This is a genomic window from Klebsiella sp. G-Nf4 (assembly GCF_002810615.1).
GTDB lineage: Bacteria > Pseudomonadota > Gammaproteobacteria > Enterobacterales > Enterobacteriaceae > Klebsiella > Klebsiella variicola.
Window position 1 is genome coordinate 226,414 of the sequence record NZ_PION01000001.1, and the last position, 111,074, is coordinate 337,487.

Annotated in this window: 119 protein-coding genes and 3 tRNA genes (2 of these 122 only partly in view); 49 read left to right on the forward strand and 73 right to left on the reverse strand. The window is 57.7% G+C overall.

The window, feature by feature from the left end:
* Positions 1-925, reverse strand: partial view of an alpha/beta hydrolase gene (locus CWM57_RS01120; RefSeq protein WP_407028634.1) — the 5' portion only. It extends 107 nt beyond the left edge of the window; 925 of the gene's 1,032 nt are visible here — the first part of the coding sequence; its start codon is at positions 923-925; the stop codon falls past the left edge of the window.
* 272 nt (positions 926-1,197) lie between these two features.
* Here CWM57_RS01120 and CWM57_RS01125 point away from each other — a divergent pair, with 272 nt between their 5' ends.
* Positions 1,198-2,124, forward strand: coding sequence for a LysR family transcriptional regulator (locus tag CWM57_RS01125; protein ID WP_100630602.1), 927 nt, complete (start codon positions 1,198-1,200; stop codon positions 2,122-2,124).
* Between the two features lie 245 nt (positions 2,125-2,369).
* Here the strand turns inward: CWM57_RS01125 and CWM57_RS01130 are convergent, their stop codons facing one another.
* The 12 genes from CWM57_RS01130 to CWM57_RS01185 all read right to left on the reverse strand — a co-directional run bounded on the left by CWM57_RS01130 (position 2,370) and on the right by CWM57_RS01185 (position 14,098).
* Positions 2,370-2,858 (reverse strand): DinB family protein, encoded by a 489-nt coding sequence (locus CWM57_RS01130; RefSeq protein ID WP_040152537.1) that lies wholly within the window; start codon positions 2,856-2,858, stop codon positions 2,370-2,372.
* 117 nt (positions 2,859-2,975) lie between these two features.
* A complete protein-coding gene (locus tag CWM57_RS01135) occupies positions 2,976-3,479 on the reverse strand; it encodes an anti-virulence regulator CigR family protein (protein ID WP_100630601.1) in 504 nt (167 codons plus the stop codon).
* Positions 3,480-3,856: 377 nt separating this feature from the next.
* On the reverse strand, positions 3,857-4,828 hold the full coding sequence (locus tag CWM57_RS01140; protein ID WP_100630600.1) for an ABC transporter ATP-binding protein: 972 nt from the start codon (positions 4,826-4,828) through the stop codon (positions 3,857-3,859).
* Positions 4,825-5,805 carry an ABC transporter ATP-binding protein gene (locus tag CWM57_RS01145; protein ID WP_100630599.1) on the reverse strand — a complete coding sequence of 327 codons (981 nt, stop codon included), beginning with the start codon at positions 5,803-5,805 and terminating at the stop codon, positions 4,825-4,827. Before CWM57_RS01145 ends, CWM57_RS01140 begins: the two co-directional genes overlap by 4 nt.
* Positions 5,802-6,752, reverse strand: a complete 951-nt coding sequence (opp4C, locus tag CWM57_RS01150; RefSeq protein ID WP_100630598.1) for an oligopeptide ABC transporter permease — start codon at positions 6,750-6,752, stop codon at positions 5,802-5,804. Before opp4C ends, CWM57_RS01145 begins: the two co-directional genes overlap by 4 nt.
* Positions 6,749-7,708, reverse strand: coding sequence for an ABC transporter permease (locus CWM57_RS01155; RefSeq protein ID WP_008804589.1), 960 nt, complete (start codon positions 7,706-7,708; stop codon positions 6,749-6,751). Before CWM57_RS01155 ends, opp4C begins: the two co-directional genes overlap by 4 nt.
* 44 nt (positions 7,709-7,752) lie before the next feature.
* Positions 7,753-9,456 (reverse strand): ABC transporter substrate-binding protein, encoded by a 1,704-nt coding sequence (locus CWM57_RS01160; protein ID WP_100630597.1) that lies wholly within the window; start codon positions 9,454-9,456, stop codon positions 7,753-7,755.
* Positions 9,457-9,604: 148 nt separating this feature from the next.
* Positions 9,605-10,648 (reverse strand): methionine ABC transporter ATP-binding protein, encoded by a 1,044-nt coding sequence (locus CWM57_RS01165; RefSeq protein WP_032733145.1) that lies wholly within the window; start codon positions 10,646-10,648, stop codon positions 9,605-9,607.
* Between the two features lie 52 nt (positions 10,649-10,700).
* Positions 10,701-11,477, reverse strand: a complete 777-nt coding sequence (locus CWM57_RS01170; protein WP_074385651.1) for a MetQ/NlpA family ABC transporter substrate-binding protein — start codon at positions 11,475-11,477, stop codon at positions 10,701-10,703.
* 31 nt (positions 11,478-11,508) lie between these two features.
* The gene (locus CWM57_RS01175) at positions 11,509-12,183 is read right to left on the reverse strand and encodes a methionine ABC transporter permease (RefSeq protein ID WP_008804593.1); all 675 of its coding nucleotides are present in this window, start codon (positions 12,181-12,183) and stop codon (positions 11,509-11,511) included.
* A gap of 1 nt (position 12,184) precedes the next feature.
* Positions 12,185-13,411, reverse strand: coding sequence for an SfnB family sulfur acquisition oxidoreductase (locus CWM57_RS01180; RefSeq protein WP_100630596.1), 1,227 nt, complete (start codon positions 13,409-13,411; stop codon positions 12,185-12,187).
* A 303-nt stretch (positions 13,412-13,714) separates the two neighbouring features.
* Positions 13,715-14,098, reverse strand: coding sequence for a VOC family protein (locus CWM57_RS01185; protein WP_074385652.1), 384 nt, complete (start codon positions 14,096-14,098; stop codon positions 13,715-13,717).
* Between the two features lie 90 nt (positions 14,099-14,188).
* Here CWM57_RS01185 and CWM57_RS01190 point away from each other — a divergent pair, with 90 nt between their 5' ends.
* On the forward strand, positions 14,189-14,959 hold the full coding sequence (locus tag CWM57_RS01190; RefSeq protein ID WP_100630595.1) for a DeoR/GlpR family DNA-binding transcription regulator: 771 nt from the start codon (positions 14,189-14,191) through the stop codon (positions 14,957-14,959).
* Positions 14,960-14,963: 4 nt separating this feature from the next.
* On the opposite strand, the gene CWM57_RS01195 is transcribed toward CWM57_RS01190, so the two are convergent.
* Positions 14,964-15,593 (reverse strand): LysE family translocator, encoded by a 630-nt coding sequence (locus CWM57_RS01195; RefSeq protein ID WP_008804598.1) that lies wholly within the window; start codon positions 15,591-15,593, stop codon positions 14,964-14,966.
* A gap of 249 nt (positions 15,594-15,842) precedes the next feature.
* On the opposite strand from CWM57_RS01195, the gene CWM57_RS01200 reads away from it, so the two are divergent.
* Positions 15,843-16,478: a carbonic anhydrase gene (locus CWM57_RS01200; protein ID WP_008804599.1), complete on the forward strand. Its 636-nt coding sequence runs from the start codon at positions 15,843-15,845 to the stop codon at positions 16,476-16,478.
* 36 nt (positions 16,479-16,514) lie between these two features.
* Here CWM57_RS01200 and CWM57_RS01205 read toward each other — a convergent pair whose 3' ends face one another.
* The 4 genes from CWM57_RS01205 to CWM57_RS01220 all read right to left on the reverse strand — a co-directional run bounded on the left by CWM57_RS01205 (position 16,515) and on the right by CWM57_RS01220 (position 19,174).
* Positions 16,515-17,531, reverse strand: coding sequence for a zinc-dependent alcohol dehydrogenase family protein (locus tag CWM57_RS01205; protein WP_206052719.1), 1,017 nt, complete (start codon positions 17,529-17,531; stop codon positions 16,515-16,517).
* A gap of 152 nt (positions 17,532-17,683) precedes the next feature.
* Positions 17,684-17,893: a YdgH/BhsA/McbA-like domain containing protein gene (locus CWM57_RS01210; protein ID WP_004202908.1), complete on the reverse strand. Its 210-nt coding sequence runs from the start codon at positions 17,891-17,893 to the stop codon at positions 17,684-17,686.
* Between the two features lie 84 nt (positions 17,894-17,977).
* Complete coding sequence (locus CWM57_RS01215; protein ID WP_100630594.1) at positions 17,978-18,694, reverse strand: hypothetical protein; 717 nt, start codon at positions 18,692-18,694, stop codon at positions 17,978-17,980.
* Between the two features lie 45 nt (positions 18,695-18,739).
* Positions 18,740-19,174, reverse strand: a complete 435-nt coding sequence (locus tag CWM57_RS01220; RefSeq protein WP_074385653.1) for a winged helix-turn-helix domain-containing protein — start codon at positions 19,172-19,174, stop codon at positions 18,740-18,742.
* A 401-nt stretch (positions 19,175-19,575) separates the two neighbouring features.
* Here CWM57_RS01220 and CWM57_RS27325 point away from each other — a divergent pair, with 401 nt between their 5' ends.
* Positions 19,576-19,725, forward strand: coding sequence for a hypothetical protein (locus CWM57_RS27325; RefSeq protein WP_165454478.1), 150 nt, complete (start codon positions 19,576-19,578; stop codon positions 19,723-19,725).
* A 71-nt stretch (positions 19,726-19,796) separates the two neighbouring features.
* Here CWM57_RS27325 and CWM57_RS01225 read toward each other — a convergent pair whose 3' ends face one another.
* Both CWM57_RS01225 and CWM57_RS01230 read right to left on the reverse strand, forming a co-directional pair.
* Positions 19,797-20,633, reverse strand: coding sequence for an MBL fold metallo-hydrolase (locus CWM57_RS01225; RefSeq protein WP_100675488.1), 837 nt, complete (start codon positions 20,631-20,633; stop codon positions 19,797-19,799).
* A 7-nt stretch (positions 20,634-20,640) separates the two neighbouring features.
* The gene (locus tag CWM57_RS01230; protein ID WP_100675489.1) at positions 20,641-21,156 is read right to left on the reverse strand and encodes a DUF4286 family protein; all 516 of its coding nucleotides are present in this window, start codon (positions 21,154-21,156) and stop codon (positions 20,641-20,643) included.
* Positions 21,157-21,312: 156 nt separating this feature from the next.
* On the opposite strand from CWM57_RS01230, the gene CWM57_RS01235 reads away from it, so the two are divergent.
* The gene (locus tag CWM57_RS01235) at positions 21,313-22,197 is read left to right on the forward strand and encodes a LysR substrate-binding domain-containing protein (protein WP_100675490.1); all 885 of its coding nucleotides are present in this window, start codon (positions 21,313-21,315) and stop codon (positions 22,195-22,197) included.
* Here CWM57_RS01235 and CWM57_RS01240 read toward each other — a convergent pair.
* Positions 22,194-23,120 carry an AraC family transcriptional regulator gene (locus CWM57_RS01240; RefSeq protein ID WP_100675491.1) on the reverse strand — a complete coding sequence of 309 codons (927 nt, stop codon included), beginning with the start codon at positions 23,118-23,120 and terminating at the stop codon, positions 22,194-22,196. The genes CWM57_RS01235 and CWM57_RS01240 overlap by 4 nt on opposite strands.
* Positions 23,121-23,218: 98 nt before the next feature.
* Between CWM57_RS01240 and CWM57_RS01245 the strand changes: the two genes are divergently transcribed.
* Both CWM57_RS01245 and CWM57_RS28090 read left to right on the forward strand, forming a co-directional pair.
* The gene (locus CWM57_RS01245; protein ID WP_100675492.1) at positions 23,219-23,971 is read left to right on the forward strand and encodes an SDR family oxidoreductase; all 753 of its coding nucleotides are present in this window, start codon (positions 23,219-23,221) and stop codon (positions 23,969-23,971) included.
* Positions 23,972-24,131: 160 nt separating this feature from the next.
* Positions 24,132-24,620 (forward strand): hypothetical protein, encoded by a 489-nt coding sequence (locus CWM57_RS28090; RefSeq protein ID WP_227520632.1) that lies wholly within the window; start codon positions 24,132-24,134, stop codon positions 24,618-24,620.
* Positions 24,621-25,284: 664 nt separating this feature from the next.
* Here the strand turns inward: CWM57_RS28090 and CWM57_RS01255 are convergent.
* The 3 genes from CWM57_RS01255 to CWM57_RS01265 form a co-directional block, all read right to left on the reverse strand.
* Positions 25,285-25,361: transfer RNA gene (locus CWM57_RS01255), tRNA-Val, on the reverse strand.
* A gap of 4 nt (positions 25,362-25,365) precedes the next feature.
* A tRNA-Val gene (locus CWM57_RS01260) sits at positions 25,366-25,442 on the reverse strand.
* 4 nt (positions 25,443-25,446) lie between these two features.
* Positions 25,447-25,523: transfer RNA gene (locus CWM57_RS01265), tRNA-Val, on the reverse strand.
* Positions 25,524-25,777: 254 nt separating this feature from the next.
* On the opposite strand from CWM57_RS01265, the gene CWM57_RS01270 reads away from it, so the two are divergent.
* Positions 25,778-26,356, forward strand: a complete 579-nt coding sequence (locus CWM57_RS01270; protein WP_074385659.1) for a TIGR00730 family Rossman fold protein — start codon at positions 25,778-25,780, stop codon at positions 26,354-26,356.
* A gap of 140 nt (positions 26,357-26,496) precedes the next feature.
* Here the strand turns inward: CWM57_RS01270 and asr are convergent, their stop codons facing one another.
* Both asr and mdtK read right to left on the reverse strand, forming a co-directional pair.
* Entirely contained in the window at positions 26,497-26,961 is a 465-nt protein-coding gene (asr, locus tag CWM57_RS01275) for an acid resistance repetitive basic protein Asr (protein ID WP_077268383.1), read from the reverse strand.
* Between the two features lie 177 nt (positions 26,962-27,138).
* The gene (gene mdtK / locus CWM57_RS01280) at positions 27,139-28,512 is read right to left on the reverse strand and encodes an MdtK family multidrug efflux MATE transporter (protein WP_100630588.1); all 1,374 of its coding nucleotides are present in this window, start codon (positions 28,510-28,512) and stop codon (positions 27,139-27,141) included.
* 229 nt (positions 28,513-28,741) lie between these two features.
* Here mdtK and CWM57_RS01285 point away from each other — a divergent pair, with 229 nt between their 5' ends.
* On the forward strand, positions 28,742-29,377 hold the full coding sequence (locus tag CWM57_RS01285; protein ID WP_008804615.1) for a riboflavin synthase: 636 nt from the start codon (positions 28,742-28,744) through the stop codon (positions 29,375-29,377).
* A 35-nt stretch (positions 29,378-29,412) separates the two neighbouring features.
* On the opposite strand, the gene cfa is transcribed toward CWM57_RS01285, so the two are convergent.
* Both cfa and punC read right to left on the reverse strand, forming a co-directional pair.
* Entirely contained in the window at positions 29,413-30,561 is a 1,149-nt protein-coding gene (cfa, locus tag CWM57_RS01290) for a cyclopropane fatty acyl phospholipid synthase (RefSeq protein WP_074385662.1), read from the reverse strand.
* A 293-nt stretch (positions 30,562-30,854) separates the two neighbouring features.
* On the reverse strand, positions 30,855-32,036 hold the full coding sequence (punC, locus tag CWM57_RS01295; RefSeq protein ID WP_061154368.1) for a purine nucleoside transporter PunC: 1,182 nt from the start codon (positions 32,034-32,036) through the stop codon (positions 30,855-30,857).
* Positions 32,037-32,148: 112 nt separating this feature from the next.
* Here punC and punR point away from each other — a divergent pair, with 112 nt between their 5' ends.
* Positions 32,149-33,060, forward strand: a complete 912-nt coding sequence (gene punR / locus CWM57_RS01300; RefSeq protein ID WP_074385663.1) for a DNA-binding transcriptional activator PunR — start codon at positions 32,149-32,151, stop codon at positions 33,058-33,060.
* Between the two features lie 18 nt (positions 33,061-33,078).
* Here the strand turns inward: punR and purR are convergent, their stop codons facing one another.
* Positions 33,079-34,104, reverse strand: coding sequence for an HTH-type transcriptional repressor PurR (gene purR, locus CWM57_RS01305; RefSeq protein ID WP_061154370.1), 1,026 nt, complete (start codon positions 34,102-34,104; stop codon positions 33,079-33,081).
* Between the two features lie 292 nt (positions 34,105-34,396).
* On the opposite strand from purR, the gene CWM57_RS01310 reads away from it, so the two are divergent.
* Positions 34,397-34,489: a YnhF family membrane protein gene (locus tag CWM57_RS01310; protein ID WP_197667062.1), complete on the forward strand. Its 93-nt coding sequence runs from the start codon at positions 34,397-34,399 to the stop codon at positions 34,487-34,489.
* Between the two features lie 167 nt (positions 34,490-34,656).
* The gene (locus CWM57_RS01315; protein ID WP_074385664.1) at positions 34,657-35,823 is read left to right on the forward strand and encodes an MFS transporter; all 1,167 of its coding nucleotides are present in this window, start codon (positions 34,657-34,659) and stop codon (positions 35,821-35,823) included.
* A gap of 61 nt (positions 35,824-35,884) precedes the next feature.
* On the opposite strand, the gene sodB is transcribed toward CWM57_RS01315, so the two are convergent.
* Positions 35,885-36,466: a superoxide dismutase [Fe] gene (sodB, locus tag CWM57_RS01320; RefSeq protein ID WP_002907771.1), complete on the reverse strand. Its 582-nt coding sequence runs from the start codon at positions 36,464-36,466 to the stop codon at positions 35,885-35,887.
* A 484-nt stretch (positions 36,467-36,950) separates the two neighbouring features.
* Between sodB and CWM57_RS01325 the strand changes: the two genes are divergently transcribed.
* The gene (locus CWM57_RS01325; protein ID WP_061154372.1) at positions 36,951-37,436 is read left to right on the forward strand and encodes a helix-turn-helix domain-containing protein; all 486 of its coding nucleotides are present in this window, start codon (positions 36,951-36,953) and stop codon (positions 37,434-37,436) included.
* On the opposite strand, the gene CWM57_RS01330 is transcribed toward CWM57_RS01325, so the two are convergent.
* Entirely contained in the window at positions 37,391-38,263 is an 873-nt protein-coding gene (locus CWM57_RS01330; RefSeq protein WP_012968037.1) for a C40 family peptidase, read from the reverse strand. The genes CWM57_RS01325 and CWM57_RS01330 overlap by 46 nt on opposite strands.
* Before the next feature lie 340 nt (positions 38,264-38,603).
* On the opposite strand from CWM57_RS01330, the gene CWM57_RS01335 reads away from it, so the two are divergent.
* Positions 38,604-38,951 (forward strand): Grx4 family monothiol glutaredoxin, encoded by a 348-nt coding sequence (locus CWM57_RS01335; RefSeq protein WP_061154373.1) that lies wholly within the window; start codon positions 38,604-38,606, stop codon positions 38,949-38,951.
* Positions 38,952-38,999: 48 nt separating this feature from the next.
* Here CWM57_RS01335 and rnt read toward each other — a convergent pair whose 3' ends face one another.
* From rnt to CWM57_RS01355, 4 genes are all read right to left on the reverse strand, one after another.
* On the reverse strand, positions 39,000-39,647 hold the full coding sequence (rnt, locus tag CWM57_RS01340) for a ribonuclease T (RefSeq protein ID WP_008804623.1): 648 nt from the start codon (positions 39,645-39,647) through the stop codon (positions 39,000-39,002).
* A gap of 137 nt (positions 39,648-39,784) precedes the next feature.
* On the reverse strand, positions 39,785-40,192 hold the full coding sequence (gene gloA / locus CWM57_RS01345) for a lactoylglutathione lyase (RefSeq protein ID WP_002907764.1): 408 nt from the start codon (positions 40,190-40,192) through the stop codon (positions 39,785-39,787).
* A 78-nt stretch (positions 40,193-40,270) separates the two neighbouring features.
* Positions 40,271-41,368 carry an alkene reductase gene (locus CWM57_RS01350; RefSeq protein WP_061154374.1) on the reverse strand — a complete coding sequence of 366 codons (1,098 nt, stop codon included), beginning with the start codon at positions 41,366-41,368 and terminating at the stop codon, positions 40,271-40,273.
* Positions 41,369-41,421: 53 nt separating this feature from the next.
* On the reverse strand, positions 41,422-42,021 hold the full coding sequence (locus CWM57_RS01355; protein ID WP_008804625.1) for a TetR/AcrR family transcriptional regulator: 600 nt from the start codon (positions 42,019-42,021) through the stop codon (positions 41,422-41,424).
* A 139-nt stretch (positions 42,022-42,160) separates the two neighbouring features.
* Between CWM57_RS01355 and CWM57_RS01360 the strand changes: the two genes are divergently transcribed.
* From CWM57_RS01360 to sodC, 3 genes are all read left to right on the forward strand, one after another.
* Positions 42,161-42,403 (forward strand): DUF1289 domain-containing protein, encoded by a 243-nt coding sequence (locus CWM57_RS01360; protein WP_162677415.1) that lies wholly within the window; start codon positions 42,161-42,163, stop codon positions 42,401-42,403.
* Positions 42,404-42,451: 48 nt separating this feature from the next.
* Complete coding sequence (locus CWM57_RS01365; RefSeq protein ID WP_061154376.1) at positions 42,452-43,348, forward strand: aldo/keto reductase; 897 nt, start codon at positions 42,452-42,454, stop codon at positions 43,346-43,348.
* A 69-nt stretch (positions 43,349-43,417) separates the two neighbouring features.
* Positions 43,418-43,939: a superoxide dismutase [Cu-Zn] SodC gene (sodC, locus tag CWM57_RS01370; protein ID WP_061154377.1), complete on the forward strand. Its 522-nt coding sequence runs from the start codon at positions 43,418-43,420 to the stop codon at positions 43,937-43,939.
* Here sodC and CWM57_RS01375 read toward each other — a convergent pair.
* The 3 genes from CWM57_RS01375 to CWM57_RS01385 are packed head-to-tail and all read right to left on the reverse strand — an operon-like array spanning position 43,932 to position 47,099.
* Positions 43,932-45,956 (reverse strand): FUSC family protein, encoded by a 2,025-nt coding sequence (locus CWM57_RS01375; RefSeq protein ID WP_100675494.1) that lies wholly within the window; start codon positions 45,954-45,956, stop codon positions 43,932-43,934. The two genes, sodC and CWM57_RS01375, sit on opposite strands and share 8 nt — an antisense overlap.
* Positions 45,956-46,852, reverse strand: a complete 897-nt coding sequence (locus tag CWM57_RS01380; protein ID WP_061154379.1) for an HlyD family secretion protein — start codon at positions 46,850-46,852, stop codon at positions 45,956-45,958. Before CWM57_RS01380 ends, CWM57_RS01375 begins: the two co-directional genes overlap by 1 nt.
* Positions 46,853-46,862: 10 nt before the next feature.
* A complete protein-coding gene (locus CWM57_RS01385) occupies positions 46,863-47,099 on the reverse strand; it encodes a DUF1656 domain-containing protein (protein WP_004143834.1) in 237 nt (78 codons plus the stop codon).
* Between the two features lie 172 nt (positions 47,100-47,271).
* Between CWM57_RS01385 and slyA the strand changes: the two genes are divergently transcribed.
* Positions 47,272-47,712, forward strand: coding sequence for a transcriptional regulator SlyA (slyA, locus tag CWM57_RS01390; RefSeq protein ID WP_008804631.1), 441 nt, complete (start codon positions 47,272-47,274; stop codon positions 47,710-47,712).
* A gap of 36 nt (positions 47,713-47,748) precedes the next feature.
* Here the strand turns inward: slyA and CWM57_RS01395 are convergent, their stop codons facing one another.
* Positions 47,749-49,110, reverse strand: a complete 1,362-nt coding sequence (locus CWM57_RS01395) for a GGDEF domain-containing protein (RefSeq protein WP_100675495.1) — start codon at positions 49,108-49,110, stop codon at positions 47,749-47,751.
* A 218-nt stretch (positions 49,111-49,328) separates the two neighbouring features.
* Entirely contained in the window at positions 49,329-49,796 is a 468-nt protein-coding gene (gene slyB, locus CWM57_RS01400) for an outer membrane lipoprotein SlyB (RefSeq protein WP_008804633.1), read from the reverse strand.
* 268 nt (positions 49,797-50,064) lie between these two features.
* Between slyB and anmK the strand changes: the two genes are divergently transcribed.
* From anmK to pdxY, 5 genes are all read left to right on the forward strand, one after another.
* The gene (gene anmK / locus CWM57_RS01405; RefSeq protein WP_061154381.1) at positions 50,065-51,189 is read left to right on the forward strand and encodes an anhydro-N-acetylmuramic acid kinase; all 1,125 of its coding nucleotides are present in this window, start codon (positions 50,065-50,067) and stop codon (positions 51,187-51,189) included.
* A gap of 92 nt (positions 51,190-51,281) precedes the next feature.
* Positions 51,282-51,605, forward strand: coding sequence for a C-type lysozyme inhibitor (gene mliC, locus CWM57_RS01410; protein ID WP_061154382.1), 324 nt, complete (start codon positions 51,282-51,284; stop codon positions 51,603-51,605).
* 57 nt (positions 51,606-51,662) lie between these two features.
* A complete protein-coding gene (gene pdxH / locus CWM57_RS01415) occupies positions 51,663-52,319 on the forward strand; it encodes a pyridoxamine 5'-phosphate oxidase (RefSeq protein WP_032731006.1) in 657 nt (218 codons plus the stop codon).
* Between the two features lie 124 nt (positions 52,320-52,443).
* Positions 52,444-53,718 (forward strand): tyrosine--tRNA ligase, encoded by a 1,275-nt coding sequence (gene tyrS / locus CWM57_RS01420; RefSeq protein WP_012968045.1) that lies wholly within the window; start codon positions 52,444-52,446, stop codon positions 53,716-53,718.
* A gap of 60 nt (positions 53,719-53,778) precedes the next feature.
* A complete protein-coding gene (gene pdxY, locus CWM57_RS01425) occupies positions 53,779-54,639 on the forward strand; it encodes a pyridoxal kinase PdxY (protein WP_074385669.1) in 861 nt (286 codons plus the stop codon).
* 42 nt (positions 54,640-54,681) lie between these two features.
* Here the strand turns inward: pdxY and gstA are convergent, their stop codons facing one another.
* The 13 genes from gstA to blr all read right to left on the reverse strand — a co-directional run bounded on the left by gstA (position 54,682) and on the right by blr (position 66,490).
* The gene (gstA, locus tag CWM57_RS01430; protein ID WP_074385670.1) at positions 54,682-55,287 is read right to left on the reverse strand and encodes a glutathione transferase GstA; all 606 of its coding nucleotides are present in this window, start codon (positions 55,285-55,287) and stop codon (positions 54,682-54,684) included.
* Positions 55,288-55,397: 110 nt separating this feature from the next.
* A complete protein-coding gene (gene dtpA, locus CWM57_RS01435; RefSeq protein WP_061154385.1) occupies positions 55,398-56,903 on the reverse strand; it encodes a dipeptide/tripeptide permease DtpA in 1,506 nt (501 codons plus the stop codon).
* 601 nt (positions 56,904-57,504) lie between these two features.
* Positions 57,505-58,140: an endonuclease III gene (gene nth / locus CWM57_RS01440; protein ID WP_008804641.1), complete on the reverse strand. Its 636-nt coding sequence runs from the start codon at positions 58,138-58,140 to the stop codon at positions 57,505-57,507.
* A gap of 1 nt (position 58,141) precedes the next feature.
* On the reverse strand, positions 58,142-58,840 hold the full coding sequence (locus tag CWM57_RS01445) for an electron transport complex subunit E (protein ID WP_008804642.1): 699 nt from the start codon (positions 58,838-58,840) through the stop codon (positions 58,142-58,144).
* Between the two features lie 2 nt (positions 58,841-58,842).
* Positions 58,843-59,463 carry an electron transport complex subunit RsxG gene (gene rsxG / locus CWM57_RS01450; RefSeq protein WP_032691405.1) on the reverse strand — a complete coding sequence of 207 codons (621 nt, stop codon included), beginning with the start codon at positions 59,461-59,463 and terminating at the stop codon, positions 58,843-58,845.
* Between the two features lie 10 nt (positions 59,464-59,473).
* Entirely contained in the window at positions 59,474-60,526 is a 1,053-nt protein-coding gene (rsxD, locus tag CWM57_RS01455) for an electron transport complex subunit RsxD (RefSeq protein WP_061154386.1), read from the reverse strand.
* A complete protein-coding gene (rsxC, locus tag CWM57_RS01460) occupies positions 60,527-62,686 on the reverse strand; it encodes an electron transport complex subunit RsxC (RefSeq protein ID WP_100675496.1) in 2,160 nt (719 codons plus the stop codon). It abuts the gene before it with no gap.
* Positions 62,679-63,257, reverse strand: coding sequence for an electron transport complex subunit RsxB (rsxB, locus tag CWM57_RS01465; RefSeq protein ID WP_074385673.1), 579 nt, complete (start codon positions 63,255-63,257; stop codon positions 62,679-62,681). The genes rsxC and rsxB overlap by 8 nt, the downstream gene beginning before the upstream one ends.
* Positions 63,257-63,838: an electron transport complex subunit RsxA gene (rsxA, locus tag CWM57_RS01470; RefSeq protein WP_002907658.1), complete on the reverse strand. Its 582-nt coding sequence runs from the start codon at positions 63,836-63,838 to the stop codon at positions 63,257-63,259. Before rsxA ends, rsxB begins: the two co-directional genes overlap by 1 nt.
* A 78-nt stretch (positions 63,839-63,916) precedes the next feature.
* The gene (locus CWM57_RS01475; protein WP_074385674.1) at positions 63,917-64,357 is read right to left on the reverse strand and encodes a DUF2569 domain-containing protein; all 441 of its coding nucleotides are present in this window, start codon (positions 64,355-64,357) and stop codon (positions 63,917-63,919) included.
* A gap of 75 nt (positions 64,358-64,432) precedes the next feature.
* Positions 64,433-64,648 (reverse strand): transcription modulator YdgT, encoded by a 216-nt coding sequence (gene ydgT / locus CWM57_RS01480; protein ID WP_004202843.1) that lies wholly within the window; start codon positions 64,646-64,648, stop codon positions 64,433-64,435.
* 218 nt (positions 64,649-64,866) lie between these two features.
* Positions 64,867-66,237: a GH1 family beta-glucosidase gene (locus CWM57_RS01485; protein ID WP_100675497.1), complete on the reverse strand. Its 1,371-nt coding sequence runs from the start codon at positions 66,235-66,237 to the stop codon at positions 64,867-64,869.
* Positions 66,238-66,352: 115 nt separating this feature from the next.
* Entirely contained in the window at positions 66,353-66,490 is a 138-nt protein-coding gene (gene blr / locus CWM57_RS01490; RefSeq protein WP_061154391.1) for a division septum protein Blr, read from the reverse strand.
* A 190-nt stretch (positions 66,491-66,680) separates the two neighbouring features.
* On the opposite strand from blr, the gene CWM57_RS01495 reads away from it, so the two are divergent.
* Positions 66,681-67,721: an oxidoreductase gene (locus CWM57_RS01495; protein WP_074385676.1), complete on the forward strand. Its 1,041-nt coding sequence runs from the start codon at positions 66,681-66,683 to the stop codon at positions 67,719-67,721.
* Positions 67,722-67,756: 35 nt separating this feature from the next.
* Here CWM57_RS01495 and add read toward each other — a convergent pair whose 3' ends face one another.
* Positions 67,757-68,758: an adenosine deaminase gene (add, locus tag CWM57_RS01500; RefSeq protein ID WP_100675498.1), complete on the reverse strand. Its 1,002-nt coding sequence runs from the start codon at positions 68,756-68,758 to the stop codon at positions 67,757-67,759.
* Between the two features lie 156 nt (positions 68,759-68,914).
* Positions 68,915-70,063: an MFS transporter gene (locus CWM57_RS01505; RefSeq protein WP_100630743.1), complete on the reverse strand. Its 1,149-nt coding sequence runs from the start codon at positions 70,061-70,063 to the stop codon at positions 68,915-68,917.
* Between the two features lie 194 nt (positions 70,064-70,257).
* Between CWM57_RS01505 and CWM57_RS01510 the strand changes: the two genes are divergently transcribed.
* The gene (locus tag CWM57_RS01510) at positions 70,258-70,722 is read left to right on the forward strand and encodes a winged helix-turn-helix transcriptional regulator (protein WP_074386180.1); all 465 of its coding nucleotides are present in this window, start codon (positions 70,258-70,260) and stop codon (positions 70,720-70,722) included.
* A gap of 79 nt (positions 70,723-70,801) precedes the next feature.
* Here the strand turns inward: CWM57_RS01510 and CWM57_RS01515 are convergent, their stop codons facing one another.
* The gene (locus CWM57_RS01515; protein WP_061154396.1) at positions 70,802-71,122 is read right to left on the reverse strand and encodes a cupin domain-containing protein; all 321 of its coding nucleotides are present in this window, start codon (positions 71,120-71,122) and stop codon (positions 70,802-70,804) included.
* A gap of 298 nt (positions 71,123-71,420) precedes the next feature.
* Between CWM57_RS01515 and CWM57_RS01520 the strand changes: the two genes are divergently transcribed.
* Positions 71,421-71,606 (forward strand): hypothetical protein, encoded by a 186-nt coding sequence (locus CWM57_RS01520; protein ID WP_061154397.1) that lies wholly within the window; start codon positions 71,421-71,423, stop codon positions 71,604-71,606.
* Between the two features lie 9 nt (positions 71,607-71,615).
* Here CWM57_RS01520 and CWM57_RS01525 read toward each other — a convergent pair whose 3' ends face one another.
* On the reverse strand, positions 71,616-71,984 hold the full coding sequence (locus tag CWM57_RS01525; RefSeq protein WP_100675499.1) for an RND transporter: 369 nt from the start codon (positions 71,982-71,984) through the stop codon (positions 71,616-71,618).
* A 262-nt stretch (positions 71,985-72,246) separates the two neighbouring features.
* Between CWM57_RS01525 and cybB the strand changes: the two genes are divergently transcribed.
* From cybB to CWM57_RS01540, 3 genes are all read left to right on the forward strand, one after another.
* Positions 72,247-72,774 carry a cytochrome b561 gene (cybB, locus tag CWM57_RS01530; protein WP_008804655.1) on the forward strand — a complete coding sequence of 176 codons (528 nt, stop codon included), beginning with the start codon at positions 72,247-72,249 and terminating at the stop codon, positions 72,772-72,774.
* A gap of 105 nt (positions 72,775-72,879) precedes the next feature.
* Positions 72,880-73,155 (forward strand): metal/formaldehyde-sensitive transcriptional repressor, encoded by a 276-nt coding sequence (locus tag CWM57_RS01535; protein ID WP_004101746.1) that lies wholly within the window; start codon positions 72,880-72,882, stop codon positions 73,153-73,155.
* Between the two features lie 24 nt (positions 73,156-73,179).
* Complete coding sequence (locus CWM57_RS01540) at positions 73,180-74,298, forward strand: S-(hydroxymethyl)glutathione dehydrogenase/class III alcohol dehydrogenase (RefSeq protein WP_012968056.1); 1,119 nt, start codon at positions 73,180-73,182, stop codon at positions 74,296-74,298.
* Positions 74,299-74,367: 69 nt separating this feature from the next.
* Here the strand turns inward: CWM57_RS01540 and CWM57_RS01545 are convergent, their stop codons facing one another.
* The 4 genes from CWM57_RS01545 to pcaH form a co-directional block, all read right to left on the reverse strand.
* Positions 74,368-76,740 (reverse strand): membrane-bound PQQ-dependent dehydrogenase, glucose/quinate/shikimate family, encoded by a 2,373-nt coding sequence (locus tag CWM57_RS01545; RefSeq protein ID WP_100675500.1) that lies wholly within the window; start codon positions 76,738-76,740, stop codon positions 74,368-74,370.
* 297 nt (positions 76,741-77,037) lie between these two features.
* A complete protein-coding gene (locus tag CWM57_RS01550; RefSeq protein ID WP_012541541.1) occupies positions 77,038-77,961 on the reverse strand; it encodes a LysR substrate-binding domain-containing protein in 924 nt (307 codons plus the stop codon).
* 175 nt (positions 77,962-78,136) lie between these two features.
* A complete protein-coding gene (pcaG, locus tag CWM57_RS01555; protein WP_100675501.1) occupies positions 78,137-78,757 on the reverse strand; it encodes a protocatechuate 3,4-dioxygenase subunit alpha in 621 nt (206 codons plus the stop codon).
* Positions 78,754-79,494 (reverse strand): protocatechuate 3,4-dioxygenase subunit beta, encoded by a 741-nt coding sequence (pcaH, locus tag CWM57_RS01560; protein WP_004202816.1) that lies wholly within the window; start codon positions 79,492-79,494, stop codon positions 78,754-78,756. The genes pcaG and pcaH overlap by 4 nt, the downstream gene beginning before the upstream one ends.
* 239 nt (positions 79,495-79,733) lie before the next feature.
* Here pcaH and CWM57_RS01565 point away from each other — a divergent pair, with 239 nt between their 5' ends.
* From CWM57_RS01565 to rimL, 4 genes are all read left to right on the forward strand, one after another.
* Positions 79,734-81,077: a VOC family protein gene (locus CWM57_RS01565; protein WP_100675502.1), complete on the forward strand. Its 1,344-nt coding sequence runs from the start codon at positions 79,734-79,736 to the stop codon at positions 81,075-81,077.
* 41 nt (positions 81,078-81,118) lie between these two features.
* Positions 81,119-82,624, forward strand: a complete 1,506-nt coding sequence (locus CWM57_RS01570) for a carboxylesterase/lipase family protein (RefSeq protein WP_100630575.1) — start codon at positions 81,119-81,121, stop codon at positions 82,622-82,624.
* A 319-nt stretch (positions 82,625-82,943) separates the two neighbouring features.
* Positions 82,944-84,599 carry a glucan biosynthesis protein D gene (locus tag CWM57_RS01575; RefSeq protein ID WP_074385682.1) on the forward strand — a complete coding sequence of 552 codons (1,656 nt, stop codon included), beginning with the start codon at positions 82,944-82,946 and terminating at the stop codon, positions 84,597-84,599.
* Positions 84,600-84,652: 53 nt separating this feature from the next.
* Positions 84,653-85,231, forward strand: coding sequence for a 50S ribosomal protein L7/L12-serine acetyltransferase (gene rimL, locus CWM57_RS01580; RefSeq protein ID WP_060875735.1), 579 nt, complete (start codon positions 84,653-84,655; stop codon positions 85,229-85,231).
* Here the strand turns inward: rimL and ydcK are convergent.
* Complete coding sequence (gene ydcK, locus CWM57_RS01585) at positions 85,217-86,197, reverse strand: YdcK family protein (RefSeq protein ID WP_100675503.1); 981 nt, start codon at positions 86,195-86,197, stop codon at positions 85,217-85,219. The genes rimL and ydcK overlap by 15 nt on opposite strands.
* 111 nt (positions 86,198-86,308) lie before the next feature.
* Here ydcK and tehA point away from each other — a divergent pair, with 111 nt between their 5' ends.
* The 3 genes from tehA (at position 86,309) to CWM57_RS01600 (ending at position 88,838) form a co-directional block, all read left to right on the forward strand.
* Complete coding sequence (gene tehA, locus CWM57_RS01590; RefSeq protein WP_100675504.1) at positions 86,309-87,313, forward strand: dicarboxylate transporter/tellurite-resistance protein TehA; 1,005 nt, start codon at positions 86,309-86,311, stop codon at positions 87,311-87,313.
* The gene (tehB, locus tag CWM57_RS01595; protein ID WP_100630572.1) at positions 87,310-87,906 is read left to right on the forward strand and encodes a tellurite resistance methyltransferase TehB; all 597 of its coding nucleotides are present in this window, start codon (positions 87,310-87,312) and stop codon (positions 87,904-87,906) included. The genes tehA and tehB overlap by 4 nt, the downstream gene beginning before the upstream one ends.
* A gap of 263 nt (positions 87,907-88,169) precedes the next feature.
* A complete protein-coding gene (locus tag CWM57_RS01600) occupies positions 88,170-88,838 on the forward strand; it encodes a DUF3313 domain-containing protein (protein ID WP_061154410.1) in 669 nt (222 codons plus the stop codon).
* Positions 88,839-88,889: 51 nt separating this feature from the next.
* On the opposite strand, the gene CWM57_RS01605 is transcribed toward CWM57_RS01600, so the two are convergent.
* Entirely contained in the window at positions 88,890-89,786 is an 897-nt protein-coding gene (locus CWM57_RS01605) for a DMT family transporter (RefSeq protein ID WP_074385686.1), read from the reverse strand.
* 181 nt (positions 89,787-89,967) lie between these two features.
* Here CWM57_RS01605 and CWM57_RS01610 point away from each other — a divergent pair, with 181 nt between their 5' ends.
* Entirely contained in the window at positions 89,968-90,837 is an 870-nt protein-coding gene (locus CWM57_RS01610) for an AraC family transcriptional regulator (protein WP_100675505.1), read from the forward strand.
* Here the strand turns inward: CWM57_RS01610 and CWM57_RS01615 are convergent.
* On the reverse strand, positions 90,814-91,980 hold the full coding sequence (locus tag CWM57_RS01615; protein ID WP_100675506.1) for a benzoate/H(+) symporter BenE family transporter: 1,167 nt from the start codon (positions 91,978-91,980) through the stop codon (positions 90,814-90,816). The genes CWM57_RS01610 and CWM57_RS01615 overlap by 24 nt on opposite strands.
* A 174-nt stretch (positions 91,981-92,154) precedes the next feature.
* Here CWM57_RS01615 and CWM57_RS01620 point away from each other — a divergent pair, with 174 nt between their 5' ends.
* A complete protein-coding gene (locus CWM57_RS01620; RefSeq protein WP_008804673.1) occupies positions 92,155-92,724 on the forward strand; it encodes a helix-turn-helix domain-containing protein in 570 nt (189 codons plus the stop codon).
* A 10-nt stretch (positions 92,725-92,734) separates the two neighbouring features.
* Here CWM57_RS01620 and CWM57_RS01625 read toward each other — a convergent pair whose 3' ends face one another.
* A complete protein-coding gene (locus CWM57_RS01625; RefSeq protein ID WP_165784116.1) occupies positions 92,735-92,902 on the reverse strand; it encodes a hypothetical protein in 168 nt (55 codons plus the stop codon).
* A 33-nt stretch (positions 92,903-92,935) separates the two neighbouring features.
* Between CWM57_RS01625 and CWM57_RS01630 the strand changes: the two genes are divergently transcribed.
* Positions 92,936-94,897 carry a peptidase U32 family protein gene (locus CWM57_RS01630; RefSeq protein WP_074385689.1) on the forward strand — a complete coding sequence of 654 codons (1,962 nt, stop codon included), beginning with the start codon at positions 92,936-92,938 and terminating at the stop codon, positions 94,895-94,897.
* Between the two features lie 12 nt (positions 94,898-94,909).
* Here CWM57_RS01630 and CWM57_RS01635 read toward each other — a convergent pair whose 3' ends face one another.
* The 5 genes from CWM57_RS01635 to CWM57_RS01655 form a co-directional block, all read right to left on the reverse strand.
* Positions 94,910-95,143, reverse strand: coding sequence for a DUF2554 family protein (locus CWM57_RS01635; RefSeq protein WP_061154416.1), 234 nt, complete (start codon positions 95,141-95,143; stop codon positions 94,910-94,912).
* Positions 95,144-95,294: 151 nt separating this feature from the next.
* On the reverse strand, positions 95,295-95,576 hold the full coding sequence (locus CWM57_RS01640; RefSeq protein WP_100675507.1) for a hypothetical protein: 282 nt from the start codon (positions 95,574-95,576) through the stop codon (positions 95,295-95,297).
* A gap of 95 nt (positions 95,577-95,671) precedes the next feature.
* On the reverse strand, positions 95,672-95,797 hold the full coding sequence (locus CWM57_RS01645; RefSeq protein WP_048271748.1) for a DUF2474 domain-containing protein: 126 nt from the start codon (positions 95,795-95,797) through the stop codon (positions 95,672-95,674).
* Positions 95,797-96,807: a cytochrome d ubiquinol oxidase subunit II gene (cydB, locus tag CWM57_RS01650; protein WP_074385691.1), complete on the reverse strand. Its 1,011-nt coding sequence runs from the start codon at positions 96,805-96,807 to the stop codon at positions 95,797-95,799. Before cydB ends, CWM57_RS01645 begins: the two co-directional genes overlap by 1 nt.
* Positions 96,807-98,204 (reverse strand): cytochrome ubiquinol oxidase subunit I, encoded by a 1,398-nt coding sequence (locus CWM57_RS01655; protein ID WP_074385692.1) that lies wholly within the window; start codon positions 98,202-98,204, stop codon positions 96,807-96,809. Before CWM57_RS01655 ends, cydB begins: the two co-directional genes overlap by 1 nt.
* 546 nt (positions 98,205-98,750) lie before the next feature.
* On the opposite strand from CWM57_RS01655, the gene CWM57_RS01660 reads away from it, so the two are divergent.
* The 6 genes from CWM57_RS01660 to patD all read left to right on the forward strand — a co-directional run bounded on the left by CWM57_RS01660 (position 98,751) and on the right by patD (position 105,821).
* Positions 98,751-100,163, forward strand: a complete 1,413-nt coding sequence (locus CWM57_RS01660) for a PLP-dependent aminotransferase family protein (RefSeq protein WP_100675508.1) — start codon at positions 98,751-98,753, stop codon at positions 100,161-100,163.
* A 305-nt stretch (positions 100,164-100,468) separates the two neighbouring features.
* The gene (gene ydcS, locus CWM57_RS01665; protein ID WP_100675509.1) at positions 100,469-101,614 is read left to right on the forward strand and encodes a putative ABC transporter substrate-binding protein YdcS; all 1,146 of its coding nucleotides are present in this window, start codon (positions 100,469-100,471) and stop codon (positions 101,612-101,614) included.
* 16 nt (positions 101,615-101,630) lie between these two features.
* Positions 101,631-102,644 carry an ABC transporter ATP-binding protein gene (locus CWM57_RS01670; protein ID WP_074385695.1) on the forward strand — a complete coding sequence of 338 codons (1,014 nt, stop codon included), beginning with the start codon at positions 101,631-101,633 and terminating at the stop codon, positions 102,642-102,644.
* Position 102,645: 1 nt separating this feature from the next.
* Positions 102,646-103,575, forward strand: a complete 930-nt coding sequence (locus CWM57_RS01675; protein ID WP_061154422.1) for an ABC transporter permease — start codon at positions 102,646-102,648, stop codon at positions 103,573-103,575.
* Complete coding sequence (locus CWM57_RS01680) at positions 103,565-104,371, forward strand: ABC transporter permease (RefSeq protein ID WP_008804683.1); 807 nt, start codon at positions 103,565-103,567, stop codon at positions 104,369-104,371. Before CWM57_RS01675 ends, CWM57_RS01680 begins: the two co-directional genes overlap by 11 nt.
* A gap of 22 nt (positions 104,372-104,393) precedes the next feature.
* Positions 104,394-105,821: an aminobutyraldehyde dehydrogenase gene (gene patD, locus CWM57_RS01685; protein WP_074385696.1), complete on the forward strand. Its 1,428-nt coding sequence runs from the start codon at positions 104,394-104,396 to the stop codon at positions 105,819-105,821.
* 332 nt (positions 105,822-106,153) lie between these two features.
* Here patD and CWM57_RS27335 read toward each other — a convergent pair whose 3' ends face one another.
* On the reverse strand, positions 106,154-106,276 hold the full coding sequence (locus CWM57_RS27335) for a small membrane protein (protein WP_004175940.1): 123 nt from the start codon (positions 106,274-106,276) through the stop codon (positions 106,154-106,156).
* Between the two features lie 489 nt (positions 106,277-106,765).
* On the opposite strand from CWM57_RS27335, the gene CWM57_RS01690 reads away from it, so the two are divergent.
* Complete coding sequence (locus tag CWM57_RS01690) at positions 106,766-107,017, forward strand: hypothetical protein (RefSeq protein WP_074385697.1); 252 nt, start codon at positions 106,766-106,768, stop codon at positions 107,015-107,017.
* A 65-nt stretch (positions 107,018-107,082) separates the two neighbouring features.
* Here CWM57_RS01690 and yncL read toward each other — a convergent pair whose 3' ends face one another.
* A complete protein-coding gene (gene yncL, locus CWM57_RS01695) occupies positions 107,083-107,175 on the reverse strand; it encodes a stress response membrane protein YncL (protein WP_012968073.1) in 93 nt (30 codons plus the stop codon).
* Positions 107,176-107,370: 195 nt separating this feature from the next.
* Here yncL and CWM57_RS01700 point away from each other — a divergent pair, with 195 nt between their 5' ends.
* Positions 107,371-107,544 (forward strand): GhoT/OrtT family toxin, encoded by a 174-nt coding sequence (locus CWM57_RS01700; protein WP_008804686.1) that lies wholly within the window; start codon positions 107,371-107,373, stop codon positions 107,542-107,544.
* Between the two features lie 88 nt (positions 107,545-107,632).
* Positions 107,633-108,382 carry an alpha/beta fold hydrolase gene (locus tag CWM57_RS01705; RefSeq protein WP_074385698.1) on the forward strand — a complete coding sequence of 250 codons (750 nt, stop codon included), beginning with the start codon at positions 107,633-107,635 and terminating at the stop codon, positions 108,380-108,382.
* A gap of 12 nt (positions 108,383-108,394) precedes the next feature.
* Here the strand turns inward: CWM57_RS01705 and CWM57_RS01710 are convergent, their stop codons facing one another.
* Positions 108,395-109,828, reverse strand: a complete 1,434-nt coding sequence (locus CWM57_RS01710) for an aldehyde dehydrogenase (RefSeq protein ID WP_074385699.1) — start codon at positions 109,826-109,828, stop codon at positions 108,395-108,397.
* Between the two features lie 269 nt (positions 109,829-110,097).
* On the opposite strand from CWM57_RS01710, the gene CWM57_RS01715 reads away from it, so the two are divergent.
* Positions 110,098-111,074 carry the 5' portion of an ABC transporter substrate-binding protein gene (locus CWM57_RS01715; protein WP_100675510.1) on the forward strand. The gene runs 622 nt beyond the window's last position, so the window shows 977 of its 1,599 coding nt (coding positions 1-977); the start codon lies at positions 110,098-110,100; the stop codon falls past the right edge of the window.

Genomic DNA, 111,074 nt, shown 5'->3' on the forward strand with positions numbered 1-111,074 from the left:
CTTTGGGTTGAGCCGCTTCCTGGTAGGCGGTTTCCGCAAAGTAACGCGAATGCGCTTTCTCACCGGTAATAATCAGCACTGGCCGTGGCGAGATTTCCTTAATATGATCCAGCTGCGCGAAATTCATAAACGGCATCGGGGTTGTCACTGACCATGCTCCGGCGGAGTTAACCGACCGCGGGTTATACCCACGCTGGGTGCGATAATAATCGAAGAACTCACGAGTAATGGGATCGGCATCTGCTTTCAGCGTTGCTGGCAGGATAGTTTTATCCCGGACTACGTTACCCGCTTTATCAAAGCTGACATTGTGGCTCTCATAAGCAGGCACGCCATTCTCGGCGTCTTTCCAGCGCTGCAGGCTCATGTTTTCCAGTACTTTGCTACGCTGTTCCGGGGTATAGCTATCCTGGAAGCCTTTACCCCACAGGCGCGACATATCATACATCACCGAGGTGGCGACGGCCTTGATACGTTTATCCATGGCTGCCGCGCTGAGGTTCAGCCCGCCGTAGCCGCAGACGCCCAGCAGGCCAATGCGATGCCGATCAACGATATCCAGCAGACCCAGATAGTCGACGGCTGCCATGATATCTTCCGTGTTGATATCGGGAGAGGCGATATTACGCGGCTCGCCGCTGCTCTCGCCGGTATAGGAAGGGTCAAAAGCCAGGGTGACAAAACCACGCTGGGCCATTTCCTGAGCATAGAGACCGGATGACTGCTCCTTAACGGCACCGAATGCCCCACTGACCGCCAGGGCAGGAAGCTTACCGGCCGGGCGCTTTTTCGGCACATAGACGTCGGCGACAAGGGTAATGCCGTAGCGGTTTTTAAACGTGACTTTTTGATGGTCGACGGCGCGGCTCAGCGGGAAGGTTTTATCCCAGGTCTGAATGAGCTTAACATCTGCGTCGCCTTTCATGGGCAGCGTCAGGTCTGCAAAGGCGGCATTTGAGCCAAACAGCATCGCCATCCCAAGGATCAATCCCGTATGTCGCGTTCGATGAGAAAAAGCAGCCATAAATACTCCTGAAGGGTGTGAAGTGCAGACCAGGATGTCCCGCTCTGTGTGAGTGTTGAAGGCGCTTATAGTAGAGAACTAAAGCTGTTCTGATTAGCGGGTAAAACCGCACTTCATTAATGCATCCATGTTATAAATAAAACCATTGAGACCGACCAGACACAGGAGCCAGGGTGGATATTTTTCGTCGTGAGGATCTACACCATCTCTATCTTTTTTATCATGTGGCGAAAGAGGGGGGATTTACCCGCGCCGCGGCCAGACTGGGCCTCGCCCAGTCGAGCATCAGCCGCAGCATTACCATGCTGGAGAAAAGTATTAATCTGCAGTTACTGGTAAGAAGTACCCGCAAGGTCGCGCTCACCCCGGCCGGGGAAAAACTGTTGCGTTCGCTCGATCAGGGTTTCGGTCAGCTGGAGAATGGCTGGATACTACTGAATCAGCTCAGGGAGAAACCTGCCGGAACCGTGCGCATTAACGGTAGCAGGCAGGCTATCGAACAACTGTTGCTACCGCGATTGCAGTCGTTACGCGATGCTTACCCGGATATTGCACTGGAACTCATTGAAAATAATACCTTTGTGGACATTGTGAAGGAGCGATACGATGCCGGGGTCCGCTATGGCAGTATGGTCAACGAGGATATGGTCTCCGTGCGTATTGGCGCCGATGTGCCGATGCGGGTTGTCGGTAGCCCCGATTTCCTCCGCCAGCATGGGACCCCCACGCATCCCCGCGAACTCGAAAAGTATCCCTGCATTGGCTATCGCATGTCGGATGGTTCACCGTGGGGATGGGAGCTGCATGATGGCGATCGGTTGTACCGACATAATCCCGCCGGAGGGTGGGTATTCAGCGATGCCGGCACCGTCATTAAAGCCGCGACGCTGGGCGTGGGGCTGGCCTATGAAGCGGCGGATCTGATGCAGGACGAACTGGCAAGCGGTCGGCTGATACCGGTTCTGGAGAATTACAGTCATACCTTCCCGGGGTTTCATATCTATTATCCGCACCGCAATGTGTCCAGTGCGCTGCGAGTGATTATCGACATCCTGAGGGACTATCCCGGGGCGGACAGCCGCGCTAACGGACCCGGCTGATCCCTCGCTGGCCATTTTCTATCAGGCTCATGGTTACGTTGACGGGCTCATTCCTCTGGGGAGACTGGACGAGCCTGACGCATTACCTCTGCAGCCTTTATCATACCCGGCACGATTCGAATTAGCCGCGGAAGCATCCTCCGGGAGTGATTAGCAAGACGTCATGGCGACGGGCAGGACTGCGTCATTCGCCATGAAGCCGTTCCCCTGCGCCACTTGCGCAGAGGGACATCACATGACGAGACTCAGGAATGATGGTCGCGTAGGAAAACCGTCAGCACCTCTTTCGGCGGCACGCCGCCGCATTCGCCAATCATCCAGCCCACCGCCCCGCGGTGATAGGCGCCGTGAAAGAGCATGTGGTTCAGCATCTCCATCGCGGTCATATTGCCGTCACCGCCGTCGACAAATTTGAAGGCGATACGTTCGTGGAAATCAGCGGGGGTCATGGCGCTGACATACTGAATGTATTCGTCCGTACAGGCGGTCATGGCCGTTTCCAGCTCATCAACGGTTGGCGTCTCGGGGGTATTCAGCGCGGTGTAACCGTGCGGCCTGCCGCGCAGGTTCGCCCGGAAAATCATGTCAACGACATGGATATGGTTCATCAGCCTGATGGTCAGGTGACGTTTCTCGCCATATACCGTACCGTCAATCGCGCGGATCGCCTGTAAGGTGGCAAGGTCAATCCAGCGCTTATATTTCAACAGCGTCACTACTGTGTCTTTGTCCATAGTCTGTCCCGGGTTGGTTGAACCGTTATCATACTGGTTATGCCGGTGAGTCGTCACGCTCCAGCGCCAGGCACAAAAAAGCCTCGCCGGGGCGAGGCTTTTCAATAAGCAGGTGATTTAGTCAAACACACCGTTAATCACGGCGGTGACGATGGCGGTGCTCAGGGCGACCAGCACCAGGTCATCGCCGACCGCGCGCCATTCATAGCCAGGATAATAGGGCAGGTCGTTAATCATGGAAGCCGGCAGGGTCTTTTTCGCGATCCCCGGAGGCAGCGGTTTGCCGCGGGCGACGTTTTTGGCGATACCCGGCGGCAGTGCCTGATAGCCGACCAGACCGTAGTTCACGGCAAGGGAGCGCGCTCGTGAAAAGCTGATATCGCTGTCGACATGGTCGGGTTTACCGTAGTTTTTACGGTTGCCATGATCGTCAGTGGACTGACCTTTATTCTGGCCTTTATTACCATGGTCGCCATTATTGCCGTCATTGCCATGGTTACCACTATTCCCGTGATTACCACCGCCGTTGCCGTTACCCGGGTTGGCATAGACTGGCGCGGCCAGCACGGCAAGAGAGATAACCGCCGCCAGTGCTGTTTTGAGAGTGCGACGCTTAAGCATGATGCTGTTTCCTGAATGGGGAGTACACGCTTAAAAAATAAGAGAAAGCTATGCCCCTGGCAATCTCATCATTTCTTATTTTTTGCCGGTTTTTAATCACCGGCGGGAAAGATAAAGGGAAAGGGATAGCGGGACGCGGACAAGCAATTCCATTGCTGCGTTTTGACAGACGGGCGACCGCGCCCCGCTAAATGTGTTGCCGACAGGATCGCTCCCGGGCGTAGAGAAAAAAATGCCCGAAGCCATCGGGCAAAAATGAACAAAAATATTACGCTTCATTCATAACGCGTCTCACAAGACGGGGCGGATAGTAAATCCTGGCGCTGCCGCGCACAATCGGACGGTTGTTTAGAAATAAATAACCCCATCGACTGTGCTCAGGACGCGACCCAATGGCAGGCGACCCGATGACCCGGGGCCACCTCGCGCAGCGCCGGAGCCTCTCTCCGGCAATGTTCGCTGACCTGCGGGCAGCGGGATGAAAAGCGGCAGCCGGCGGGCGGATTGGCCGGATCCGGGATCTCGCCTTGCACCAGCGCCTGCGGTTCGCTGTGCGGATCGAGGGTTGGCACCGCGGCCAGCAGGGCACGGGTATAGGGGTGGAGGGGGCGGCTGAACAGCGCATCGCGGCTGGCGCTTTCCACCAGCTGTCCCAGATACATTACCGCCACATCGTCACATAAATGCTCCACCACCCCGAGGTCGTGGGAGATAAACAAGAACGTGACACCGCGGTCGTCGCGCAGGTCGGAAAACAAATTGATGATCTGCGCCTGAATCGACACATCAAGGGCCGAGATGGGCTCATCGGCGACGATAAAATCCGGGTTGAGGATCAGCGCCCGGGCAATACCGATCCGCTGTCGCTGGCCGCCGGAGAACTGATGCGGAAAGCGGGCATAGTGCTCCGGCGCCAGGCCGCAGATCTTCATCACGGCTATCACCCGGTCATACAGCTCATCGCGGGTGCACAGCTTGTGCTGCAGCATGGCTTCGCCAATCGCGTCGCCAATACGCAACCGCGGGTTCAGCGAGCTGTAGGGGTCCTGAAACACCAGCTGCATTCTGGGCCGGATGGCGCGCAGGGCAGGCGCGGTCAGGTCGGCCAGCTCCTGACCGTGAAATTTTACGCTGCCGGCACTCTTCTCATACAGGCCAAGCAGCGTCCGGCCGACGGTGGTTTTACCACTGCCGGACTCGCCCACCAGGCCAAAAATGGTGCCCGGACGGATGTTAAAGCTGACGCCGTCCACCGCGCGAAGCTCGCCGGTCTGCTGGCCAAACAGGCCGTCGCGCAGCGGAAAATATTTTTTCAATCCATCCACTTCAATAACATAGCGTTCGCTCATGCTGTCGCCTCCGCAAACTCGCTGTAAAAGCAGGCGGCCCGCTGGCGCTCACCGAGCAGCGGCGGAATCGCCTCCCGGCAGCGCGCCGTCGCCCGCTCGCAGCGCCCGGCAAAGGCGCAACCCGCCGGCAGAGCGGCCAGATCCGGCACCTGGCCGGGAATAGAGTACAGCCGCCGACGCCGCTCACCCGGCACCGGGCGGGAGGCGATCAGCCCACGCGTGTAAGGATGTTGCGGATGCCGTAGCACCTCTGCGGTGGCACCTTGTTCCACGATCCGTCCGGCATACATCACCACTACCTGCTCGGCCATCTGCGCGATCACTCCCAGATCGTGGGTAATCAGCATCATCGCCATCTGGCTGGCCCGCGCCCGGTCACGCAGCAGGCGCAGGATTTGCGCCTGCACGGTGACGTCCAGCGCGGTGGTCGGTTCGTCGGCAATCAGCAGTTTGGGCTGACAGCTCAGCGCCATGGCGATCATCACCCGCTGCAGCATGCCGCCGGAAAGCTGGTGAGGATAGCGGGTCATCAGGCTGTCGCCGCGCGCCAGGCCGACCTCGCTTAACAGCTGGATGGCCTGCTGCCAGGCGGCTTTCGGCGTGGCGCCGAGGTGGCGGATCAGCGGTTCGCACAGCTGTTCACCGATGGTCAACACCGGGTTCAGGGCCGACATCGGTTCCTGAAAGATCATGGCCAGCTGGTGGCCGCGCAGGTCGGCCATCTGTCTGGCTTTCAGCCGCAGCAGATCGCGGTCCGCGAAGCGGATCTCGCCGCCATCGATGCGCGCCGCCTGCAGTGGCAGGAGACCCATCAGCGCCATGGCGGTGACGCTTTTGCCGCAGCCGGATTCGCCCACCACGCCAACGGTTTGCCCGGCCTGAATGGTGAAAGAGACCTCCTGCACCGCGCGCACGCGAGTGCGTTCGCCGGCGAAAGAGACGGAGAGATGATGAAAGGCGACTAACGGCGTGGTCATTTCAGCCTCGGTTTCATATTGGGATCCATGGCATCGCGCAGGCCATCGCCCAGCACGTTGATGGCGATCACGGTGATAAAGATGGCGATGCCCGGCGGCATCCATAGCCAGGGGCGGCGCTGGAAATCGATCAGGCTATTGGCAGCATCCATCATATTGCCCCACGACGGCGTCGGCGGTACCACGCCGAGGCCGAGATAGCTCAGCGCGGATTCACTGAGAATGGCGTTGGCGACGGCCATGGTCGCCATCACCACCAGAATCGGAATGGTATTCGGCAGCAGGTGGCCAAACAGCCGGCGACGCGCCGACAGGCCCAGCACCTGGGTGGCCAGCATAAAATCGCGTTCGCGCAGGGAGAGACATTGTCCGCGCACCAGCCGCGCCAGTCGGGGCCACTCCAGCAGGCTGAGCATCACCACCACCATATAAATGCGCGAGTCCGGCGAAAAATCGAGCTCAGAAAGCATCGCCCCGGCGACGATCAACAGCGGTAACCCGGGGATAGTCATCACCAGGTCGGCCACCCGCATGATCAGTTTGTCGGTTAACCCGCCGACATAACCCGAGAGGGCGCCGAGCAGGTAGCCGAGGCACACCGACATCACCATGGTCAGCAGGCCGATAATCAGCGAGATGCGCCCGGCCAGCAGCAGGCGGGTGTAGACATCGCGACCGAGGAAATCGGTCCCCAGCCAGTGTTCCGCCCCGGGCGGTTGGTTGATGCTCAGGGCGTCGGTGGCATCATCTCTCCATGGCGACCAGACGGGCCCCAGCACGCACCACACCGCCATTACCGCCAGCAGGATCAGGCAGAACATGGCCAGCCGGTTACGGCGCAGCTGTCGCCACCCCTGTCGCCAGGGAGAGGGGGTCATGTGCGCCAGCGCCGGGATAGCCGCCTGCCGTTGGCGGCGACGGGAAGCAAAGTAAGACAGGATCATCATGACCTCACCCGAATACGCGGATCGGCCCAGGCGTACAGCACGTCGGCGAGCAAATTACCAACGATCGTCAGCACCGCCAGAAACAGGGTAAATCCCATCAGCACCGGATAGTCGCGGGCGGCCAGCGAGTCGATATGGATGTGGCCTGCCCCCGGCCAGTTGAACACCTTCTCGGTAATGATCGCCCCGGAGAACAACCCCGGCAGCTCGAAGCCCAGCAGGGTGATAATCGGCAGCAGGGCGTTGCGCAGGGCATGTTTGAGGATCACCGTGCGCTCCTGCAATCCCTTGGCGCGGGCGGTACGGATAAAATCCATTTTCACCACGTCGAGCATACTGGCGCGCACATAGCGCGTCAGGCTGCCCGCCTGCAGCATCACCAGCGCCAGCACTGGCAGCGCCAGGTGGGCGGCCACTTGCAGCACATACTGCCAGCCGCTCTCGTCGCTGCCGGTATTGGTCATCCCGCCTACCGGTAGCCAGTGGAGATCGACGGCAAACCATTTAATCAGCAGCAGGCAGAGGAAAAAGGTGGGGAACGACATGGCGGCAAACACCGCGACGCTCACCAGATGATCAAACCAGGAGCCGGGTCGCAGGGCAGAAACCACGCCGACCGCCAGGCCAATGCCCCAGTAAAAGACCAGCGCGACGCTGGCCAGCAGAAAAGAGTTCCAGATGTACTGGTTGAGCAACTGGCTGACCGGGATCTGATACTGCAGTGAAAAGCCTAAATCACCGCGCAGCAGCTGTCCCAGCCAGTGGAGGTAGCGGGTGAACAGCGGCTGGTCGAGGCCGTAGATCGCCTTCAGCTCCGCGGCGCGGGCGGCGGTCAGGGTGATATTGCCATCGATAAAGTCGCCGGGGGTTTTGGCAAACAGCATAAAAATAATGAAGGAGGCCAGCAGCAGCATCGGCAGCGTTTGCAGCAAGCGCCTCAGGATGAAATTTTTCATGACGGTCTCACATCAGCCGCCGGTTAACCCGGCGGCCAGGGGATTTACTTGACGATTTTTACATCCGGCAGGCTGCCGGTCAGGCCGTTGTAGATATCCGGCTTAAAGCCGCTGACGCGGGCGCTGCTGGCGGAAAGGATGTCGCGATAGCCGAGCAGGATCACCGGCGGATCGTCGGCCAGCACTTTATACAGCTGGTGGTAGATCGGCTTGCGTTGTTCAATGTCGAGCACCGCGTTGCCGGCGTTAATCAGCTTATCGACTTCCGCGTTATGGTAGCCGGACTCTTTAGCTTCGCTGCTGTAGAAATCCCATACCCCGTCGTGCGGGTCGTTGAGGGTGCTGGTGCTAAAGGAGGCCAGATCGTAATTTCCGGCTTTGCGCTGCGCCATCAGGGCGTTGAAATCCACCACCTGCGGCTTCAGCAGCACGCCAATCTGCCGCCAGTTCTCCTTGGCGATGGGGATCAAAGCGTCGTTGATCACCTTCTTGCTCACCAGCAGGGTCAGCTCCAGGCGCTCGCCGTCTTTGGCGCGGATACCGTCGGCGCCAGGTTTCCAGCCGGCCTCATCCAGCAGCTTTTTGGCCTGTGCCGGATCGTAAGGGTAAGGGTTGACGCCTTCAGCGTTAAAGGCCCAGGAGATCGGGGCGATCGGCTCGATGGCGACTTTGCCGTACCCCTGATAGACCACGTCGATCAGCTTCTGCCGATCCAGGCCGTAAATCAGCGCCTGGCGCACGCGCTTATCCTGGAGCGCCGGGCGATGCACGTTGAACTCCACCTGGCTGTAGTCGCTGGAGCCGTAAAGATTAATGTTGGCGAAGCCGAGCATTTTCAGCTGCTCAATATCGTCGGGGCGTGAGGTAAAGGCGTCATAGTCGGTCTCTCCGGTCTGGAACAGCTGGAAGTTGGTCGACGGATTGGTCACGCGGTAGATAAAGCGCGGTGTTGGCGGCGTTCCGCGGTAAAAATGGCTATTGGCATGGAAGCGTATTTCCTGACCGGGAATGTATTTGTCGTACACGTAAGGGCCGTTGCCCAGCGGCTTGCCGTGCAGTGAACGCAGATAGTCGAGATTTCCCCGCTGATATCCTTTGCCGTACCAGGCTTTCGACAGCACCGGCCCGCCAATTTTGGCCAGCGTGGTGGCGCCTGGCTGGGTGGTGGTCACCTGCAGGGTGAGTGGGTCGATGACTTTCAGGCCGCTGACGCTGTCAGCTTTGCCGGCTTTGTAGTCCGCGCCGCCGGCGATATTGGCCAGGGTGATGTCGGTATCGCCATCATATTTGGGGTCGAGCAGGACCTTCAGGGTAAAGGCGACATCTTCCGCCGTCAGCGGTGAACCGTCGCTGAAGGTCAGGCCAGGGCGCAATTTGATGGTGTAGACTTTGTTATCCGGGCTGACCGTCCAGCTCTCCGCCAGTCCCGGGACCAGCTTACCCTGACTGTCCCAGTCGATCAGGCGTGAAAAAATCACGTTAGTCACGTTCTCATCCCAGCCGTTGACGAAAAAGTAGGGGTTAAAGATCCCCTGCGGCTCGGAGATCCCGGCCACCACCGTGTCTTTCCGCAGTTTGGCGCTGGCCGGGATCTGGCTGGCGTCGGTGGCCGGGGTGATACCTTCTTTCAGGATCCCTTCCGCATGGGCAACAGAAGAAAATGCTACCACGCCGCCGAGCAGGGCCACTTTTAGCGCCAGGGCGAAGCGGGTTTTTCGGGTTTTTAATCCTTGTTGTAATCTGGACAAAAGTGCTACCTCATCAAATAATTGCGTGGTTATTTACAATTCATGACGAAAGATAAGAGGCGCACTTCGCCCTGTCTAACACTGAAACGCTATGATTTATAACTAATTATCCTTAGCAAAGGATCGGGAATATAATCCCATTCGATGGCTAAGAAGCAGTGGTTTCCGCTGTCTGATGATGGTGGGTCAGAATGCTGTCTGCGACCCAGCCATCCTGCGCCAACGCGCTGGCGGCCAGCGGCCCGCTCAGCCGGACCTGCAGCTGGCCGATCACCCGGCCCTGAATGCGCTCGCAGTTGCTGTACAGCAGTCGGGCGTCGCCTCCCAGCAGGCTGGCGATATGCTGCAGATTGGGTTCACGACCGCTGCTGCCGTCAAAACGTAAGGTCACGATCTGCTCGCCGTCGCGCAGCGCTGGCCCGGCCTCCGGGCGATCGGGGTGCTGCAGGCCGAGCATGGCGCGCGTCACCGGGTGCTGCGGGTTGCCAAACACGCGCCAGACATCGCCCTGTTCGACAATGCGCCCGCCCTCGAGCACGCTGACCCGATCGCAGAGGGTGCGAATGACCTCCATTTCGTGGGTGATCAGCACGATAGTCAGGCCCAGGCGCTGGTTAATCTCCTTGAGCAGGGTTAGCACCGACAGGGTGTTTTCCGGATCCAGCGCCGAGGTTGCCTCATCGCACAGCAGAATTTCCGGCTGAGTGACCAGCGCCCGGGCGATGCCGGTCCGTTGTTTCTGGCCGCCGGAGAGGCGGGCCGGGTAGCTGTCGCGCAGCGCGCTGAGGCCCACCAGCTCAAGCATCTCGCTGACCCGACGCTGGCGTTCGCCGGCCGGGACGCCAGCCATCTTCAGCGGCAAGGCGATGTTCTGCGCCACGGTTTTGGTGGCCATCAGGTTAAAGTGCTGAAAAATCATCGCCACCCGTCGACGCAGGTCGCGCAGCTGGCGCGTGGAGTAGCGCACGGTTGACTCGCCGTGGATGAACATCTCGCCGCTGTCGGCATTTTCCAGGCGATTAAACAGGCGCAGCAGGGTGGATTTTCCGGCTCCGCTGCGGCCGATGATGCCGAAAATTTCGCCCTGACGGATGGTCAGGTCAATGTCCTGTAGCGCCTGCACGCCGTTAGGATAGGCTTTGCTGATACCAGCAAACTCAATATGGGTCGGTGGGGCAGGGATATGCGTCACGATGATGCGCTCCGTTAGCCCGGGCAGCGGCTGACGCCGCTGCCCGCGGTGATTAGAATCCAGGTAAAATTTTGCCCTGATAACGCGTCAGAATGAACTGACGAACCGCGTCCGAATGCAGCGCTTGCGCCAGCTTCTGAATGCCCGGGTCCTGAATGTTGTCCGGGCGCGCCACCAGATATTCGACGTACAGATCGCTGCCTTTTTCCACCAGCAACGCTTTATCGGTGTCGATACCAGCCTCCAGCGCATAGTTGGCAAAGATAAAGGCCAGGTCGACCTGCTTCACCGCGCGCGCCAGCATGGCGCCCTCCAGTTCGCGGATCTTAAAGTGATGCGGGTTGCTGGTAATGTCCTTCGTTGCCGATTGCGGATTGTGCGGATCCTTGAGGGTAATCAGCCCGGCGTTGCTTAACATCACCAGCGCGCGGCCGGTGTTCACCGGATCGTTAGGGATGGCGATCGTGGCGCCGTCAGGCACCGCGGCGAGGGTCTTGTATTTGCTGGAGTAGGCGCCGAAGGGCTCGATATGCACTCCCACCACCGGTACAAGGTTGGTGTGGCGGGTCTGGTTGTAGTTATCGAGGAACGGCCGGTACTGGTAGTAGTTGGCGTCGAGGTGTTTCTCCGCCAGCTGCTGGTTAGGCTGAATAAAATCGTTAAACACTTTGACCTGTAAATCGACGCCCTCCTTCGCCAGCACCGGCTTCACAAATTCAAGGATTTCCGCATGCGGCACCGGCGTGGCGCCGACGATCAGCGTCTCGTTAGCCAGCGCTGCGGTGGAGAAGAGGGCCAGCAGTCCGGCGGCAATAATGGATTTTTTCATGATAAGGGTTTCCTGAGCAGAGAAGGGTAAGTTATTTGCGGCTGACGTAGCGCACCAGGCGGTCGCCGCTCATTTGCAGAAGCTGTACCAGCGCGATCAGCATCAGGACGGTGACCACCATCACATCAGTCTGAAAGCGCTGATAACCAAAACGAATGGCCAGATCGCCCAGCCCGCCGCCGCCGATCACCCCTGCCATCGAGGTGTAGTCGACCAGCAAAATGGCCGTCACGGTCACGGCGGCGATCAGCCCGGCCCGCGACTCCGGCAGCAGCGTGTGCCAGATAAGCTGCCAGGTGCTGCCGCCCATCGACCAGCTGGCCTCCACCAGGCCGTGCTCCACTTCGCGCAGGGCGGTTTCCACCAGCCGGGCGAAGAACGGGGCGCAGCCGGCGACCAGTGGCGGAATGGTTCCTTCCACCCCCAGCGAGGTGCCGGTCAGCAACGTGGTCACCGGGATCATCACGATGAGTAAAATGATGAACGGCAGGGATCGCAGCACGTTGACGCACAATGACAGCAGGCGGTAAAGGCGCGGGGCGTACAGCAAACGCGGCTCGCCGGTGAGATAGAGCACGATCCCCAGCGGAAGCCCCAGCAGTACTGTCCATCCCAGCGACCAGGCCAGCATGGTAAGGGTATCGAGGGCGGCCTGGGCCACATCGTTCCAGTCGATTTCCGCGAAAAACGCCAGCAGACTCGTCATATCAGTTCCAGTCATGTCGTTGCGGGCGAATGCCGTTCAGCACCCAGTTGCCAAGCAGCTGATACTTCCAGCGAACCGGGTCGTGCAGGGTGTGCACCCGGGCATTGCGCCAGTGGCGGTCGAGGTTGAGCGACTCACCGGTGGCGCGAGTCCCCCCCAGCTCGAACAGGCGGCTGGCGGCCTCCAGCGCCACTTCGGTGGTCCAGATTTTGGCGCGGGCGACAGCCAGCGACGCCTCGGCGACATGCTCTTCGCTGAGGTCATTTTTATAGCGGTCGAGCACCCGTCCCGCCCGCTCCAGCAGCGCGTCGGCTGCGGCAAGGCGGCTGTCCAGTTGACCGATATGGTAGATAGTCAGCGGATCGTCGCTCGCCCGCGCCACACCGGCGTCGATCCACGGCCGGGCGCTGTGGCGCACGAACGCCACGGTATCGTCCAGCGCCGCACGGGCGATACCGGCGTCTATCGCCGCGGTGGTCAGCTGGGCGAAGGGGCCGGCGAGGGTCGGGCTGGCGTAAGACTTCCAGGTTGGAAAAAGGTGGAAAGGATTAACCGGCAGATTGTCGGCCAGCACGGTACCGCTGGCGGTGGTGCGCTGACCGAGGCACGCCCAGTCATTGACCACCGTCAGTCCCGGGCTGTCGTGCGGCACGAAAGCGAGCTGGGCGCGTTCGTCGGCGTCCAGCGCCAGAATGCCAATCCAGTGGGCGTACAGCGAGCCGGTGCAGTAGCCTTTACGGCCATTGATCCGCAGGTCCCCGGCGCCTTCCTCGATACGGGTACGAATATCGAGCACCGTTTTCCCTCCGGTTTCCGACAGGGCATTGGCGAAGCGATAGCCCTGCAATACCTGGGCGAAAAAAAACGCCTGCTGCTCGTCGCTGCCCTGCAGACGAATGTCCTCCAGCAGGCAGTAGTGATTCTGGGGGATCTGGCCTAACGACGGATCGGCCGCGGAGAGAATGGCGATAACCTGCGCCAGAGTCGCGGCCGAAACCTCGGCGCCGCCAAAGCGGCGTGGCACCGTGATGCCCCACAGTCCGCTGTTGGAATAGGTGTTGACGATCTCCGCCGGAACGATACCCGTGCGGTCGCGCTCGGCGGCGCCGGGTTTAAGCACGGCGGCGATCTCATGGGCGATGGCAAGGGCTTCCGCATCGCTGGCAATAATATGCGCCTGCGGCGTGGACTGGGTGTAAGGCAGAGCGGGTGAACTGGCTGACATCATCTTCTCTCTTATTCAGTAGATAGCTTATGCATAAATTAGATAAATAAATAATTCATAATGCCTGGGGGTTATATGCATGAATAAGCAAAACCTGTGCCAGCGAGAGAGGAAGGCGCGATGGCGGTATTTAGCGGGTTGCAGAGGTCTGCTGGTGGTGCGGACTGCTGCAAATGCAGCGTACTTTTGCGCCGGCTGTTGCAAAGGCAACAGGAGGGGGAACGACCGCCGGGCGTGAAGGAAGGAACAAGGCGGTCAGTTCAGAGCGGACGTCAGCGGTGCGTCGTCGCAAGGGCGGTCTGCCGATCAGGCGACGATTTCAATCAGGTTGCCATCGGGATCGGCGATCACTGCCTCATAATAGCCGTCGCCGGTGGTGCGCGGCGGCGAAACCAGTATCCCCGCAGCCTCGGCGCGTTGGGCGAGGGCATCGACCTGTTCCGCCCCGCCCACCGAGAGGGCCAGATGTACCCAGCCGGTATGGTTGTTATCCGCGCTGGCCGGCTGCAGGCCAGGCTTGGTCATCAGCTCGATCACTACCTCATCGTCAATGGTGACAAAATAGGAGGCAAAGCCGGGGTTGGTCTGGCTTAGGTATTTTTCATTGATGCTGGCGGCAAAGAACTCCACCCAGAAGCGGGCCTGGACGTCGAGCTGTTGGGTCCACAGGGCGAAATGGGCAATTTTCATGGTAAACCTCCGGGCAGGAACATTGACAATCAAAGCAGCGCAGACGATCATGCTTGCTGTTGCTCGTTTTTGATAATTTAAGGAGTTATCGTGCTCGATTATGCTGCTTTTCCCCAACAGCGACAAGCGTTGATTTGCCAGATCCTGCAGGAAAACGGCAGAGTGGTGTGCGCGGAGCTGGCGGCGCGGCTTCAGGTGTCGGAGCACACCATCCGCCGCGATCTGCATGAGCTCAGTCGTGAGGGGTTCTGTAAAAAGGTGTATGGCGGGGCGGTGCTGAGCCTGCCGGAGGCCGGGGACTACAGTGAACGGAAAGATAAAAATCGAGCAATAAAGCTCAGGATCGCGCAACAGTGTGCCAGGCTGGTGAAGCCCGGCGGTACCCTTTTCATTGATACCGGGACCACCAATCTGGCGATGGCCGAGGCGCTACCCGCCGAGCTGGCGCTGACGGTGGTAACGAACTCACCGGAGATCGCCGCGGTACTGGTGAAAAAACCGTTGTATGACGTGGTGATCCTCGGGGGGCAGGTGCAGCGGGCGAGCGGCGGCTGCGTCGGCGCCGCGGCGGTGGCTCAGGTGCAGGGCATGTTATTCGACCAGGGGTTTATCGGCGGCTGCGCGATGGCGCCAGAGTCGGGCCTGACCGGTTTTGACTATGCCGACTGCGAGTTCAAGAAAGCGGTGATTAAGCAGTGCAGCGAAATAATCATCGGCCTGACCTCGGATAAAATTCCGGCGGTGGCGCGGTTTGTGGTCGCCGCGAGCAGCGATATCGATGTGCTGGTGGTAGAAGAGAATATCAGTCGCGAATATCGCGTTGCCTTTCAGCAGCACGATATTCGCATCCATACCGTGTAGCCCGTTAGCGGGTGAGGGAGGTGGCGATAAGCCGCAGGCCCAGCGCCCCCAGCACCGTCGCGGTGGCGATGTCGATCCGCCGCTTCAGCCGCAGGTAGACGCGCCGCGGGCGATCGGCAGATAGCACCAGCGCCACCAGCGAATACCAGCTGACGTCAATCAGAAAGCTCATCAGCGGCACGATGTAGTAAAAGGCGGTGGGGATCTGCGCTGGCAGCAGGGCGGTAAAAATTGAGGCGAACACCAGCGCGGTTTTGGGATTGCTCAGCTGGGTATACAGCCCATCGCGGAAGGTCTTCAGCAGCGAATGGTTGCCAGCCATGCCGCTGGCGGAAAAGTCCATCGGCTGCGCCGACCCGCGGAAAATCTTATAGCCCAGCCATAACAGGTAGAGCCCGCCCGCTACTTTCAAGCCAATAAACAGCTCCGGCACCGCGGTGAGCACCTTCTGCAGGCCCAGCATTGCCATAATGGAAAAAATGGCGGCGCCGGCGCCGGTACCGAGGGCGGTCACCAGACCGTGCACGCGCGAGCGAGCGACGGCATTGCGCGCAACAAAGATAAAGCTTGGACCGGGACTGATCACGCCCATGATCAGCACCGCGGCAATGGCCATCAGGCTGGATAAGAACATAGCGACTCCTGTGATGTCCGCCGCCGGCAGGCGGTCGGTACCGTGTGGACGGTTGAGCTAAACAGAGTAGCAAACTGGTTCAGGAAAGCACGTCAAAAAGGTGTGGACAAGGCAGGGCGGAGCGGGCGTTGGCGGCGCGCGTTTTCTGCGCAACTGTTTGAATAACGATTCCCATTCTTGTCATCAATGGTAAACTGAATAACTGTGATCTTTGTCATACCGTAATAACTACAGAGAAGAGACACTGCTATGCAACATATCATTGAGGGCTTCCTCAACTTCCAGAAAGAGATCTTCCCCCAGCGTAAAGAGCTCTTCCGTAGCCTGGCCTCCAGCCAGAATCCCAAAGCGCTTTTCATCTCCTGTTCAGACAGCCGTCTGGTGCCTGAACTGGTAACCCAGCAGGAGCCGGGACAGCTCTTTGTCATTCGTAACGCCGGGAATATCGTGCCGTCTTTCGGGCCGGAGCCAGGTGGCGTTTCTGCTACCATCGAATATGCCGTCGTTGCGCTGGGCGTGACGGATATCGTGATCTGCGGCCACTCCAACTGCGGCGCGATGAAAGCGATCGCCACCTGCCAGTGCCTTGAGCCGATGCCGGCGGTGTCCCACTGGCTGCGCTATGCTGATGCCGCGAAAGCGGTGGTGGAAAAGAAAACCTGGGCCAGCGAAACCGATAAGGTCAACGGCATGGTGCAGGAAAACGTCATCGCTCAGTTGAACAACATCAAAACCCATCCGTCGGTGGCGGTCGGTCTGCGCGACCATACCCTGCGCCTGCACGGCTGGTTCTACGACATTGAAAGCGGCGACATTCAGGCGCTGGATAAAAACACGAAATCCTTTGTTTCCCTGTCGGAAAATCCGGACGTCTTTTTCGAATAAAGCCGTTCCCAGGGCACGGAGGCCCTGTTCATCTCCTCACCACTCCACGCAAATTTTGCCGAAATGGGCGCCGCTTTGCAGATAGCGGAAGGCATCCGGTAAGGCTGTAAAATCAAACACTTTATCGATAACCGGCCGCGACGCCTGCAGGTTCAGGGCGTTGACGTAGTCCTGTTGTTGCCGTCTATTACCTACCACCAGCCCCTGCAGTCGGGCCTGTTTACTCATCAGCAGATGGGTGGGGACATGCCCCTCGAAGCCGGTCAGGACGCCGATCAGGGCGATGTGTCCGCCAACACTGACCGCCTCGAACGACTGCCCCAGGGTGCCCGGCCCCCCCAGCTCCAGAATGAGATCGGCCCCGCGATGGCCGGTGATATCCTGCACCGCGGCGCCCCATTCCGGGGTGGTTCGGTAATTGATGAGATGATCGGCCCCCAGCGTGCGAGCACGAGCGAGCTTTTCATTTGACGACGAGGTGACGATCACCTGCGCGCCCATACTTTTCGCCAGCTGCAGGGCGGTTATCGACACGCCGCCGGTGCCGAGCGTCAGTACCGTATCGCCTGCTTTTAACCGTCCTTCGACAACCAGCGCGCGCCAGGCGGTAAGACCGGAAGTGGTTATGGTTGCCGCTTCCCTGAAACTCCACCCCTCAGGTGCATGGGTAAAATGGCTGGCCGGCCTGACGACATACTGGCAGGCGAACCCCTCCGCGCCATCGCCCGGGGTCTGACTGAAGTCGCTCACCTGTGGACCGGGGCGGCCATCCAGCCACTGCGGGAAAAAGCCCGCGACCACCCGGTCACCCGGCTGAAATTCGTTCACCCCGGCGCCAACCGCTTCCACCACGCCGGCGCCATCCGCCATCAGGATCCGCCGATCGGCGGTGGGAATAACGCCCGTTGCGACCAGCAAATCATGGTAGTTCAGCGAGGTGGCGTGCAGCGCCACCCGGATCTCGCCTGCGGCGGGCGCGCCGGGGTCAGCAAGATCGACAAGCTGCAGGTTCTCAAGCGAACCGGGTTTTTTGACTGTCCAGGCTTTCATCATCAGGCTCTCTTTTCTGGAGGATACAGTCAGTATTGGTCGGGAACGGGGAGAGCGCCACAGCCTGTCTGTCGGGACATCACTGAAAGGGAAAAGGGGAAAAAATAAAGCGCCGTTAAAAACGGCGCTTTATTTATTGCTAACGGCTAAAAGGATTATTTGCTCAGCTCAGCCGTCATATGGACACGATTGTTAAACTGGGCGCTGGTGATTTTATAGGATGCACCCTGTTCCGCGGCCTGGGCGGCGATTTTTGCTTCAGCACGGTCCAGTGTGGAAGCGGTAGCGCTGACGCTCTGGGCGAAGCTGACAGAAGAGAACAGAGACAGTGCAGCAACAGCAACGAAAGTTTTGATGGATTTCATGGTCGTATTCCTTAATCTGGTGTCTGATAAAGGGCTTGTTGCCCTGATGTGATAAAGAATACGCTTGACTCCTGCAGGTTAAAATCAAAACAATTTGCGAATCTTGTTCAAATAATATGAATGATTTTCCGCTGCGTGCAACGCGGCCTGTTGCTGCCGGGCAAGTCTTGCCCCTGGCGTATAACTGGCAAGGTCGGATGAGAGCGGGTTAAACGTTGGCCCGGTGGTCATAAAATGGTGAAAATGGGTATGGCTGACCAGATGAAAATTCACCTTAATCCGTTCCAGTCCGTTATAGACTCGCTTGCGATTGATCCCCAGCGTGGTCGCCAGTTGATTCACCGACTGTCCCTTCATGGTGGCGGCGATCATGCGCATTTCCAGGCGGTTGAGGGGGGCTCGTTGACGGGAAGAGGTACTCTGACGCTGATGACGCGGCACCAGAGGCCAGCGACGATCGGCCAGCCTGCGCAAAAGGCGGCCAACCTCCAGAACGCTTTCCCGCTGGCTAACCCACAGGAGGGTATCCGCGAAAAAGGCGCGTCCGCGCCTCACGTTGCCGGCCGAGGTAAAGCCGATCACCAGACTCTGATAACGCAGGGCTAATTCAGCGGCGGCCTGATAATCGTGAAAGTTTTCCAGCGATAAAATAATCACATCCAGCCCAGCCGGATCGGGAAAATGGCTAAGTGGCAGCGAATGAATAATGTTCAGCCCGGGCAGGGTCTCCTGAATATCTCTGAAACACTGGGCGAGGCCGATATTAAAAAAAACATTATTGCTGTGAATTAAAATATTCAACGGATAAACCCTGTTACAAGCGATGTAAACGGCGCGGAGAGGGGATTAGCTGCGTACCAGGAGTTTATTCATATCAGCAGGCGAGGTATTAATGTAATTCATCATGCCCGGTGGTTTGAATGAGTAAATTTCGGCTACGACCGCATTGTTAATATAATACCCGGCGCACTTGACCCGAATAATTAATGCGCTTTCAACGCCAGCCTGGCTAAGACGAGCTTTTAACGTCTGAATAACCTGCCATAATCGCTGCGCAGACGGGCGAAGGTTATTTTTTTCCCAGACGTTAATCATCAACTCTTCATCGCTGACCACCCGTTCTCTGCCATGCGCCAACAGATATTCCAGTAAACAGGCCATGGTACTGCGTAGCTGAACTTGCGTTCGCGTCCCTCGCAGCGCGATAATTTCCCGATGATGCAGGCAGTAGAAAATATTATCTGCTAACTTATAGCCAAGCAGTTTATAGCCCTTAGTCATCTACCACTCCCTGACAAATCCAGTTATTGCCGGTGCAGAGTACCTGCCTGCTGCTGACTGACCAAGTGAATTTTATCTGTTAGAATAATCAAAACAAATAACCATATTCGTATACATAACTAGAATAAAAATCTGAAAAATGATTATTGCTCTGCAGGATTGTATGGTATAGGAAAAGTCTTAAACAAACGTCAGGCGCTGGTAAGCGGTTGAATATATAGGTGTCAGGAAAAACTAAATGCATTTATATTGATCTAGATCAATTTTGCTTATTTCGGGAGGCTTTCACCATTTACATACTAAAACAAAGATTGAAATAACTTCCGTTACGCGATGATAAGCTGATTCTGAACTTATGGAACAACCCAGGGAATTGTTCATTACTTTTCAGGAGCGTTTTTATGGTCATTGCAACTCGTAAGCCTCTGTGTACCAAACGCTGGTCGGCCAGCCCGGCCTCCCAGGATCTTCAGTTGACTCAGCTACGCCACCCGTGGGTCGCCACCAAAGCCAGCTGCAAAAGCAAAAAAGCCTGGAAAAGCCGCAGTTAGCGGCCTGCCCAACCCCCTGACATAAAGCCCTGCTTGTTCCTGCGGACAAGCAGGGCTTACCTCTGCGACCTTTACACCGACTGCAACAGATAACCAGAAGGCGTCTCCACCACCCTGGCAAAGCCGGGCAGACCAAGATGCATGCCGGCGATCAGCCATTGTTCGCTGGCGGCCTGGCGCAGCAGACATTCCCGGGTTTGTCGGGCCTGTTCAGGATCGACGTCGAAGGCGATCGACACCGACGTCCGGGTGGTCTGAATGGTCGGGAAATGGACAATATCCCCCCAGATGAGCAGCGAGGTATCGCCCGCCTCGAGACGATACCCGGTATGGCCGGGCGTATGGCCGGGCAGAGGGCACGGGTGGATCCCGGCGACCGTCTCCTCACCATCAACTTCGCGAATTTGCGCCGCGCAGATTGCCAGTACGCGGTGGACGAGCAGCACGTTGCGCCGGCCGCGATCGCTGGCGTTGTCCAGTGTGGATGCCGCCAGCCAGTAAGCGCGTTCCCGCGAAGGCAGGAACACCGTGGCGTTGGGATACGCCGGGGCGCCGGTTGCCGTCAGCAACCCGCCGATGTGATCCGGGTGCGCGTGGGTGAGGAGGATGGTGTCAATCTCCTCAGGGCGTACGCCGAGCAGCGCCAGATTGGCGATAAGCGCACCGCCGACGCCATTGACTCCCCCGGTGCCGGTATCCACCAGTACGGTGTGCCCGCGTCCGCGGATAAGATAGGCGCCGATCGCAATGGCCTCCGGTGAGGCTAACCCGGCGTTCCGCTGCAGGCGCTCCGCCTCCTCAGGCGTGATACCCGAGAGTAAGGACAGTGGCGCCGACATCTGACCATCACTGACGGCGGTCACCGTCAGGTCGCCTGCGGTCAACGTATAAAAGGGAGCTGGTGTCATGGCGACCTCACGCGCGTTGCGCCGGGTTACGTAACCGGGCGGTGATGGGCTGATAGATAAAGACGGCGGCAGCCGTGGCCAGGTGATGCAGGTCGTTATGCGGGACGATGGCGGCATACCGGGTTTGTTGCGTCGCCAGGCCGCCAGGCAGCAGGACGATTGCCGGAGAGATGGGTAGCGTCTGAGGCGTGTCGCTCAGCAGTAGCACCTCATCAGACCGGACCTCCCGCACGCCGCTATCTGCAACATAGAGGTGGCGGTGCCAGTCGGTGATCGCCGATTGCCAGCGGGCAAAATGGCCGCCACCGTTGCGGCGGTAGGCGTCGCTGTCGATGACGGTAGCATCGTGGATATCGTGCAGCGCCAGATAGCGGGGGCAGCCCTCGCTGAGGGCGCGGAAGCGCTGAGAGGCGTAAAAACCGGGCACAGAGACCAGCGCCGGCAGTTTTTCCTGATTGTAAAAGGTATTCCACGCCGCTTCGCTTTGGGGATCGGTGTAGGCGCATTCGACGACATAGAGCATAGTGACCTCGATGGACAGATGATTGAGCGCGCAAAGCGCTTTAGTGAGTTTTCATCATCCTATCGGCTAAAAATGGCGCTGAAAAACGATGTTAATTCAATAGTCAGTGATATTATGTCACTGACTTTCGGTGAGCCTGCACAAGGAGCATTGGCTATGCGTCGTAAAATCCCCAGCAGCGCTGCGCTACTGGCTTTTGAGGCCGCTGCCCGTCACGGCAACTTTGCCCGCGCGGCGGCGGAACTCGCGTTAACGGAAGGGGCCATCAGCCGGCAGATTGCCCGTCTGGAAGCGCTCCTCGACAGTAAACTTTTCGACAGGACGGGGAGCCGGGTGCGGCTCAATCCGGCTGGCGCCCGCTATGCCCGCCAGGTCCGCGAGATCCTTGCCCGTCTGGAGCGGGATACCCACGATGTCAGCGGGATGCCCTCCGATGGGCATAGTCTGGAGATCGCCGTGCTTCCTACCTTTGCCAGCCGCTGGTTAATCCCCCGGCTTGGACGCTTTGCAGCGCAGCATCCGCATATTGTGGTCAATATTGCCGCCCGCAGCGATCCCTTCATCCTCCCGGGCAGCGGTTTTGATGCCGCCATCCATTTTGATCACCCGGCGTGGACTGGCATGGATGTGACGTTTTTGTTCGAGGAGTACCTGCTGCCGGTCTGTCATGCGGCGCTGCTGACGAATGACGATCTCCCCGGGCAACTGAACCGATTACCGCGCATTCACCGGCGGCAAAACCCTGACGCCTGGCTGCACTATGCCCGGGAGTGCGGGCTGGCACTGGATAATCCGGCGCAGGGGCCGCGCTACGATCTGCATGAGATGGCCATCGCCGCAGTACTGAGCCAGCAGGGGGTGGCGCTGGTGCCGAAGATGTATGTGGAAAGCGAGCTGCGCGCCGGGACGCTGGTCGCTCCGTGGCCGGGCTCCCCGACGCTGGCCAAGCGCTTTTGTCTGATCAAACCCGGTGGCGGGGAGGGAGAGCTGGCGCTGCAGGTGTTTGAGCGCTGGCTGCAGACGGAGATTGCAGCCGGTTAAGTCAGGGCTGGCCCGGGGGGAGGCTGCGTCGCCCGCTGGCGGGCATATTTCCCCGGCGATATCCCGGTATAGCGGGTAAAGGCTACGCTGAACGCGCTGGCCGAGCCATAGCCGATGCGCTCGGCGATATCCGCAATGCTGATGCCCGTCTCGCTCAGCCACTGCATGGCCAGGGTCATTCGCCAGCCTAACAGATAGCCCATCGGGGTCATCCCGGTCAGGTCGGTAAAGCGTTCAAATAACGTCGAGCGAGACAGCGCACAGTCGGCGGCCAGGGCGTTGACCGTCCAGCGTCTGGCGGGGGCCCGATGCAGCAGGCGGATTGCCTGGGCGATCCGCGGGTCGCTCAGCCCGCGCATCAGACCGGGGGTCGCGAGCGTGCCGGAGGAACGGATCGCCTCGATAAAAAGCAGCTCGACCATCCGCGCCAGAACGAAAGATTTGCCCGCACGATCAGCCTGCGCTTCCTCTTTCAGCAGCCCGACAAAGGTGGCCAGCCGCGGTTGATTGCGGACCACCACAAAGGCTGGCAACAGCGAGGCCAGCAGGCTGGCGTTCGTCGAACCGGAAGCGCAGTGGCCAATCAGCGCCTGCATCTGCGCAGGCTTGTCGAGGGCTCCCAGCCGAAAGTGTCCCTCCGCCAGTTGCACCGGGATGGTCTCCAGCGCTGGTGAAGGGGACGGGGTCAGGCTGGTTAGCGCGAAGCGGTACGCCGCCGGGATCAGAATAAAATCCCCGGCGCGCAGGATCTGCGGCTCATGCTGGTCAATTTCCAGCCGACAGCCTCCTTCCAGCACGACGCCATAAAATGACAACCCCTGGTCCGAGCGTATCACTCGCCAGTCTCCCGCCCCCTCAACGGTTTTGGTCAGCACCGCTCTGAGGTTTAGCATGGCAATGACCTCCGCCAGCGGATCGCTCATTTTCGGACTCCTGCGAAAGAATGATGGATTATTGACCCTATATCGTCCGGCATGGTCTGTCTATGATCAAAAGGAAGAAGCCATTCGGAGACAGAGATATGCAAACGATTATGATCACCGGCTGTTCATCGGGTTTTGGCCTGGAGACGGCGCGTTATTTTCTTGAACAGGGCTGGAAGGTTATCGCCACAATGCGCGCTCCGCAGAAAGGTGTGTTACCCGCCAGCGACCGCCTGCGGCTGGTACGTCTTGACGTCACTTCGGCGCAGAGTATCGCGGAGGCCATTGCCGAAGCCGGAGAGATTGATGTGCTGGTTAACAACGCCGGGGTGGGGATGCTTAATGCCCTGGAGGGCGCGTCGCGCGAGGCGATAGCAGACCTGTTTGCCACCAATACCCTGGGAACGATTGCCATGACCCAGGCGGTGATCCCCCGGTTCAGAGCGCGACGAAGCGGGACGATCGTTAATATTACCTCGGCGGTCACCCTGCAACCGATGCCCCTGCTGGCGGTCTACACCGCGAGTAAGGCGGCGGTGAATGCCTTCACGGAGTCGCTGGCGCTGGAGCTTCGGCCCTTCAGTATCCGTGTCGGGCTGATCCTGCCGGGACGCGCTCCCCAGACCCGCTTTGGGGAAAACGCCCGCCGGACGATGGGGCAGCTCCCGGAGAGCTATACGGCGCTCGGCCAGCAGATCTTCGACAGCATGCAGGATAACGCCAGCGTGACGCAGGCGACCGATGTCGCTCAGGCCGTCTGGCGAATGGTGCACGATCCTGATGCCCCTTCGCGGCTGCCGGCAGGGGAAGATGCCCTGGCGATGGCTCAGGCCAGTCTTCGCCGTGTCTGAAGGCAATATGCGGGTTTTGTCTGTCAGACGGTAGGTGCGCAAGCTGCCGCTGCGCTTTATGGCCGGGGAATATTATCCCTGTCAGGATCGCATGGATAATATTAGCGGGTTATACGAAATAACGGTCAGGCGGCGCTTACTGATGTAAATCAGGATAGCAATGTATTTCATGGTGCGTTTTCGCCGCTTATTCTGGATATGTGCGAACCGCCCGCCATATTACGACATGAGCAATGGCTCTGGTCTTTTATATGTAATTTCTCAATGTGATTCGGGCGTTAATCTTAAAAAGTTAGTCTGGCCCGGTCGGGGCTGGACTTTCTTTATTCTACTGTGGCAGGGTTTCCTCCCTGTTGTACCGCGCGCTCGCTTTTTTACGCCAGGGAATAGTTTTCAGTATGGAATATTTCTTTGGTGGATTATGAATATAAAACGAACATTACTCATCATTCTTTCCCGTGTTATCAGGGGAGCTGGTATGGGATTAGGTACTTCAGGTATCGCGCTGGCTGGCTGGTTCTTTTTTTTCTCAGTGAATGAATATAAATTTTTCTGGGGTTTACTTTCAGTTGTGGAATTCCTGGTGGGGTATCTGATATATCGATTTGCATATGCATATATTTATGATGAATGGAATGATTATCATTAAAAAATTAAACGCGTGGTCTGTTGTTCGATTTTGATGCTCATGACTGTGGAGTAAAAATATGAGTGTGATGGGTGCCCTTTCAAATACTTGAAGTGTCGTTTTGCCAGCGTTAATTTTGTCTGAATCTGAGGGACGAGACCCAGTGCAATTTGTGAACGGGCTTCATGACGTAAAATTCGGGCCACACTGAGTGAAATTTCAGGTTAGAGGCCGAAACTCATGCGGCATTGTTTTCCGTTATGATAGTAGTGAAAGTGCCATTTTTGCTTCCAGATTTGCTGACAAACAGGGAGAGGCCTTCCATGTCGGTCAGAGAGTAGTTTTGAGGATGAATCGCAGCGTTACGAATGGCCGTGTCGGTAATGGCATAGTCGTCACCTTAGTTTTGTCTGCAGTATTCTGTAACGTCAACGCCTGAATTTTTGAAGCCTGAAATGTTTTCCGCCGGGAAAAAATGCCTTGCTGCAATGATACTTTTCCCGTCGTTCGTGGACTAAAGCGCCATTTAGATGTGCTCAAAAATGTACCTAAAAGGGTTGGCTTCCCCTGGACTAGTGTGGAATATGCAAGGAAAACGCTTTGCCAATACACAACATTTTAAGTCAGCAATACCATCGGGGGGAGGCAGGTAATAAAACTCAGGAATTACAGAAGGATAACTGATTGGTGCGTCTGAATGGACTCGAACCATCGACCCCCACCATGTCAAGGTGGTGCTCTAACCAACTGAGCTACAGACGCATTATGGTGCGTTTAATTGGACTCGAACCAACGACCCCCACCATGTCAAGGTGGTGCTCTAACCAACTGAGCTATAAACGCATTATGGTGCGTTCGATTGGACTCGAACCAACGACCCCCACCATGTCAAGGTGGTGCTCTAACCAACTGAGCTACGAACGCAATGTTGTGGTGACAACGGGGACGCATATTAGCGGCAGGGAGAGGATGTGGCAAGAGGTAAACGTCACTTTTCTTGCACATTGCATGCGATTGCGGAACTTTTACCCATTCCGGATATATTTTACTGAACCACAAGGATATTTCTTCGCCAGCGAGCGTCACTGCTCTCTTTTTTTAGCCAGTCTAACCCTGCGCGGGAGGGTTGCCGTTGTGTTAAATTATCGGCCACCAGAAGAGAGGGAGTAATAACGAAGATGAAATCGATTGGTATTTTTTGCGGTTCTTCAGCTGGCGAACATCCGCTGTATCTCGACACCGCCCGTCTGGTCGGACGTACGCTGGCGCAGCAGGGGCTGGCGCTTGTCTATGGCGGCGGCAAAGTCGGTCTGATGGGGACGGTCGCCGATGCGGCGCTGGAGGCCGGTGGCGTGGTGATCGGCGTGATGCCGCGCGGCCTGGTGGAGCGGGAAATTGCCCACCGCGGCTTGACGGAGCTGCATGTGGTCGAGGATATGCACGAGCGGAAAACCAAAATGGCGGCGCTGGCGGATGGCTTTATTGCCCTGCCGGGCGGGGCGGGGACGCTCGAAGAGATTTTCGAACAGTGGACCTGGGCGCAGCTGGGGATACATGAAAAACCGTGCGCGTTCCTGAATATCAAGGGTTATTACGATCCGCTTCAGGCGATGGTCGACAACATGGTGAGGGAAGGGTTTATGCACCCGCGCTACGCGGAGATGCTGCCGTTTGCTACCTCGGCAGACGAGATTATCGCCGGTTTTCGCGACTATACGCCGCCGGCCCGTAAATGGGTTCAGCAGCCCGCTATTTAAACATCAAGCGAAGGGTAAACAGCGCGCAGACGATGAGCAGTAACAACAGCAATTCGAAGCGATAGCGTTGCAGCATGATGTCCTCCTGAAAAAAAACCGGCGCTGTTCAGCGCCGGTTTATCACCTTAACGCTCTGACCATTATGCCGCTGGTTTAACCGCCGGTTTAGCAGCGTGGTGCGCCGCTTTATGGTGTTTCTTCGCAGCCTGCGCTTTCTGCGCGACTGCCGGTTTCGCAGCGGCTTTATGGTGTTTCTTCGCAGCCTGTGCTTTCTGCGCTACTGCCGGTTTCGCAGCGGCTTTGTGGTGTTTCTTCGCAGCCTGGGCTTTTTGCTCAGCAGCCGGTTTTGCAGCGGCTTTATGGTGCTTCTTCGCCGCCTGGGCTTTTTGCTCAGCAGCCGGTTTTGCAGCGGCTTTGTGGTGTTTCTTAGCGGCCTGCGCTTTCTGCTCGGCTGCCGGTTTTGCAGCGGCTTTGTGATGTTTCTTATGGTGTACGGTGGTGTGGCTGGCAGCTGCAGCCGGGGTGGTGCTGGCGGCGTCGGCAGCGAAAGCAACTGATGACAGACCCATAGCAGCGGCAACGACCAGAGCTAATACTTTTTTCATTCTGAAATCCTCGAATTGGTTTCTTGAGTAACCCCACTGCGGGGCTGTTGACCACACTATATGCGTCTCGGGGAGTGCCATCAGTGAGTCTTTGGTGTCGGGGAGTAACGGAATGTACAACGCGGTCGCAATGCCGGAGAACGAAAAAGCCCGCCGGAGGGGCGGGCTTTGAAGGGATTAGCGCGCGGCGCGCTGTAAGATGATGCTGGAAGACTGGCGCTGGAGAAAACGCATCCGCAGCATCATCATGATGGCGGCGGAGGTCAGGCCGATGATAAATCCACACCAGAAACCGGCGGGCCCCATGCGTGGCACAACCATATCGGTCAACGCCAGCAGATAGCCGCTCGGCAAACCCAGCACCCAGTACGCGGTAAAGGTAATAAAAAAGATAGACCGCGTATCTTTATAGCCGCGCAGAATGCCGCTGCCGATCACCTGGATGGAGTCGGAGATCTGATAGATAGCCGCCAGCAGCATCAGGTGCGAGGCCAGCAGCACCACCTCGGGATTATCGTTATACAACAGGGCAATCTGTTCACGCATCAGCACGGTAAAGATAGCGGTAAATACCGCCAGGCAGACGCCCACGCCCACACCGGTGCGGGCCGAAACCTGGGCATCGATCGTTGAACCTTGTCCGAGACGGAAGCCGACGCGAATGGTGACCGCCGCCGCCAGCGATAGCGGCAGAACGAACATCAATGAGCTGAAGTTAAGCGCGATCTGGTGACCGGCGACGTCAATGATCCCCAGCGGGGAGACCAGCAGCGCGACGACGGCAAACAGCGTGACTTCAAAGAACAGCGCCAGAGCAATGGGCAGCCCCAGCTGCACCAGTCGTAACAGGACGGCGAAATCGGGACGGCTGAAGCGCTCGGCGCAGCGGATATCCCGCATCGAACGCGCCCGGCGCACCCACCACAGCATACTGGCGAACATCACCCAGTAAACCGAAGCCGTCGCTACGCCGCAGCCGACGCCGCCCAGTTCGGGCATGCCGAAATGACCATAGATAAAGATATAGTTCACCGGAATGTTGACCAGTAAGCCGATAAAGCCCATGACCATCCCGGGCTTGGTTTTCGCCAGCCCTTCACACTGGTTACGGGCAACCTGGAAGAACAGATAGCCCGGCGCCCCCCACAGCAACGCGCGCAGATAGCCAACCGCCTTCTCTGCCAACAGCGGGTCGATATTATGCATGGAGCTGATGATATAGCCGGCGTTCCACAGCACGACCATGATCAGCACCGAGACAAAGCCGGCCAGCCAGAAGCCCTGACGTACCTGCTGTGCGATGCGATCCCGCCGTCCGGAGCCGTTAAGCTGCGCCACCACCGGGGTCAGCGCCAGCAGCAGCCCGTGGCCAAAGAGGATCGCCGGCAGCCAGATGGAGGTCCCGATGGCCACGGCGGCCATATCCGTGGCGCTGTAGCCACCCGCCATCACGGTATCGACAAAACCCATCGCCGTCTGCGCCACCTGCGCAAGGATGACGGGTATAGCCAGAGCTAATAACTGACGCGCTTCAACGAAATACTTCTGCACGTGAACACCTTTGTTTTGTTGTTATTTTGAGACTAAAAAAGCCGCCGTAACTGGCAGCAAGGGGATAAAAATGAGGAATTTCCAGTCTATTGTAGCGAGGATTAGCCATTAAGCCAGTGAAAAAAGAGTCGAGGCACGAAGCGCGCTGGCAACCGCTTTGCCCTCCTGTTATTGTTCCCGATAGCGAAAACGGTAATGATACCGTCATGATTTTCAACAGGAGCCTAACATGTTTACTGGTATTGTTCAGGGAACCGCGAAAGTGGTCTCCATTGATGATAAACCCAATTTTCGCACCCACGTGGTGGAGCTACCGGCGCATATGCTGGAGGGGCTGGAAACTGGCGCCTCGGTAGCCAATAACGGCTGTTGCCTGACGGTGACCGAAATAAACGGCGCGCACATTAGCTTCGATTTGATGAAAGAGACGCTGCGTATTACCAACCTCGGCGATATTCAGATCGGGGATGAAGTGAACGTCGAGCGGGCGGCGAAATTCAGTGATGAAATCGGCGGGCATCTGATGTCCGGCCATATTATGACCACGGCGGAAATCGTGAAGATCCTCACTTCCGAAAATAACCGGCAGATCTGGTTTAAAGTGCAGGATCCGACGCTGATGAAATATATCCTCTATAAAGGCTTCATCGGTATTGATGGTATCAGCCTGACGGTGGGTGAGGTGACGGCAACCCGTTTCTGCGTGCATCTTATCCCGGAAACGCTGCAGCGGACCACGCTGGGCGCGAAAAAGCTGGGCGACCGCGTCAATATTGAGATTGACCCGCAGACTCAGGCGGTTGTCGATACGGTTGAACGCGTGCTGGCCGCGAAAGACGCTGCATCTAAGGTGAATGAAGCCTGAAAAAAATCCCCCGCCGGTGAGCGGGGGAGATTTTGTTAGCGGGCGATGCGCAGTCCATGTTCAATACCGCGCGAGAACACCACCTGCCAGAGCTGAATGTCACGGGCGCGGAAGGCGCCGGCGCAGGCGTTCAGGTAATAGCTGAACATCCGTTTGAAACGTTCAGAATAGTTATCGGCAATTTCTGGCCAGCTGGCGAGAAAACGCTCATGCCAGGCCATCAGGGTGGTGTCATAATCGGCGCCGAAGTTATGCCAGTCTTCCATCACAAAGTGCTTCTCGCTGGCATCGGCGATCTGCCGAACCGACGGCAGACAGCCGTTGGGGAAGATATATTTATCGATCCACGGGTCGACGTTATGGTCGGTGACTTTGGAACCGATGGTGTGCAGTAAGAAACGACCATTAGGTTTCAAATTACGATCCGCGACCTCGAAGTAGGTAGCGTAATTTTTCGGTCCCACGTGCTCGAACATACCGACGGAGACGATGCGGTCAAAGCTATCGTGCAGATCGCGATAGTCCTGGAGCCGAATCTCCACGTCAAGGTCAGCGCAGCGCGCCTGGGCCATCTTTTGCTGCTCGGCGGAGATGGTCACGCCGACAACGCTGACCTGGTAATGTCGCGCCATATACTCGGCGAGCCCGCCCCATCCGCAGCCGATATCCAGTACCCGCATCCCCGGCTCAAGCTCCAGCTTGCGGCAGATGAGATCCAGTTTATCCTGCTGCGCCGCTTCGAGGGTTTGCGCCTCTTTCCAGTAACCGCAGGAATATTGCATGTAGGGGTCAAGCATCCGACTGAAGAGATCGTTGCCGAGGTCATAATGCTCTTTGCCAACAATCCAGGCGCGTTTTTTACTTTGCAGATTGAACAGGCGAGCACCTGCGATGCGGAGTGTGTCTTTGAAATGGTGAGGGAGCTGTTTTTCCAGCCCGGCGCGAAGCACTTTATGGAAGAAAATATCCAGACGCTCGCAGTCCCACCAGCCGTCCATATAGCTTTCGCCTAACCCCAGCGAACCCTCCTGCAAGACACGTTTAAAGAAAAGAGGATTTTTAATTCGCAGGTCTGACGGCGCGGAACCATTGATGTTAATTCCCGCACGGCCCAATAATTCAGCTGCAATCCGGTACCAGTCATCATTTGGTACACTTACTTCTTCTATACACGATGAACTCATAGCTTCTCCATCACGCCCAAGTGATCAGAACCTTAAAACAGCGTAGACGCTTTTTTGGCTTTGTGAGAAATCTCACGGATAATCCGTGAAGTCGCTATCCGACGTAGAACAGAGGAAGGGAGATAACCCTTGCCGAAAGGCCTTCCATGGTGAAACGGAGGCATCCTGCATCCGTTAATCTGTAACTATTTTCTATTTATGTGAACCCGGATCCAGTATAGGACGCTAAGTACTGGCTTTCAATAAAATTTTCTTAGCATGCTAATGACTGGCCCGGGCTCTGGCGATAAGCGTTACGCGTGGGAAGAGTGGGGAGTCAGCTCAGGCGTTTGCTGCAGGCGATAACCTATTGCGGCTAAGCCAATAGAGACCAGCATCACGCTGGTGGTGGTCAGCAGCGGCGTAGCGATCAGCGCCGATACCAGCAAACTGGTCAGAAAGCACAATCCCAGCTGCAGTGTATTCTGCAGCGCCGCCGCGCGGCCCGTTGCCTGCGGGAAGGGCTTCAGCGCCTGGGCGACCACGATGGGGTAGATCCCGCCGTTGACCACCGCCATCATGCAGAACGGGATCATTAACGCCACCAGTGAGGCATGTGTCTGCAGGCCGACCAGCCAGGTGGCGGCAACGCTGACGGCAAAGACCACCAGCAGCCACGGCAGCATCTGTTGTCCGGACCATTTTTGCAGCAGCGCGCGACAACCATAGCCGCCCACCAGAAAGGCGATAGTCTGCGGGATATAGCTCAGGCCGATAGCGGTTGGGCCATAGCCCATTTCGTGCAGGATAAAAGGTGAACCGGTGAGCCAGGCGAAGAAGCTGGCGGAGCAGGCGGCGTAGATCAGGACGTTACCGCTGTATTCCCGTGAACGCAGCAGCGAGAGAAAGGTGATCTTCTGCTGTGCCACGGCCACCGGCTTCCCGGCTGCCTTCAGGCGCAGGGCAGGCAGCATCAGCAGCAGAGTAATGGCAAACAGGGTGGCGAAGATGGCTTGCCACTCGAAGTGTACCAGCAGCCAACTGCCCAGCAGCGGGGCCAGCGCCGGCGATAATCCCACCAGCGGCATAATGGTGGCGAAGATGCGGTTTGTGCGCTGGGCGGGATAGTAATCGGTGACCATCGCCTGCCAGGTAACGGCCGCGGCACAGACGCCAATCGCCTGCAAAAAGCGCAGCGCCAGCATCAGGGTGGCATTGTGCACCCACAGCATCCCCAGACAGCCGGCCGCGAAAATCGCCAGGCCACTCAACAGCACCGGTTTGCGCCCATAGCGGTCCGACAGCGGCCCCCAGAACAGCTGCCCCAGTGCGAAGCCGGCGAGGAACAGGCTCAGGCTGGCGCTGATGGAGGCGGCGGAGGTGTTAAGATCCTGCTGCATGGCGGCAAACGCCGGCAGGTACATATCGGTGGCCAGAAAGCCCAGCACGCTCAGGCCGGCCAGCCAGACTAAAAATCCTTTCCCAGGTTGTGACATAACGTTCTCATTTTTGGAGTACAGGTACGATGCCGCAGAGTGTAGGGAGTGCATTGTGGCTTGTGAAACGCTAATATTTGTCACATGCATTCAAAAATTTTGCAGGCAGAAAATGTGGTCTGAATACTCTCTGGAAGTGGTTGATGCCGTGGCCCGCAACGGCAGCTTCAGCGCGGCCGCGCAGGAGCTGCACCGGGTGCCCTCCGCCGTCAGCTATACCGTGCGTCAGCTTGAAGAGTGGCTGGCCGTTCCCTTGTTTGAGCGTCGCCATCGTGATGTGGAGCTGACGCCCGCCGGGGTCTGGTTCTTACAGGAAGGGCGCTCTGTTATCAAAAAAATGCAGATCACCCGCCAGCAGTGCCAGCAAATCGCCAACGGCTGGCGCGGGCAGCTGTCGATCGCGGTGGATGATATTGTGAAACCGGCGCGCATGCGCCAGATGATCGTGGATTTCTATCGCCATTTTCCCGACGTCGAGCTCATCGTTTTCCAGGAAGTGTTCAACGGTGTATGGGATGCGCTGGCCGACGGCCGCGTAGAGCTGGCGATTGGCGCAACGCGCTCTATTCCGGTCGGTGGCCGCTATGCGTTCCGCGATATGGGGATGCTGAGTTGGGACTGCGTGGTGGCGAGCGATCACCCGCTGGCGAAGATGGAGGGTCCCCTGAGTGACGATGTCCTGCGTAACTGGCCGTCGCTGGTGCGGGAGGATACGTCGCGTTCACTGCCCAAACGGACAACCTGGCTGCTGGATAACCAGAAGAGGGTGGTGGTCCCAGACTGGGAATCATCGGCCACCTGTCTGTCGGCGGGCCTCTGCGTCGGCATGGTGCCGAGCCATTTTGCCCGGCCATGGCTAGATAGCGGCGAGTGGACCGCGCTGGCGCTGGAGAATCCGTTCCCGGATGCCGCCTGCTGTCTGACGTGGCAGCAGAGTGATGCCTCACCGGCGCTGAACTGGATGCTGGACTATCTGGGGGACAGCGAGACGCTGAATCGGGAATGGCTGCGGGCGCCGGAATAATCTGCGCCCGCAAACGTCTTAGCGGCGATAATCGACAAACGGGCCATCCGCGACGGAGCGGCGTTCGACCAGACGAGGATGCACTTCGATAGACTGCGACTCTTCGCGCTTATTAACGATACGATCCAACAGCATGTTAAATGCGGCTTCACCCAGGGAATCTTTCGGCTGATGAATGGTGGTTAATGCCGGGCTGAAATAGCGGGCGTTGCGCACATTATCATAACCGATCAGCGAAATGTCCTGCGGCACCCGCAGCCCCATTTCATCTGCCGCGCAGATAGCGCCCATCGCCATGATATCGCCGCCGCAGAAGACCGCGGTTGGACGGTGCTGCTGGCTTAAGATCTGCTGCATAGCGCGGTAGCCGGACTCAGGCTCGAAGTCGCCCTGCACAATCCAGTTTTCCGGAATGGCGATATGCGCCTCTTTCATCGCCTGCATAAAGCCGGCCAGGCGGCCTGCGCCGGTGTTACGCTCCAGCGGACCCGGGATCACGCCGATTTCGCGGTGGCCGCGTTCAATCAGGTAGCGTCCGGCGATATAGCCGCCCTGGAAGGCGTTATCGATCACCGCATCGGTAAAGTCGGCTTTTGCTTCGCCCCAGTCCATTACCACCATCGGGATATGGCGATACTCTTCCAGCATGCTCAATACCGAATCCGGATACTCGGAACACATCACCAGCAGTCCATCGACGCGTTTTTGCGCCATCATCGACAGATAGGCGCGCTGTTTTTCCGGATCATTCCATGCGTTGCCGAGGATCAGAGTGTAGCCCTTCTGGAAGCAGCTCTTTTCAACGGACTCAATGATTTCAGCGAAATAGGCGGCTTCGCTACTGGTCGCCAGCAGACCAATCGATTTTGTATGATTGACTTTCAGGCTGCGGGCCACGGCGCTCGGCGAGTAGTGCAGCTCTTTGATCGCCGCCCACACCGCATTGCGCGTCTCTTCGGCAACGAAACGGGTTTTGTTAATTACATGTGATACAGTTGTAGTGGAAACGTTTGCGCGCTTCGCTACATCTTTAATAGTTGCCATTACATCTCACTCCATGCCTTGACCTGATCGCCTGATCATCGATACGTAAACGTTTGCCTACACACACCCTGAATACAATTTTCAACATTGCATCACGTCGGGAAAACGACACAGAACGACAGGAAGGGGTCAATGGCCGATACGCTTTTAAATTAGCGTGGGATTTTGTCCGATCTTGGGGCAAAGTGGAAGAGCAAAAATGTGCATCGCCCTAAATCCCGGAAGATTTTTGCGATTTTTTGTGCAAAAATGAGCAAGCTCACTTTTGGTGTGGGGATAACAAGAGGGAAAAATGATGGATACCAATTTAAAGTTTTCGCTGATCACCACGGTTATTGCCCTCGGCGTGATCGTTACTTTCAGCCTGACCGCCATACTGCACTAATGTTCCAGTGAGGGAGGAGCGCGGCCTCCTCCCCGTATCCCGCCATTATTATCAATTCTGCAAAAATCTTTTGTCATTTCGTTCACTTTTGTTTTTTTGTGATTGATGTCATGCTTTTGGCTTCTGATGTTACGCCGTCATTCCTGACGGTCTGATGGAGTCATTGAATGAAAATCAACTTTCCTTTACTTGCGCTGGCGATCGGCGCCTTTGGCATCGGGACCACGGAGTTTTCCCCGATGGGATTGCTGCCGGTGATTGCGAGAGGTGTGGACGTCTCAATCCCAGTGGCGGGAATGCTGATCAGTGCGTATGCCATCGGCGTCATGGTCGGCGCGCCGTTGATGACCCTGCTGTTGTCACATCGCGCGCGGCGCAATGCGCTGATTTTTCTGATGGGGATCTTCACCGTCGGCAACCTGTTGTCATCCATTGCGCCGGATTACACCACGCTGCTGCTGTCGCGCATTATTACCAGCCTCAACCACGGTGCTTTCTTTGGCCTGGGGTCGGTGGTCGCGGCCAGCGTCGTGCCAAAGCATAAGCAGGCCAGCGCGGTAGCCACGATGTTTATGGGGCTCACCATCGCCAACATCGGCGGTGTACCGGCGGCCACCTGGCTTGGCGAAACCATCGGCTGGCGGATGTCCTTCCTGGCCACCGCGGGGTTAGGCCTGCTGGCGATGGTCAGCCTGTGGTTCTCTCTGCCGAAGGGCAGCGCGGGCGAGCGCCCTGATGTCAAAAAAGAGCTTTCAGTCCTGCTACGCCCGCAGGTACTCTCCGCCTTGCTGACTACCGTGCTGGGTGCTGGGGCAATGTTTACGCTGTATACCTATATTTCGCCAGTGCTCAATACGCTGACCCACGCTTCATCGCTGTTTATTACCGCGATGCTGGTGCTGATTGGCGTTGGCTTTTCGCTGGGCAACTATCTGGGCGGCAAATTCGCAGACCGGTCGGTCTCTGGCACGCTGAAAGGCTTTCTGTTACTGCTGATGGTAATCATGCTGGCGATCCCGCTGCTGGCGCAATCTCAGGCCGGGGCGGCCATCAGCATGATTGTCTGGGGCGCAGCAACCTTTGCGGTGGTTCCGCCGCTGCAGATGCGGGTCATGCGCGTGGCGCATGAAGCGCCGGGGCTCTCTTCTTCGGTGAATATCGGGGCGTTCAACCTGGGCAACGCGCTGGGCGCCGCCGCCGGCGGGGCGGTGATCTCTGGCGGACTGGGCTATGCGTTTGTGCCGGTGATGGGGGCGATTATCGCCGGTCTGGCGCTGCTGCTGGTCTGGTTTAGCGGACGAGCACAGCCGGAAGAGGCCTTTGCCAGCCAGTAACGCGAGTGTAGGGAAGGGCTAAAAAAACCGCAGCCGGGGAGACCCTGCTGCGGTTTGTCGTTTATGCCGCCAGGTTAGCCGCAACAAACTTCCAGTTAACCAGCGCCCAGAAGTGGTCCAGATAGCTTGGACGGGCGTTGCGGTAGTCGATGTAGTAGGCATGTTCCCAGACGTCAACGGTCAGCAGCGGCTTCGCGTCGGTGGTCAGCGGGGTGCCGGCGTTGCTGGTGGAGACGATAGCCAGGCTGCCGTCGGCATTTTTGACCAGCCAGGTCCAGCCCGCGCCGAAGTTTTTCGCTGCGGCATCGGTAAATTTGGCTTTAAAATCCGCAAAGCTGCCGAAGGATTTGGCAATCGCGGCCGCTAACTCGCCTTCCGGTTCGCCGCCGGCGTTAGGCGCCAGGCAGTTCCAGTAGAAGGTGTGGTTCCAGACCTGCGCTGCGTTGTTGAATACGCCGCCTTCAGAAGTGCGGACGATCTCTTCGAGGGATTTGCCTTCGAACGCAGTGCCTTTGATCAGGTTGTTGAGGTTAGTGACATACGCCTGGTGGTGTTTACCGTAGTGATATTCCAGGGTTTCTGCGGAAATGTGCGGCGCCAGGGCGTCTTTTGCATATGGTAATGCAGGTAATTCAAACGACATTGCTACTCTCCTTATAACTTTTTGTTTTAGCTCACATTGACAAGATGAGGCTTTCGCCTGAATCGTGTTCTGGCCACCCGACGCTGTCGCGTCACGGGCTGTTATTGTATTGAGAATGTTAACATTTGCCGCAAGCAGTGAAAAGCCTTACAACGATAAAGGCTATTACTGCAGACGCAACTGATGAAGGCTTAACCGTTTTCTGCGGGACGAGGCGTCAAACCGCTCGCTGATGTTGCAAAAATGTATAAGGAGACGCTGTCCTCGCTTTTCTGAATCTCGCGGGGAAGGTTTAACTGCGTCTGCTTTTCCTCTGACGATCGCTGCCATGCATCCTCGTTGAGGATAAATATTTCATTAAAATCAGATTATTAATAAAAATATGCACCCAGGCAATCGCCGCTATGCCAATAATTCATTGTCTATTTTGCTATTTGTATGACAAATATGGCCACCGACATGAATTTCCCACAGGATGGTTACGATGGCAAAAACAGGTGAGGTGGTGAGTCCGAAGATGATCCCGGTTGTGCAGGGGATCGTTGACTGGATCGAAGCACATATTTTAGACACCCTGCCGGTAAGTACGATTGCGAAAAAGTCCGGTTATTCGCACTGGTATTTCCAGCGGCAGTTCGCCATGGTGACCGGCTGCACGTTGGCGAGCTACGTCAGTCGGCGAAAAATGACCATTGCGGCAATCTATTTAACGCAGACGCAAGCATCGATGCAGAGTATTTCTCAGTGTCTGGGATACGACGGACAGGCCGCTTTCTGCCGGACCTTTCACCGCCACTTTGGCATGTCGCCCACCCGCTATCGTCGGGAAGCGCCGGGCGAGGAGATGAATATGCAGTATCCCCTGACGGTAGGGGGGAAAGACGCGCAGGTGAGGCGGTCTGCCGCCGTAGCGGCAGACCAGGATCAGCGAATGGTTTTCGGCGTCATGACGCGACGGGCGCCAACATAATGGCGAACCCAGTAATCTTCGCTCAGGGAGGTGATTTGAATATCACGACCTGTGCGCGGTGACTGAATAAATTTCCCGTTGCCGACGTAGACGCCAACGTGGTCGGCGGTGCCGCGTCCACGGGTGCGGAAGAAGACCAAATCGCCGCTCTGCAGTTCATCACGATCCACCGGACGCGCATCGCGCAGGTGGTACATTTCGTTAGCCGTTCGCGGGATGTGGATCTTGACCAAGTCCTTATAGGCGTAATAAACCAGTCCGCTGCAGTCAAAGCCAGTACGCGGCGAGGTGCCGCCCCAGCGATAGGGTTTACCCAACTGGCCCATCAATTTGTTCATGGCGGTACTTTGCGCTTTCTGCACCCGGACTTTATGGGCGTCGGCGATCGTTAAATTGGCATCGCTGGCCTCAGGTTTACAGCGTTTTTTATAGCCCTTGCGCACCACGCATTTGCTTTTGACGCTGTTCAGCGCCAGGGTCGGCTCGGCACTGGCGGCGACCGTTTTCGCGCACTGTTTTTTATAACCTTTACGCAGCACGCATTTTTTCGTCGCGCCGGCGGCCTGACGATGAAGTGCGGTTTGGCTTGCTGCGGTAGTGCGGGAAGGGAGCCGGGTGCTCGAGGACTTTTTACTGGTGGTTTTAGCGGTGGTTTTACTTTTTTGACTGGTTGCTTTTTTCTTGCGCTCTGAGCCACTTTTCGCGGGCAACGCCTTTGGCGAAGCGGAGGCGTGCGTATGCCCTGACGCCTGAGCCAGTGGCGTGAATGAGATAGACGTGAACAGTAATGCACAGAGCGATATCGCGATTTTGTTTAGCCGCGCCACTGAGCAATCCCCTGATTAATTACAGACATGTACAAATGCCTGACGATGAATGACAAACCGGAATGATTCTAAAGCATAAAAACCCGGAAAGTTAATATTCTTTTGTATCAAAAATGTCGATTGGTTAACGATTGCAAGAAAACGCGTCAGACATTGACCGCCTCGCACAGAAAATGCGCAATGAGCGCCCGCCTGCGACGGCAAAATGATATTTTTAAGGCAACTTCGCGCAACAGAAGATAAAATATGAATAGTGAAAAAAATGTTATTATCCGTCCTGCCTACAGGACGCTACAATGACAAGTTACTGCCGTAGAAAGAAGTTTAAGGAAGCACGACAATGAGCTCGACTTTAGAAAAGATCCAACACCAAATCGCTGAAAACCCGATCCTGTTGTACATGAAAGGGTCGCCGAAGCTGCCAAGCTGCGGTTTCTCTGCCCAGGCCGTTCAGGCGCTGTCCGCCTGCGGCGAACGTTTTGCTTACGTTGATATCTTGCAGAACCCGGATATCCGCGCCGAGTTGCCTAAATACGCCAACTGGCCGACTTTCCCGCAGCTGTGGGTAGACGGTGAACTGGTGGGCGGCTGCGATATCGTTATCGAAATGTACCAGCGCGGTGAACTGCAGCAGCTGATCAAAGAGACGGCGGCGAAGTACCACACCGACGAGCCGAAAGCGGAGTAATTCCCGCCATCAGTAAAAAAGCGACTTCCTGGAAGTCGCTTTTTTTTATCACTCCGGTGTGGCCACGGGCAGCGGCCAGCCGCCCAGACGCTTCCAGCGGTTCACAATCTCACAAAACAGCTGCGCCGTCTGCTCGGTATCGTACAGAGCGGAGTGGGCCTGCGCGCCGTCGAACGCCATGCCGGCGGCGATACAGGCTTTGGACAGCACCGTCTGGCCCAGCGCCAGCCCGCTCAGCGCGGCGGTGTCGAAGGTAACAAACGGATGGAACGGGTTGCGTTTTAGCCCCGCGCGTTCGGCGGCGGTCATGGTGAAGCTGTGGTCAAAGGTGGCATTGTGCGCCACCATGATGGCCCGGCTGCAGTCGCTCTCTTTCATCCCTTTGCGTACCATTTTGAAGATGGCATGCAGGGCATCGTATTCGCTGACGGCGCCGCGTTCCGGGTCGTGCGGGTTAATTCCGTTAAAGGCCAGCGCTTCGGGCTGCAGATTGGCGCCCTCGAAAGGTTCAACATGGAAATGCAGCGTTTCATCGGGCATCAGCCAGCCTTGCTCATCCATCTTCAACGTAATGGCGGCGATCTCCAGCAGGGCGTCGGTTTTGGCATTAAATCCTGCGGTTTCAACATCAATCACCACCGGATAAAAACCGCGGAAACGGTCGCACAGACCATTCAGTTGAGCATTCTCGGACATCAGATTCTCTTAGCTGGAAAAAAGTAGCGCGCATTATGGCAAATTTTGCCGCGGCTTGCAGCAGGCAGGGGTGAAAACAACGGGCGCCTCAGCGCCCGGGCGAGCCATGGCATTAAAGATGCCAGGGTCGTGAAGCGTTAGTTGCCCAAACCTTTGCCGGCATCTTTCTCTTCAATCAGCTCGATTTTGTAACCGTCCGGATCTTCCACGAAGGCGATGACGGTGGTGCCGCCTTTTACCGGGCCGGCTTCACGGGTGACGTTGCCCCCGTTCTGGCGGATCCGCTCGCAGGCTTCGGCGGCGTTGTCGACGCTCAGCGCGATATGACCGTAGGCCGTACCCAGCTCATAGCTGTCCACGCCCCAGTTGTAGGTCAGTTCGATCACCGCGGTTTCGCTTTCTTCGCCGTAGCCGACAAAGGCGAGGGAGTACTTGTACTCCGGGTTTTCGCTGGTGCGCAGCAGCTTCATGCCCAACACGTTGGTATAGAAGTCGATAGAACGTTGCAGGTCGCCAACGCGCAGCATGGTGTGGAGTAAGCGCATAATGTCCCCTATGCAGTTTGTTTGATAGATCAGAACCTTGAGTATAGCGGCGATATGTCGCCGCTATCAATGGAGGGATTACAGCGTAGGGTAATCGGTATAACCTTCTGCGCCGCCGCCGTAATAGGTTTCCGGCCGCTGCGGGTTGAGCGCTGCTTTTTTCTGCAGGCGGGCCACCAGATCCGGGTTGGCGATATAATCGCGGCCAAAGGCCACGGCATCAATCAGCCCTTTATTGATAAGATCGTTGGCTTTTTCTACCGTGTAGGCGCCAGCGCCAATGATCACGCCCGGGAAGCGGTCGCGAACTTTCTGACGGAAGGCTTCGCTGTACGGCTTGCCGCCCGCCCAGTCCGGCTCGGACATGTGCAGATAGGCGATACCGCGTTTTGCCAGCTCGCTAATCAGATACAGCGCGTCTTCTTCTTCGTTCGGGCCGTTATCCACATTCTGGAAGCTGCCAATCGGCGACACGCGGATGCCGATCCGGTCAGCGCTCCACTCTTTGCTCACGGCATCGACCACTTCCAGTACCAGACGGGCGCGGTTCTCCACGCTGCCGCCGTACTGGTCGGTACGCTGGTTCGCCGACGGCGAGAGGAACTGGTGCAGCAGATAGCCGTGGGCCGAGTGCAGCTCGACCAGATCGAAGCCGGCGTCACGGGCATTGCCGACCGCCTGACGGAAATCGTCGACGATCCCCGGGATCTCTTCGGTTTCCAGGGCACGCGGCATCGAGGTGTCGGCGCGAATAGCGTGGCCGTTTTCATCGCGCAGGGAGGTGCGAGTACCGGCGCTCAGCGCAGACGGTGCTACCGGCGCGGCGCCGCCAGGTTGCAGGCTGCTATGGGAAATACGCCCGGTGTGCCACAGCTGGACGGCGATACGGCCATTTTCCGCATGAACACCGGCGGTGATTTTCTGCCAGGCGGCAATCTGCTCCGGGCTGTGCAGGCCTGGCGCGCCGGCATAGCCTTTGGCCTGGGCGGAAATCTGCGTCGCTTCGGTGATGATCAGGCCTGAGCTGGCGCGCTGGCGGTAGTATTCGCCCATCAGCGGGGTAGGGATATCGCCCGGCTCGATGCTGCGCAGACGCGTCAACGGTGCCATAAAAACGCGATTGGGGACGGTGACCGCACCGACCTTCAACGGACTGAATAATTTTGCTTCCGACATAATGACTCCTGAGTAGACCGGTCGTCTAGGAACTGTTGAAATAAAAACGCCTGTTATACCGCAGGCGCCGCAATAATCTGTTTGGCGTGGGCAAGGGCGCTTTCCAGCGGCCTTGCGCTACGCGTAATTTTGGCCTGCAGGTTGGCCCCGAGCCACAGGGAATACAGCACCTGCGACAGGGTCATGGCCTCGCCGTCAAACGCCAGACTGCCTTCCTGACGTCCTTTCTCCAGCGCGTCGCCCAGCAGGGCGATAATCTGACTGGCACCATGGTCCATGGCGGTACGCATATCTTCCGACAGGTCGCAGACCTCTGCTGACAACTTGACGGTAAGACATCCGCTAATAATCCCCTGCTGGCAGAACTGATTCAGCGTGTGCTGATAATAAGCCAGCAAGCGGTCGCGATAGTTGCCGTCGCCATGATCGAAGTGGTCGACCAGGCGCTGCAGATATCCGGTGTAGTGATGTTCAAGCAGCGCGACGCCGAAGGCTTCTTTAGAGCGGAAGTAATGGTAGAAAGAGCCCTTAGGTACTTCCGCCGTCTTCAGAAGTTCGCTCAAGCCCATTCCGGTAAAACCGCGATGCATGCAGAGCTGCTCGCCGGTGACCAGGATATGTTCTCGGGTATCGCATTCGCTGTGTCTGTTCATGCAGCACACTGTAATAGACCGATTGGTCTATTGCAAGTCTCAGCGGAAAAATGTTAGCTGGCGCAGCACACCGTGAACAATATTTGCGTCCGTGCGGGGAAACGTCTTCAATGAAAGGAGACGAGGGGACAGGAGGCGTGTGGTGGCAGAGCAGTTAGAGTTTTTCCCGGTGCAGAGCCCGTGCCGGGGAATATGTCAGACCGACGAGCGCGGCTATTGTCGCGGCTGTTTCCGCAGCCGTGAGGAACGCTTCGACTGGCAAAAAATGAGCGATGCGCAGAAACAAGAGGTTTTGCGTCTTTGCCGCCAACGCCTGCTGCGCAAATTACGCGCGAACAGGCCAGATCCGGCGGAAGAACCGCAGCAACCCTCACTGTTTTAAACCAAAAAGTACGTATACTCAGTACACTTTTTTATTGAGGAAGCGGTTATGGTTCAGCGTATTGCTATGGCTCCCCAGGGGCCGGAATTTTCGCGTTTTGTGATGGGCTACTGGCGTTTGATGGACTGGAGAATGTCGCCAGGCGAGCTGGTCAGCTTTATTGAACAGCATCTCGATTTAGGCGTAACCACTGTCGACCACGCCGATATCTATGGCGATTATCAGTGTGAGGCTGCCTTTGGCGAAGCGCTGAAGCTGGCGCCACATCTGCGTAGTCGGATGGAAATTGTCAGCAAATGCGGCATCGCCACCCGGGCGCGGGCTGAAAACACCATCGGCCACTATATCACCGACCGCGACCACATCGTGCTGAGCGCTGAGCAATCGCTGCGTAATCTGGCGACGGACCATCTCGATCTGCTGCTGATCCATCGGCCGGATCCGCTAATGAATGCCGATGAAGTGGCTGAGGCGTTCCTCGCGCTGCATCACAGCGGAAAAGTGCGCCACTTTGGCGTATCGAACTTTACCCCAGCCCAGTTCACTCTTCTGCAGTCGCGCCTGCCGTTTACCCTGGCCACCAATCAGGTCGAAATCTCGCCGGTGCATCAGCCGCTGTTGCTCGACGGCACGCTCGATCAGCTGCAGCAGCTGCGTATTCGTCCGATGGCGTGGTCCTGCCTTGGTGGCGGGCGCCTGTTCAATGAAGAGGGCTTCCAGCCGCTGCGCGATGAGCTGGCGCAGGTCGCGCATGAGCTCAATGCCGACAGCATCGAGCAGGTGGTCTATGCCTGGATACTGCGTCTGCCGTCGCAGCCGCTGCCGATTATCGGCTCGGGCAAAATCGAGCGCGTGCGTTCCGCGATTGTGGCCGAAAAACTCAGCATGACTCGTCAGCAGTGGTTCCGTATCCGCAAAGCCGCGCTCGGTTACGACGTGCCGTAACGGGCATTTCGCCTCCGGAAAGGCGTTCCTGGTTTACACTTAACAGGGAGACAGCCATCCGGAGGTGTTATGCAACGATGTATTCTCGCGATCTTATCCCTCGCATTTTGCGCTGGCGCACAGGCCGTCAGTGAAGATGTTCAACTTAATCTCGTGACCGCCCAGGGCGTCGGTCAGTCCATCGGTAGTGTAAAAATCACCGAAACCGATCGCGGCCTCGAGTTCGCCCCCGATCTGCGGGCATTACCGCCGGGTAAGCACGGTTTTCATATCCATGCCGAAGGCAGCTGCCAGCCCGCAATGAAAGAGGGCAAAGCCGTGGCCGCCGGGGCGGCGGGCGGACATTACGATCCGCAACATACCGGCAAACACGAAGGGCCGCTGGGCACCGGGCATCTTGGCGATCTGCCTCTGCTGGTGGTCAACGACGCGGGTGTGGCCAACCAGCCAATTATTGCCCCACGTCTGAAAACGCTGGCGGAGGTGAAGGGGAAAGCGCTGATGGTCCACGTGGGCGGTGATAATATGGCCGACAACCCGCAGCCGCTGGGCGGCGGCGGCGAGCGGTTTGCCTGCGGGGTGATTAAGTAGTCTTTTCGCCAATCGTGCCGGCGATCGGGGCCTGTTCCAGCTGTGACAGGGCGCAATACAGTCGCCAGATTGCGGCGGCCAGCTCCCGGGCCGCCGGCTGATGATGATGGTTCAGGACGTCGCAGATCCGCAGTAGCTCCTGCAGGGTGGAGGCCAGCGGGCGCTGCTGAACGCCGCGTTCGCTCATCACATCGCGCAGCAAATTGATGCACAGGTCACGCACCTGAGCGAGGGGATCGGAGCGGGTTTCCCATTCGCGAAGCTGCCAGACAACGTGAGAGCAGTTGAGCAACACCACCCCCCAACGTAGTAGCCAGCGCCGTGCAAGGGCATCTTTACTCTGACTGAGCTGGCTGACATGGTGGTACACCAGCGATTCAAATTCATGTTCGCTGTGCTGGGGATGACGGCTGAGCTGATCGACAAAGTGACGCCGTAACGCTCTGATATGGCGCCGTCCTTTACGGGCATCCGAGCCCGGACTGAGCACCGCAAAAGCGAGCCAGGCAAAGCCCACGCCGACAATCTTGCTTAAGTTATCGTTGAAAAAGGCCGCATAGTCGTACACCGGCGGATTGGTGACGGAGATAAACGAGCCCATAAACACGATAAGCTGCCCCCACAGGCCGGCATATTTGGGCCACTGTAGTTTCAGCAACTGCATGGTGGTCAGGAGCGGGAACAGAAATAGCAGAAATTGCCACAGGTCAGTTATCTGCACCATCAGGCCAAACTTCACCACAAAGCTGAACAGCGACAGCAGCACCAGGGTCTGCATCAGCAGCGTCAGCGATCGAAACGGCGAAGCCGAGACCGAATAGAGCACGCAGCAGATGGAGGCGAGGGTCAGGGCAGCCGCGCAGCTGGTCCACTGGGTGCTGATCCCCCATGCGCCAATCGCCACCAGCGCGCAAAAGGTACGGATGCCGTTGAGCAGCGCCTCCGTCTGGTCGGTGTGGCGGGCCAGGGCTGGCGCCGAAGGTACGTTGAACTCGGCGATCGCCGACGCATTTTCAACCCGACGGATCCAGCGACTGCTTTCCAGATAAATGCGACAGAAATAGCGCAGCCGCGCCCAGAAGGCGATATGGCGATAATCGGCATCCGGCGGCGGCGCCAGAGGTGCCAGAATGCGGGCGACGTGATAGCTGTCGGCATGGGGAGTGGCGAGTTCAGCGAGCAGCGATTCCAGCACCTGACGAGTGTTTGCTGGCGCGTCCGGCCAGTTCAGCAGCATGCGTCGCAGACTGGAAATGACGCTGGTCATTCGGAGCTGCTGATGCAGCAGGTAATTCAGCAGGGGGTTCTGCCGGCGGAAGCGGTAGTGGCTCCAGAAGGCCTGGATCCGCAGCAGGTTCATGGTGAGGATCTGGCCAATCACACTTTCGTGGGCGGTGCGAATGGCATCCGTCGTCTCCGGCACCCACAGCAGGCTGGCGTGTTCCAGCAACCGGGCGTGCATGGTTTTCAGGGCCGTCAACAGGTTGCTGCCGTCAGAGGTGCTTGGCAGGATCATCATCATCAGCCCGCCGCAGAGGATCCCGACGATGACTTCGCAGACGCGCGACTGGGCGATCACCCAAAGTTCGTAGCTGTCGCTGATGTTAATGACCGGAAACGCGATGATGGCGCAGGTATAGCCGGCAAGCTGAAAGGCGTAGGCCACGTTGTTGGTGAACAGGGCGCAGGCCCAGGTGCACAGCGCCAGCCAGCCGGAGATGCTGAACAGGAACAGCCAGGGATCGTTCAGCGTATGGCCCGCCAGCAGCAGGGCGGCGCAGGCGCCGAGCAGGCTGCCGGCGATGCGGCCAAAGCTTTTACTGATCACGCCGCCGACGGTGGGAAAGCTGACCACTGCCGAGGAGGTCATCGCCCAGTACGGCTCATCGAGATCCAGCGCGTAGGCGATGCTTAACGCGAGACACATAGCGATGCCGTTACGCAACGCGTATCGCCACTGCGGGCGGGTGGCTTTAACCCATGGCAGTGTGCGCCACGACAGGGCTTGCAGATTCATTATTGTCTGCCGACCGAGACAGTGCAGGTGGTGCCGGAGACCAGTGTGACGTCCGCTGGCAGCTCGTCAAAGGCAATCCGCACTGGAACGCGCTGGGCGAGACGTACCCAGGGGATATTCGGTTTGATATTGGCCACCAGTCCATTCCCCTGCTCAACGCTTTGATCGACAATCGCCCGGCCGATGCTGGCGACATGCCCGTGCAGCGTCTGCTGGTTACTATAGAGAATAATCTGCGCCGGATCGCCGATACGGATATGGCGCAGTTTGGTTTCTTCAAAGTAGCCCAGCACGTAAAACGAGTGGCTGTCTACCAGGGCAAAGACCGGATGGCCGGTAGTGGCGTAATCGCCGACGCGAGTGGAGAGGTTGGTCACCCAGCCGTCCACTGGCGCTTTGACCGTCGTTTGGCTTAACTGCCATTGCGCATGTTTCAGCATTGCCTCGGTGACGCCCAGTCCCGCTCTGGCGGCCGCCAGGTTGGTGGTGGCCGTGTTCAGCGCGGTATTAACGTTTTCAAGATCTTCAGCCGAGATCGCATTCTGCGACAGGTTGCGGCGACGGCGCGCATCGCTGGCGGCCTTCGTTTGCTCAGCCTGCGCTTTCGCCACCTCGGCTTGCGCTTTCGCCAGCTGCGCCTGGGCGTTCAGCACGGCGATACGGTAAGGCGTGTCGTCGATAGTGAACAGAACATCTCCGGCGTTGACCCGTTGGTTATCCGTCACGTTCAACTGCAGAATGCTACCGGAGACCTGAGGGGTGATCCCGACCTGCTCTGCACGCACTTTGCCGTCGCGGGTCCAGGGTGACTGGGTGTAGTAATTCCATAACAGCCATGCGGCAATCAGGGCGATGGCCGCAACCAACAGCGTTGACAAATATTTTAGTTTTTTCATAGCAGGGAGATCACCAGGCAATCAGTAACACCAGGGCCAGACAGACCGAGAGCGCGAACAGGGAGAGATCCATCAGCAGGGGATGCCAGATGTCGCCGGCATACATCCAGTCTCGCAGCTGACGATGTAAAAACAACCAGATAAAAAAACCCAATAAGACGGCTTTGAACAGCGGAGGGAAATAGACGGACGCGCCGAACACCAGGTCCTGCAGCGGCAATCCGGATGTGTTAAGACTCAGTTTCACAAGCAAAAATCCTTTGCCATTACAGGGGTAACCTCAGGGCGTGCTACGCTATAACAGTGTAAATCATTGTTTTGGTTTTTGTTGAATCAAGTAATTCATTTGTTTTGATAATTCAAATGCTGCACACTATTCTAAAATCAGTATAATAACTTAGCAAGCTAATTATAAGGAGATGAAATTGGAATCGCCACTTGGTTCTGATCTGGCACGTTTAGTCCGCGTTTGGCGCGCGCTAATCGACCATCGCCTGAAACCTCTGGAGTTAACGCAGACTCACTGGGTCACGCTGCATAACATCCACCAGCTGCCGCCTGAGCAGTCGCAGATCCAGCTGGCGAAAGCCATCGGTATTGAACAGCCGTCGCTGGTGCGCACGCTCGATCAGCTGGAGGAGAAAGGGCTTATTTCTCGCCAGACCTGTTCAAGCGACCGGCGGGCCAAGCGCATCAAGCTGACTGAAAAAGCTGAACCGCTGATCAATGAGATGGAAGAGGTGATAGGCAAGACCCGCGATGAAATCCTGTCGGGGGTGTCAAAGCAGGAAGTGGAAACGTTGCTCCACTTAATTCGTAAACTTGAACAAAATATCCTCGATCTCCAGGCAAAAGATTAATTTTTTAGCGGCCCGGGTTGCCCCGGGCCGTTTTTTTTAGTCGCCAGGGTGACGCCAGACCACCACCCGATTACGCCCGCTGTTTTTCGCTTCATACATGGCCGCATCCGCACGCTCCACGCAGGCTTCTGCACTCACATTTCCATCGCGCGTCGTATACAACCCCATACTGATGGTCATTCGCTCCGGCAGATGGTGTTGCTCAACGTTGACGGCCAGGCGGATACGCTCGGCGATCGCCAGAGCGTCTTTCTCGGCGGTGTTGACCAGCAGCAGGGCAAACTCCTCACCGCCAATGCGGGCGGCAGCGTCATCCGCGCGCGAATGGTTCTCCAGCACCGAGGCGGCAAACTGGATCACTTTGTCGCCGGCGACGTGACCGTAGTTATCATTGATGCGTTTGAAATGGTCGAGGTCGCTGATGATCACCGACAGCGGATGCTGGGCGCTTACCTTCGCCAGCTGCTGGTTCAGGGTATCGTAGAAGAAGCTGCGGTTGTAAAGCCGGGTCAACGGGTCGCGAATCGAGTTCTGGTACGAGTTGACATACTTATGGTTAGACTCACGGTAGAGCATAAAGACGTCGACCAGCAGCACCAGAATCAGGAACAAGGTGCAAAGTGTCTCGAAAAAACGTGCCTCGTACCAGGTCTGATCGAGTTCTCCGACGGTGGAGATCAGCTGGAAGAGGGTGAAGAGATAAGCGCTGCAAAAAAAAGCGCCGCTAAACCAGAAAATATTGCGTAATTTACTCAGGCTAATTAATAAAATAAGCGTGATAAACCAGATAGCCATCAGCAGCCAGCCGATAATACTTTGCCACAGCGGCGTGAAGGTATGGCTAAGATCGTCGATAAAATTGACGCTCAGCCACGGCGAGTGGCTGGAGTACATCCACGATAAAAAAATAATTGTTAATGTAAAAACGATACACGCCGCGAATGTAATTACGTGTGCTTTCAGCGAGTGCATGATGCGCTGGCGGAAGTAATATAAAACAATAGATGACGTGAATAATACAGCCATCATTATATTGCGGAAGAAATAATAGATAACGGCGTCATTTTGATTAATGACCGGGGTCGGATTGCAGGTAAGCCAGTCCGGATAGCTGCTGAGGGTGCCCAGCATCAGCAGCGCTGAACAGGCAAAGCCGAAAGCAACAGGTGTAAGGTACAGGCGGCGCTTACTGCTCCAGTATTTCATGCCCATAAAGCAGGCAATAGTGATATGAAAGACCATCAGAAAACTGGTCAGCAGAGGAAATAATATTGATGAGGTAGTGCTGAAACTGGTGTGAAAGAAACCGGTCAGTCCGGCTATGCCGAATCCGGCCAGCAAGCAAATAAAAATATAAATGATAAGACGTTTAGCAACATGATTGACATGTTTGAGCATAGGCAAGATCCCAGAGAGAAAAGCAACCGCAACCTTCAGTCGACAGAATATTATGACAGTCTGAGAGTAGTGGGGGCGGTAAGATAAGATATTGCGCAGGCGCAATGATTGATGAAGTACTTAAATTAATATATCTGATTGCTAATGCGAATCTATTACGGTGGAATAACCGTGGCTGAAAAATACGATGCGGCGCAACGGGCCGCATCGTAAGGGGGTTATCGAGGAGAGACGGTGACCTGGCTGCCGCTGCCGGCAATGGCGACGCGCTGACCCACAGAGAACGGCGTGCTGCCCTGTTTCTGCACCACCAGAATGGTGTTGCCATCATCCTTACGGATTTCCAGCTCTACGCCCTGGGTTTTATTCATTGCACCCTGAACGCCCTGGCCCGCGACGCCGCCCGCGACAGCGCCAGCCGCGGTGGCAAGAGAGCGTCCGGTACCGCCGCCGATGGTATTGCCAAGGAACCCGCCGAGCACCGCACCGCCAATGGCGCCGATGGCATTGCTGTCGTCGCCGCTCTGGATCTGCACGGCGCGCGTATGCACAATCGTACCGTAAGTTACGCTCTGCACCTGTTTGGCTTCAGATGCGGAATAAACGTCGCCGGACAGGCCGCTGCTGCTCACGCAGCCTGCGAGCGTAAAACCAATCATCGATACAGCCAAAACACGTAAAATCATTTATGAATCTCCTGTTCACCGAAGGTGTTCAATTGAACGTCCATACGGTTAATTATATGGCATTTAGTCGCCGGCGGGCATAGCTTCCGCCCTGACTATACAAAAAATAATAATTAATGATGCTTCAACCTAAACTAAACGCCGGTTCTTTACGGTGTTCTCTGAAATGTCGCTCTATTGTTAAAAAGTATTATAACAACATAGCATTAGCGGGCGCTTTATGGTGGAGTGAGGCCTATACGAGGGTCATGGAATGAAGGAAAAACGTATGAGATCGGGTCGCTTTATTGGCGTTATGTCCGGTACCAGCCTTGATGGTATCGATGTCGTGTTGGCCGCCATCGACGAAAATATCGTGGCGCAGCAGGCCAGTCTCACCTGGCCCATCCCACACGCAATAAAAGAAGAGATCCTCGCGATTTGTCAGGGCCAGTCGTTGACCCTCTCACAACTGGGGCGTCTGGATACTCGTCTGGGGCGGCTGTTTGCCGATGCCGTACTGGCGCTGATGCGCCAGGAAAATCTCAAGCCCACCGACGTCATCGCTATCGGCTGCCATGGACAGACCGTATGGCATGAACCGCAGGGCGACGCGCCACACACACTGCAAATTGGCGACAACAACCAGATCGCCGCGCATACCGGAGTCACGGTGGTGGGGGATTTTCGCCGGCGTGATATGGCGCTTGGCGGGCAGGGGGCGCCGCTGGTTCCGGCATTTCATCACGCGCTGCTGGCGCACCCCGTTGAGCGGCGGATGGTGTTGAATATCGGCGGGATCGCCAACGTATCGCTGCTGGTGCCAGGGCAGCCGGTGCGCGGCTATGATACCGGGCCGGGAAATATGTTGCTGGATGCCTGGATCTGGCGTCAGCAGGGTAAACCGTATGATAAGGACGCCCAGTGGGCCAGCGAAGGCAGAGTGCTGCTGCCGCTGCTGCAGGATATGCTAAGCGATCCGTGGTTTGCTTTACCGGCGCCGAAAAGCACCGGTCGTGAATATTTCAATTACGGTTGGCTGGAGAAGCATCTGGCCCGCTATCCGGGGCTGCGTGGGCAGGATGTGCAGGCCACGCTGGCGGAATTAACCGCGGTGACCATCAGTGAGCAGGTATTGTTAAGCGGCGGCTGCGAGCGTTTGTTAGTGTGCGGCGGCGGCGCGCGTAACCCCTTGTTAATGGCGCGCCTGGCGGCACTGCTGCCGGGAACCGAAGTCTCCACCACCGATGAGGCGGGGATCAGTGGCGATGATATGGAAGCGCTGGCCTTTGCCTGGCTGGCCTGGCGCACGCTCGCGGGCCTGCCGGGTAATCTGCCCTCAGTGACCGGCGCCAGCGAAGCCACGGTGCTGGGCGCCATTTTCCCGGCTAACCCGCCGCAGAATCGGAGTTAACTGAAATCTTAAACACGGCGCGACCGGTAAACTGAATAAGTTAAGCGGAGGGCGGAGTGCCCTCCGTGACCGGGAAAGTCGAAGGCAAACGAATGAAAAAAATTCTTATCGCAGTTGTACCTTTTATGCTGGCGGGCTGTAGCTACTACAACCAGTTTGTCGAGCGGATGCAGACGGACACGCTGGAGTATCAATGCGACCAGAAACCGTTAACGGTCCATCGCAACAACACCCGCCAGCAGGTGAGTTTTATCTATGATAATCAGCAGTTGAACCTGACTGAGGGGCTGTCGGCTTCGGGGGCGCGCTACACCGACGGCGTCTATGTCTTCTGGTCGAAGGGCGATACCGCCACCGTTTATAAACGCGATCGCATCATCCTCGATAACTGTCAGCTGCAGACGGCCAAACGTTGAGATTTCTGTCGGGGGGGCGCACAATAACGCCACCTTATGACTACATCCTCAATGGCCATGTCTGATAACGACGAACTCCAGCAAATCGCGCACTTGCGCCGTGAATACACCCGTGGCGGTTTGCGTCGCCACGATCTTCCTGCTGAACCCCTGCCGCTGTTTGAACGCTGGCTGCGTCAGGCCTGTGACGCGAAACTCGCAGACCCGACGGCGATGGTGGTTGCTACCGTTGATGAGCGCGGCCAACCTTACCAGCGTATTGTGCTGCTGAAGCATTACGATGAAAAAGGGCTGGTGTTTTATACCAATCTTGGCAGCCGCAAAGCCCATCAGATTGAAAAAAATCCCCAGGTGAGCCTGCTGTTTCCGTGGCATATGCTGGAGCGCCAGGTGATGGTGATCGGCAAAGCGGAGCGCCTGTCGACGCTGGAAGTGGTCAAATATTTCCACAGCCGCCCGCGCGATAGCCAAATCGGCGCCTGGGTTTCCCAGCAGTCCAGTCGTATTTCCGCCCGCGGGATTCTGGAGAGCAAATTCCTCGAGCTGAAGCAGAAATTCCAGCAGGGTGAAGTGCCGCTGCCGAGTTTCTGGGGCGGATTCCGCGTCAGCGTCGAGCAGATGGAGTTCTGGCAGGGGGGCGAACATCGGCTGCATGACCGCTTTTTATACCAGCGTGATAATGGCGCCTGGAAAATAGACCGCCTGGCACCGTAAACGCCGAAATTAGTTATCGAAGCGCTGGCGCTGAAAGGGCCGGCGCTTTATTCTATGTACTTTTCGCATCTGGCGAAAAGTCGTGTACCGGCAGAGGTGCAGTCGTTTATACATGGAGAATTTGATGGCAAGCAGTAACTTGATTAAACAATTGCAAGAGCGGGGGCTGGTAGCCCAGGTGACGGACGAGGAAGCGTTAGCAGAGCGACTGGCGCAAGGCCCGATCGCGCTCTATTGCGGCTTCGATCCTACCGCTGACAGCTTGCATTTGGGGCATCTTGTTCCATTGTTATGCCTGAAACGCTTCCAGCAGGCAGGTCATAAACCTGTGGCGCTGGTGGGCGGCGCAACCGGTCTGATTGGCGACCCAAGCTTTAAAGCCGCTGAGCGTAAGCTAAATACCGAGGATACCGTGCAGGAGTGGGTGGATAAAATCCGCAAACAGGTGGCCCCGTTCCTTGATTTTGATTGCGGCGACAATTCGGCGATTGCGGCGAACAACTATGACTGGTTTGGCAGCATGAACGTGCTGACCTTCCTGCGCGATATCGGCAAACACTTCTCTGTTAACCAGATGATTAACAAAGAAGCAGTGAAGCAGCGCCTGAATCGTGACGATCAGGGTATCTCCTTTACCGAGTTCTCCTACAACCTGCTGCAAGGGTACGACTTCGCCTGCCTGAACAAGCTGCACGGCGTGGCGCTGCAGATCGGCGGTTCCGACCAGTGGGGCAACATCACCTCCGGTATCGATTTGACCCGTCGCCTGCACCAGAACCAGGTGTTTGGCCTGACGGTTCCGCTGATCACCAAGGCAGACGGCACCAAATTCGGTAAAACCGAAGGCGGCGCCGTGTGGCTGGATCCGAAGAAAACCAGTCCGTACAAATTCTACCAGTTCTGGATCAACACCGCGGACGCTGATGTCTATCGCTTCCTCAAGTTCTTCACCTTTATGGACATGGCTGAGATCAATGCCCTGGAAGAAGAAGACAAAAACAGCGGTAAAGCGCCGCGCGCCCAGTACGTGCTGGCAGAGCAGGTGACGCGCCTGGTCCACGGCGAAGAAGGCCTGGAAGCGGCGAAGCGCATTACCGAAAGCCTGTTTAACGGTAATCTGAGCGACCTGAGCGAAGCAGATTTCGAACAGCTGGCGCAGGATGGCGTGCCGATGATCGAAATGGAAAAAGGCGCCGATCTCCTGCAGGCGCTGGTGGATTCCGAGCTGCAGCCGTCCCGCGGTCAGGCGCGTAAAACCGTTGCCTCGAACGCGGTGACCATCAACGGTGAAAAACAGGCCGACCCGGAATATGTATTCAGCGACAGCGACCGTCTGTTCGGCCGCTACACCTTACTGCGTCGCGGTAAAAAGAATTACTGCCTGGTCTGCTGGAAATAAAAAATAAAACCAGGGCGTGGGAAACCACGCCCTTTTTCTTTTTAGGGTTGTGGTAAGAAAATGAAGAACATCCTCGCCATTCAGTCTCACGTTGTGTTTGGCCACGCCGGCAACAGTGCCGCCGAGTTTCCGATGCGCCGTCTGGGCGCCAATGTCTGGCCCCTGAATACCGTTCAGTTCTCCAACCATACGCAGTACGGTAAATGGACAGGTTGCGTGATGCCGCCTTCACACCTGACGGAAATCGTCCAGGGCATCGCCGACATCGATAAGCTGCAGACCTGCGATGCGGTACTGAGCGGCTATCTCGGTTCCGCTGAACAGGGCGAGCATATCCTTGGTATCGTGCGTCAGGTGAAAGCGGCCAATCCGGCGGCGAAGTACTTTTGTGACCCGGTGATGGGCCATCCGGAGAAAGGGTGTATCGTCGCGCCCGGCGTGGCGGAATTCCACGTGCGCTATGCGCTGCCGGCCAGCGATATTATTGCGCCGAATCTGGTTGAACTGGAGATCCTGTGCGGTCATCCGGTCGCCAGCGTCAGCGAGGCGGTAGCTGCCGCGCGGGAGCTGATTGTCCAAGGGCCGGAGGTGGTATTGGTTAAACATCTCTCCCGCGCCGGTCTGAGCATGGATCGTTTTGAGATGCTGCTGGTGACGGCAGATGAAGCCTGGCATATCAGCCGGCCGCTGGTGGATTTTGGCCTGCGTCAGCCGGTCGGCGTCGGTGATGTGACCAGTGGACTGCTGCTGGTGAAACTGCTGCAGGGTGCCAGCCTGCGCGATGCGCTTGAGCACGTCACCGCCGCGGTGTACGAGATCATGCTCACCACTAAAAACATGCAAGAGTATGAACTGCAGGTGGTGGCGGCGCAGGATCGCATTGCCGTACCGGAGCACTGCTTCAGCGCCACCCGGCTGTAACTTCCCGGGCCTGCCCGACGGTCCGCCGGGCAGGTTCAGGCCTTATTTTAAGCCTTCTGCTGCCAGTGCGTCAGCCACCGCTGGACGCGCTGCCACCTGCGCCATCCAGCTGCCGATATGACCATAGGCAGCCATATCCAGTTTTATGCCATAGCCCCAGCGCAGCACGGTGAACAAATAACCGTCGGCGATGGTGAAGCGATGGCCAGTCAGCCACTGTTTATCTTCCAGCGACGCATCAACATACTGCAGTTTCTTCTCGAGCAACGCCCGCGCGACAGGCTTATAGTCCTCCGGGGTATCCGGGCGGAACAGTGGGGTAAAGCCTTTATGCAGCTCGGTGGCCACGTAGTTCAGCCACTCCAGGGTCTGGTAGCGGGCGATGGAGCCCACTGGCGCCAGCAGATGGCGGTCCGGCACCTGATCGGCGATGTACTGCATAATAGCCACGCCCTCAGTCAGCAGGATGTCATCATCCAGCAGTAACGCCGGCACCTGACCTTTCGGGTTGATCAGCAGATAGTCATCCCCGTTTTCCAGCCGTTTTTTGGCCAGGTCCACGCTCTGCAAAGTGAAATCCAGGCCGCTTTCGCGCAGGGCGATGTGCGAGGCAAGGGAACAGGCGCCGGGTTTGTAGAACAGTTTCATGCGTAACTCCTCGTGGCTGCAGTTTTCTGTATGTTAGTCCCGCCAGGGGTAAAAAAAAAGCCGCTAACCTAACGTTAGCGGCTTAAAAATAATTGGTTTTCCCTGCGGCGTCAGGCTGCCGCGGTTTCGCGTGCTTTCAGGTCCGCGCTGTCGTCCTGAGTCATACGATTCAGCTTCGGCGCGGTCAGCAGCATCAGGGCGGCGATAACCGCGGTGACGATACCAATCTGCAGGAACACGTGGCCGTAGACTTCCAGCGACACCAGCGGGTCAGTCACGTTTTCCGGCACCGCCATCAGGTTGGCGATTTTCCCGGCGATGATCGCTGCGCCGGCGGTGGTGAGGAACCAGCTGCCCATAATGAAGCCCATCAGACGCTGAGGAACCAGCTGAGCGACCATCGCCAGACCGAGGCCGGAAATCATCAGCTCACCGATAGACTGCAGCGCATAGCTCAGGATGAGCCAGTTAACCGAGACAATGCCTGCGTCGCTGGCGAACTTCGCCCCTAAAGGCAGGACGAGGAACGCGCCAGAGCACAGCACCATACCGAAAGCGAATTTATGCGGCATCGGCATGCGGTCGCCCATCTTGTTATAAATGGCTGCCAGAATAGGGCTACCAATCATGATCCAGAACGGGTTCAACGCCTGATACTGTTCCGGTTCGAAGGCGATACCGAGGATCGAGTGCTCAACGTTACGGATAGCGAAGAAGTTCAGGGAGGTCGGCATCTGGCTGTAGAGTACGAAGAAGACAATTGCTTCTACCATCAGCAGGAAGGCGACGATCATTTTACGACGTGCGGCACCTTTCAGACCCATGGTTTCTTTGGCGAAAATCACGACGATACCCAGAGCGACGACGCCCAGCACCATACGTGCGATACCCTGGTTGTGCAGCAGCCAGGTGGCGATGGCGACCAGCACCACCACGCCAGCGATGGTCGCCAGCAGTTTACCCATGTGTACCGGGGCAAAGTCCGGTTTGGAGCCGTACTGTTTAACCCATTTCTGGCAGAAGGCAAAGTTAATAATCGTGATCACCATCCCCACCACGCTGAGGGCAAACGCCACGCTCCAGCCGAAGCGAGCGGCCAGCCACGGGGTTGCCAGCATAGAGAAGAACGAACCGATGTTGATGGACATGTAGTACATGGTAAATGCACCGTCCAGACGTGGGTCGTTTTTGTCATAGCAGGTCGAAAGCAGGGAAGACGGGTTGGCTTTAAACAGGCCGTTACCGACGGCGATGGTCGCCATACCCATATAGACGATGGCAGCATCATGGCCGGACCAGGCCACCAGTGCATAGCCGATGGCCAGCACGACAGCGCCCAGCATGATGACACGTTTGGTGCCGAGCACTTTGTCGCCCAGCCAGCCGCCAATGGCAACCAGGCCATAGACCAGCGCGCTAAAGGAGGAGAACAGAGTAATGGAATCCGCTTCCGACATACCCAGCTGTTTTACCAGGTAAACGGCCATGATCCCTTGCAGGCCGTAATAACCAAAACGCTCCCATAACTCGATCGAGAAAATGAGATAGAACGCGCGTGGTTGTTTGAAAGCGTTCAGACTCACACTTTCTGCTGGTTTATTGTTTGCAGTAGACACATATACCTCTTTTTTTACATCCCATATTTACTGGGGGGTGTTCGGGGCGCAATCTCGTTGGACCGCCGCCTTTATAGTTATTTTGGGAGGGAAAACGGCAGGTAATGTTCACTATCCTGGCGCATCAGGCAAGGCCTTTGTAATAATCTGTTACACATAATATGCGTGGCATAATGCTCCGGACATATGAATGTTATCCAGAGTTAAATTTCACCGTTTCGTTATCGTTGCTATTTTTATCTTTTTAATCAGCCGGATTTTGCCAAAAAGGCGATATATTCTGCTGAATGACCTTATTGGCAGTGATATGGTCCATTATCCTAAAAATTAATGGGCTATTATCCTGGCAATCTTTGCTCAATCGTTGTAAAGCCTGACATTTATTTTCATTTTCGCAACATGCAATCAACATAAAGTTGCGAGCATGATCTTGATCACAAATGTATAGAAATTTTGCGGCGAGAAAAAATGAATGAACTGACTGTTCGTTATATGACCGGATTATTACCCACCATAAAGCACATTTTCTGGTGTTAACGACGGGTTAAATGCATAAATTCGAGCCATAACTGAAGGTGAGGTTATGGCTCAGGCGAAGGTATCAGGCGTAGACTTTCTCTTTGAATTCGCAGAGGTCTTCAATCAGGCAGGAGCCGCAGCGCGGCTTGCGGGCAATGCAGGTATAACGTCCATGCAGGATCAACCAGTGATGACAGTCGACCTTAAACTCGGCGGGGACCACCTTCAGAAGCTTCTCTTCCACCTGTTCAACATTCTTGCCCGGGGCGAACTGCGTCCGATTACAAACGCGGAAGATGTGCGTGTCCACGGCGATGGTTGGCCAGCCAAAGGCGGTATTCAGCACCACATTGGCGGTTTTACGGCCCACGCCGGGCAGTGCTTCCAGCGCTGCTCTGTCTTCCGGTACCTCGCCGTTGTGCTGCTCCAGCAGAATGCGGCAGGTTTTGATGACATTTTCCGCTTTGCTGTTAAACAGGCCGATAGTCTTGATATACGATTTCACCCCATCCACCCCCAGCGCCAGCATCGCTGCGGGCGTATTGGCCACCGGATAGAGTTTGGCTGTCGCTTTGTTGACGCTGACGTCGGTGGCCTGCGCCGAAAGCAGAACGGCAATCAGCAGCTCGAACGGCGAACTGAAATGCAGTTCGGTAGTGGGGTGGGGATCGTTTTCCCGCAGCCTGGTGAGGATCGCCAGGCGTTTGGCTTTGTTCATATTACGCTTTCCCTGTCACGTCAGACGGGGCGACAGAAACGGCCCGGGCCGCTTGCGCCTTCCGCTGCTTGCTACGTTCATCGATGAGGTATTTTACCGCCAGCATCATGCCGAGGCCAATAAAGGCGCCTGGCGGCAGCATAGCCAGCAGGAAGGGGGTATCCGTATGGAAAACCTCGATGCGCAGCACCTTCGCCCAGCTGCCAAGCAGACTATCGGCGCCGTCAAATAGCGTGCCGTTGCCAAGGATCTCGCGCAGGGAGCCCAGCACAAACATCGCGCAGGTGGCGCCCATGCCGATAGAAAAGCCATCCAGCGCCGACAGCGCCGGCCCTTTTTTGGCGGCAAAGGCTTCGGCGCGGCCCACCACGATGCAGTTGGTCACGATAAGCGGGATGAAAATCCCCAGCGACTGGTACAGGCCGAAGGCATAGGCGTTGATCAGCATCTGTACGACGCTCACCACCGAGGCGATGATCATCACGTAAATGGGAATACGGATCTCCGCCGGCGTCCAGCGGCGCAGGCTGGAGATGGTCAGGTTGGTTAAGGTCAGCACCAGGGTGGTCGCCAGGCCCAACCCAAGGGCGTTGGTGGCGGTCGAGGTAACCGCCAGCAGAGGGCACATACCTAGCAGCTGTACCAGGGCGGAGTTATTTTTCCACAGGCCCTGGACGATGACGTCTTTAACTTCGCTCATGGTTATTCTCCACAGGCGGTGAATTCAGGAAGTTGCGCAGGCAGCGTTTGTGCATACAGGCCTGCGCGCTTAACGGCATTGACCACCGCCCGGGGGGTGATGGTGGCGCCGGTGAACTGGTCAAAATCGCCGCCATCTTTTTTGACCGCCCAGTGGCTGTCGCCCTGGCCGTGGATGACTTTCCCGGCAAAATGGGTGATCCAGTCCGACAGACGAAGCTCAATTTTATCGCCCAGACCCGGCGTTTCATGGTGCTCGGTCACGCGGGTGCCGAGGACGGTGCCGCTAAAATCGGCAGCAACCAGCAACTGTATTGCCCCGGAGTAGCCATCCGGCGCGGTGGCTTCCATGACCGCGCCGATCGGCTGGTCGTTATTCTTGGCGATCCATACTTTATGCTGGCCTTTACCCAGCGCCGGGGCGCTGACCAGATAGCAGCTCTTGAGCAGATCGTTATTATAGCGGTCAGCAGGTAAGACCTGATCAAATAACGCTTTCTGCTGCAGGGCCGCCTGCTGATCAATAGTGCTTTTCGTCAGTTCATTGATCGCCGCCGTCAGCCCGGTGGAACCGGCGGCAAACAGCGCCAGCGTGACGCCGTGTTTTCGCATCGTTTTTAACATCATCGCTCTCTCAACGGTGGCCATACACGCGCGGACGCGTGTAGTAATCGATCAGCGGCACGGTAATATTCGCCAGCAGAACGGCAAATGCCACGCCATCCGGGTAACCGCCGAAGCTGCGAATAAGCCACACCAGCAGGCCGGCGAGGGCGCCAAAGATCAGACGGCCGCGGTTGGTTGTTGAAGCCGTCACCGGGTCGGTCAGAATAAAGAAAGCGCCGAGCATGGTGGCGCCAGAGAACAAATGCATCTGCGGCGACGCCAGGCTCTGCGGCGAGAATAACCAGCCGAGGGTGGCACACAGGCCAAGGCTGACGAGAAAGCTGACCGGAATATGCCAGCGGATCGCTTTCTGCCACAGCAGGAACAGACCGCCCGCCAGCCAGGCGATATTCACCCACTGCCAGCCAAGGCCCGCCAGTACGCCACCGTAAACCGGCAATTGCAGCACCTGCTGGACGCTATGCCCGGCATGCAGAGAGGTTTTAAAGGTATCCAGCGGGGTGGCCTGGCTGATGCCATCGATACCCAGTCGCAGGCTGGCCATGTCGCCCCCGGCGGCGGTATGCCCGGTGAAGATCATCTGCAGCACATCGCTGAACGCCGGAATCTGGGCGGCAATTTCATATGAAGGCAACCAGGAGGTCATCTGTACCGGGAACGAAATCAGCAGCACGACGTAGCCGATCATCGCCGGATTGAACGGGTTATGGCCTAATCCACCGTACAGCTGCTTGGCGATCACCACGGCAAAGGCAGTGCCGAGCACCACCATCCACCAGGGGGCCAGCGGCGGAATACTCACCGCCAGAAGCAGGCCAGTGAGCAGGGCGGAATTGTCCTTCAGGGTCGCCACAATATGCTGTTTACGCAGTTTGAGAATAGCGGCTTCCGTTGCCCAGGCCGTCAATGCGGCGAGGACAATCTGCAGTACGGTACCCCAGCCGAAAAACCAGGTCTGGACCACAATGCCAGGCACGGCGGCGAGCAGCACCAGCAGCATAATGCGCGAGGTCTGCCGCTGGTTATGGGTATAGGGGGAGCTTGCGATTCTGAAAACCATTTATTCCTCGTTAACTGCCTGCTGTGTTGCTTTACGCGCCTGAACGCGAGCGATCGCCGCGGCGACGGCCGCTTTGCGTGGGTCGTCATTGGCTGCGGCTGACGCGATATCCGGTTGCGCGGCCTGCTGTTCGGCTTTACGCGCTTTGGCGCGGGCGATGGCGGCATCCACCGCGGCCTTGCGTGGGTCGACGGCGTCCGTTGCCGGGGTTTCCACCGGCGCGGCCTGCTGTTCGGCTTTGCGCGCTTTGGCGCGGGCGATAGCGGCTTCCACCGCGGCCTTGCGCGGATCGACGGCGTCCGTTGCCGGCGTGTCTACCGGTGTAGCCTGCTGTTCGGCTTTACGCGCCTTGGCGCGGGCGATAGCGGCTTCCACCGCGGCCTTGCGTGGGTCGACAGCGTCCGTTGCCGGGGTTTCCACCGGCGTGGCCTGCTGTTCGGCTTTGCGCGCTTTGGCGCGGGCGATGGCGGCTTCCACCGCGGCCTTACGCGGATCGACAGCGTCGGTTGCCGGCGTGTCCACCGGCGTAGCCTGCTGCTGTGCTTTGCGTGCCCGGGCTTCGGCCTTCCGCGCTTCGCGTGCGGCAATTGCCTCGCTGTTATCCGGTTTGGCGCCAGACTGAATCACGATCGGTTGCGCCGCATCACGCTGTTTGTCGCGTACCCGAGCCAGGGCGGCGTTAATCGCATCCTGATCTTTGGCGGCAGGCTGAACGGCAGCTTTTTTATGCCGTTCGGCGCGGGCGGCTTTTTCACGCTCCAGGCGCGCCTGTCGGGCTTCGAATCGCGCTTTAGCTTCTGCGGCGCGCTGCTCTTCCTGGCGAATCGCGCTGATCTCCGCTTTCTCCTGACGGAAGTACTGCACCAGCGGAATATTGCTTGGGCAAACCCACGCGCAGGCGCCGCATTCGATGCAGTCCGCCAGATTGTGCGCGGTAGCTTTGTCGTGCTGCTGGCCTTTGCTGAACCAGTACAGCTGCTGCGGCAGCAGATCGGCCGGACAAGCGTCAGCGCAGGCGCTGCAGCGAATGCAGCCTTTTTCTTCCTGCGGCTCGCCCATCTCGCTGGCGGAAGGCGCCAGCAGACAGTTGGTGATCTTCACCACCGGGACGTCCAGCCCCGGCAGGGTAAAGCCCATCAGCGGGCCGCCCATGATCACCATCGGCTCGGCGCTGGCACAGAAGCCGGCGTCGTTTAGCAGATGGCGTACCGGGGTACCAAGGCGCGCCCAGACGTTGCCTGGCCGCGAAACCGCCTCGCCGGTCAGGGTGACCACGCGCTCCGTTAACGGCTCGCCGTCAATCACCGCGCGTTTTATCGCATAGGCCGTCCCCACGTTCTGCATCAGCACGCCAATATCCGACGAACGACCGCCATGGGGCACCTGCTTGCCGGTGAGAATTTGGGTAAGCTGCTTGGCCCCGCCGGAGGGGTATTTAGTGGGGATCATGCGCAGCGAGATGCCATGGGCGTCGCAGAGCACCGCCCGCAGCATCGAAATGGCCTGAGGTTTATTGTCTTCAATGCCGATCAGCACTTCGTCAGGCTGCAGAATATGCGCGAGGATGCGGATCCCGTCGACAATCTGCGCCGCGCAGTCCTGCATCAGGCGGTCGTCCGCCGTGATATAGGGTTCGCATTCGGCGGCGTTAATAATCAGCGTCTTAATTTTATCGCCGCCGCCGCGCAGTTTGCTGCCGGTGGGGAAACCGGCCCCGCCGAGGCCCGCGACGCCAAACTGATGAATGCGTTCGATAAGCGCTTCGCGCGTGCGGACCTGATAATCATTCCAGCCATCGCGCTCAATCCAGCGGTCTTCGCCGTCGGCGTCAATGATCACGCTCATCTCCGCCAGCGCCGACGGATGAGCGGTGGTGTGCGGGGCGATGGCGGCAACGGTACCGGAGGTCGGGGCGTGAACGGGCAGCATTCTTCCCCATCCGCGGGTCAGCGGCTGGCCGCGCAGCACCCGATCGCCCACCTTGACGCACAGTTCGCCTTCGGCGCCAATATGCTGCTTCAGCGGAATGATAAGGCGCTGCGGCAGGGAAACCTGGCGCAGTGGGGTACCGTTAGACTGGGTTTTCATTTCGGGCGGATGAATACCGCCGTTAAAATCCCAGACTTTATCTTTTCGGAAAGCGGAAAATAACTTAAACATGTTGTTCCACAGGAATATTGCGCACCGGGATCGTATGGAGATCCCATTTCCAGGTTTCCGGGGTGGTCGCCACCGGAACGAGCGAAATGCACTGGGTCGGGCAGGGGGCTACGCACAGATTACAACCGGTGCACAGGTCGTTCATCACGGTATGCATGGCGCGGGTTGCCCCGACAATTGCATCTACCGGACACGCCTGGATGCATTTGGTGCAGCCAATGCAGTTCGGCTCGTCGATTACCGCGAGCATGCGAACTGGCTCCGCCTCCTGTTCATCGCCATCGACCGGCTGCGGGTCGACGTTCAGTAAGGCAGCGATTTTTAACATCACGGCTTCGCCACCCGGCGCGCAGCGGTTAATTTTTTCACCCTGGGCACCGACAGCTTCCGCATAGGGGCGGCAGCCGGGGTAGCCGCACTGCCCGCACTGGCTCTGCGGTAACAGTTCATCAATTTTTTCCACCACCGGGTCGTCCTGCACCGCGAAACGGCGGGAGGCATACCCCAGTATTAAGCCGAAAATCAACCCTAACAGGCTGATGGCGATGACGGCTATCCAGACTGCGCTCATTACAACTTCACCAAACCACTAAAGCCCATAAAGGCCAGAGACATTAAACCGGCGGTAATCAATGCGATGGCATTACCACGAAACGGCGCGGGCACATCGGCAACTACCAGGCGCTCGCGGATCGCCGCGAACAGCACCATCACCAGCGAGAAACCGACGGCGGCGGCAAAGCCGTACAGCGCGGACTGCAGGAAATTGTGTCCCAGATTGATATTCAGCAGCGCCACCCCGAGAACCGCACAGTTGGTGGTGATCAGCGGCAGAAAGATCCCCAACAGGCGATAGAGCGCCGGGCTGGTTTTACGCACCACCATTTCAGTGAACTGGACCACCACGGCGATGACCAGAATAAAGGCCAGCGTGCGTAAATAAACCAGATTTAACGGGATAAGGATCCAGGTATCAATCAGCCAGGCACAAATAGAGGCCAGCGTCATCACGAAGGTGGTGGCAAGCCCCATCCCCATTGCGGTTTCCAGCTTTTTGGAAACCCCCATAAACGGGCACAGGCCAAGAAACTTCACCAGAACGAAGTTATTGACAAGGACAGTACCAATAAAGAGCAGTAAATAATCAGCCATCATGCGACCTGAAACGAAAAAAAGCCGCTTATTATCGAATAAAACGATACCGGCGACAACAGGTTAAATGTGGGGTTATTACGGATGAACAAAGGTCCGTTTTACCCGCTGTGAACGGCGAAAATAGGGCGCCAGGAGCGCGGCAGCCAACAATGGAAACAGCAGCTGACGCAAAGCAAGAACATCCGAGACGGGAGAGAAGGCAAAAGCCTTTATCGCCAGCAGCAGAGTGATGAGCAACCAGATAATATAGTGCTTAGGGACCAGCGAGCGCCGCTTGAAGAACGCGATAGTCAGCCAAAGCGTGTAATACCACATGGCGACAGCAAACAGCAGTGAAGCGAGCCACAGTACCATATGTCCGGTGCTCATAGCGCGCAGCAGGGCATACGTCTGCGTCGACATGAGGGCATTGGCAAAAAACAGCAGCGATAAGGAGGCGCTCAGCAGCGCCACCAGCAACCAGGCCAGCGGTGCCAGCAGCCATCCGCCGATGCGTTCTGCAGATTGAGACGTCATGTTACTCCCCTATTCAACGCCAGTAATGAAAATCAGGCCGGGAAGTATAAGCAACTGGCGTGAAGGATGACAGCCTTACTGCACGAATCGCCAAACGGATTTAGGCACCTGGCCCACATCGAACAATTTACCGCCGGAGACCAGCTCTGCCCGGCGGTGGTCGGCCGCACGATACATATTCACGATCTCTTCGGTGTCGGTCAGGGAGTAGTTAAGGTGATCAAATAGTTTTTCAAGACTTTCGAGCGAACTGATTTTGCGGAATTTTAATAAATAGTCCAGAACGGTCATTTTCGTATCCATTTTATAATCGGAATAATTATGTTGAATATTATCAGCATTCACTAAACCTACTCTCAACCAACGGCGCCTTCTGAATGGGGCCGGGTGGAATGATTCAGGTTATATAAACCCATGACAAGGGGCGAGAGCCGACCTTGAAGAGCAGGGAGAAGTTTAAGAATATTCTAAAACCAGACCGGGCGCCGAATGGCGCCCGCAAGAGAAGATTAACGCTGTTCGCCGTGACTGGCAATAACAGATTTGTACCAATAAAAACTCTTCTTTCGTTTGCGAGCCAGATTTTGCTGGTGATCGACATAGACAAAGCCGTACTGCTTTTGATACCCGTTAAGCCAGCTCAGCAGATCGATAAACGACCAGGGATAATAGCCGCGCACATCCGCCCCCAGCGCCAGCGCCTTTTCCACGGCGCCAATATGGCTGCTCAGGTAGTCGATTCGCGGATCGTCGACCACTTCACCGGCAATAATCGGGTCTTTCGCCCCCAGGCCATTTTCGGTGATATAGATCGGGATATCGCCATAGCGTTCCTTGATCATCATAATGCCGTCCGTCAGCCCCTGCGGCCAGATTTCCCATCCCCATTCGGTATAGGTGCTCTGCGGATTACGCACGAAATAGAACAACCCCTCCACGCCAGGTTCGCCACCGGTGGGGATGTCGGGCGGCTGGGCGGACACCGTTTCCCGGCGATAGTAATTCAGCCCAATAAAGTCACAGCGGTTCTCGCGCAGCAGTGCGTCATCGTCCGGGGAAAAGCGCGGTACCCCCCACAGAGCCTGGGTCTGCGCCAGCAGAGCAGCAGGATAGGTGCCTTTCAGTACCGGGTCGTAAAGCCAGTGAGTATGGATGGCGTCAGCCAGTTCGGTGGCCTTTTTGTCTGCCTCACTGTCGGTGAGCGGAGTATGGGGCTGTAGCACATTGACGAAGCCAATCTGGCCCGCCACGCCACTCTCGCGGAACGCCTTCACCGCCAGCGCATGGGCGATAAACACGTGGTGGCAGGCCTGAATGGCACGCGCTGGATCGCGGACCGCCGGGGGATGCAGACCGTTGATATAGCCGTGGCCAATGAACACGATGGTTTCGTTAAAGGTCGCCCACAGCTTCACCCGTGAACCAAAGCGCGCATAGCACAGGCGGGCGTACTCGGCGAAGGCCTCGGCGGTACTCCGTGCTTCCCAGCCGCCCTCATCCTGCAGGGCCTGCGGCAGGTCCCAGTGATAGAGGGTGATCATCGGCTCAATATTGTGCGCCAGCAGTTCGTCGATCAGATCGCTGTAAAACTGTACTCCCGCTTCATTCACTTCACCGCGCCCGTTGGGTAGCAGTCGTGGCCAGGAGATAGAGAATCGATAACTTTGCAGGCCCATTTCGGCCATTAACGCGATGTCTTCGCGAAAACGGTGATAGTGGTCGACCGCGACATCGCCGGTGGTGCCTTCAAAGGTGGTACCCGGCAGGTGAGAGTAGATATCCCAGATTGACGGTCCTTTGCCGTCTGCGTCGTGCCCACCTTCAACCTGATACGCTGCGGTAGCGGCACCCCATAAAAAATTGTGCGGAAAAGCGGCCATGAATAAGCTCCCTGTCTGATGATAAAGGGAGTGTAATAAAAGCGATGATAACTGTGCAACCGGTTTCTGAAACCGGTTGCACAGTTGCGAGGCGGGTCACTGTTTTACGGCGGCGCTACTTTGTCTGCACCACATCCGCTGGCGGTGGGGCCTGATAGTTATCAATATGGTGCGCGATAACCAAAAGCAGTGCGGAAATACCAAAAACAATCCAGCCAATAAGTTCTACAATACGGGTAAAAACAGTCGTCATAACACATCAATATCCTTTGAACACAGCGTAAAATGTTACTCCATGGTCAGCAGATCACAAGGGGTATCTGTCTGATTTTGCACATGTGCGGGAAAAAATCAGGGTGTTAAATGATAAAATTTGCTCACTATTTGTAAGATTATTCTCATCAACATGATATTGACATCAGCTGAATAAGTGAGGCGGTAACATGAGTGACGCGATCCGGGTAGGGCTATTAGGTTACGGTTACGCCAGCAAAACGTTTCACGCGCCGCTGATCGGCGGCACGCCGGGCATGGCGTTGACGATGGTCTCCAGCAGCGAGGCCGGCAAAGTCCATGCCGACTGGCCAGGGGTCAGGGTGGTGAGTGCGGCAAAGGACTTGCTCAACGATCCTGATATTGATCTGGTGGTCATCGCCACCCCGAACGATACCCACTTTCCGCTGGCGAAAGCGGCGCTGGAAGCGGGCAAGCATGTGGTAGTGGATAAACCTTTTACCGTGACACTGTCACAAGCACGCGAGCTGGAGGGGCTGGCGAAGCATTGTGGCCGGGTGCTGTCGGTGTTTCATAACCGCCGCTGGGACAGTGATTTCTTAACCGTCAGGGCACTGATTAACGAAGGTCAACTGGGGGAAGTGTGTTACTTCGAGTCGCATTTCGATCGCTTCCGCCCCCAGGTGCGCCAGCGCTGGCGGGAACAGGGAGGCCCCGGAAGTGGGATTTGGTATGATCTGGGGCCGCATCTGCTCGATCAGGCGGTGGTGCTCTTTGGCCTGCCGGTGAGTATCACGGTCGATCTCGCTCAACTTCGCCCCGGCGCGCAATCCACCGACTATTTTCACGCCGTGCTGGCCTATCCCCAGAGGCGGGTGGTGCTGCATGGCACATTGCTCGCTGCGGCGGAGAGCGCGCGCTTTATCGTCCACGGCTCGCGGGCCAGCTATATTAAGTATGGCCTTGATCCCCAGGAGGAACGGCTAAAAAACGGTGAACGACTGCCGCAGGAGGACTGGGGGTATGATATGCGCGACGGTACTCTGACCCGCGCCGAGGGCGACGAACGAAGCGAGGAGACATGGCTGACGCTGCCGGGCAATTATCCCGCCTATTATGCCGCCATTCGCGATGCGCTTAACGGGGAGGGAGAAAACCCGGTCCCGGCCAGCGAGGCGATTCAGATCATGACGTTGATTGAGCTGGGTATCGAGTCGGCCAGACATCGCGCCACGCTCAGCCTGGTGTGAGGGGAAGCCCGGCAGCGCGGCCGCCGGGCCGATGATCAACCTTTCGCCACCCGCTGAATAAGAGCGGCTTTTTCCTGTTCGCTCAGAAACGCCTGGGTCAGACCGTTGATCTGCGCCTGACGGATCTGCTCCCGGCTCAGGCCCGCCGCCGGCGCCGCCACGGTGTACTCGTGAATAATATCGACGCCCTGCACCGCCGGATCGTCAGTGTTGAGGCTCGCCAGCACGCCGTGCTCAAGGAACTGCTTCAGCGGATGTTGGGCCAGCGAAGCCACGGTGCTGGTTTGCACATTCGAGGTCAGGCACGATTCAATGCCGATCTGATGTTCGGCCAGGTAGTCCATCAGGGCCGGATCCTCTACCGCTTTGACCCCATGACCGATACGCTCCGCGCCCAGCTCGCGGATGGCCTGCCAGATACTTTCCGGTCCGGCCGCTTCGCCAGCGTGGACGGTAATATGCCAGCCAGCGTCGCGGGCCTGATTAAAATGGTTGAGGAACAGCGCGCCCGGGAAGCCCAGCTCATCACCGGCCAGATCCAGCGCGGTGATGCCCTCGCGGTGGGCGAGCAGCGCCGCCAGCTCTTCCTGACAGGCCGCTTCACCGAAGGTGCGGCTCAGAATGCCGATCAGGCGGGCGTCGACCTGAAAATCGCGGCTGCCTTCACGCACGCCCGCGATCACTGCCTCTACCACGCCGTCGACGGGAAGCTGGTGGGTCATCGCCATATAGCGGGGAGAGAAGCGCAGCTCAACGTAGTGCAGACCATTGCGCGCGGCGTCTTCGACGTTCTCGTATGCCACGCGACGGCAGGCTTCCAGTGAAGCAAGGACTTTAACCCCCCAGTCGAGCTTGGCGAGAAAACTGACCAGATCGGGCTCGAGGCTGGTGACCTGGACGTGGGGACGCAGCGTGTCGAGGGTGGAAGCGGGAAGGGCGATATTAAACTCGCGGCCAAGATCGAGGATGGTTTGGGCCCGGATGTTACCGTCAAGGTGGCGGTGAATGTCGGTTAATGGCAATGAATAATCAATCATGGTCGCACTCTTTTTTTAGTTAAAGTGCACGTCATTATACAACATGTACATAACTGTTTAAAAGCATTGAAAAAATCCATTCGATACAAACAGCTGGGGGCACTCAGGTCATTTTTCCGCTCTTTTCGCTGCGCCATTTAAAACAGCGAACGACGTTCATGATTGACGCGATCCTGACCAGACCAGAAAAGCGCACGCGCTGACCGCGGCGCCGGCAAGGCAGACCGCCTGCCATCCCCAATGGGAATAAAGTTGCGTGGCGACGATAGCGCCTGCCGCACTGCCCAGCGAATAAAAACACATATAAGCCCCAACAAGGCGGCTTGCCGCTGCAGGCCTGGCGGCAATAATCAGGCTCTGGTTGGTGACATGCACGGCCTGCACCGCAAAGTCCAGTGCGATAACACCCACTATTAGCCATAGCAGAGAGGTTTCGGCAAAGGCGATAGGCAGCCATGAGAGCGCCAGCAGCGCCAGCGCCAGGCCGGTCGAGCGCTGCGCCCATCCCTGGTCAGCCCACTTGCCCGCCCTTGAGGCGGCCAGCACGCCAGCGATGCCGGCCAGGCCAAACATCCCTGTCTGGGTGTGCGACAGGGAAAGGGCGGTGAGCGGCATGACCATGGTTGTCCACAGCATACTGAAAGCGGCGAAGATCAGTAGCGCCAGGATCCCGCGCTTTCTCAATTGCGGTTCAGTGGTATACAGCTGAAAAACTGACTTCAGTAAGGAAAGGTAAGTGGGCTTTTGCGACTGCGGCGTGGGCGAAGGCATGACTTTCCAGATGACGCCGGCAATCAACAACATCAGACAGGCAGCCGTGAGATAAACGGCTCGCCAGCCGGCGATATCAGCGATCGCGCCTGATATAAAACGAGACAACAGAATGCCTGAAACAATTCCGCTGGTCAGGGTACCCACCGCCTGGCCCCGTTTCTGCGGCGTCGCCAGTATCGCCACCCATGCCACCATCAGCTGCACCACCACCGCCATCAGGCCGACGATCAGCATGGCACCCAGCAGGATCGCGATATTAGGGGATAACCCTGCCACGACTAACGCCGCCACCGACAGCAACAGCTGAGTCATCATCACGTGTTTACGGTTCAAACCGTCCCCGAGCGGAACCAGGAACAGCAAGCCGATGGCATAGCCCACCTGTGTCGCGGTGATGACGCTGCCCATCATGCCGGGCGACACCTTCAGGCTGACCGCCATCGAGTCGAGTAACGGCTGAGCTGAATAAACGTTGGCTACCGCCAGCGCGCAGGTCAGTGAAAACAGCGCCGTTATCCCCGCGGTCAGCATCGTGGCAGGGGCGGAGGCGGTCGGGATCTCGTGCTCGGTACACAAACTTGCCTTGCATTTCATAAGAGGCCTGCACTCTGGTTGCTTTTTAAAACTAGTGTGCCTATAAAATTAGCCATAGTGGTTTTCTTTTGCAACTGCTACGTGTGAAGATTAAGCTGGCATCAGTAGACTGATTGACGGAGAGCATGCAGATGGCGAAACAGGAATCACTCAGAACCAGTGAATGTCCGGTGGCAAGGACGCTGGAATCAATTGGTGAGCGCTGGTGCCTGATGATTATTCGCGAGGCATTTGATGATGTGCGGCGATTCAGCGAGTTTCAAAAGAATCTAGGGCTGGCCAAAAATATCCTTGCCTCGCGGCTGAAGCACCTGGTTGATATCGGTATTTTCGCGATTTTACCGGCATCGGATGGCAGCGCCTACAAGGAATACGTCCTGACTGAAAAGGGGCGATCTGTGTTTCCCATTGTTGTGGCGATGCGGCAATGGGGAGAGCGTTATATGTTTGATTACGGGGAAACCTATTCTGTCCTGCTGGATAACGAACACGGTCAGCCGCTTCAGTATCTGGATGTGCGTTCCGCTCAGGGGGAGAAACTGCAACCTGGCGACTGCCATCGCCGGCGCGTTGTGTCGGATATCAGCGGTGAATGAAGGCCTGAAGAGGGGCGCGGTGCGGTGGGAATCGGTTCGATGACATCGCGCCCCGGCCGTACAGCGAAAAGCGGACATACTAGCGTTCGGCAACCTTCGTTTCAGGTAAATCTATGATAACCAGTGTGCCAAAGCTGCCTGTTTCCACAATATGAGGAATACCTGCTTTGGCGACATAAAGCTGGCCAGGCGTGACAGAGATTTTTTCTCCTTTCACATTCAGCTCCAGACGTCCGTCAATGACCAGTAATCCCTCGTCATACTCATGCACTTCTTCGCTTAATGAGCGTTCATCCATTCGTAAAACTTTGAGATTCGCTGTGCCAATGCGGCCTAATACTTGTGAGTGCCAGGCTTCCGGTAACACCTGTGCTTCGGCGCTAAGGTCATAAAGCGACATAACGTCATTCCCTTTGATGTTCGTTTTAGGCCCTTATGTCATAGAAATGCTCTGCCGTCCTATAACAAATATGGAAAAACAAGTCGAAGAAGCGGCTAACCCTTTCTCCTCAACCCCTTGCCCTCCAGGATATTGTCGTATCTTTTTCCTGGAGGTTTCTGATGACAACCCTCTGCACATTGCGACAGGCGACTCACCGCCAGCAGAATAATCATTTACATTTATATTTTATTTGAATGTATTCATGTTACATATTAAATTCTGCTTACTTTATCGACGATGAGGCAAGGATGCGGATGTGGAGAGCGTAATCCATAACAATATTGAGGGTTTTCTGCTGCTGCTATTAAGCATGTGGCCGATTCTGATTGTGGTCTTTATTGGCGTCGCGATTTCTTTCTATACCATGCTGTTACGCAAAACGGCGCTGGCCTGCCTGCTGTTCGCCGTCGCCATCGGCGCCGCAGGCTGGAGCTTCGCTTAGCGTCCGTTCTCAGGGTTTATCCAGCAGGCTCATGCTGGAAGTGGCGGCGCCATCATTGAGATTGGACGGTGCATGCCAGTCGCGGCCGGCCAGTGCGCTATCGCCCTGACCGCTGCTGGCGACGGTATCCTCCTGCGTCGACATCGTCGAGCCCGCCAGTGCTTCATCTGCCCCCGACTGATCGGGCAGGGAACTGGTATACCCGCCATTGTCCGAGTAAGTATCCATACCATTCACTTCATTCGGTACCGTGTCGGTGGTGGTGCCATCATCGTTTATGCAAAATGATCCGCCAATGCCGTTAGGCTGGCAGTCCGCAGCGAAAGCCGGGACAGCCAGCGACGCCAGCAACAATAGCGGTAAGCCGATTTTCTTCATTCTCATCTCCATGCGCAACGTGGCTCGACAGATGCTCTCTACTATAGAGAAGGACAGGGCGGTGGAAGGTGACAAAACTGTTTAATTTTGTAATAGCGTACCGACTGCCGGTTGCCTGTTCGCTTCAGCACGTCGAGGCATGCTGCGCCTTCCCGGGTCGGCGCAATGCGGTAATCAATTGTTAATTCAACGTAAAGGTTAATGAAAATTTAAGAGAAGGCCGCTATGTTGGCGATATCACTCTTTCCATTAAGGAAATTCCATGCGCGATAAATATTCGGGCCTGCAGATCGGTATTCACTGGTTGGTCTTTTTGCTGGTGGTGGTGGCTTATGCGGCAATGGAGCTACGTGGATTTTTTCCCCGTAGTGACCGGCCGCTGATTAATATGATTCATGTCTCCTGCGGGATCACCATCTGCGCGCTGATGGTGGCGCGTTTGCTGGTGCGGCTGAAGTCGCCAGCGCCGCCGATCGTGCCGAAACCGTCGCCGATGATGACCGGTTTTGCTCATCTCGGCCATCTGGTTATCTATCTGCTATTTATTGCCTTGCCGCTGATCGGGATGGTGATGATGTACTGGCGCGGAAATCCCTGGTACGCCTTTGGCCTGACCATGCCGTATGCCCCGCAGAGCGATTTTGAGCGGGTGGACACCCTGAAGGCGATCCATGAATGGTTAGCCAACGCCGGGTACTTCGTGATTGGCCTGCATGCCCTTGCCGCGCTGGTCCATCATTACTGGTGGAAAGATAATACCCTGCTGCGGATGATGCCCCGTAAGCGCTAAATAGTCGTTACCGTTTTGCCTGACCCCGTCCCGCGACGGGGTTTTTTTTGCCTTTATGGGTAATAAAATATAGTATACCCCCCTATATGATACGGAGGCGTAATCGTGCCACATTCACCTGAAGATAAAAAACGGGCGCTCAGTCGCGTACGCCGCATCCGCGGCCAGGTCGAGGCCCTCGAGCGCGCGCTGGAGTCCGGCGAACCCTGCATGACAATCCTGCAGCAGATTGCCTCAATTCGCGGTGCGGCAAATGGCCTGATGGGCGAAATGGTGGAGATCCACCTGCAGGACGAGCTGGTTAGCGGCGAGACCACCCCGGACCAGCGGGCCGCGAGAATGGCAGAGGTCGGTCATCTGCTACGATCCTATTTAAAATAACATCACGACGAGGAAGAGACAGTTATGAAATCACGCGCAGCAGTTGCCTTTGGTCCTGGCCAGCCGTTAAAAATCGTTGAGATTGACGTCGCGCCGCCGAAGAAAGGCGAAGTTCTGGTGAAAATCACCCACACCGGCGTGTGTCACACCGATGCCTTTACCCTCTCCGGCGACGATCCAGAGGGTGTTTTCCCGGCGGTACTGGGCCATGAAGGCGGCGGGGTTGTCGTGGAAGTGGGCGAGGGCGTTACCAGCCTTAAGCCGGGCGACCACGTGATCCCGCTGTATACCGCCGAATGCGGCGAGTGCAAGTTCTGTAAGTCGGGTAAAACCAATCTCTGTCAGGCGGTGCGCGCCACCCAGGGCAAAGGGTTGATGCCGGACGGCACCACCCGTTTCTCCTATAACGGCGAACCGATTTATCACTATATGGGCACCAGCACCTTCAGCGAATATACGGTTTGCGCCGAGATCTCGCTAGCGAAAGTCAATCCGCAGGCGCCGCTGGATAAAGTGTGCCTGCTGGGCTGCGGTGTCACCACCGGTATCGGCGCGGTGCACAACACGGCGAAGGTCAAGCCCGGGGATAGCGTCGCGGTCTTTGGTTTAGGCGGCATTGGTCTCGCGGTGATCCAGGGCGCGGTGCAGGCGCAGGCCGGACGCATTCTGGCGGTCGATACCAACCCGGATAAGTTCACCCTCGCCAAAGAGATGGGCGCAACCGACTTTATCAACCCGAACGACTACGATAAGCCGATTCAGGATGTGATTGTCGAACTGACCGACGGCGGGGTGGATTTCAGCTTCGAGTGCATCGGCAATGTCAACGTGATGCGCGCGGCGCTGGAGTGCTGCCATAAAGGCTGGGGTGAGAGCGTGATCATCGGCGTAGCCGGTGCTGGCCAGGAGATCAAGACCCGTCCGTTCCAGCTGGTAACCGGCCGCGTGTGGCGCGGTTCCGCCTTCGGCGGCGTGAAAGGGCGCAGTCAGCTGCCGGGAATGGTGGAGGACGCCATGGCTGGTAAAATTCGCCTCGACCCGTTTATTACCCATCGCCTGCCGCTGGAGCAGATTAACGAGGCCTTTGATCTGATGCATGAAGGCAAATCGATTCGCACCGTGATCCACTTTGGCGACCAGTAATCGCTAACGCTGATGGCGTATCGTCACCGATAAAAAAAGGGCCCGGATGGGCCCTTTTGCTTAGGTCGTTCAGTGATGATCCGGGAGCGCGTAGGCAATGATGTAATCGCCGCGATCCGGTGACTGACGGGCGCCGCCAGCATTGATAATAATGTACTGCTTACCGGTTTTCGGTGAGACGTAGGTCATCGGGCCGGACTGGCTACCGACCGGCAGACGCGATTTCCAGATCTCTTTCCCGTTCGCGGTATCAAAGGCGCGCAGGTAGAAATCCTGGGTACCGGCGAAGAACAGCAGTCCGGACTGTGTGGACAGCGACGCGCCAAGGGTCGGCATGCCGATCGGAATTGGCATGTGCATACGGACCCCCAGTGGCCCGGTATCTTCTACGGTGCCAACCGGTACCTGCCACACCAGTTTCCCGGTTTTCAGATCCACCGCGGACATGGTGCCGAACGGCGGTTTCTGGCATGGAATGCCCAGCGGCGACAGGAAACGTTCGCGCATGGCGCCAAACGGCGTGCCTTCCATCGGCACGATGCCCATCTCGATCCCGCTGGCGTCTTTCGCCACCTTCGCGCGCGGTACCATATAGTTGGCGAGGCCCAGACGCATATCGTTGACGAACATCAGGCTGTTGTTCGGATCCACCGAAACGCTGCCCCAGTTCATGCCGCCGAGCGAGCCCGGGAACTGCAGGGAACGGTCTTCACCTGGCGGGGTAAAGACGCCCTGATGGCGCATCTCTTTGAACTGGATACGGCACAGCAGCAGGTCGATCGGTGTCGCCCCCCACATATCAGATTCCGTCAGCGTCTGGTTGCCGATCATCGGCATTCCCACCGAGTAAGGCTGCGTCGGTGAGTAGCGTTCACCTTTGACGTTGCCCGCCGGCACCGGACGTTCTTCCACTTTGGCCACCGGCTCGCCGGTCTCGCGGTTGAGCATAAAGATCATGCCCTGCTTGCTGGTCTGCACCAGCACCGGGGTGGTACCGCCCTTGCCGTCAGGCAGATCGTACAGCAGCGGCTGAGATGGCAGGTCAAAGTCCCACAGGTCGTGGTGCGTGGTCTGGAAGTGCCAGCGCACCTGGCCGGTGGTGGCATCCACAGCCACGATAGAGGAGCTGTATTTATCGTCCAGCGCGGTACGCTCGCCGCCAAAGAAATCTGGCGTGGCGTTGCCGGTTGGTAGATAGATCAGATTCAGCTTCGCGTCGTAGGACATCGCCGACCAGACGTTTGGCGTACCGCGCGTATAGGTCTGGCCTTCCGGCGGAACACCGGTCAGCGCTGGATTGCCTGGATCCCACGCCCACGCCAGTTTGCCGGTGTGGACGTCAAACGCGCGGACCACGCCCGGCGGTTCGCCGGTGGAGTAGTTATCCGCGACGCGGCCGCCCACCACCACCACATTGCCCGCCACCAGCGGGGTGGAGGTCTGCTGATAATAGCCCGCTTTCACTTCACCCATGCCGACGCTAAGGTCGACAATACCGCGATCGCCGAAGCTTTCGCACAGTTTGCCGGTATCGGCATCAATGGCGATCAGGCGGGCGTCGATTGTCGGCAGGAACAGACGACGTGAACAGGCGGCAGGCTGCGTGCCTGACGCTGGCGCGGTTTGTGCCTGGCTCTCTTCGTAATAGCCTAAGCCGCGGCAGCGCTGCCAGTTGGGAGAAGAGGATTTGGAGTCATAGCGCCATTTCTCTTTCCCGCTGTCCACATCCAGCGCCAGCACTTTGCTGTAAGGGGTACAGACGTAGAGAGTATCGCCAATCTGCAGCGGGGTGTTTTGATCTTCCGCCCCGGAGCCATTGCTCTGCGGGATATCGCCAGTATGCGCTACCCAGGCCACCTGTAGCTGGTTGACGTTCTGTTTGTTGATTTGATCCAGCGCGGCGAAACGGTCGCCGTGGGTGGTGTTACCCCAGTGCGCCCAGTTTTTCTGCTGTTCGCCCGGCGCGACGGGCTTCACTGGCACCGCTTCAGTGGCGCTAACCAGCGGTTCGGATTTGAACATCCAGCCAAAGCTCACCGCCAGTGCCACGGCGAGAACGGCGGCGACGCCATATGCCGGGCCTTTTTTTGCCGGTGGGCTGGCGAGGAAAGGCCAGACCAGGGCGGCAAGGAAGGCCAGGACGCCGAGCGCAAACAGGCGCGAGAAGAGCGGCCAGTAGTTCCAGCCAGCGTCACTTATCGCCCAGATCACCGAGGCGATAAACGCCACGGCGTACAACAGAATACCGCCGCGGCGGTTGCGGAAAATCAACACCGCCGCGATGACCATCACCACGCCCATCAGGGCGAAGTACAGTGTTCCGCCGACAAGGGCCAGTTTTGCCCCAAGAATACCGATAGCCAGACCGATGATGAGCATCAGTCCGGCGAGAAGCCACTGCAGGATCCGGGGGAATCCGCGCGGCGCGTTGCCAGTTGCCATGTAATCTCCTTAACCACTCCCGCCACTTCACCATGAACCAAATGAAACAGATATTTTCTGTTTTATTTTTGAATGAAGAGGTTTGTACCTTCATAAACGCAGGTTTATTGCTTGATGTGATTTCAAGTGAACCATTTGGTGAAATCGCGATATGATAGATCTGTTAAAGAAATTTGCGCAATTGTTAATGAATAATTTCGCACTAAATGATTATTTTGCTAAATGTGTTGTGCCGCCAGGCGCATCACATCGGCGATCGTAGGCTCCCCGGCAGGTGTCGCCGGGGAGAAAGCGGGGTCAGGCAGGCATTGACTTGCGGATGGCGCTGAGCAGGGTTTGCGTACCTGGCGTCAGCGTCGCATCGACGCGGGTTAGAATGCCGATGGGTTCTCCGGCGCCCTGGGTGGCAATCGGCAGGGCGCTCAGCACACCCCGGCGAAGATCGTCTTTCACCGCCCCGGATGGCACGAACCACACATAGTCGAAATCGACCGTCAGCTGGCGTGACAGCGAAGCAGACAGCGTCTCGATGCATCCCGCGGGCATTTTACAGCCCTGGCTCTGGAGCAACGTTTCGGCGTTTTGCCGCGGTACGGTGCCCTTCGGTGAGACCACGACGGGCCACTCCATTACCCGGCTCAGGGTCACGGTCTCCTGAAGCAGGGGGTGTCCCGGACGAACCACCAGTTTCAGGGATTCGAGGAACAGTAGCTCATAGTTGAGCCCACTCATCAGATCCGGGTCGGACATGCGTCCGATACCGATATCGATCTCCCCGGATTTTAACCCCGCCAGCAGCATGGTGTTGTTCATGGTGGCGACCTGCAGCGTGATGTCTTTTTGCTGTTTATGGAACTGGCCGATCACCGTTGGCAGGATCCCCAGTGCGGCGGTAGGCAGCGCGCCGATACGCACAATGTCGTTATTCAGCCCCTCTTTACGGTTCAGCGCCTGACCCGCTGAGTTAAGGGCATCAAGTACCTTAACGGCATGAGTTAGAAACTGTTCGCCGACCAGGGTGAGTTGCGCCCCCAGACGGCCCCGCTCGAACAGCCGGGTACCGGTTAACTGTTCAAGCTCGTTTAGCGTTTTCGAGAGTGCCGGCTGGCTCAGATTTAAAGTTTCAGCCGCGCGCCCCAGCGTTCCCTGTTGAGCGACGGCCACGAAGGTGTGTAGATGGCGCAAGCGAATGCGCTGACTGAAGAGACCATTTTTTTCCATAGTAGATGATGTTAAAAACACAGCGGTGAAAGAGACAAGCGGCCTTGTTTAAATTTGATAACCAGATAGCAAAATATTATTAACATTTGACCTGATTACATTACAAGATCTTTCCCCACGGTTTAAAACGCCTTCCCCACGCAGGACGAGGGGAAGGCGTTTATCGTCGTGGCCGCTAGATATCGAAAAAGACGGTTTCGTTTTCGCCCTGCAGATAAATATCGAAGCGATAGACCACTTCCGAACCGCGAACCTCGCGTTCGGCGATTAAGGTTTTGCGTCTCACTTCCCACTCGATCAGATTCAGCACCGGGTCGCTGGCGTTGGCCTCGTGTTCATCGGCGAAATACATCCGCGTGTTCAGGCCGATGTTGATCCCCCGCGCGACCACCCACAGGTTGACGTGCGGCGCCATCAGGCGGCCATCGCGGCCGACAACCGGGCCCGGCTTAATGGTGTCAAAGCGCCAGACGCCGGAGGTGAAATCAGAGCAGGTACGCCCCCAGCCGCGGAAGCCCGGGTCGACGGCTTTCTGCTGCTGACGGTCGTCAGGATGGTTATAGCGTCCCGCGGCGTTGGCCTGCCAGATCTCCAGCAACACATCACGCACCGGTGTTCCGGAGCCGTCGATAACCCGGCCTTCAATGGTGATCCGCTCCCCGGTGGTATCCGCGGTGGTGAGGATCGGGCCAAAGTTTTTCTCAAAAATATGAAAGCCCGCGGCGTCAGGCGCCAGACCGATATGAACATAGGGTCCCGCCGTCTGCGAGGCGGTTTCAGGCAGATACTGTTTCATCGGGCGGCCCCCTGAGTACGATTTTCAAACAGCGTGGCGCGATGGCCGCGTAAAACAAGGTCGAAGCGGTAGGCCAGGCAATCCAGCGGTACGGCGGCGTGCATGTCCAGCTCGGCGATCAGCGTGCGTACGGCGTCGTCATTATTAATGGTCCGGACGATCGGGCACTGTTTGATCAGCGGGTCGCCTTCGAAATACATCTGGGTGATCAGGCGCTGCGCCCAGGCGTCACCCGAGAGCGAGAAATGAATATGCGCCGGACGCCAGTCGCTGGCCTGGTTACGCCACGGGTAGGGGCCGGGCTTGATAGTGCGAAAACAGTAATAACCGTTTTCATCGGTCAGCACCCGGCCGCAGCCGCCGAAGTTCGGGTCAATCGGGGCCAGATACTGATCTTTTTTATGTCGGTAGCGGCCGCCGGCATTGGCCTGCCAGACTTCCACCAGGGTGTTTTTCATCGGTCGGCCAAAACCATCGCGCACATAGCCGTGGACAATGATCCGCTCGCCAATCGGCAGGCCTTCTTTGGCATAGTTAAGGATAAGGTCATTATCCAGAGGGCCCAGATCGTCGCGGCTAAAGACCGGCCCGGTGATCTCTGACAACGAGTTCTGCAGGGAGATCAGGGCATTCTTCGGTGAGCGCAGGACGCTGGTTTTATAGCCCGGCGCGTAAGCGGGCGGGTGACTACTGTAATCGCGATGGATAACCTCGCGCGGGGACCATTTGTCGTTCATCGGGTACTCCGTGTAGACGGTAGAGGGGCATGTTGTTGTAATGTCGCCAGAAACAGTGTGTGTAAATGTATTGTTAATTTAAAGTGAAATTACCGGGTGTTTTTCATAACCGTAGGTTATGTTTTGTGCAATGACTGCTAGCGGAAGCAGGTTATCGCCATCACAGTTTGTAAATTCTTCCCCCCGCCGTGAGGCAGCTTTCCTACACTCCAGGAAGTATTCACTGGAGGTAACACATCATGGCGAACACCATCACGGCTGATGAGATTCGGGAGCACTTTTCGCAGGCCATGTCGGCCATGTACCAGCAGGAAGTTCCGCAGTACGGGACGCTGCTGGAGCTGGTGGCAGACGTCAATCTGGCGGTACTGGAAAATAATCCGAAGCTGCATGAACAACTGGCCAATGCCGACGAGCTGGCGCGCTTAAACGTGGAGCGCCACGGCGCAATCCGCGTGGGCACAGCGAAGGAACTGGCGACGCTGCGTCGCATGTTTGCCATCATGGGGATGTATCCCGTCAGCTATTACGATCTCTCGCAGGCCGGCGTGCCGGTCCATTCCACGGCCTTTCGTCCCATCGACGATGCCGCGCTGGCACGCAATCCGTTTCGGGTTTTCACCTCGCTGCTGCGCCTGGAGCTGATTGAAAATCGCGCCTTGCGCGAGCGGGCCGAGGCCATCCTCGCCCGGCGCAAAATCTTTACCCCCCGCTGCCTGGCGCTGATTGCGCAGTATGAAGCTGAAGGCGAATTCACCTCTGCCGACGCGCGCGAGTTTGTGCAGGAGGCGCTGGAGACCTTTCGCTGGCACCGGCATGCTACCGTCGATGAGGAGACCTACCATGCCCTGCATCGCGAGCACCGCCTGATTGCCGATGTGGTCTGCTTTCCGGGATGCCATATCAATCACCTCACGCCGCGGACGCTGGATATTGATCGCGCCCAGGCCCTGATGCCCGAGTGTGGTATTGAACCCAAAGCGCTGATTGAAGGGCCACCGCGGCGGGAGGTCCCGATCCTCCTGCGGCAGACCAGCTTTAAGGCGCTTGAGGAGCCGGTGATGTTTGCCGGTGAGCATAAAGGCACCCACAGCGCCCGCTTTGGTGAAATTGAGCAACGCGGCATTGCGCTAACGCCAAAAGGACGCGCGCTGTACGACCGCCTGCTGCAGGCAGCGGGGACCGGAAAGGACAATCTCAGCCATCAGCAGCATCTGCAGGAGGTATTCCGCGAATTCCCGGACAGCGAATTTTTGCTCCGCCAGCAGGGGCTGGCCTGGTTTCGCTACCGCCTGACGCCCGCCGGCGAGGCGCATCGCCAGGCGTTTCGCCCGGGCGACGATCCGCAGCCGTTGATTGAGCGCGGGTGGGTGGTTGCCCAGCCGATTATCTATGAAGACTTTTTACCGGTCAGCGCGGCGGGTATTTTTCAGTCCAATCTGGGCAACGAAACGCAGGCGCGCAGCCACGGGAATGCCAGCCGCGAGGCCTTTGAGGCGGCGCTGGGCTGCCCGGTGGAGGATGAGTTTGCCCTGTACCGACAGGCGGAGGAGCGCAGCAAACGACGTTGCGGTCTGCTGTAAAATCAGTACCCTGCTGGCATCAGCCTTACAGGGAGCAGGTTATGCAACATCCGTCGAAACCGTTGGCGAAAACCCGCCAGGGAACCGTGTCCGGGAGCGCAGAGCAGGGGATCCATATCTGGCGCGGCATTCCGTATGCCGCGCCGCCTGTGGGCCCGCTGCGCTGGCGCGCGCCGCAACCTCCTGCCCGCTGGCAGGGCGTCCGCCAGGCCGACGCCTTTTCCGCCGCCAGCTGGCAGGACATTGACTACTGCCGTGAGCTCGGCGGCGGCGATCCCGGCGCTTTCAGCGAAGACTGCTTATATCTCAATATCTGGGCACCTGCTGCTGCGGCGCAGCCGCTGCCGGTGATGGTCTGGCTGCACGGCGGCGGGTTTACCATCGGCGCCGGCAGCCTGCCGCCTTACGATGGCAAAGCGTTAGCCAGCCGCGATGTGGTGGTGGTGACGGTCAACTACCGGCTGGGCCATCTCGGCTTTTTCGCCCATCCGGCGCTGGAAGAAGAGGCAGGCGAACGTCTCTATAATTTCGCGCTGCTGGATCAGATTGCCGCCCTGCAGTGGGTTCAGGAGAATATCCACGCCTTTGGCGGGGATGCCGCTAACGTCACGCTGTTTGGCGAATCCGCCGGGGCGCGCAGCGTGCTGTCGCTGATGGCCTCGCCGAAAGCGAAAGGGCTGTTCCATAAAGCGATTATTCAGAGCGGGTATACGTTACCCGACCTGCCGCGAGAGAAGGCGCTGGAGAAAGGCCGCCTGCTGGCGGAACACTTTGCCTTACCGCAAGCCAGCGCTGAGGAATTGCGGGCGATCCCCGCGGAGGCCTTCTGGTCACTCACCGCACCGCTGAACACAGGGCCGGCCCCCATCGTCGGCGACGCGGTGCTGCCGCAGCCGATGCTGGAGACCTTTTTTGCCGGGCACCAGCATCCAATGCCGGTGATGATCGGCTCCAACAGCGATGAAGCCAGCGTGATGGCCGTGTTTGGCGTCGATATCGCCGGGCAGATCCAGAAGCTGCGCCGTGAGCGCCGCCTGGGTCTGGGGCTGATCAAACTCCTTTATCCCGGCGTGAAGGGCGATGAAGCGCTGGGGCGGGAAGTGTGCCGCGATATGGCCTTCACCACCCTCGGCTATGTGGTGATGCAGGCGCAGCAGCGCGTGGGGCAGCCGTGCTGGCGCTACTGGTTTGATTATGTTGCGGAAGCGGAGCATGACACCTATCCGCACGGCGCCTGGCATGGCAACGAGGTGCCCTACGTGTTTGATAACCTGCGGTTGACCGACCCGGTGTGTCAGTACGCCAGCGAAGCGGATCTGGCCTTCGCCGCTCAGGTCGCTGATTACTGGGCCCAGTTTGCCCGCGTCGCCAGCGGCGACCTGGCACTTTCCGGCGCAGTGCGCTGGCCGGCGTGTCTGCGTGGACGGGATCGTCTGTTGCGCATTGGCTTGCATAAGCGTGCCGGTTTTAAAGTGGAGAATCGCTTTATGCGCGCCCGGCTGGCGCTGTTTCGCCGGGTGATGAAGCATCACGTGACGCTCGAGTAAAGGTGGTTGTTCGTGGTTCCGCAAGGACATGACACTGCTGAAAGCCACCGGCGGTGGAGAAACCGACACGTGATGAAGATGCCATACCAGGAACCGCTATCCGGTCCGATGACAGGCAGGCCTCAGACTGTGCCTTGCAGTCTCACTTCCCCGGAGATGAAAAAACGGGCTGTTCTGGTAGACAGGGCTTTTTTACCTTTTTTCTGCGGGCAACAATTGGATTATTAATCGTTTTTGTCTAGAGTGGGCGGAATTTATCACGCAGCGTGATGACGCGTTGCGAATCAATTCACCCGTGTAGAAGGACGCTTTCTCAGGCATGAACCGCAGACGTTTTCTTAAATCTTCCATGGCTGTTGCCGCCGTATGCGGAACGTCAGGAGTCGCCTCCTTATTCAGTCAGGCCGCTTTTGCCGAAGACGCGGGCATTGCCGACGGGCAAACGCGTCGTTTCGATTACACCGTGCTGCAGGGGATGGCCCACGATCTGGCGCGCCAGCCATGGGGCGGCGCCCCGCGCGATCTGCCGCCGACGCTGGCCAATCTGACTCCGCAGGCTTATAACAGCATCCAGTATGACGCCAACCACTCGCTGTGGAACAACATTGAAGAACGCAAACTGGACATCCAGTTTTTCCACGTCGGGATGGGGTTCCGTCGCCGCGTGCGGATGTTCTCTCTTGACGCCGCCACCCAGCAGGCGCGCGAGATCCATTTCCGCCCTGAGCTGTTTAAGTACAATGACGCCGGGGTCGACACCCGCCAGCTGGAAGGCCAGTCCGACCTCGGTTTCGCCGGATTCCGGGTGTTTAAAGCGCCGGAGCTGGCGCGCCGCGATATCGTAGCGTTCCTCGGCGCCAGCTACTTCCGCGCGGTAGACAGCACTTACCAGTACGGCCTGTCGGCTCGCGGGCTGGCGGTGGACACCTTTACCGATACCCCGGAAGAGTTCCCTGATTTCACCTCCTTCTGGTTCGAAACAGTCAAAGGGGACGCCACGGTATTTACCGTTTACGCGCTGCTGGATAGCCCGAGCATCACCGGGGCCTACAAATTCACCATCCATTGCCAGGATACCCAGGTCATCATGGATGTGGAAAACCACCTTTATGCCCGCAAGGACATCAAACAGCTGGGTATTGCGCCGATGACCAGTATGTTCAGCTGCGGCAACAACGAGCGTCGGATGTGCGATACCATCCACCCGCAGATCCACGACTCCGATCGGCTGTCGATGTGGCTGGGGAACGGCGAATGGGTCTGCCGGCCGCTGAATAACCCGCAGAAGCTGCAGTTCAACGCCTTCCAGGACAAGAACCCGCGTGGCTTCGGTCTGCTGCAGCTGGACCGCGATTTCTCCCATTACCAGGACGTGATGGGCTGGTATAACAAGCGTCCCAGCCTGTGGGTCGAGCCGCGTAACCAGTGGGGCAAAGGGGCCGTCAGCCTGATGGAGATCCCGACCACCGGTGAAACGCTGGATAATATCGTCTGCTTCTGGCAGCCAGAAAAAGCGGTGAAGGCGGGCGACGAACTGGACTTCCGCTACCGTCTCTACTGGAGCGCGCAGCCGCCGGTGAGCACTCCGCTGGCGCGTGTGCTCGCCACCCGCACCGGGATGGGGGGCTTCCCGGAAGGCTGGGCGCCGGGCGAGCACTATCCGGATAAGTGGGCGCGCCGTTTTGCCATCGACTTTGTCGGCGGCGATCTGAAGGCCGCCGCGCCGCGCGGTATTGAACCGGTGATCACCCTCTCCAGCGGCGAAGCGAAGCAGATTGAGATCCTCTATGTTGAGCCGTTCGATGGCTACCGGATCCTCTTCGACTGGTATCCGACCTCCGACTCGACCGATCCGGTGGAGATGCGCCTGTTCCTGCGCTGTCAGGGCGAAGCCATCAGCGAAACCTGGCTCTATCAGTACTTCCCGCCGGCGCCGGATAAACGTAACTACGTTGACGACCGGATCATGAAATAGTCCCGTGACAGCCGCGGCCCGCAGGCAACGCCTGTGGGCCAGTAGAGAGCCCCATGACTACAGACATTCCCGCAGTACCTGAGTCGATCCCGGTGACCGACGCGCTGACGCTTATCGCGATTGATGAGCGCTACGTCAGCGATCTGCACCAGCTGGTGGTCAAAAACCGCCACTGGCTGCAGCAATCGCTCAACTGGCCCGCCGAAGTGAACAGCGAAGAGGAGACCCGCCGCCATGTGCAGGGTAACGTGATTCTGCATCAGCGGGATTACGCCAAAATGTTTTTGCTGTTTCTCGACCATCGACTCGTTGGCGTCCTGTCGTTCAACCAGATCGAGCCGCAGAACAAAACAGCCTATATCGGTTACTGGATCGATGAAGAGCACCAGGGGCAGGGGCTGCTTTCCCGCTCCCTGCAGGCCTTTATCCACCATTATGCCCGCAGCGGGCTGGTGCGCCGGTTTGTGATCAAATGCCGGGTGGCCAATACCCGCAGTAACCAGGTGGCGTTGCGCAATGGGTTCGTTCTGGAAGGTTGCCTCAGGCAGGCTGAGTATCTGAACGGCAGCTATGACGATCAGAATATCTATGCGCGCATTATTGACCGCGACGAGGCGCTAGAGGGCGCCTAACAGCGGCGTGCGGGTGATGTGCTGCTGGCCGTCAAGCGTTTTCGGGCCGCGCAGATGAATGGCCTCACCCTCCTGCGCGGCGATCTGCACCTCGTCATTGATGGTGACCTGGTGCTCAATGATCACATCGCCGATGATGACGGTCCGCCCCTGAATCAGCACGTCGTCGTCGAGCAGAATCGGACCACCGCGCAGCTGCGCCTCGCCACCGACCATCGCCCGGTGCTTTAACAGGCAGTTGCCTTCAATCACCGCATTCTCCGCCACCTGCGAACTGTAGCGCACGGTGGGAATGGCATCCTCTCCGCGACCGGCGATCAGACGCGCGTGACCATAAACCCGGGCATTATCGCACACCCAGACGTCGTTTTCTTCGTTCCCCTCCAGTCTTGCCTGGTCGAATACTTCTGCCCGGTGTTCGACAAAAGCGTGCTCGACAAAGGCATCGCCGTAGATTTGCGCCTGGTGGAGAATACGCGAGGCGCTAACAGTGGCTCGCTGATAAATCTGCAGGACTTTGTCGCGATCGGCGGTCAGCCCGCGGGCGGCAATCACCTGGCAGTGGGGCAGGAGACGCGCCTCGTCGGCGAGGCGACAGTAACCGCGCACCAGACTATGATTAATCGTGACGTTGTCACTTATCTGCGCGTGATGGCTAATGTGCGAGGCATGAATGCATGCCCGTCCGCCGATGGCGGCCTCGTGGCTGACCACGCAGGGCCCGGTTACGCGGGCGTCGTCGCGGATGCATGCTCCGGCGAAAACCACGCTGTTGGCATCGTAGATCCAGCACAAGCCCTGTTGGCTGAGAGCGCTTTCCGCGTCAACCCAGCCGCCTTCGCTGCCCGCTTTGACGTCAGCGAAATCGATAAGCGCCACTATCTGGCGCAGGGTGACGCTCTGTTTGCCATCCTCTTGCTGGTAACAATACTGCCGGGTCTGTTCGCTGAGACGGTATTTACGCATTCCCGATCCTCATTACTTATGGTTAACATAAACATAGCAAAGAACGCCGTAGCGCGCGGGATAAGGTTCCTTTAAAATGCAACTTCAAATTAAATTGATATCATCAACAAAATGAAGAGTAAGCAAACGCCGCGGCAGGTGCTGAACCTGCCGGCAGGCTACTTTGGTATGGTGCTCGGCACCATCGGAATGGGCTTCGCCTGGCGCTACGCCAGCACGCTCTGGCCGGTTAGCCGCAGCATCGGCGAGGGGCTGGTGACGCTGGCGATAGCGATGTGGGCGCTGCTCAGCATGGCGTTTATCAGCCGGGCGATTCGTTTTCCGGCGAGCGTGCTACGAGAGATGCGCCATCCGGTCAGCAGCAGCTTTGTCAGCCTGTTTCCGGCCACCACGCTGCTGGTGGCGATCGGGCTGGTGCCATGGTGGCGGCCGCTGGCGCTGGGATTGTTTGTGCCGGGGGTGGCGCTGCAGCTTGCCTATGCCGCCTGGCAAAGTGCCGGGCTGTGGCGGGGGACGCATCCTCACGAGGCCACCACGCCGGGACTCTATCTGCCGACGGTGGCCAATAATTTCATCAGCGCGATGGCCTGCGGCGCGCTGGGGTTTACCGACGCCGGGCTGGTGTTCCTCGGCGCCGGGGTCTTCTCCTGGCTGAGCCTCGAGCCGGCCATCCTCCAGCGTTTGCGCAGTGCGGGCGAACTGCCGACGCCGCTGCGCACCTCGCTGGGGATCCAACTGGCGCCTGCGCTGGTGGCCTGCAGCGCCTGGCTCAGCGTCAACGGCGGGGAAGCGGATACCTTCGCGAAGCTGCTGTTTGGTTACGGCCTGCTGCAGTTGCTGTTTATGCTGCGCCTGATGCCCTGGTATCTTCGCCAGCCGTTCAATGCTTCCTTCTGGAGCTTCTCGTTCGGTATTTCCGCACTGGCCACCACCGGCCTGCATCTCGGCCAGGCCAGGGCGGACGGCTTTTTTCACCATCTGGCAATGCCGCTGTTTATTTTTAGCAATCTGGTTGTCGGCCTGCTGTTACTGCGCACAATTTTGCTGTTGGTGAGCGGGAAACTGCTGGTACAGGTCGACCGGGAAACACTCCTGAATGAGAAGGAAAGATCATGACAACGCGTGACGCGGATTATTTTTGTGAAAAATATGGCCTGACTCGCACCCATTCCGAGGTGCTGCATGCTGCGACGGTGGTGCCGCCGGGGCGGGCGCTGGATCTGGGCTGTGGCAACGGGCGTAACAGCCTTTATCTGGCGGCGAACGGATTCACGGTGACCGCGTGGGATAAAAATCCGATGAGCATCAATAATCTGGAAAGTATTCGCGCTGCCGAGGCGCTGGAAAATCTCCGCACCGCGGTAACAGACCTCAATAGCCTGACCTTTGATGGCGAATATGACCTGATCCTCTCCACCGTGGTGATGATGTTCCTGGAGCCTGACACCATCCCGGGCCTGATCGCCAATATGCAGCGCTGCACCGCCGCCGGCGGCTATAACCTGATTGTGGCGGCGATGGATACCGAAGACTATCCCTGCACCGTCGGCTTTCCGTTTGCCTTTAAACCCGATGAGCTTCGTGAATATTACCAGGGCTGGGAGCTGCTGAAATACAATGAGGACGTCGGCGAGCTGCATCGTACCGACGCCAACGGCAATCGCATCAAATTGCGCTTCGCCACCCTGTTGGCGCGCAAGCCTGCCTGATACGCGGCGGCGTGGGAAGCTGAGCATGGCCCGCGCCGCGTAGTAAGGTGAAGAGCAGGGAAAATAAGCGAGGAACTCCCCGTAAAAAAGAGGGATAAAATGCAGGCTTCTGCCTGTTTTAAGTGATTATTTAATAACGTAATGTTCATCCTATCAATATTTGTAAATCTTCCTTGACGAAGCCCATTTTTTGTCACAAAACTAGTGGGTCTTATTTGCTATAACGTCTGCCGAAAAAAAACTGCATTTACAGGGATCTCTCTATGCGTACTCGCGTGTTATTGAAAGTCGCCGCTCTGGCGGGGATGTTAGCGTTGACCGGCTGTGCGTCGAAGGTGGCGCAACCGAATCAGTATTCGGGCTTCTTAAAAGATTATTCCAACCTGAAAGAAACGACCTCCGCCTCCGGCAAGCCTGAGCTGCGCTGGATCGATCCAAACTACAATCCGGCCAACTACGATAACGTCGTGTACCATCCGGTAACCTATTATCCCGTCCCGAAACCGACCACCCAGGTAGGGGAAAAGGCGCTGCAGGATATTCTGAATTACACCAACAAAGAACTGAAACAGGCTATTTCGGAGCGTAAACCGCTGGCCACTACCGCCGACAAACGCAGCCTCATCTTCCGTGGCGCGATCACCGGTGTGGACTCCAGCAAAGAGGGACTGCAGTTCTATGAAGTGATCCCGGTCGCCATGATTGTTGCGGGTACCCAGGCCGCCACTGGCCATCGTACTATGGACACCGACCTCTATTTTGAAGCCGAGCTGATCGACGCCAGCACGAACAAGCCGGTGATCAAGGTTGTTCGTAAAGGGGAAGGCAAAACTCTGGCTAATGAAAACACGCCGCTGACCGTCGATACCCTGAAGCAGGTGATCGATGATATGGCAGTGGACGCCGTCAAATTTGACCCTTCTCAGCGTTAATCGCACCAGCGCCGTCTGACCGACGGCGCTGTTCTCCCTGCCATCGCCTTCTCAGGCCAGCTTGCGACGCAGCAGCAGCTGTTCCGGTTTGGCAAACATCACCAGGTTACCCAGCAGGATCAGCGCCAGCCCGATAACGGCGTTGCTGTGCCAGATATACCCTTCATAGACGGTGGAAATGGATAACGCCACCAGCGGAAACAGCAGCGTACTGTACGCGGCTTTGCTGGCGCCGATGCGCCCCACGAGAGTGAAATAGGCCCCGAAGGCGATCACTGAGCCGAACAGCGCCAGATAAAGCAGGGCGCCAAGGTAGCTGACGGTCCACTCCGGCGTAAAGTTATCGCCACGTAGCAGGGCGATAGCGCCCATCACCAGCGTGCCGTAGAGCATCGCCCAACTGTTTGTGGTCAGGGTTTCCAGCCCTCGCCGCTGGTGGCGAATGCTGAACATATTGCCCAGTGAAAAGCCGTAGGTGCCCAGGGCGCTCAGACCGATCCCCCACAGCAGCGAGGCGTTCAGCCCGTTGGCCAGCAAGTCATCCCAGAACAGCGTGACAATACCGGCCAAACCCAGCGCGGCGGCGGCCCAGAAGCGGCCCGGCGGCTGCTGGCGGAAAAAAAGGAAGCTGTTAATGGCGTTAAACAGCACCGCCATGGAAAAGATAACCGATTCCAGACCGGTATTGATCCAGGCCGCGGCCGTGTAAAAACACCAGAAATTAAAGCAGAAAACGCAGCAACCCTGCAGCAGGCAGCAGAGGTGATCTTTCGCGCGCAGCGGCCGCAGCCGTCGCGTGACAAGCAGAACCGCCAGCATCGTGACGCTGGCCACGGCGAAACGCCAGAAAATAGATACCGGCGCCGCCACCGGCCCCTGTTGTAAAAAAATCGCAATCCACGTCGTTCCCCAGATAACGACAACGAGTGCATAAAGTAATGCGTTCACCCTGACTCTCCTCTGCCTGTTGAAGGGAGGAGTATGCCGCCTGTCGCAACCGGCAGCTTTCACCCGCTTGTTGTCGGCTTGCAAATTCTTGCGCTTATTTGTCATTCGCCTGCGGTGAGGACTGGAAACCGCGCCGGAGTCTCCCTAGACTAGAGCTTTTACGGGCAGATGCGTGAAGGCGATGGGTTACGGGACGTTTGAAACATTACGGCGACAGAACGCGGTGCTGCGGGGCACGGTGGAGCTGAATTCCGGTATTCAACTGGCCGCCTGGTACAACAATTGCGATACCGTGACGGTGCGCAGCGATCACCATACGTTAAGCCTGTACGTCGCCGATGGCTATGAAAGCTATCAAAAGACGCCGCACGGCTGGAAAAATGGCGGCGGCCCGGATCGCTTTTGTCTGATGCCGAAAGGCGATGAGAGCGTCTGGGATATCCGCGGCGATCTGTCGTTTGTGCATCTCTACTGTACCGATGAGCATCTGCGCCGCGTCGGCGAAGAGGTGTGGGATCGTAGCCCGGCAAACTTCACTCTGCAGGAAAAAACCTTCGCCAGAGATGACAAAATCACCGCGGTGTACCGCCAGTTTTTGCTGGCCAATGACTGGCGACAGCCGGCTAACCAGTTGACCCTCAGCGCCGCCAGCAGCTTATTGCTCACCCATCTTATCCAGCACTATTCCACCGTACAGTGGCGTTTGCCGACGGTCACCGGGGGGCTGGCGCCGGGCGTAAAGCGTCACGTGCTGGCCTGGATCGATGCCCACCTCGATCAACCGCTGACCCTGGCTGACCTGGCGCAGCAGGCGGGACTGAGTGAATTCCATTTTGCTCGCATGTTCCGCCAGTCGCTGAATATGGCCCCGCATCAATACGTCATGCAACGGCGAATGGCGAAAGCGCAAAATCTGCTCTGCCACAGCGCGCTGGCGTTAACCGAGATTGCGCTGGCCTGCGGCTTCAGCTCCGCCAGCCATTTCAGCCATCGGGTCAAAGCCGCCACCGGCCTGACGCCGTCCCAGCTACGGGCGGCGCAGCGCGGATAAGACGCCGTAGCTCACCCCACCGAGCACCACGCCCCAGAAGGCCGACCCAATTCCTGCCAGCGTCACACCGCTGGCGGTGATCAGGAAGGTCAGCACCGCCGCATCGCGTTCACTGGCCTGATGTACCGCCTGAAAAAGGCTGCCGCCGATGGTGCCGAGCAGCGCCAGGCCGGCCAGCATCTGGATCCACGCCGTCGGTAAGGCCGACATCAGAGCGGTGATCGACCCGCCAAACAGACCGGCCAGCAGATAAAAACCGCCTGCCGCCATGGCCGCCAGCCAGCGCTGTTGCGGATCCGGATGCGCTTCCGGACTCTGGCAAATCGCGGCGGTGATCGCCGCGATGCAGAGGGAATACACCCCAAACGGCGCCAGCAATAGCGCCAGTCCTCCACAGACGACGAGCAGTGCCGACACCGGTACGGTGTAGCCAGATGCCTGCAGGGTGGCGAACCCGGGGGCGTTCTGCGAGGCCATGGTGACGAGGAAAAACGGCAGGCCGACGCTGAGCAGCAGCGCCGGGGTAAACTGCGGCGCGATCCACTCCGGTGCCGCGAAGGCCAGCGGTACGGCCGTCCTGGCGACGTCCCCGGAGGCCGCCGCGATCAGCGCCCCCACCACCAGCGCGGCGACTACCGCGAAGCGGGGCCACAGCGCTTTACAGAGAAGCCAGGCGGCGAGCATGCCGCCGCACAGCAGCAGATGGTCCTGCAAGCCGGCGAAGGCCTGCAAACCGAAACGCAGCAGGATCCCGGCCAGCATCGCGGCGGCCAGCGAATGGGGAATGATCTTCATCAGCCGGGCAAACAGGCCCGTCACGCCGCAAAGGACGATCAGCGCGTTGGCGAAGATAAATACCCCCACGGCCTCGGCGAGGGTGACTCCTTGTAGACCGCTGACCAGCAGCGCGGCGCCCGGCGTTGACCAGGCGGTGAGCACAGGAACTTTACGCCAGCCGCTCAGCGCAAGGGTGCTGATACCCATGGCGAGGCCAAGGGCCGTCATCCAGCCGGCGATCTGCCCGGGGGTAGCGCCAGCAGACGCAGCAGCCTGCCAGATAATGGCGGCTGAACTGGCGTAGCCCACCAGTACAGCGACGAAACCCGCCAACAGCGTGGGAAGAGGAAGGGTAAACGAGCGCATAGGGTTCTCTTGTGCGTTATAACATACAAATACTCTATCACTGTGCGTTATAGCGCACAAGGTGCGGATGGGAAGAGCGTAAGACAGCTGTTCTCATCGGTGATATGCCGAGAAACGCCCTGTAGAATCAGGCAAATGGGGATATACTCTTGCCTGTACAAGTCAGGAGGTAGGATGAATATTGCGCAACATCTGGCGGCAACGCTCAAAACCCTGCGCCAGCAGCGTGGCTGGAGCTTGTCGCGTCTGGCAGAAGAGACGGGGGTGTCGAAAGCCATGCTGGGGCAGATTGAGCGTAATGAATCGAGCCCGACGGTGGCGACGCTGTGGAAGATTGCTACCGGACTGAACGTGCCGTTTTCGGCGTTTATCGTTCCGGACGCCAGCGCGGCGCCTTCCGCTTTTGATCCGCAGCAGCAGGCGATGGTGGTGACCCCGGTCTTCCCGTGGGATCCGGAGCTGCGCTTTGACCATTTTTCGATAACCCTTGCCCCCGGCGCGTTGAGCGAATCGACGCCGCATGAGAAAGGGGTGATTGAACATGTGGTGGTGATTAGCGGCGCCCTGGATCTCTGTTTACAGGGGGAGTGGCATTTACTGCAGCCAGGTGAGGGACGGCGCTTCGCCGGCGATGAGGCGCATGCGTATCGTAACCGCGGCGTTCAGGCGGCCCATTTCCATTCACTTATCCATTATCCAAAAGAAAAAACCGCGGGCGAACCCGCGGCCAGACAAGATGACTGATGATAACCACTCACAACGTGACGAGGAAAATCCGGAATACGTGATGACAGTACGCTGCGCGATGATGTGAAGGAACTATCTTTTCCATCAATACTTTGCTGAAAAATGAAAATTCGTCGTCGTGCGGTGGTGGAAAAGGTTTTCGTCTGTGCCCGGTTCTGACTACAATAGCCGCCATTTCGACCCCCTTATACTGGATAACAACACGCGTATGCGCCTGCACAATCATCGTCTTGAACTTCTTAGTCCTGCCCGCGACGCCGGTATCGCTCGCGAAGCGATCCTCCACGGCGCCGACGCCGTTTATATCGGTGGGCCTGACTTTGGCGCTCGTCACAATGCCAGCAACAGCCTGAGCGACATCGCCGGTCTGGTGCCTTTTGCCCATCGCTATGGCGCCAAAATCTTTGTCACACTGAACACCATTCTGCATGATGATGAGCTGGAGCCGGCGCAGCGGCTGATTACCGATCTTTATGAGGCGGGCGTTGACGCGCTGATTGTGCAGGATATGGGGATCATGGAGCTGGATCTGCCGCCGATTGAGCTGCACGCCAGCACCCAGTGCGATATCCGCAGCGTGGAAAAAGCGAAATTTCTCTCCGACGCCGGCTTCAGCCAGATCGTGCTGGCGCGTGAACTGAATCTCAGTCAGATCAAAGCCATTTACGACCATACCGACGCGACCATTGAGTTCTTTATTCATGGCGCGCTGTGCGTGGCCTATTCCGGTCAGTGCAACATTTCGCACGCCCAGACCGGACGTAGCGCCAACCGGGGCGACTGCTCGCAGGCTTGCCGCCTGCCGTATACCCTGAAAGACGATCAGGGACGGGTGGTGGCCTATGAAAAACATCTCCTGTCGATGAAGGACAACGATCAGACCGCCAACCTGGCGGCACTGATCGACGCCGGGGTACGTTCCTTCAAAATTGAAGGCCGTTACAAAGACATGAGTTATGTGAAAAACATCACTGCGCACTACCGTCAAATGCTTGATGCCATTATTGAAGACCGCGGCGACCTGGCGCGTGCCTCGGCAGGGCGCACCGAGCACTTTTTTATTCCGTCTACCGATAAAACCTTCCACCGCGGCAGCACCGATTACTTCGTCAATGCCCGTAAAGGCGACATCGGCGCCTTTGATTCGCCCAAATTTATCGGGCTGCCGGTGGGCGAAGTCTTGAAGGTGGGTAAAGACCATCTTGATGTCGAAGTGAGCGAACCGTTAACCAACGGCGATGGCCTTAACGTGATGATTAAGCGTGAAGTGGTGGGCTTCCGTGCCAATACGGTGGAGAAAACCGGCGAAAATCGCTATCGGGTGTGGCCGAACGAGATGCCGGCGGATCTGCACAAAGCGCGTCCGCACCAGGCGCTTAACCGTAACCTCGATCACAACTGGCAGCAGGCGCTGCTGAAGACCTCCAGCGAACGCCGCATCGCCGTGGACGTTACGCTGAGCGGCTGGCAGGAACAGCTGGTTCTGACCATGACCTGTGAAGATGGCGTCAGCGTGACCCATACACTCGACGGCGACTTCGCCGAAGCCAACCAGGCAGAAAAAGCGCTGGCCAATTTGCGTGACGGTGTCACAAAACTGGGGCAGACCATTTACTACCCGCGCGAGGTGCAGGTCAACCTGCCGCCGCTGTTTGTCCCCAACAGCCTGCTCAACCAGCTGCGTCGTGAAACGGCTGAAATGCTCGATGAAGCGCGCCTCAACGCCTGGCAACGTGGCACCCGCAAGCCGGTCTCCGTACCGCCGCCGGTCTATCCCGAGACCCATCTCTCCTTCCTCGCCAACGTCTATAACCATAAGGCGCGGGCCTTTTACCAGCGCTATGGCGTACAACTGATTGACGCCGCCTATGAAGCGCACGAAGAGAAGGGCGATGTGCCGGTGATGATCACCAAACATTGTCTGCGGTTTGCCTTCAACCTCTGTCCGAAACAGGCGAAAGGCTCCATCAAGAGCTGGAAAGCCACGCCGATGCAGTTGATCCACGGCGATGAAGTGCTGACCCTGAAGTTTGACTGTCGCCCGTGCGAAATGCATGTCGTCGGGAAGATTAAAAATCACATCCTCAAAATGCCGCTTCCAGGGAGCATCGTCGCCTCCGTCAGCCCGGATGAGCTGATGAAGACCCTGCCGAAACGCAAAGGGGCCTGATCCAGCACGACGCTACTGGCAGTGAGGCGCCCGCGGTTTGCGCGCATCCTGCCAGCGGTGATGCTCGCGCAGGTCGGCGGCAGCCTCCTCGCACTGACTGCGAAGCTCATCGCTGTCCGCCTCGTGCAGCAGCTGCTGTTCGAGGCTTTGCACCGGAAAGTAATCGTGCCCCTGACGGTGGGCCAGCAGATGTCCTGAAAAAAGCGCGCACAGCAACAGCAGCGCGCTCATGCTTCTCCTCAACATACCTTTTCTCTGCGAATCAATGGCGTGGGCTTACTATGCCAGGCGCTGTGCAGGTTTTTTTCTCGGCTTCTCAAAGAAGGGCAAGAGTTTGTCAGCGGTGGCTGAAGGACGGTGAAAAAAAAGCCTGGCGCGGAAGGCCAGGCCTGAGGGATTACGCTTTTGGCGGCAGTGGTTTCCCGCTGTGATCGCCGCCTTTTGGCGGCTGCTTGCCGTCATGCTGCGGCTGTTTGCCGTCACGCTGCGGCTGCTTGCCGTCATGCTGCGGCTGTTTGCCGTTGTGTTGCGCTTGCTTACCATCGTGTTGGCCGTTTTTCGCCGGCGGCTTACCCTGATGCTGCGCGCCTTTTTCTGGCGGCGGCGGGTTGTCGGCAGCGAAAGCCCATGACGATATTCCCAGCGTCATCACGGCAGAGAGTAAAGCTAACTTCTTCATAGCAATATCCTTTCTTCTGATGTATCGCCGTATTTCATCAGGCAAAAGTGAAGATAAGATGGAGAAGTCCCTTTTCGGACTTCTCTGCATCCCACTCAGACTTTTAGCCCTGCGGCGGTCATCAGCAGGCGAAACAGCAGGCTGATGGCGGCCAGCGTCAGTACGCTGCCTCCCCAGATCGCGATCAGCCACAGCAGACGTTTAGGCCAGGCAGTATGCATCAGTGATATCCCTCCCCGGTCTGAACTTTGCCGCGGAACACGTAATAGCTCCAGCAGGTGTAGCCAAGAATGACCGGAATAATCAGCAGTGCGCCCACCAGCATAAAGCCCTGGCTTTGCGGGGGGGCGGCAGCCTGCCAAAGCGTGATGGCCGGCGGGATAATATGCGGCCAGATGCTGATCCCCAGTCCGCTAAAGCCGAGAAAGACCAGGCCCAGCGTCAGCGTGAAGGGCGAAACATGGCGGTCGCGCTGATGCAGCGTGCGCCACAGCCAGCCGCTGATGAGGATCACCAGCAGCGGCACCGGCAGCAGGAAATAGAGATTCGGCAGGCTGAACCAGCGGGCGGCAATTGCCGGGTGCGCCAGCGGAGTCCACAGGCTGATGACGGCAAACACCGCCAGCAGGGCAACCAGCAGCTGCCGCGATGCGCTGCGCATGCGCTGCTGCAGCGCGCCTTCGCTTTTCATCACCAGCCAGGTGGCGCCGAGCAGCGCATAGGCCACGCACAGCCCGAGTCCGCAAAACAGGCTGAACGGGGTCAGCCAGTCAAACATGCCGCCGCTGAAGGCGCGACCGCTGACGGTGAAACCGTTGATCACCGCCCCGACCACCACGCCCTGGCTGAAGGTCGCCAGCAGGGAACCGCCAAAAAAGGCACGATCCCAGAAGGGCCGGTGCGACGGCGTGGCCTGGAAGCGAAACTCAAAGGCGACGCCGCGAAAAATCAGGCCGATCAGCATCAGGGTCAGGGGGATCGACAGGGCGTCGATTATCACCGCATAGGCGAGGGGAAAAGCGCCAAACAGACCGGCGCCGCCCAATACCAGCCAGGTCTCATTGCCATCCCACACCGGGGCGACGCTGTTGACCATCACGTCGCGCTCGGTGCTGCCCCGTACGGTGCCAAACAGCATGCCGATGCCCAGATCAAAGCCATCCATGACGATGTACATCAGTGTGGCAAAGACGATAATCACGAACCAGATCACCGATAATTCGATACCCATTAGCGGGACTCCTTCTGCAGATAACCTTCGGTGGCGGCGGACAGCGGGCGGGCTGGCGTACCGGTTGTCGCGGGCTGCACCTCCTGCGGCCCCTTGCGGATCAGACGCAGCATATAGCTGTAGCCGACGCCGAAGACGGCGCTGTAGACCACGATAAAGGTCAATAAACTGACCGACATATGCAGGTCACCGTGAGCGGAAACGGCGTCTGCAGTGCGCTGAACGCCATACACCACCCATGGCTGACGGCCCACTTCGGTGGTCACCCAGCCAGCGAGAATAGCAATCAGTCCTGAAGGGCCCATCCACAGCGCAAAGCGCAGAAATGGCCGTGAATGGTACAGTCGGCCGCCCCGACGCAGCCACAGGGCCAGTACGCCGAGCAGGAGCATCAGCATGCCAAGACCGGCCATCAGGCGAAACGACCAGAACACCACGGTAGCGTTTGGGCGATCCTCAGGAGCGAACTCTTTCAACGCCGGCACCTGTTTATCAAGGCTGTGGGTGAGGATCAGGCTGCCCAGGGCCGGGATCTCAAGCCCGTAGCGGGTGCGCTCCTGATCCATATCAGGCCAGCCAAACAGCAGCAACGGCGTTGGCTCGCCCGGCGGGTTTTCCCAGTGGCCCTCAATGGCGGCTATTTTCGCCGGCTGGTGTTTCAGGGTATTCAGACCATGCATATCGCCGATCAGCGCCTGGACGGGGGCAACCAGCAGCGTCATCCAGAGCGCCATAGAGAACATCTTACGGATCGCCGGCGACTGATTGCCGCGCAGCAGATGCCAGGCCGCCGAGGCGCCGACAAACAGCGCGCTACTGAGAAACGCCGCCACTGTCATATGCAGTAAGCGGTAGGGGAATGACGGGTTAAAGATCACCGCCAGCCAGTCGACGGGCACCACCTGGCCATCGACGATCTCAAACCCTTGCGGGGTCTGCATCCAGCTGTTAGAGGCGAGGATCCAGAAGGTCGAGATGATGGTGCCCAGCGCCACCATACAGGTGGCGAAAAAGTGCAGCCCCGGCCCCACGCGGTTCCAGCCGAAGAGCATCACTCCGAGAAAGCCTGCTTCCAGAAAGAACGCTGTCAGGACTTCATAGGTCAGCAGGGGGCCGGTAATGCTGCCCGCGAACTGAGAGAAACCGCTCCAGTTGGTGCCGAACTGATAGGCCATCACCAGCCCGGAAACCACCCCCATGCCGAAGTTGACGGCGAAGATTTTTGACCAGAAGTGGTACAGCGAGCGCCAGGTGGGATTTTTGCTTTTCAGCCACAGGCCTTCGAGTACCGCCAGGTAGCTGGCCAGCCCAATAGTAATGGCGGGAAAGATAATATGAAATGAGACCGTAAAGGCGAATTGAATTCGCGCAAGATGGAATGCATCAAGACCGAACATGCAGGACTCCACAACAAAATTGATTCAGCGCAATTTTAGGCAGGGAGGAGGCAAGGGGGCAGAAGCAGTCCGGCCATTTTTTATCATAACAGTTGGCCGCTGTTATGATTTTTCACCCTCCAGCCAAACCGGGGTTCCGGATGCCGTACGGTAGCCGTATTTATCCTGTCGAGATTAACAGCCCTTTTGGGCTTAATTTATTTTCATTCATTAGTATGAGAATCAGTAAAACCGATGAGCCGGTTAATAGTGAATTAAAAAATATTAAATTGTCGAGACATTAGACAGTTCGTACTGTATTCACTGGATAATAAAAAAAGGGAATGCCAATGTCTGAAAAAGGATTACAGAGTCTGTGCATTACGCTCGGCGTGATGATTATCTTCTGGTTTGCGTTAATCTCGCTATTCTGGGTGGTGATATTTTAAACCCGTCTCGTCCTGACGGCGGCAACGTGGACGCTTCAGGTATAACAGTTACAGAAAACTATTATTTTTTTATAACTGATATATGATAAAGGGAGGTTAACGTACGGGGACGGCCGCAATGAAAAAGTATCAACAGCTGGCGCAGCAGCTGACCGAACAGATCGCGCTTGGCGTCTGGTTGCCTGGCGATCGGCTGCCGTCGCTGCGCGAGCAGGTGGTCAGCAGCGGCATGAGCTTTATGACCGTCAGCCATGCCTATCAACTGCTGGAAAGCCAGGGGCGCATCGTCGCCCGTCCACAGTCGGGTTATTATGTCGCCCCCCAGCCGGTGAAGCTCCGGCAGCCGTCGCCACCTGCCCTGGTGACCCGCGATGAAGCTGTCGATATCAATACCTATATCTTTGAGGTGCTCCAGGCCAGCCGTCAGGCGTCGATGCTGCCCTTTGCCTCGGCCTTTCCGGACCCGCGTCTCTTCCCGCTGCAGCAGCTTAACCGCTCGCTGGCGCAGGTGAGTAAAACCGCCACCGCCATGAGCGTCATTGAGAACCTGCCGCCGGGCAATGCGGAGCTGCGGCACGCCATTGCCCGACGCTATGCCCTGCAGGGGATGAACATCTCGCCGGACGAGATCGTCATTACCGCCGGGGCGCTGGAGGCGCTTAACCTCAGCCTGCAGGCGGTGACCGAGCCGGGCGACTGGGTGGTGGTGGAAAATCCCTGTTTCTACGGCGCCCTGCAGGCGCTGGAGAGGCTGCGCCTGAAGGCGCTGTCGGTGGCGACCGACGTCAAAGAGGGCATTGACCTGACGGCGCTGGAAGCGGCCCTGCAAAATTACCCGGTCAAGGCCTGCTGGCTGATGACTAACGGGCAAAACCCGCTCGGCTTTACCCTTAGCGCCGAAAAAAAAGCGGCGCTGGTGGCGCTGCTGGCGCGCTATAACGTGATGCTGATAGAAGATGATGTCTACAGCGAGCTTTACTTTGGTCGCGAGAAACCGTTACCGGCGAAATACTGGGATCACCAGGATATTACGCTGCACTGCAGCTCGTTTTCAAAATGTCTGGTGCCCGGGTTTCGTATCGGCTGGGTGGCGGCCGGCAAACAGGCGCGGCGGATCCAGCAACTGCAGCTGATGAGTACGCTCTCCACCAGCTCGCCGATGCAGCTAGCCCTGGTGGATTACCTGTCCACCAAGCGCTATGACGCCCACCTGCGCCGTTTGCGCCGCCAGCTGGCGGAGCGTAAACAGCTGGCCTGGCAGGCGCTGCTGCGCCATCTGCCGCCAGAGGTTATCATCCACCACAGCGACAGCGGCTACTTTCTGTGGATTGAACTGCCGGAAGGGGCTGACGCCAGCGTGCTAAGCGCCCGGGCGCTGGCGTCGCACATCAGCATAGCCCCGGGAAAAATGTTCTCCACCTCCGCCAGCTGGACCTCGTTTTTTCGTTTTAATACCGCCTGGGGCTGGGGAGAACGCGAAGAGCAGGGGGTGAGGCGGCTGGGTGAACTTATTCGTGAGCAGCTTACCTGACGACTCAGGCTATTTTTCGTCGCCATCAACTCTCGGTAAAAATAAACGCGGGTGAGTTTTTATCAAGGCCGGTCATTATTTTACCGGCGCTCACCATAGGAAATACGCATACCCCTCCTTTTTCTCTAACTCGTTGTCTATAATCCATAAAGTCCTGCTTGTGTTGGCGATTTTTGCGTAATGCGTCCCGGGTCACAACCTGAATAAATTCCCCAGGGGGCGTTAATCCGCTGACTACCCTTATTTCAGGAGATATTTTTACGGCACGGCTGCCGCTAATTACCTTGTGACAGGAGTAACACCTGATGAGCAAAAAAATTGCCCGTTGCAGCCTTTATGTGCTGAGTATGGCCTGTTTGACCGTGCAGGCGGCGGAGCCACTCACCTCGCTGGATAAACCGGAAGGGCGGCTCGATATTATTGCCTGGCCGGGGTATATCGAACGCGGCCAGACTGACAAGCAGTACGACTGGGTCACCCAGTTTGAAAAAGAGACCGGGTGTCAGGTTAATGTCAAAACCGCCGCTACTTCTGACGAGATGGTCAGCCTGATGGCCAAGGGGGGCTACGATCTGGTGACCGCATCGGGCGATGCCTCGCTGCGTCTGATCATGGGCAAACGCGTTCAGCCGATTAACACCGCGCTGATTGCCGGCTGGCGCACACTCGACCCACGCATTGCGCAAGGGGCATGGTTTAACGTCGGCGGTAAAGCCTACGGCACGCCGTATCAGTGGGGGCCGAACCTGCTGATGTACAACACCCGCGTATTCCCGACGCCGCCGGACAGCTGGAGCGTGGTCTTCGTTAAACAGAACCTGCCGGACGGCAAAACCAATCAGGGACGCGTGCAGGCCTATGATGGCCCGATCTATATCGCTGACGCCGCGTTGTTCGTTAAAGCCACCCAGCCGCAGCTGGGCATTAAAGATCCCTATCAACTGACCGAAACCCAGTATAACGCGGTGCTGAAAGTACTGCGCGACCAGCAACCGCTGATCCATCGCTACTGGCATGACGCCACCGTGCAGATGAACGACTTCAAAAACGAAGGGGTGGCCGCCTCCAGCTCGTGGCCCTATCAGGCCAACGGCCTGAAGGCTGAAGGCCAGCCCATCGCCACCGTGTTTCCGAAGGAGGGGGTGACCGGCTGGGCGGATACGACCATGTTGCACAGCGAAGCGAAGCATCCGGTCTGCGCCTATAAATGGATGAACTGGTCGCTCACGCCGAAGGTGCAGGGCGATGTGGCGGCCTGGTTCGGCTCGCTCCCGGTGGTGCCAGAGGGGTGTAAAGCCAGCGCGCTGCTCGGTGATAAAGGCTGTGAAACCAACGGCTATGACCAGTTTACCCGGATCCACTTCTGGAAAACGCCGGTTGCCGAAGGCGGGAAATTCGTACCCTACAGCCGCTGGACTCAGGACTATATTGCGATAATGGGCGGCCGCTAAGGACGGGAGGCAGACAATGACGTACGCGGTCGAGTTTCAGAATGTATCGCGCCTGTACGGCGATGTGCGGGCCGTAGATGGGGTTAGCATAGGCATTCGCGATGGTGAATTTTTCTCGATGCTGGGGCCCTCCGGTTCGGGCAAAACCACCTGCCTGCGGCTGATTGCCGGTTTCGAGCAGCTCTCCGGCGGCACCATCCGTATTTTCGGTCAGCCGGCCAGCGAACTGCCGCCCTGGCAGCGGGATGTGAATACGGTGTTCCAGGACTATGCGCTGTTTCCCCATATGTCGATCCTCGACAACGTCGCCTACGGCCTGATGGTCAAAGGCATGGCGAAGAAAGCGCGCCATGCCCGCGCCCAGGAAGCGCTGGAAAAGGTGGCCCTTGGTTTTGCTCATCATCGCAAGCCTTCTCAGCTCTCCGGCGGCCAGCGGCAGCGGGTCGCCATTGCCCGGGCGCTGGTGAACCAGCCGCGGGTGCTGCTGCTCGATGAGCCGCTGGGCGCGCTGGATTTGAAGCTGCGCGAGCAGATGCAGGTGGAGCTGAAAAAGCTGCAGCAGTCGCTGGGGATCACCTTCATCTTCGTGACCCACGACCAGAGCGAAGCGTTGTCGATGTCAGACCGCGTGGCGGTGTTTAACAATGGGCGCATCGAGCAAGTGGATGCGCCGCAGGATCTCTATCTGCATCCGAAAACCGCGTTTGTCGCTGGCTTTGTCGGCACCGCCAACGTCTTTGAAGCCGAGGCGGCCCGGCGATTGTGCGGCATGCCGGGCAGCTGGTCGCTGCGTCCGGAGCATGTTCGCCTGCAGGGCGGCGGCGAGGTTCAGGTACAGGGCGTGGTGCAGGCGGTACAGTATCAGGGGGCGGCGACACGGATTGAGCTCAGGCTGGCGGAGGGGGACAAGCTGCTGGTCAGCCAGGCGAATACCGATGGCGCGGCGGCAGCCAGCGCCCCGCGGATGGGGCAAACGGTGCTGGCGTCATGGTCGCGGTCAGCGATGACCCCGCTGGAAAGCGGAGGCTGAAATGACCATGACGATGATTCCTGCGCAGGCCGGGCGCGTATCCGGGATCTTCTGGCGTCGGCCAGCATTGGGCCTGTTTTTACTGCTGCTCGGGCCGTTGATGTGGTTTGGCATCGTCTATCTGGGATCGCTCCTGACCCTGCTGTGGCAGAGTATTTATACCTTTGACGACTTCACCATGTCGGTGACCAGCGACTTTACGCTGGCCAACCTGCGGGCGCTGTTCAACCCCGCCAATTACGACATTATTGTCCGTACCCTGGTGATGGCCCTGAGTGTGACGCTCGCCAGCGCCATTCTGGCGCTGCCGATGGCCTGGTACATGGCTCGCTATACCAGCGGCAAAATGAAGGCTTTCTTTTATATCGCGGTGATGTTGCCGATGTGGGCCAGCTATATCGTCAAAGCCTACGCGTGGGTACTGCTGCTGGCCAAAGATGGTGTGGCGCAGTGGTTTCTGGGCCATCTTGGACTGGAAGGGGCGCTGAATGCGCTTCTGACCGTCCCGGCGGTCGGCGGCAACACCTTGTCCACCTCCGGGCTGGGACGCTTTCTGGTGTTCGTCTACATCTGGCTGCCGTTTATGATCCTGCCGGTGCAGGCGGCGCTGGAGCGCATTCCGGGCTCCTTGCTGCAGGCGTCGGCCGATCTTGGCGCCGGGCCACGACAGACCTTCCGCTATGTGGTTCTGCCGCTGGCTATCCCCGGCATTGCCGCCGGATCGATTTTCACCTTCTCGCTGACGCTGGGCGACTTTATCGTGCCGCAGCTGGTCGGGCCGCCGGGGTACTTTATCGGCAACATGGTCTACTCACAGCAGGGGGCGATAGGCAATATGCCGATGGCGGCGGCGTTCACCCTGGTGCCGATCGTGCTGATTGCCCTTTATCTGGCGTTCGTGAAACGTCTGGGAGCCTTCGATGCACTCTGAACGCGCACCCTGGTATCTGCAACTGGCGACCTGGGGCGGAGTGGTGTTCCTCCACTTCCCGCTGCTGATCATTGCCATCTATGCTTTTAATACGGAGGATGCGGCCTTCAGCTTTCCGCCGCAGGGGCTGACGCTACGCTGGTTTAGCGAGGCAGCAGGGCGTAGCGATATTCTCGAATCCGTGACGTTGTCACTTAAAATTGCCGCCCTGTCGACGGCCATTGCCTTAGTACTTGGCACGCTGGCTGCAGGTGCCCTGTGGCGCAGCACTTTTTTTGGTAAGAATGCGGTATCGCTACTGCTGCTGTTACCGATCGCCCTGCCGGGGATCATTACCGGCCTGGCGCTGCTGACGGCGTTTAAAGCCGTCGGTCTCGAGCCAGGGCTACTGACCATTGTGGTGGGGCACGCGACCTTTTGTGTGGTGGTGGTGTTTAACAATGTCATCGCCCGCTTTCGTCGGACCTCGTGGAGCCTGGTGGAAGCCTCGATGGATCTGGGCGCGACCGGCTGGCAGACCTTTCGCTACGTGGTGTTGCCCAATCTGGGATCGGCGCTGCTGGCGGGGGGAATGCTGGCCTTCGCCCTGTCGTTTGATGAAATTATCGTCACTACTTTTACCGCGGGGCATGAGCGTACATTGCCGCTGTGGTTACTGAATCAGCTGGGGCGGCCGCGCGATGTGCCCGTCACCAACGTTGTCGCGCTGTTGGTGATGCTGGTAACGACGATACCAATCTTAGGGGCCTGGTGGCTCACCCGCGACGGCGATAACGACGCCGGAAACGGGAAATAAAACCATGAAACAGGATAATGCTATGCAACACAACCTTTTGATAAACGGTAAGTTAGTGGCAGGTGAAGGCGAAAAGGTGCCGGTATACAACCCTGCGACCGGCGATGTGATCCTGGAGATTGCCGAAGCGACAGCGGCCCAGGTCGATGCCGCCGTTGAGGCGGCGGATCGGGCGTTCGATGCCTGGAGCCAGACAACGCCGAAAACGCGCTCGGAATGTTTGTTGAAGCTGGCGGACGCCGTCACGGCGCAGGCGGAGACCCTGGCGCAGCTGGAGTCGCTGAACTGCGGCAAGCCGTTGCACTGCGTGATTAACGATGAGATGCCGGCCATTGCGGACGTCTTCCGCTTCTTCGCCGGCGCCGCCCGCTGCCTGCCGGGAATGGCCGCCGGAGAGTATCTCGAAGGGCATACCTCAATGATCCGCCGCGACCCGGTGGGCGTGGTGGCTTCTATTGCTCCGTGGAACTATCCCCTGATGATGGCGGCCTGGAAGCTGGCCCCGGCGCTGGCGGCAGGCAACTGCGTGGTGATAAAACCCTCGGAGATCACCCCCCTGACGGCGCTGAAGCTGGCGGAGCTGGCAAAAGATATCTTCCCGGAAGGGGTGATCAACGTGCTGTTTGGCCGCGGCAAAACGGTAGGCGACCCGCTGACTTCGCATGCCAAAGTGCGAATGGTTTCGCTGACCGGGTCGATTGCCACCGGGGCCCATATCATCAGCCATACCGCCTCGTCGATCAAACGCACCCACATGGAGCTGGGCGGCAAGGCGCCGGTCATTGTTTTTGACGACGCGGATATCGATGCGGTAGTCGACGGGGTACGAACCTTCGGCTTTTATAACGCCGGCCAGGACTGCACGGCTGCCTGCCGGATCTACGCTCAGCAGGGTATTTACGACCAACTGGTGGAGAAACTCGGGGCGGCGGTGGCCAGTCTGAAAATGGGCGCGCCAGAGGATGCCTCTACCGAGCTGGGACCGCTGAGCTCGCTGGCGCATCTTGAAAGGGTCAGTGCCGCAGTGGAAGCCGCAAAGGCACTGCCGCATATTAAGGTGGTCACCGGCGGTCGCCGGGCTGACGGCGCGGGCTATTACTTCCAGCCGACGCTGCTTGCCGGCGCCCGGCAGGAAGACGCCATTGTGCAGCGCGAAGTGTTTGGCCCGGTGGTCAGTGTGACGCCTTTCAGCGATGAAGCGCAGGCCCTGAGCTGGGCGAATGATTCCCAGTATGGTCTGGCGTCCTCAGTATGGACGAAAGATGTAGGCCGCGCCCACCGGCTTAGCGCCAGGCTGCAGTATGGCTGCACATGGGTCAACACCCACTTTATGCTGGTGAGTGAAATGCCGCACGGCGGCCAGAAACTGTCGGGCTACGGAAAGGACATGTCGATGTATGGCCTTGAGGATTACACCGTGGTCCGCCATGTCATGGTTAAGCATGGCTAAAGCATTGACCCTGTAGTGGCTGGCGATGATTGCGCGACGGTTGTGTTAGTTCGCTAATAGTCACAATGGCAAAAATTGTCAAAACTCTGCGAGGGGGATATGAGATTATTCTGATGCCCCTTCAAGAGCTAAGCCAATGTGAGTGCCGGAGATAAGCGCCGGATGGGGTCCGCCAGTCACCCAGGGCGCGTTGCGCCCGGCGGGTGAGGCGACAACGTCGCGGTCCGCGAGCGTATATCGGCCTCTGCCTGTTGGCAGGGGCTTTTTTATGCCCGCGGCGTCGCGGGATGAAGACCGAATGGCCATCAGGAAGCGCATCGTCTGCCCGCCATTCAGCGCTTGGTTTTTTTGCTCGGCAAACTGGCGCTACGACGGTCACGAATATAGGAAATAAGATTATACACCGCCGCGACCAGCAGGATCAGCGCGATGACCAGCGTGATGATTCCGGACATATCCACCTCGAAATATAAAAAGCGCCCTGGCGCCAAAACATTACCAATAGTTATGAATGTAAGTATTATCTGAAGGGAAGGCAAATGATATTTGTTGTCATTTAGCGCTATTTTTGGCGATTAACCGCGAGATCCACAATGAAGGGGTTATGTAACAACGGCTTGTAGCGGCCTTTTATCGTATTAAGATAGAGGCCCTGCGCGGAATATCGCATTTTTGGTGAACGCGGCGACAATCTTTTCCCCCTGAGAACGGGGACATATTATCTTTATCGGACCAATCGAATTGCCCTGAACCGAAATTATTTCACGACTATAAATAAGGATTTAATATTTGCTGTTATTGCATGATATTTGTTCTGAATATTAAATATTCCGTGAGGCGGGCAAAATGCAGGCTGCAGGGGCGCGTGGGCGCTCCCGGGTTTGACTTTCCGCCGCTGCTCATGCGATCATTTAGCGCATATTAGGTTTAACGTTGATGTCGCTGTGAAAATTTTGGCTTTTATTCTGCTGGCTATCGGCGCTGTGACGCTGAGCTATGGTAACGCCCCGGCAAAACGCATTCAGGGCTGTGAGAACGCGGGAGTGGGGCGGGCCGTCTGCGCTGCCGCAGAATGGGATAGTGAACAGATGAATTTTCTGCCGAGCTATAACCCGGAGCTTAATAAGGTTATTGCGGCAGGCCAGTCAGCACCTGTCGCTTATAACCCTAATAATATCGCTAATGTCCGCACGTAAAGTCCGTGCGTAAAAAAGCAGCCCCAGTGGGCTGCTTTTTTAGGTTTCGTTGCTGAGTAAAATCATTAAAACCAGCCAAATCTCACGGACAGCAGGCTGATAAGTACGCACGCGGCGCAGACATTAATCAGAATGACGGTTTTGCTGGAGACATCCATAACGCCACCTTAATGAGTAAGTCCCTAAAGGTATAGTACGGCGCCTGCGGTTGCGCTATCGGATTAAGACGAATCAGGCTTTATTCTCAATATTCAGCCCGTTTCAGAATTTGTTATACAGGTATCTCTGAATCACGACGTCATGGCAGATAATCATCCCACCATGGAACGCCCCTCAGGGAAGGAAGAGTAAGAATGACGTTATATCAAAAAATGCTGGTGTTTTACGCCATTATGGGCGTGATATGCGCCGTGATTAGCTGGTTTTTGACCAAAGAGAGCCGGGTGATCCGCCTGCTGGCGGCCCTGTTGATCGGCGCCACCTGGCCGTTCAGCTTTCCGATGGCGCTGCTCGTCTCGCTGTTTTAACCCTCAGATGCCGGACGGCAGAAAAGGGTGGCGGAAAGGGTAAGGTTACTGTATAAAAAACCAGTAATCTTATCATGGAGGCATACAGGTGAACGGTTTCTTTTCTTCCGTCGCAGGCGCCACGCTGCGCTGGCTCGATCTTCCGGGAGATGGCCTCCCGGTGGTGTTTATCCACGGCCTCGGCTGTGCGTCATCTTATGATTATCCCCGCGTCGCCAGCGATCCTGCTCTGAACGGACGGCGCAAAATACTCATCGATCTGCCAGGCTTCGGCTACAGCGATAAACCGCACGACTTTAGTTACAACATACATATTCAAGCGCAAGTCGTGGAGCAGCTACTTAACCATCTGCGCCTGCAGCGCTTCGCGCTGTTCGGTCATAGCATGGGAGGAAGCATCGCCATCGAAGCGGCGGGGTTGCTGGGCGAGCGCGTGACCACGCTGCTGGTCTCAGAACCTAATCTGTTCGCCGGCGGCGGTGAGTACAGCAGGCGCATTGCGGCGCAGACAGAGGCGGCCTTTATTGCCGAAGGCTATGCCAGAATGCTGGCTGAGGAGCGCTCGCCATGGGCCGGCTGTTTGCAAAACAGCGCGCCCTGGGCCGTCTGGCGGGCCGCCAGCAGCCTGATGCGCGGCAGCGATACCCCCTGGTTTACTCAGCTTTGCCAGCTGCGCTGTCAAAAATGGCTGATCGTCGGCGAGCTCTCGCTGCCTTATGCCGATATTGACCTGGCTGAGGCGCAAGGGATCCCGGTCGGGATTGTGCCCCGCGGGGGGCACTCGATGGCGTGGGAGAATCCGCAAGGGCTGGCGCAGATCATCGCCAGCCAGGGTTAAAAGAATACCGGCTCAGAAAGGGAGTTCGCGGGGCTGGGTCTGGAGTGTTATCCAGCGCAGCTCGGTGAATTCCGCGATGCCGGCCCGACCCCCAAAGCGGCCATAGCCCGAGGCTTTGCAGCCGCCAAACGGCATTTGCGCTTCATCATGCACCGTTGGGCCATTGATATGGCAAATGCCCGTTTGCAGACGTTGCGCCACGTTCCACGCTCTGGCACTGTCGCGGCTGTATACCGCAGCGGAAAGGCCGTATTCACTGTCGTTGGCTACCGTCAGCGCCTCTTCTTCATTCTTAACCCGAATAATCGCTTTTACCGGGCCGAAGGACTCTTCGTTCCACAGCCGCATGTCGCGGGTCACGCCGTCCAGCAAGGTCGGCGCCATGTGGGTATCGCTGGCTTTACCACCGGTTAGCAGGCGAGCGCCTTTGGCTAACGCATCGTCGATTAACGCGTTGCAGCGGGTGATGGTGTTCATATCAACCACCGGCCCCGTCAGGCTGGCGGGCAGGGCGGCGGCGCGCCTGGCCAGCAGCGGGATAAACACCTCCGCTACGGCGTTATCGACAATAATGCGCTCGGTGGACATGCAGATCTGGCCGGCATTGGCGAAGGCGCCAAAAACCGCGCCCGCCGCCGCTTGCTCGATATCAGCATCGTCCAGCACCAGCAGCGGCGCTTTACCGCCGAGCTCCAGCACCGCCGGTTTAAGATATTGTCCGCAGGTGCGGGCGATAATTCGCCCCACCGGCGTGGAGCCGGTAAAGTTAACGCGCCGCACCGCCGGGTGGGCAATGAGCGACTCCACCAGTGCCGGCGCATCTTCAGGCGCACAGGTAAGATAGTTCACCACCCCCGGCGGGAAGCCCGCCGCGTCAAGGGCGTCGATAATCAGTCCCTGAGTGGCCGGCGACAGCTCCGCGCCCTTGAGGATCACTGCGTTGCCGCAGGCCAGCGGCGTTGCCAGCGCCCGGGTAGCCAGAATCAGCGGTGCGTTCCACGGCGCCATGCCCAGTACCACCCCCGCCCCCTGGCGGACGCCCATCGCCAGGTTGCCCGGCACGTTGGAAGGAATAATTTGCCCTTCAATTTGGGTGGTCAGCGCCGCTGCTTCGCGCAGGATATCGGCCGCCAGATGAACGTTAAAGCCGGCCCAGTGCGCGGTCGCGCCGGTCTCCGCCGCCATGGCGGCGATAAATTTAGCCTCCCGCAACAGCATATGTTCCGCCGCGTCGAGCAGTAAACGGCGTCGTTCCGCCGGAGGGGTATCACGCCACAGCGGGAAGGCTTTGGCCGCGGCTTCTACGCAGCGTTTGCCGTCGGCGAGACTAGCGGCGGCGGCCACCGAGGCCACGTCGTCGTGGGCCGGGTGGCGTCGGGTAAAGGTGCGGCGGCCTTCGGCATCGTGCCACTGGCCGTCAATGTACAGATTGCAGGTGATTGTCATGGTGGAAACCTCTTGTTCTGCGGTTCCCCCAGTGTACCGGGCACTACTGATGGTGAGCGTGAGCAGGGCGGTTATCGCACATTTTTTTGCAGGAATTATGTGTGGCTCACAACATCCCGACACCCGCTGGCGTAAAAAACAGCGCTACGCCGATTAAACCAGCGATTTCAGCGTGATTTGCATAAGGTGATAGCCATTGATTATTTGCCGGGGGCGGGCGCCTGTGCTGATATTACGGTTCTTATAATCAATAATCAGGACTTATAACCATGTCTACAGGGAAAACCACGCTGGCGCTGCTGCTGAGCGCACTGCTGCCGGCCGGCGCCGCCTGCGCCGCAGGCAATGACACACTGGTCTACTGCTCAGAGGCCTCCCCGGAGTCCTTTAACCCGCAAATCGCCAGCTCCGGCCCGTCGTTTGTCGCCAGCTCGCAGGTGCTGTATAACCGCCTGGTCACTTTTGACCCGGTGAAGAACACGCCGATCCCGTCGCTGGCCACCGAGTGGCATGTCTCTGAGGATGGAAAAACCTGGACCTTTACTCTGCGTCAGGGGGTGAAGTTCAACAGCAATAAATTCTTCAAACCGACCCGCGATTTTAACGCCGACGACGTCCTGTTTTCCGTGCTGCGCCAGATGGATCCTCAGCATCCCTATCACAAAGTGTCGCAGGGGAACTATGAGTACTTCCACGACGTGGGCCTCGATAAGTTGATTAAGTCGGTGAAAAAGGTCGATGACTATCACGTCCAGTTCGTGCTTAACGAGCCGAACGCGGCGTTTCTTGCCGACTGGGGCATGGACTTCGCCTCTATTCTGTCGGCGGAGTATGGTGAGGCGATGCTGAAGAAAGGGACGCCAGAGAATGTTGATAACTGGCCTGTCGGTACCGGGCCGTATGCCCTGCAGCAGTATAAAGTGGATTCCCAAATCCGCTATATCGCCAATCCCCACTACTGGGAAGGCGAGGTACCGACTAAGCACCTGATTTTCTCCATTACGCCGAACGTCGAGACCCGTCTTGCGAAACTGCAGACCAACGAGTGCCAGATTATTCCTGCGCCTTCGCCGGTTCAGTTCCCGGTGATTAAGGGCAATAAAGATCTGGCGCTGCATGCGGTTGAGGCGCTAAACGTCGGCTATCTGGCGTTCAACACGGAGAAAAAACCGTTTGATAATGTGCTGGTGCGCCAGGCGTTAAACTATGCCACCGACAAGCAGGCGATCGTCAAGGCGGTATTCCT

Bases quoted from the DNA above. Each gene is read 5' to 3' on its own strand.
- CWM57_RS01180 (WP_100630596.1), bottom strand. From the start codon at position 13,411: ATGATGTCAGCCAGTTCACCCGCTCTGCCTTACACCCAGTCCACGCCG.
- CWM57_RS01245 (WP_100675492.1), top strand. From the start codon at position 23,219: ATGCAAACGATTATGATCACCGGCTGTTCATCGGGTTTTGGCCTGGAG.
- CWM57_RS01515 (WP_061154396.1), bottom strand. From the start codon at position 71,122: ATGTCGCTTTATGACCTTAGCGCCGAAGCACAGGTGTTACCGGAAGCC.
- rsxA (WP_002907658.1), bottom strand. From the start codon at position 63,838: ATGGCTGATTATTTACTGCTCTTTATTGGTACTGTCCTTGTCAATAAC.
- CWM57_RS01670 (WP_074385695.1), top strand. From the start codon at position 101,631: ATGACGTACGCGGTCGAGTTTCAGAATGTATCGCGCCTGTACGGCGAT.
- sodB (WP_002907771.1), bottom strand. From the start codon at position 36,466: ATGTCGTTTGAATTACCTGCATTACCATATGCAAAAGACGCCCTGGCG.
- CWM57_RS01700 (WP_008804686.1), top strand. From the start codon at position 107,371: ATGACGTTATATCAAAAAATGCTGGTGTTTTACGCCATTATGGGCGTG.
- CWM57_RS01205 (WP_206052719.1), bottom strand. From the start codon at position 17,531: ATGATGAAAGCCTGGACAGTCAAAAAACCCGGTTCGCTTGAGAACCTG.
- CWM57_RS01645 (WP_048271748.1), bottom strand. From the start codon at position 95,797: ATGCATACTGCCTGGCCTAAACGTCTGCTGTGGCTGATCGCGATCTGG.
- CWM57_RS01375 (WP_100675494.1), bottom strand. From the start codon at position 45,956: ATGAATCTGCAAGCCCTGTCGTGGCGCACACTGCCATGGGTTAAAGCC.
- purR (WP_061154370.1), bottom strand. From the start codon at position 34,104: ATGGCAACTATTAAAGATGTAGCGAAGCGCGCAAACGTTTCCACTACA.
- rnt (WP_008804623.1), bottom strand. From the start codon at position 39,647: ATGTCCGAGAATGCTCAACTGAATGGTCTGTGCGACCGTTTCCGCGGT.
- CWM57_RS01210 (WP_004202908.1), bottom strand. From the start codon at position 17,893: ATGAAATCCATCAAAACTTTCGTTGCTGTTGCTGCACTGTCTCTGTTC.
- CWM57_RS01325 (WP_061154372.1), top strand. From the start codon at position 36,951: ATGGCAAAAACAGGTGAGGTGGTGAGTCCGAAGATGATCCCGGTTGTG.
- ydcK (WP_100675503.1), bottom strand. From the start codon at position 86,197: ATGCGTAAATACCGTCTCAGCGAACAGACCCGGCAGTATTGTTACCAG.
- add (WP_100675498.1), bottom strand. From the start codon at position 68,758: ATGATTGATTATTCATTGCCATTAACCGACATTCACCGCCACCTTGAC.
- blr (WP_061154391.1), bottom strand. From the start codon at position 66,490: ATGACGACTGTTTTTACCCGTATTGTAGAACTTATTGGCTGGATTGTT.
- rsxC (WP_100675496.1), bottom strand. From the start codon at position 62,686: ATGTTTAAGTTATTTTCCGCTTTCCGAAAAGATAAAGTCTGGGATTTT.
- CWM57_RS01545 (WP_100675500.1), bottom strand. From the start codon at position 76,740: ATGGCAACTGGCAACGCGCCGCGCGGATTCCCCCGGATCCTGCAGTGG.
- CWM57_RS01335 (WP_061154373.1), top strand. From the start codon at position 38,604: ATGAGCTCGACTTTAGAAAAGATCCAACACCAAATCGCTGAAAACCCG.
- CWM57_RS01640 (WP_100675507.1), bottom strand. From the start codon at position 95,576: ATGAAGAAGTTAGCTTTACTCTCTGCCGTGATGACGCTGGGAATATCG.
- CWM57_RS01485 (WP_100675497.1), bottom strand. From the start codon at position 66,237: ATGGCCGCTTTTCCGCACAATTTTTTATGGGGTGCCGCTACCGCAGCG.
- gloA (WP_002907764.1), bottom strand. From the start codon at position 40,192: ATGCGCTTACTCCACACCATGCTGCGCGTTGGCGACCTGCAACGTTCT.
- CWM57_RS01570 (WP_100630575.1), top strand. From the start codon at position 81,119: ATGCAACATCCGTCGAAACCGTTGGCGAAAACCCGCCAGGGAACCGTG.
- CWM57_RS01600 (WP_061154410.1), top strand. From the start codon at position 88,170: ATGCGTACTCGCGTGTTATTGAAAGTCGCCGCTCTGGCGGGGATGTTA.
- CWM57_RS01365 (WP_061154376.1), top strand. From the start codon at position 42,452: ATGGTTCAGCGTATTGCTATGGCTCCCCAGGGGCCGGAATTTTCGCGT.
- CWM57_RS01230 (WP_100675489.1), bottom strand. From the start codon at position 21,156: ATGCTCTATGTCGTCGAATGCGCCTACACCGATCCCCAAAGCGAAGCG.
- CWM57_RS01395 (WP_100675495.1), bottom strand. From the start codon at position 49,110: ATGCTCAAACATGTCAATCATGTTGCTAAACGTCTTATCATTTATATT.
- tehA (WP_100675504.1), top strand. From the start codon at position 86,309: ATGAAGAGTAAGCAAACGCCGCGGCAGGTGCTGAACCTGCCGGCAGGC.
- CWM57_RS01240 (WP_100675491.1), bottom strand. From the start codon at position 23,120: ATGAGCGATCCGCTGGCGGAGGTCATTGCCATGCTAAACCTCAGAGCG.
- mliC (WP_061154382.1), top strand. From the start codon at position 51,282: ATGAAAAAAATTCTTATCGCAGTTGTACCTTTTATGCTGGCGGGCTGT.
- rsxD (WP_061154386.1), bottom strand. From the start codon at position 60,526: ATGGTTTTCAGAATCGCAAGCTCCCCCTATACCCATAACCAGCGGCAG.
- gstA (WP_074385670.1), bottom strand. From the start codon at position 55,287: ATGAAACTGTTCTACAAACCCGGCGCCTGTTCCCTTGCCTCGCACATC.
- CWM57_RS01235 (WP_100675490.1), top strand. From the start codon at position 21,313: ATGCGTCGTAAAATCCCCAGCAGCGCTGCGCTACTGGCTTTTGAGGCC.
- CWM57_RS01355 (WP_008804625.1), bottom strand. From the start codon at position 42,021: ATGAACAGACACAGCGAATGCGATACCCGAGAACATATCCTGGTCACC.
- CWM57_RS01185 (WP_074385652.1), bottom strand. From the start codon at position 14,098: ATGAAAATTGCCCATTTCGCCCTGTGGACCCAACAGCTCGACGTCCAG.
- CWM57_RS01155 (WP_008804589.1), bottom strand. From the start codon at position 7,708: ATGAAAAATTTCATCCTGAGGCGCTTGCTGCAAACGCTGCCGATGCTG.
- CWM57_RS01680 (WP_008804683.1), top strand. From the start codon at position 103,565: ATGCACTCTGAACGCGCACCCTGGTATCTGCAACTGGCGACCTGGGGC.
- rsxB (WP_074385673.1), bottom strand. From the start codon at position 63,257: ATGAGCGCAGTCTGGATAGCCGTCATCGCCATCAGCCTGTTAGGGTTG.
- punR (WP_074385663.1), top strand. From the start codon at position 32,149: ATGTGGTCTGAATACTCTCTGGAAGTGGTTGATGCCGTGGCCCGCAAC.
- CWM57_RS01315 (WP_074385664.1), top strand. From the start codon at position 34,657: ATGAAAATCAACTTTCCTTTACTTGCGCTGGCGATCGGCGCCTTTGGC.
- tyrS (WP_012968045.1), top strand. From the start codon at position 52,444: ATGGCAAGCAGTAACTTGATTAAACAATTGCAAGAGCGGGGGCTGGTA.
- CWM57_RS01140 (WP_100630600.1), bottom strand. From the start codon at position 4,828: ATGAGCGAACGCTATGTTATTGAAGTGGATGGATTGAAAAAATATTTT.
- CWM57_RS01655 (WP_074385692.1), bottom strand. From the start codon at position 98,204: ATGTTCGGTCTTGATGCATTCCATCTTGCGCGAATTCAATTCGCCTTT.
- pdxY (WP_074385669.1), top strand. From the start codon at position 53,779: ATGAAGAACATCCTCGCCATTCAGTCTCACGTTGTGTTTGGCCACGCC.
- asr (WP_077268383.1), bottom strand. From the start codon at position 26,961: ATGAAAAAAGTATTAGCTCTGGTCGTTGCCGCTGCTATGGGTCTGTCA.
- CWM57_RS01200 (WP_008804599.1), top strand. From the start codon at position 15,843: ATGCAACATATCATTGAGGGCTTCCTCAACTTCCAGAAAGAGATCTTC.
- pdxH (WP_032731006.1), top strand. From the start codon at position 51,663: ATGTCTGATAACGACGAACTCCAGCAAATCGCGCACTTGCGCCGTGAA.
- CWM57_RS01625 (WP_165784116.1), bottom strand. From the start codon at position 92,902: ATGGCGGCTATTGTAGTCAGAACCGGGCACAGACGAAAACCTTTTCCA.
- CWM57_RS01710 (WP_074385699.1), bottom strand. From the start codon at position 109,828: ATGACAATCACCTGCAATCTGTACATTGACGGCCAGTGGCACGATGCC.
- CWM57_RS01660 (WP_100675508.1), top strand. From the start codon at position 98,751: ATGAAAAAGTATCAACAGCTGGCGCAGCAGCTGACCGAACAGATCGCG.
- CWM57_RS01380 (WP_061154379.1), bottom strand. From the start codon at position 46,852: ATGAAAAAACTAAAATATTTGTCAACGCTGTTGGTTGCGGCCATCGCC.
- CWM57_RS01130 (WP_040152537.1), bottom strand. From the start codon at position 2,858: ATGGACAAAGACACAGTAGTGACGCTGTTGAAATATAAGCGCTGGATT.
- punC (WP_061154368.1), bottom strand. From the start codon at position 32,036: ATGTCACAACCTGGGAAAGGATTTTTAGTCTGGCTGGCCGGCCTGAGC.
- CWM57_RS01540 (WP_012968056.1), top strand. From the start codon at position 73,180: ATGAAATCACGCGCAGCAGTTGCCTTTGGTCCTGGCCAGCCGTTAAAA.
- CWM57_RS01445 (WP_008804642.1), bottom strand. From the start codon at position 58,840: ATGAGCGAAGTTAAAGACGTCATCGTCCAGGGCCTGTGGAAAAATAAC.
- CWM57_RS01505 (WP_100630743.1), bottom strand. From the start codon at position 70,063: ATGCTGACCGCGGGGATAACGGCGCTGTTTTCACTGACCTGCGCGCTG.
- CWM57_RS01475 (WP_074385674.1), bottom strand. From the start codon at position 64,357: ATGACGTCTCAATCTGCAGAACGCATCGGCGGATGGCTGCTGGCACCG.
- CWM57_RS01270 (WP_074385659.1), top strand. From the start codon at position 25,778: ATGAAATCGATTGGTATTTTTTGCGGTTCTTCAGCTGGCGAACATCCG.
- pcaH (WP_004202816.1), bottom strand. From the start codon at position 79,494: ATGAACGACAAATGGTCCCCGCGCGAGGTTATCCATCGCGATTACAGT.
- slyB (WP_008804633.1), bottom strand. From the start codon at position 49,796: ATGATTTTACGTGTTTTGGCTGTATCGATGATTGGTTTTACGCTCGCA.
- sodC (WP_061154377.1), top strand. From the start codon at position 43,418: ATGCAACGATGTATTCTCGCGATCTTATCCCTCGCATTTTGCGCTGGC.
- ydgT (WP_004202843.1), bottom strand. From the start codon at position 64,648: ATGACCGTTCTGGACTATTTATTAAAATTCCGCAAAATCAGTTCGCTC.
- CWM57_RS27325 (WP_165454478.1), top strand. From the start codon at position 19,576: ATGGTCATTGCAACTCGTAAGCCTCTGTGTACCAAACGCTGGTCGGCC.
- CWM57_RS01135 (WP_100630601.1), bottom strand. From the start codon at position 3,479: ATGCTTAAGCGTCGCACTCTCAAAACAGCACTGGCGGCGGTTATCTCT.
- cybB (WP_008804655.1), top strand. From the start codon at position 72,247: ATGCGCGATAAATATTCGGGCCTGCAGATCGGTATTCACTGGTTGGTC.
- CWM57_RS01675 (WP_061154422.1), top strand. From the start codon at position 102,646: ATGACCATGACGATGATTCCTGCGCAGGCCGGGCGCGTATCCGGGATC.
- CWM57_RS01170 (WP_074385651.1), bottom strand. From the start codon at position 11,477: ATGAAAAAATCCATTATTGCCGCCGGACTGCTGGCCCTCTTCTCCACC.
- CWM57_RS01310 (WP_197667062.1), top strand. From the start codon at position 34,397: ATGATGGATACCAATTTAAAGTTTTCGCTGATCACCACGGTTATTGCC.
- CWM57_RS01565 (WP_100675502.1), top strand. From the start codon at position 79,734: ATGGCGAACACCATCACGGCTGATGAGATTCGGGAGCACTTTTCGCAG.
- CWM57_RS01525 (WP_100675499.1), bottom strand. From the start codon at position 71,984: ATGAAGAAAATCGGCTTACCGCTATTGTTGCTGGCGTCGCTGGCTGTC.
- anmK (WP_061154381.1), top strand. From the start codon at position 50,065: ATGAGATCGGGTCGCTTTATTGGCGTTATGTCCGGTACCAGCCTTGAT.
- nth (WP_008804641.1), bottom strand. From the start codon at position 58,140: ATGAACAAAGCCAAACGCCTGGCGATCCTCACCAGGCTGCGGGAAAAC.
- yncL (WP_012968073.1), bottom strand. From the start codon at position 107,175: ATGGATGTCTCCAGCAAAACCGTCATTCTGATTAATGTCTGCGCCGCG.
- ydcS (WP_100675509.1), top strand. From the start codon at position 100,469: ATGAGCAAAAAAATTGCCCGTTGCAGCCTTTATGTGCTGAGTATGGCC.
- CWM57_RS01175 (WP_008804593.1), bottom strand. From the start codon at position 12,183: ATGACGAGTCTGCTGGCGTTTTTCGCGGAAATCGACTGGAACGATGTG.
- CWM57_RS01495 (WP_074385676.1), top strand. From the start codon at position 66,681: ATGAGTGACGCGATCCGGGTAGGGCTATTAGGTTACGGTTACGCCAGC.
- CWM57_RS01510 (WP_074386180.1), top strand. From the start codon at position 70,258: ATGGCGAAACAGGAATCACTCAGAACCAGTGAATGTCCGGTGGCAAGG.
- CWM57_RS01350 (WP_061154374.1), bottom strand. From the start codon at position 41,368: ATGTCGGAAGCAAAATTATTCAGTCCGTTGAAGGTCGGTGCGGTCACC.
- CWM57_RS27335 (WP_004175940.1), bottom strand. From the start codon at position 106,276: ATGTCCGGAATCATCACGCTGGTCATCGCGCTGATCCTGCTGGTCGCG.
- CWM57_RS01550 (WP_012541541.1), bottom strand. From the start codon at position 77,961: ATGGAAAAAAATGGTCTCTTCAGTCAGCGCATTCGCTTGCGCCATCTA.
- rimL (WP_060875735.1), top strand. From the start codon at position 84,653: ATGACTACAGACATTCCCGCAGTACCTGAGTCGATCCCGGTGACCGAC.
- cydB (WP_074385691.1), bottom strand. From the start codon at position 96,807: ATGGGTATCGAATTATCGGTGATCTGGTTCGTGATTATCGTCTTTGCC.
- slyA (WP_008804631.1), top strand. From the start codon at position 47,272: ATGAAATTGGAATCGCCACTTGGTTCTGATCTGGCACGTTTAGTCCGC.
- CWM57_RS01615 (WP_100675506.1), bottom strand. From the start codon at position 91,980: ATGCGCTCGTTTACCCTTCCTCTTCCCACGCTGTTGGCGGGTTTCGTC.
- opp4C (WP_100630598.1), bottom strand. From the start codon at position 6,752: ATGATGATCCTGTCTTACTTTGCTTCCCGTCGCCGCCAACGGCAGGCG.
- CWM57_RS28090 (WP_227520632.1), top strand. From the start codon at position 24,132: ATGTATTTCATGGTGCGTTTTCGCCGCTTATTCTGGATATGTGCGAAC.
- patD (WP_074385696.1), top strand. From the start codon at position 104,394: ATGCAACACAACCTTTTGATAAACGGTAAGTTAGTGGCAGGTGAAGGC.
- CWM57_RS01620 (WP_008804673.1), top strand. From the start codon at position 92,155: ATGAATATTGCGCAACATCTGGCGGCAACGCTCAAAACCCTGCGCCAG.
- cfa (WP_074385662.1), bottom strand. From the start codon at position 30,561: ATGAGTTCATCGTGTATAGAAGAAGTAAGTGTACCAAATGATGACTGG.
- CWM57_RS01630 (WP_074385689.1), top strand. From the start codon at position 92,936: ATGCGCCTGCACAATCATCGTCTTGAACTTCTTAGTCCTGCCCGCGAC.
- tehB (WP_100630572.1), top strand. From the start codon at position 87,310: ATGACAACGCGTGACGCGGATTATTTTTGTGAAAAATATGGCCTGACT.
- CWM57_RS01220 (WP_074385653.1), bottom strand. From the start codon at position 19,174: ATGACTAAGGGCTATAAACTGCTTGGCTATAAGTTAGCAGATAATATT.
- pcaG (WP_100675501.1), bottom strand. From the start codon at position 78,757: ATGAAACAGTATCTGCCTGAAACCGCCTCGCAGACGGCGGGACCCTAT.
- CWM57_RS01225 (WP_100675488.1), bottom strand. From the start codon at position 20,633: ATGACACCAGCTCCCTTTTATACGTTGACCGCAGGCGACCTGACGGTG.
- CWM57_RS01285 (WP_008804615.1), top strand. From the start codon at position 28,742: ATGTTTACTGGTATTGTTCAGGGAACCGCGAAAGTGGTCTCCATTGAT.
- rsxG (WP_032691405.1), bottom strand. From the start codon at position 59,463: ATGTTAAAAACGATGCGAAAACACGGCGTCACGCTGGCGCTGTTTGCC.
- CWM57_RS01145 (WP_100630599.1), bottom strand. From the start codon at position 5,805: ATGACCACGCCGTTAGTCGCCTTTCATCATCTCTCCGTCTCTTTCGCC.
- CWM57_RS01195 (WP_008804598.1), bottom strand. From the start codon at position 15,593: ATGTTCTTATCCAGCCTGATGGCCATTGCCGCGGTGCTGATCATGGGC.
- CWM57_RS01610 (WP_100675505.1), top strand. From the start codon at position 89,968: ATGGGTTACGGGACGTTTGAAACATTACGGCGACAGAACGCGGTGCTG.
- CWM57_RS01635 (WP_061154416.1), bottom strand. From the start codon at position 95,143: ATGTTGAGGAGAAGCATGAGCGCGCTGCTGTTGCTGTGCGCGCTTTTT.
- CWM57_RS01575 (WP_074385682.1), top strand. From the start codon at position 82,944: ATGAACCGCAGACGTTTTCTTAAATCTTCCATGGCTGTTGCCGCCGTA.